We start from the raw sequence: 115,343 nt of genomic DNA, 5'->3' as shown, positions 1-115,343 counted from the left end.
TTAATTTTTCCGTTGCTCGGAGCGCTGATATTATTCTTATGCCCTAAGAATTTCAAGCTCCTAAGCACGTTACACGTTTTGATTTCTGGGGTTACATCCGCAGGGCTACTCTGTAACGTAGGCAAGCTTCTAAGCGGCAATGCCGAGGCCTTTTACGCATACGATAAATTCCTATTCCTAGATAGCCTAGGCTGCGTATTTTTAGTGCTAATCGCCGTAACGGGCTTTTTGGTAAATTTATACTCCACCACCTATATGAAATGGGAGATACAGGGCGGTCATTTGGATCTTAGCGATCTTAGAAAATACTACTCGCTCTGCCACGTTTTCGTTTTTACGATGACGCTTAGCGTTATATGCAACAACGTCGCGTTTATGTGGGCTGCAGTAGAGGCCACTACGTTAGCGTCGGTATTTTTGGTCGCTATTCATAAAGATAAAAAATCCACTGAGAGCGGTTACAAATATATCGTTATCTGCTCGATTGGTTTAGCATTCGCGCTTTATGCGACCGTTTTACTATATGCGGCTACATTCAAAATCACAGGCGACGGCGAGGCTTCGATGCTTTGGACGAGCATTATGGATAATGCCAAAAATTTAAACGGCGATGCTGCTAAGCTTATCTTTATATTTGCTCTAATTGGCTTTGGAACCAAAGCAGGACTTGCTCCTACTCACACTTGGCTTCCTGATGTTCACGCAGAAGGTCCGGCTCCTATTTCGGCACTACTTTCGGGCGTACTTTTAAAATGTGCGATGCTAGCGATATTTAGATATTACGCTATTACAGCTCAAGCTGTAGGCTTTGACTTCGTTCAATCCGTGATGTTAATTTCCGGTACGGTCACGCTATTTATAGCAGGAATTTTCCTCGTTCGTCAGCACGATGTAAAAAGGATGTTTGCTTACCACTCGGTCGTTCATATGGGTGTTATTGCATTTGCGCTAGGCATCGGCGGATATTTTGGCTTGCTTGCCGCGATCTTTCACTGCTTAGCTCACAGCTTTACTAAGGCTCTTGCATTCTGCTCTACCGGTAATATCGCTAGAATTTACGGTCACAAAGATATGTCTAGAATGGGCGGTATGGTAAAAATCGCTCCGCTTACTACGATAATGTTTGGCGCTGCGGTTTGCTCGCTCGTAGGTGTTCCTGCGTTTGCGATCTTTGTAAGCGAATTTAACGTTTTTAAAGGCGCGATAGCCAGTGGTCAATACATAGCCGTAGCATTATTTGCGATCGCGCTCGTAATTATTTTCATCGCGGACTTCGCACACTTTAATCTTGCGAGCTTCGGTACGCCTAAAGGTGAAGTGGTTTATGCTAAAGAGATGAGCTTGTTTGAAAATTTACCGCTAATCTTGCTTTGCGCTTTAGTGATAATTTTCGGCGTATGGCACGTAGGTGATTTTTGGATGCTCGTCGAAAACGGCGTTAGAATAATGATGAGAGGTTAAAAATGAGAGGCGATAAATTTATAGAAATTTTAAAGACCAAAGTCAAGGTCTTAGAAGTTACCCGCCAAGCCGAGGATCAAATCACCGTTTTAGTGGATAGAAATGATCTGCCGCTTGCGGTTAAGACGCTATATTATGACATCGGCGGTTTTATCAGCACGATGATCCCTAACGATGAGCGCGAGCTAAACGGAAATTTCGCGCTTTACTATGCGATATCTATGGAAGGTGGTAAAATGACCGAAGCGGAGGATTTTGCCGCAGAGGATAAATGCTTCATCACCGTTAGGACGCTAATTCCCGGATCGGATCCTACGTTCCCGTCGGTTACTCCTTTAGTGCCTGCTTGCGTATGGTACGAAAGAGAAGCCTTCGATATGTTTGGTTTAATCGCTGAGGGCTTGCCTGATAAACGCCGTTTAGTGCTAAGCGACGATTGGCCGGATGGGCTTCATCCACTTCGCAAAGACGCGATGGACTACCGCTATAGGCCCGATCCTGTAGATCATAAAGACGAGCCTAATGCAGAGTTTTTATTTCCTAGCGGTGATGGCGTAGTGGATGTTCCGCTTGGACCTCTTCACGTAACAAGCGATGAGCCGGGACACTTCAGACTATTTTGCGACGGCGATGAGATTATAGATGCAGACTACCGCTTATTTTATCAACACCGTGGTATGGAGAAACTAGCTGAAAACCGAATGAATTACGATCAGATGGGCTACCTTGCAGAGCGTGTCTGCGGAATTTGCGGCTACGCTCACGCGATTGCGTGTATTGAAGCGGCAGAGAAAGCCATCAAGCTTGAAATTCCGCTTCGTGCGCAAGCCATCCGCGTCATCTGCCTTGAGATCGAGCGCCTTCACAGCCATCTTTTAAATATCGGTCTAGCCTGCGAGGTAACAGGTAACTACAACGCCTTCATGCATATCTTTAGGGTGCGCGAGTATTCTATGGAGCTAGCTCAGCTCGTAACCGGCGGCCGTAAGACCTACGGCAATGTAATTATGGGCGGACTTCGCCGCGATATGACCGACAATGAAATTCGCAAGAGCATCGAGATCATCAACAAGCTCGACGTTCAAATTTCTGAAATTTGGGACGCCGTTATGGAGGATAAACGCCAAATCGGTCGCTGGAAAGGTGTGGGCGTATTAGATCGCAAAGTGGCGCGTGATTTTAGCCCGGTAGGTCCAAATATGAGAGCTTCCGGTTTTAAACGCGACAACCGCTACGATCACCCTTATGATTTCTTCAATAAGATAGAATTCGAAGTAGCCGTAGAGCACGGTGGCGATGTATTCAGTCGCGAAGTCGTAAGATATAAAGAGCTTAAACAATCGATCCACATCATCAGGCAGTGCTTGCATCAAATGCCGCAAACTCCGATAATGATCGATCCACAGACTATGATCAGACCGGAAAACTACGCTTTAGGTCACGACGAAGCGCCGCGAGGCGAAAACGTCCACTGGATCATGCAAGGAAACGCACAGAAAGTTTATCGCTGGAGATGTCGCGCCGCTACGTATAATAACTGGCCGAGCTTACGATTTCAATTCCGCGGAAATAACATCTCCGATGCGGCGCTAATCGTATGCTCGATGGATCCGTGCTACTCATGCACCGAGCGCGTAACTTTAGTCGATATTAATAGCGGAAAGAGTAAAATTCTAACCGAAAAAGACCTTAAGAAATTTTGCCAAGACGGCAAGGTTAGCAAAAAGGATTTAAGATGATGAAATTATTCGACATTACCGAAAAATATGGTAAGGCGACCTATGCTTATCCGTTTGAGCCATACATTGTGCCCGAGAATTTTCGCGGGCAGCCTGAATACACCTATGAGCTTTGCATAGGTTGTGCTGCGTGCGGAATCGCCTGCCCATCCAATGCGATTGAGCTTAAGATGAACGAAGCCCAAACCAAACTTATTTGGGAATTTGATTGCGGACGCTGCATATTTTGTGGTCGCTGTGACGAGGTATGCCCTACGGGAGCGGTAAGGCTAGGCAATAGCTTTGAGCTAGCGGTAAAATTTGATAAAAGCGCACTTATCCAACACGGCGAGCTTGAGATGGAAAAATGCAGCTGCTGCGGCAAGCCGATGACCCCAAAAAGGCTCATCAACTACACGCTAGAAAAGCTAAGTACGGCAAATTTGCTCCCAGGCAGATTAGAAGAAGCTAAAAAGTACCTCTATATCTGTCCTGAATGCAAAAAAGCTCAAGCGGTCGAAAGAGTGACCAAAGGTATAGAGGAGGCAATAAAATGAGTTTGTATCAAGTCCCCGAAAATATTAAAAACGCAAACGATCTAACCGCAAAATTGGAGCTTTTGAAAAATATCAAACGAAGCTTCAGCGTTTATCGTATCGACTGCGGAAGTTGCAACGGCTGTGAAATCGAAATTTTTGCTTCTATCACGCCGATGTGGGATCCGGAGCGCTTTGGTTTTAAACTCGTAGCCAACCCTCGCCACGCAGATATCTTAGTCTGCACCGGTCCGGTTACTCGCCAGATGTATTATCCGTTACTTCGCGCTTATGAGGCTGCACCTGATCCAAAGATCGTAGTAGCTCTCGGAGCCTGCGGAAGTACTGGCGGAATTTTTCACGACGCATATAGCGTATGGAGCGGCATCGATAAGATTGTACCGGTAGATGTTTATATCCCCGGCTGCCCTCCGCATCCTGCTAGCATCATCTATGGTCTTGGCATGGCGCTTGGCATCATCGATCAAAAGCTTCAAAAGAAGAGCTACGAGCAAGATAGCACTCTTCCGCCACCGGTTAAGAGTTCAGTTATCGGCGATATTTTATTCGAGCGTGATCTGCAAGCTGAAGCCAAGAGGCTGATGAGCTATATTTTCGGAAGAGTTTTATTTGCAAAATATATGGATGCGATCAAAACCTCATCTGACGTTCACGATCCAAAAGCTTCTCGCGAGGCTCTACTTAACGCTATCCATACCGAAGAGGATCCTAGATACGCGGAGTGCATGGCGCTATTACACAACGACGTATATCTAAAATACGCCCGCGCTACGGAGGAATTTAAAATCGATCCGCAAAAAGAGGTCTGGAGCAAACGATGATTGAGGTTTTTAAGCTTACAAAGCGGCATATGGACGAAAACGAAAATTTACCTAAAGAGCTAAAGGATATCAAGGTTTTTTCCACCTGCGTCGGTCACGGCGTAGGTACGATAGATTTTAGCGAAAAGGTACTTGAGATAGATGATGAAGAATTTAAACGCATCATCGAAAACTCGGGCGACTACGTTAAATTTAAGATCGGTAACCTAAGCAAGTATTTCGAGATTGAAATTTTTGCCGAGCACGCAGCTAAGCTAATCCCTCAGCTTTGCGAATGTGAGCTTAAAGATCTGCTAAAAAATATGCGCGAAGGATACTTCGTGCTAAGGAAGGATTTTTGATGCGAAAGGCGTTGCTTTGTATCGGCAATCCCCTTCGCGGCGACGACGACGTGGGCAATGAAACAGGGCGAATAGTCGAGGCGAACTTAAAAGACTGGCGCGTTTTTTATGGGCAGGATGTGCCCGAAAACGAATTTGCAGCACTTAGGGAATTCGCCCCTGAAATTCTAATCGTAGTAGATGCGATGAGCGGCTTTGATGAGGATAAGATAGAATTTTTCGACCTCAGCAATGATCGCGACTATATCTACTCGACGCACAACCTACCTACGCCTGTGCTTCTAAGCTATCTGCGCAAAATTTGCCCAAAGACGCTGTTTTTGGGTATAAGCGTGCTGCTTGAAAACGTGCTCGACTTTAAAGAGGGCCTAAGCGAGAGCGCAAAAAAAAGTGCGCAAAAAGCTTATGAGCGTATCTTAGAAATTGATTCAAATTTAAATGAGGAGGAGTAAATGTTAAATCCTGCAGAAACCGCGCAAGCGGTGTCTAGTTCGATGCAACACAAGGCGCATACCCCGCTAATTAGCATAATTTTTCTAGCTATAATGGCGGGCGCTGCAATCGCTATGGGCGATATTTTTTGGGCTCACTCGACCGTCGGAATGGCTGAAAAGCAATCTATTGGCTTATCGAATTTCATCGGTGGTATTACCTTTAGCTGCGGTCTGATGATGGTGGTTTTTTACGGCGGGCATCTATTTACCAGCTCGGTTTTAACGGGTGTACCTGCTGCCGATGGCAAATTACCGCTAGGTAAAACAATCGGCTATTGGGCTATCGTTTGGTGCTTTAACTTTGTAGGCGGCGCGTTAATCGCGTATATGTATTATTACTCAGGACTTCCGCTTAAATATGACGGCTACATCTTGCAGCACTTCATTCCTGCAGCAGCCGGCAAAATAAATGCACCTTTTCATGAGCTATTCATCCGCGGAATTTTTTGTAACGTGTTTGTATGTATGTCTATCTGGACTGCGACCAGCGAGAGCAATCTATCGGGTAAATTCTTTGCAATTATGTGGATGATCGGCGCATTCGTAGCTTGCTCGATGGAACACTGCGTTGCAAATATGTTTATCCTAACTGAAGGCATCATCGCTAAAGGCCACTACCTTGCGGCTGCAGGTGGCGATGTAAATGCTCTTGCAAGCTCGCTTCACGGCGTAACGGCAGCTCAAATAGATTCAATAAACTGGGGAAATTTCATCGTTAAAAATATGATCCCAGTTACGCTAGGTAACATCTGCGGCGGTCTATTTTTCGTAGGCTTGGTCGGATTTATGGTAAATAAATACGATATGAAAAAGAAAGACTAATCTATCGCGCTTCAGCACGATATAGACAAAATACGGCGCGGCACTTTGCCGCGCATTTTTAGTTTCTTAAATTTTAAAAATTCTGATACGTAAAATTTCGCTCGATCCAAAATTTTAAATTCCATTGAAACACATAAAATTCCAGCTTGATTTAAAATTTTAAATTCCATAGCCTGCCGCTAAATTTAAAATTCCAAAGCTTTGCGTTTTAGGATAGCGGATAAAATTCAAAAGTGAATTACGTGTTAAAATTTTAAGTAAATTCAAAACAGAATTTTAAACGAGATCACAAACCCAAATTTTATATAAGTTAAAATTCTAGACGAAATCCTAAGCGAAATTCGGGATGAAATTCCAAAACCAAGCTCTTGATAAAAATTTTACGCTGTAAATCTAGGTAAAATCCTGCGCCGTAACTTTAGACAAAATTTCGCGCTTAAGCCGTAAGCGTAAGCCGCATAAATGCTTTAAAAACTCTAGCCCGAGCCTAAACACAGTAGCTAAGCAATCTGTCGTAGTCCAGGATCAAAAACTCGTGCTGACTGATTTTTTGAATTACGTTATCTTTTACAAGCTCATTAAACGCGGTACTCGCGCTTTGACGCTTGAGCCCTACGAAGGATGAAAGCACCTTTAGCGAAAAGGGCAAAAAGACGTATTTGTAGCCATTTTGATGAAAATTCTGCTCGTTTGCAAGCTCGATCAAAAAGCTCGCGATGCGCCCTTTTGCATTTTCAAAAAGTATAGAGCGTGTGATTTTGCGCTGCAGCAGAATTATCTCGGTTAAAATTTTTATATACGCCTCGCAAAAGCTGCGATTTGCCAAGATCTCCCCAAGTCCGCTCGCATCGATCGTATAAATCTCACTGTCCTCTAAAAACTCAAGCGCGCAAATTTCATTAAGAATGGTAATATTGTCCTTGTTTAGGTAGTTGATGATAAATTCTTCGCCGTCTTCAAAAAACGAAAGCTTCGCCTGCCCGCTTTTAAAAATAAAAACTTTAGGCGCCTCGCTATAAAAAACATAGCCTTTTTTGATGACTTGGTGCTCGAACATTGCAAGCTCCTCGTCGCTAAGCGTGGCGATAGCCTCGGTTTGCAGTAGTCCCAGCCGCGATTTTTCCATATAACCTCCAAAAGCTAAGAATTATACAATGAAATATTTAGACAAAGATAAAGCTGCGCGGATTAAATTTACCATTAGGGCTATGGCTGTGCATCTGGGTCGCCGGAGCTAATAAATTTTATAGCTTTTAAAATTCTAAATTTTACCCGCGCTTTGCATAGCGTAAAATTTCAAAAATTTATTGAGCTTTACGCGGCAATATTATAGCCAAAACCCGCGGCGCGAATTTAAAATTCTGTATCTAAATAAAAATTCATATCATTTTATTGAAATTTTATTTAGCAAGGATATAATAATGCATATTAAAAATAAGCGGAATTTTACTCGCAAAGATACCGCAAGAAAGGAAACTTCATGCAAAAGTTAAATTTTAAAGATAATGTCTCCGAGACGCTGCTAATCAACGTCTATATGCGCCATTTGGATTTCAAAGACGCGGATCCGATCCTAAACGATCTCTTTTCAAGCGCCGTGGTCGAACAGATCGATTATGATTTTGCAAAATTCGACGACGCGCGCCTTAGCAAAACGGGCACGGTGATCCGCGCGAAATTTTTTGACGACGAGACGCTGCGGCTAGCTAAAGAATTTGATCGCCCTATCATCGTGCAGCTTGGCGCAGGACTCGACACCCGCCCGCTTAGACTGCAAAAAGCCCTACCAAACGCCCTATTTTACGATCTCGATCTGCCAGACGTCATAGCCATACGCGACGAGCTGTTGCCCAAAGCAAAGAATAACTTCAGCCTGCCCTGCTCGATGCTAGATCCATCGTGGATGGACGAGCTGGTCGCAAAGCACGGCAGCGCGGGCTACATCTTCATCTTAGAGGGCGTGAGTATGTATTTTGAAAAGGAGGAATTTAAAAAATTTTTTATCGCGCTTTCGCAAAAATTTAGCGGCTACGTGCTGAGCGACTTTATGAGCGAGTTTTCGGTAAGAAAATTCGACTCCAAACGCCACGATGCGATGCAGCACATGCAAAACGCGCCCTTTAAAATGGGCATCAACGGCGGCGCAGAGGTGCAGAGCTGGGAGCCTGCGCGTATCCGCTTCATAAAAGAAGCCGCGATGATGAAAATGTATCGCGAGCACTGGAGCCTCAAAGGGCGCCTATTTAGCCTAATCCCCGCCTTTTGCAACGCGTGCAAGATGTTCGTTTTCAAAATCGGCGGTGATGAATAGGCTTAAAATTTCAGTTGATTGCTTTGTAAATTTCGACAGCTAAGGCGCGAATTCTAAGCTGCTTACCAAGCAAGCTGACATGCAGAGCAAACAGCACATACCGCTTTGCTCAATGCTGAGTAAAATTATAAAAACGCTTTAAAATTTCGCTTAAATTTCTCTCGATTTATAGGAATTTAAGAGTTTTTAAAATATATTTTCGCATCTTAAATTCACGGAAAAGATCATGCAAAATTTTCTCGACAAACTCACCGCCACAATTGACGCAATCAACTCCTTTTTGTGGGGTCCATACTTTTTGATCGCCCTACTTTGCGGCACCGGCGCGTATTTTACGGCACGCTTGCATTTAGTGCAAATTTTTAAATTTAGAATGGGCGCGCGCAAGCTTTTCGGCAACTTCTCCCTGCACGGCGAGGCTGCGGGTAAAAGCGGCATGAGCTCGTTCCAAGCCGTCGCCACGGCGATCGCGGCGCAGGTCGGTACGGGCAACCTCGTCGGCGCCAGCACCGCGTTAGTGATGGGCGGACCTGGCGCGATATTTTGGATGTGGTGCGCAGCGTTTTTGGGCATGGCGACGAATTTCGCCGAGATCTGCCTGGCTCAAATTTACCGCACCAAGGACGATAGTGGGCATATGATCGGAGGGCCCGCGTTTTACATCAGCCGCGGACTTAAAAGCCCCTTTGCCAAGCCTTTAGCGGCGTTTTTTGCGCTAGCCATCATCTTTGCTTTAGGCTTCATGGGTAATATGGTGCAGGCAAACTCCATCTCAGACGGCTTTAGCGGCGCATTCGGGATTCCGAAGTGGGTGAGCGGCGCGGCCTTAGCGCTCATCTGCTGCGTCATCTTTTTCGGCGGCGTCAAAGCAATCGCGCGCGTAGCCGAAAAGGTCGTGCCCATAATGGCGATCTGCTACGTGCTGGTGGGTCTCGTCATCATCGGCTCAAATTTCGATAAAATTCCATCCGTCATCGCGCTGATATTCAAAGCCGCGTTTGATCCATCCGCTGCCTGGGGCGGCGCTACGGGCGCTACGATCGCCACTGCGATGAGATACGGCATCGCACGCGGGCTCTTTTCAAACGAAGCGGGCATGGGCTCGACGCCGCACGCACACGCCGCGGCGAACGTCAAACACCCCGTAGATCAAGCCGTGCTCGGCATAATGGGCGTTTTCGTCGATACATTCATCGTGCTTAACATCACCGTTTTCGTCGTGCTTAGCACCGACGTAGTCGCCTTCGAAAACGGCAAGGCGGTATTTTCGGGCATCTCGCTGGTGCAAGAAGCCTTCGCATCGCAAATTTTAGGTCGCAGCGGCGGCTACGGCTTCGTGGCGATCTGCCTGTTTTTCTTCGCATTTACCACGATTTTGGGCTGGTATTACTTCGCCGAGATTAACGTGCGATACCTCCTGGGCGCAAAATTCGTCAAGCTCTTGCAAATTTTAGTCGTCGCATTCGTATTCATAGGAAGCGTGCAAAAGATCGACCTAGTCTGGGGGCTAGCCGATATGTTTAACGGACTGATGGTGATCCCCAACTTAATCGCGATCATCCTGCTTAGCCCCGTCGTAGTGCGGCTTTTGAGCGACTTTAACGACGGCAAAAGCTACGACGCAAACGACTACAAATAACGCCGCGCGCTAAATTTCAAGCTCGCACTTGAAATTTAGCGCAAAATCGCCGCAAAATTTAGAATTTTAAAATTCTTTTCTAGCTAAAATCCTAGCCTAAATTTTATGATCTAAGGAGAACGCATGCAAATTTTAAGGAGCGAAAAATGCCCTTTTTAAAGGCATTACTGACCGGGCAACCGCGCGCTTACGGCGACGAGCGCGCTACACAGCCTCTAAAAAAGCGCTGGGAGACGGCGATATTCAAGCAAGCTAGAGCGGGCGAAGTACGCGCGAATGAGCTTGGATTCGAGGGTGACGCGGTAGCCGACACGCTGCATCACGGCGGAGAGGAAAAGGCGATTTTTGCCAACTCGCTGCAAAATTACGCCGCGTGGGAGAGGTTTCTGGGGCTTAAAAATCTAGCTTACGGCGCAATGGGCGAAAACCTCACGATCAGCGGACTACACGAACAAAACGTCTGCATCGGCGATGTGCACCGCATAGGCTCGCTGGTGCTGCAAGTAAGCCAGCCGCGCAAGCCCTGCTACAAGCTCTCGATGCGCTGGGGCAATGCGGAGATGACGGCGGAGATCGCGCGCAGCGGACTTACCGGCTGGTACTACCGCGTGCTGGAGGCGGGCTCGTGCCGCGCGGGCGACGAGATCTACGTCGTAGAGCGCGACCCCGCTATGATGAGCGTGATGGAGCTTAATCGTCTATTTTACGGCGATCGCCTCGATGAAGGGCTGTTAGCAAAATTTAACCTACTTACGACGCTTACGCCAAAATGGCGCGAGGATATGCGCCGCAAGCTAGAAGGCAGCTACGATGACAGCTTTATGCGGCTATGAAATTTAGCCTCGAAGCGGCGCTATAAGATCAGCAAAGCAGCGCCACTCCTTGCTAGCTTTAAAACACACTCTTGGTGCGGATTTCAAAATACTTTCTTGCGAGCCAGCCTGCAAAATACTTTTTTGCTTGAGTATTTAAAACATCTTCTAGGCTTTCGGTATCAGCGCGCAAAACCACTTCTTAAGTGCGAGCCGTAAAATTTCAAAGCTGGAATTTTAATTTAATCCGCGCCGCACGCACGCAAATGCGATCTGTTCTCTGCCCTATTTTATGACATGATACAGCTACAAACGGAATTAAAAACGCAAATTTAACCGCGCTTAGAATTTAATCTTTTATGAAATCTAAATTTAGCCGCACATTCAAAGCCGCGCGCGCCGCTCTTTGTAAATTTTAAAATTTAAAAGCGGTAAATTTAATCCACTTGCTACGCAGCGAATTTTTCCAAAATTAAAAATCAAAAAAGTGAACTATTTTTACTCGCGCAACACACTCATCTCGCAAATTTAGCGGCGTGGCTCTTACGCTGGAAACGAGCTTCCTCAAAGCTTTGTAACGCACGCCAAATTAGACGTATCAGACGCTTCGCCAAGCGCCTTTCAAAGCTCATTTATAGCGCTCGCCATAAATAGAATTTTGCGTGGAATTTTCCGCGGCGCGGTAACAATTACGACCTTTAAGAGCGCGCACCGCAGCCCAAAAGCCTATTTAGCTTTTTAAAGCCGCGCGCCGTATGGCTCAAAGTCCACTTCCGCGCTCAATCAACTACCGTAATCCCCGCATCTGCGCAGGTTTTTCGCGCCTTTTTGGATATACCGATGCCGGTCGTTTCGATTTTTTTAAGATTAACGAATGGCGCAAGCTCGGCAGCATCGATATTTTTGATGTCAAAAAGCTCGTCCTCGCCGTCCCAATCAGGCGCGATTTGCAGGTAAATTTCATTTCCGCCGTCAAGATATAGCTCGCTCACCTGCTCCGCCAAATCTGCGGGAACCGGATAGTCCTTGAACCACTTTTTGGCTTGCGGTAGGGCGCCAAAATCCACATACGGATCGATACCGCGCTCCTCGCAGTATTCAAACACGTCAAATTTAGGCTGTAGCAGGGCTTTTTCGTACATCAGCTCGTTCATCACGGCGATTTTGAAATTGAAATTTTTAAACAGAAGCGTCTCGCCGACCGCGCGCGGAAGCTTAAATTTATCGCTCGGCTTTCGTTTTACCTTTTTTGCCTTTTGATTGATGCAGACGCGCCCTATCGGCATTTTCGCAGCTCGCACGATGTCTGCGATCTCGTCGGTGTCCCGCTTAGCGAAGCGCTCGGCGAAGTCCATCGCGCCTATGCGCTCCTGCACGGCCTCCGCGAGAGCTAGCGAAACTTCAAATTTGCCCAGGCTAAGCTCCAAAAATATATATGCACCGCGCAGCTCCTGCTCAGGCACGGCCTCAAGAGGCGGCCTGCCCTCAAGCGTGAACGCGCCGCCGTAGAGCTTGTGCGGAACCTCGTGCTGCACGCCCTTTGCGACCTCAAACATCAAAATCATCTCGGTAAGCTTCGGCTCTGCGAGCTCGCCTGTGCGCACGAAGGCGAAAATCCCCGCCTCATCCCAAAAATAGCGGCTTTTGCCCTCACCGTCATCGATCACGCGCGGCTGCCCCAAGGCTTCGTTAAACTTAGCTAGATCAAACTCACAGTTTACGCCGCCGATGAAAATGCCGTCCTGGCGCACATCGACGTCAAATTGATCCTTTTTAAAAATGCCAAACAGTCCCATTTGTCGCTCCTGATTTTGCCTTAAATTTCGTCTTAAAATTTTTCCAAAAACCCGTAAAAATCGTCCGCAAAAAGCCTATCCTCGCCCTGCGTGTAGTCGCGCACATATACGGAGTATTCGCACGGCGCGTCGTCTGCCCGCTCGCTCGCTATCTCTTTCGTCGCTCCGCTTGCTGCATCTCCTGCCGCTTCGCTTGTTGTTGCGCCCGCTGTTTTACACGTCGTTTCATCTGGCGCTTCTGCATTCATATTGCGCGCCACATCCGGCGATCTCTCCGCGCGCGCTTCGTCGCCAGGTGCCCTATTTTCCGCACCATCGGCTACCGTCGCGACGACCGTATCGCGCACTGTCTCGCTCGCAGCTTTGCCGCTCATGCTCTCCGCCGTCTTGCCGCGCGCCGTGTTTGGCGAGCCGTCCGCTATACCGCCGCCATCGCCTGCAGGCAAAATTTTAAAATAATACTCCTCGTCCTCGAGCTGCAAAAATACGAGCTCGTCCGCGGCGAATAGCCCGTTTTTGAGATTTATCTCATACGTGTAACAGATGTCGGCGTCGGCACTATCCGCAAACTCGGGCGGCGCGATCGTTTTTAGCTCCGTCCCTGCCGCGCTGACGCTGGCGTATCTTAGCAGCATCTGCTTATAGCTCGCAGGCAGCGCGAAACCGAGTCGCCGCTGTGCCTGCGCGATCCATGCGAGCTTTATGTCGCTGCGCCCCGCGGCTGCGATATTTTTAGATTTTTGAATAAGTTTTTCTATCGTTTTGATCCCGTTTCGAGCGAAAAATTTTAACGCCTTAGCGCACCAGACGCGATGTTTGCATAAACCCGCGGGCATTTGGCACGGCTTTGAAAATCTAAATTTAAAAGCTCGCGCAGATACAAAATCAAAGCGAGCCGTTTAAATTTTGAGCAGCCCACATCTAAATTTTAACCGCAAACGCGAACTGGCAGAGTTTTAGCGATCTAAATTTAGCGCTAAGCCCTAGCCAGCGCTATTACTTCGATCTCCACAAGCGCGCCTTTGGGGAGTTTGGCGACCTGCACCGTGCTACGAGCCGGCTTGTGCTCGCCGAACGTCGCTGCGTATATCTCGTTCACCGCGGCAAAATCGCCCATATCGGCCAGAAAAATCGTCGTTTTGACGGCATCCTGCAGCGTCGCGCCCGCCTCTTTCAAGATCGCGGCGAGGTTTTGCAAAACCTGCCTGCTCTGCGCCTCCACGCCGCCCGCGACGAACTCGCCGTCAGGCTTAAGCGCGATCTGCCCCGAGGTAAAGATAAGCCCGCCAGCCTTGATCGCCTGAGAGTACGGCCCGATGGCCTGTGCCGCATCGGGAGTTGAAATGATCTGCATAGTAAATCCTTTGTGAAAAATTTTGCCCATTTTATCGCAAAATATTTTAACTTTGTTTTAGGTGGCGGAATTTTGCAGGCAGGCGGGCGTGGATGCGGCAGGTATGATGAAATTTAATTGACGCGAGAGATTGCTAAATTTTGTTAGTATAAGCACAGCGGTGCAGTTATTATCGTGCAAATATAGAAAGCGATATGGCAGGGGCGGCTAGCGAAAAATAGCGAACCGTGGCGGCGAAACGGCAAAATTTAAAATATCCGATGGGTGTAGTAAAACAGCGTGTGGAAGTGCGGCTAAATTTAATCGCTGAGAGTGGATTTGGTAGTACGTACGGGCGGCACGGCGAAATGATCTATGGAGCGGTATTTTAAAATTTTGTGGGCATAAACATATAAAATTTCATAGCACGGGTACGATAGCATTGTGCACTCGGCAATACGACTACTCTATCGGCGGCGGGCAGACCGCATGAATGCATGGCGATACGACGAAATAGATATGGGTGGTGCAGTGGAATTTAACTGGCGCGAATGGGCGAAATTTCACTGGCGTCGTTACGGCAGTAAATTAAATTCCTTGCGGTAGCAAGATCATCAATGTCTCGACCGTCAAAATCAAACCGCCCATAGTAGTGATACAGGCGACGGGGCGGTAAAAGCAGCGCCAAAATCGCCACCATCGCGGCAGAAAGAACAGGGCCGTCATAAAAAAATCAGTGCGACACTGCGCAACACAATTAAAATCCTCGCAGTAGCAAGCGCGGCAACGAAGTTGTCGATGTAGCGGAGCAAAATCGACGATATCGAAACAACAAAATCAAGACCTCACGACAAGCGAGACCTCCGACGTAACGCCAATAGAATCAACATCGCAGCAGCGGGAAATTAGCGTAGTCGCGATAAGATCAGCACAACGCTACGGTAAAATCGGTACTATCTAAGCGAGACTGGCGCGACACTACAGCAAGATCTGCACTACTGCGGCAGTAAGATCAGCTTTATCGAATAAATCGACCAGGACTCATAAAATTTTACGTGAAATTTTATACGAAATCCTGTATAAAATTCTATGATTTTGGCTTGAAATTAACCCGCGATCGGCCCTCAACCGGTCTGTAATTAATTTGCAATCAGTCCGTAAAGTAGCTTTAAAATCGTGGCGGCAACGACGAGCAGAAGCATATTGCGCACAAATCTCACGTCGCATCTCATCACGAGGCTTGAGCCTGCGAAGCTGCCCGCGATCTGTCCGACCGCCATCACCGCTCCGACGAGCCATAAAATCTGCCCACCGATGATAAAAACGCCTAAAGAGACGATGTTTGAGGTGAAATTTAAAACCTTCGTGTGTGCGACCGCCTTTTTCATATAAAGCCCTAAAATTCCCACGAGTGCAAACGTCCAAAACGAGCCCGTACCTGGGCCGAAAAATCCGTCGTAAAACCCCAAAATAAGCCCGAAAATCGCGTAAAAGCTCTTTTTTGACATCTTGGGTTTGGCGGGCGCTTCGCCAAGGTTTGGCGAAAAAATCATATAAAAGAAAAGCGCCAGCAGCAGGATAGGAATGAGGTAGTTTAGGAATTTCGCATCGATTAGGAGCAGGACATAAGCGCCGACGAGTCCGCCTACGAACGTAAAAATCACGCCGTGCAAGATCTCCGCCGCATCGACATAGCCCTTGCGGATGAAATTTAAAGCGGCGGTGAAGCTTCCGAAGCTGCCTTGAAATCTATTTGTGGCGATCGCTACATGCGGCGGAACGCCCACGGCAAGCAGTGCAGGCAGCGAAATCAACCCGCCGCCGCCCGCGATCGAGTCGATAAATCCGCCGAAAAACGCCGCTGCAAAAAGCACCGCAAATTGCCAAAGCTCAAGCTCCATCTTTGTCCTTTTTTTTCAAAATTGTGCAGATCACTCTTTCAAACGTCTGCTAGAATCTGCATGATTACGATCACGAACCGCTCGTGCACCTAAAATGCGTACGAGCATCTGCTGAAATTACGTGCAATTACGATCGTAAAACCGCTCATACGCCGCAAAGTGCATACGGGCGCCTGCTAGAATTTCGTGAAATCCTATAAAATTTCGCGGAATTATATCGGATTTTGCTGCACGGCTCCCGCTTAAATTTTATGAAATTTATCGCGCGATTGCCGTTTTAGCTCCATGCAATTTATCGCGTCGCGCACAAGCTGCAAAATTTCATAAAAATTTAAGTAGCACAAGGCTGTGGAATTTTACCCAAATTCTACAAGACAGCCCTATAAATTTCGCGCAGCTATCCGTGAAATTTGCAGAATTTTATGAAGCGATCTTTTGCTAAAATTTTATGAAATTTCGACGCGCCGTACTCAAACGTACGGCAAATCCAACAAAACCAACCCTACTTATACGGCAATACATCGCAAAATTCCGCCGCACACCCGCACTAAAGCTCCATAAAATTTCATCGCCCCGCTTGTATCAAATAAAATTCCGCCGACTTACTTCGCAGTTTTATCTAAACTCGCGCTTAGTTCGGGTAAAATTTTATCTATCTCGCCGCTCTGTCCGAGGCGATACAGCGCGAAGTCGTATTTGATGGGATCGCTCGGATCGAAGCGCCTTAAGCTTTGCGTAAGCTGCAAAACTGCCTCAAAATCGTAACTCTTGCGATCGATCAGCCCAAGCTTAAGCGAAACTTTGTGCGTATGGGTATCGAGCGGGATGAGTAGGCGCGATTTTTCGATCTTTTTGTACAGCCCCAGATCGATGTCACTGTCGCGCACCGCCCAGCGCAGGAAAAGATTGTAGCGCTTATACGGCGACGTGGGCTTTTGCGCAAAGCCTCGACCGAAAAAAAACTCATACCCCGGGCTGCGGTGGGGATTTAATTTGTAAATTTCGCCGATTAAAAAATCTATTCCGTCTTCGATCCGTCCGCTTTTTTGCATACCGCAAAGCACGCTCTCTTCGATGCTAAGGCTATTTTTAAGCCGTTTTAAAGTTATAAAAATTTCAGCGACGTCGCGCGGGCTTTGAAATCTATATTTTTTGCCCGCAAGCTCCGTACTAATACGCTCATCGCTCCCGTCTAAAAGTGAAAAATCAAGCGAGCGGAGGAATTTTAAAATTTGAGCCGCGCTCCCATAAGCAAACAGCGCGCAGATGAGCGCTACGACGTCGTTTCGATGTCCCTTTGCGACCTGCAGCGGATCGGGTGCGCCGAAAAGATCCGCGTCGCAATTTTTCAAATCGGCGTAGTAATCTAAAATTTGCTTTAAGCTTTTCATTTTGCGTAGTAACTCATCGTCGTAGCGCCGAATTTGCGCGATTTAAGCAGCGCGAAATCGCCGATTTTAGGCGGCAGCTCAAGCTCGCTCATATGCTCGATCGCGATTAGCAGCTCGCACTGCGCGGAGCCCAGGCGCGCTATCAGCGCCAGCACCCGCTCGTAAATCTCGCCAAAGCCCTGCCTGATCGCAAACGGCGGATCCAGATAGACAAACACTCTGTGCGCGGGATCGGAGACGAAATTTTCACTAGAATTTACGGTATGGCTCTTGCTTGAATTTGCGACAGAGCATTCGCCTAAATCGTTTGCGGCAGCACTTTCGCCTAAACTGCAGGCAAAATTTTCGTGGGAATTAGCGGCGAAATTTTTTCTTGAACCGCGGGTTAAATTTACGCTTGGGCGTGAATTTTCTCTGCACTTGGGGCTAAATTTGCCGTCAGAATTCTCAGCAGAATTTTTTCTTGAATCATAGATGAAATTTGCGTTTGAATGTAAATTTTCTCCGTAGCTAGCGTTAAAATTTTCGCCTAAATTTAAGATTTCTTTCTCTTCGCAGCTCGCGCCTAAGCCCGTACCGCGATTTGCGTCAAAATTAGAGCTCTCGCCGCATTTTGAGCTTAAATTTACGTTGCAATTAACGGTCTCGGTGCCGCTCGCGTCGTATTTCGAAGCGCAGTTATCGTCAAACCTTTCGCTAAAGCTCACAGCGTCCGCAGCTAGCGAATTCACGCAGTATTTTATACTAGAAGCACCCGCATAATCGCCAATCTGAGCACAACCGCCAAAGCTCTCCATGCCTGCGCAATCAGCATTTGTACCGCTCTGCGCGCCATTTTGCGCGCTGTCAAGCACACTGCTTCGCGTGCCGCATTTAGCTAAATTTTTTACGCCGCTTTGCGTGCCGTCTTCCACTTTTACGCTTTGCGCGGCGCGGTATCCGTCCTCGCCCTGCTCTACGCTACTAAAGCTTTTGCGGCAGCTCTCTTTTTCGCCGTCTAAATTTTTGCGGTAGGTGGCGGCATGGTTTTTGTCTAAATTTTTGCCGCTCAAATTTAGCGAATTCGCGCCCGAGCGTCCATTCATATCCGTTTGCAGCTCGTGTAAAATTTCGGGCAGTCGTTCAAAGCAATCGCCCAAAATCGCATTTGCACCGAGCCCAAAAAGCTCGAAATTTTTCCGCATGATCTTATGCGCGGCAGCGTCCTTTTCGATCGCATAAACGTTTTTTGCGCCGTTGCTTAGCGCTTCAAGCGCCATCGCACCGCTGCCGCCGAAGCACTCGATAAACGCCGCGCCGCGCAACTGCGCTCGCCACGTATCGAAAAACGAGCCCTTTACGATGCTTTTCGTGCTGCGCGTGCTCGAAAGTGCGGGCAGAGCGAGCTTTTTGCCCCTATAAATGCCGCTTGAAATTTGCGTAAAGAGCGCGCCGTCAGGTTTGGAAAATTTAGCCATTTTGCCTTCTTAAAATTTCGATGATTTTTGCCTTGAACTCATCAAACAGCGCGCAAATTTCGGCTTCCGCCGCGTCGTATTCGCTCAGATCCCGCTTTAGCTCGCCTTGAAAATCCGCCAGCCTGGATAGCAGAGTATTCTTTGAAAACGGCAGCACCAAATCTCCGTCCTCGCCAATCAAAAATAGCGGTTTTGCCGAGCTTTGCGGCTTATCGCTTATCACAAAGTCGCAATCCTGCGCACTTGCGGCATGATCTTTTAAAAACAACTCCAGCGTCTTTTGCAAAATTTCGCAGTCGCAATCGATAAAAGCTCTCATCAAAGCCCCTTTTTAAATTTTATCATCTTAAATTTTTCGCCAAACTCAGCGCGCAGGTGATTGAACTGCAAAAGCGCGTTATGATAGCCCTTCTCGCCGCTTTTTTGCATAAAAAGCTCTAAAAGCTGGACCGCGCCGAAGTCTATGAGAGCCGCGATCTGTCTTTTAAAATCCGTCGTCGCAGCACCCACGTCCTCAAACGCAGCACGCAAAATTTCAAAATTTACGTCGTAGGTAAGATCGCTCTTGCCGTAAAAATCGCTTAAACTTTGCGCCTTAAAGAAGCTAAAAACCTCGTGGTTTCGGTAGATCCGCAGGCTAAAATCGCCGCTAGCGCCCATCTGTCCGTAATCGAAGGCTATGAAATAAAACCGCTGCGCACTGGCGCAAATTTCGCGCGCAAAGCGAAAATATCCGACCGGGATTTCGCCGCGCGATATGCCGAATCTGCGCGTGATGGTCAAAATTTCACCTTCTTTTATGGGGGCAAATTTTGCCGTGCCGCTCTCTATAAAAAGCATATTTTCGCCGTCCACCGCCTCGCATTTAAAGGCGTCGAAAAGCTCGTTCGCCACAAAGATCGCATCTTTAAATTTCGCCTCATGCGCGCTTGTGAAATGTTTTAGCGCGATCTCGTCGCCGAAGCTCTCCGCAAAACTCGCCCGCTGCAGCTCGCGCAGGCGCTCGTGCGGCTCGATGATCGCAAAGCTAAATTTATCAAGCGCCGCCACGCCGCCCAGCGTAAAGATAGCTTGCGCTATATCGCAAAGCAGCCGTCCGTCGTGCGAGCCGATCTCTACGATAGCGATTTTGGCGCTATCGTGCGAATTTCTTACAGGCGCAGCGTCTAAATTTAGCTCGCTCTCCGCAAGGTTTTGCCGCGACCTATTTGGGCTCGGCGCAGCGTCTAAGCTTAACTCTTGCGCCGCGCAAAAATCTTCGCTTAGGCGCAAAATTTCGCGCGCGATGCAGATCCCAAAAAAGCTTCCTACGCTTACGGCGGTGTAAAAATCGCCGCTCTTGCCGATTTTGGCGGCATTTGCGTAGTAGCTCTCGTTTAGCCAGCCCTCGAAAAAATCGCTAAATTTCACGCCCGCACTATCTCGTCCAGGCTCTTGCGTAGGCGCGCAAAACCCTCTTTGATCTCCGGTTTTTTGATATTTAGCGCAGGCAAAAATCTAAGGGTGCGCTTGCCGGATTTTAGGATCAAAAGTCCGTTTTGCAGGGCTTTGTTAAAAATCTCGCCCAGATTTTTTTCATCGCGCAGCACGAGGCCTTGCATCAAACCGAGCCCCACGCGCTTTTCGATCAGGCTAGGATAGTCTACGGCAACGGCATCCAGTTTTTTGATAAATCTTTTTATAGTCTTATCAAGCTTACCGCTCGCTTTTAAAAACTGAAGCTGCGAAAGCACCACAAGCGCCGTAGAGGTCGCCAAAAAGTTACCGCCGAAGGTGCTGCCGTGCTCGCCCGGAGCGAAAATGTTTTGCTGCGCCACGCACGCGCCGATCGGCACGCCGCCCGCAAGACCTTTGGCAAAGGTGATGATGTCGGGGCGGATGCCGTAAATTTGCGACGTCGCAAACTCGCCCGTGCGATATACGCCGCACTGCACCTCGTCGGTGATCAAAAGCAGCTTTTTCTCTTTCAAAACCGCCGCCAGCCTTTGCACGCTCGCCTTATCCAGAGGCTTGATACCTCCCTCGCCCTGGACTAGCTCGATCATCACGGCGACGCTGTTTTCATCGATATGCGCGATGATATTCTCGATATCGTCGAAAAATTTAAACCCGGGCATATAAGGCGCAAAAATTTCCGGATGAAATTTCTCCTGCCCGGTAGCTTGTAGCGTCGCTAGTGTGCGGCCGTGGAAGGAATTTCGCAGAGTTAGAATTTCAAATTTTTTATTAGGGAAATTTACGGTGCCGTATTTGCGCGCCATTTTGATTGCCGCCTCATTCGCCTCCGCGCCGGAGTTACAAAACACGGCGTAACTGCGATACCCCAAAAGCTCGCTAATCTTTTGAGCCAGGGCTTCTTGAGGCAGAATTCTATAGATATTCGAGCCGTGGATGATCTGCGCAGCTTGCGTGCCGATCGCTTCTAAGACGATTTCATTTGCGTGCCCCAGGCAGTTTACGCCGATACCCGCGCCAAAATCCACGTAGTCCTTGCCCGCTTCATCATAGACTATCGAGCCCTCGCCTCTTACTAGCGCTACGTTTACGCGCGCGAAATTATCCATCAAATAGTTCATTGTTTGTACTCCACTTTAGGCAGATGCCAAGATTTGTAATAAGCCACCATGCGAAACGCAACCCCCAAAACCAGCAAAATAATCACCGAAAAGGCGCCGCTAAGCCCCAACCCATCAAGCACGAAATATATCAAACCTACGCCCATACTTATCGTACCGTAAAGCCCGGTGCGCAAAAACCACGGCACTTCGTTCAGCAGGACATCGCGCAAGATGCCGCCGCCCACGCCGTTGCAAAACGCGATCAGCACCACGCCGAAAACGTTATGATTGTAGCTTAGCGCAACCATCGCCCCGACTATCGAAAAGCTTACGACGTCGATCGCATCGGTTAGAATAAATAAAAATTTACCCTCCAAATCGCGATTCTCGTAAAGTTTGGCAAAAATAGCTACGACGCTTACCGCAAGCACGATGGTTACGGGCACGTAGTGCGTGAATGAGTAGATCTCGCGACTTACCAAGGTGTCGCGCATGATCCCGCCGCCAAGCGCCGTCAAAAACGCCGCGATAAAGATCCCAAGCCAATCGCAGCCCTTCTTAACGCCGAATAAAAATCCGCTAAGCGCCGCCGAAGCGATGCCTACGCACTCCGTAAGCTCTAAAATACTCATATCATAAACCGCTAAAATCCTTTTAAAAACGCATTTTACAACAACTAAATATAAATTTGGGTAAAGCGTAGCTGGTAAAATTTAGGAGCGGCGGGAGAAATTTTGACTCGGCGGATAAAATTTGAGCGCGGCGAATTAAAATTTTACGAGATAGAATTTTGCGAGACAGAATTTCGCTAGGTAAAATTTTATGCGGCAGAATTCTACGCGGATAAAATACGGCGCCGTCAGGGCGCAAATATAAAATTTAGACTTGAAATTTATAAACGGCTGCGGAGATAAAATTTCATAGAATTTTATCGCAGTTAAACTACAGCGTCGCGGCCTAGCAAAAATTTTAGTTTGAAATTTTCAGCATCTGCGCGCTAGAAAGAATTTAACGCTACAAAGTCGGCTCTATACTTATGCCAACGGCACATAAATTTTGATTTGAAATTACGCCTCGTTTTTGGCGCCGTGTTGTGCCGCTATAAAATTTTATGAAATTTTACGACGACCTAACCCGCGCGGAATTCTACGTAAAATTTTAAAATTTAGCGGTCGAATTCTGCATAGAATTTTACGCCGAACCCCGCTAAATTAGCGCAGCCGCTCTTTTAAAATTTCCCAAATGCCGGGTATTGCCAGCAGTCCATTATGCGGCGCGGCGGCTATTTCATAAAATAGATCGCCCGCCTTAAGAGATCCCGTAAGATCATACGAGTGATGCACCGGTATCAGCTCGTCGGCGGCGCCGTGGATGAGCGTGATCTGCGTCCTGCGTGCCGCTTGCAAAAATTCCGCGGTCGGAATCTTATAGCGGATCAAAAATTTCGGCACGAAGGGGATTTTTTCGTGCGCGAGCCGCTCGAAGCTAAAATAGGGCGCGAGCAAAATCAGCCGCGCCGCGTCCCACTTCGCAGCCTGCTGTGCCGCGATGCCGCTTCCGATCGAGTAGCCGATCATCGCGAGCCTCTTGGGCGAATGCTGCGCCAAAACGTAGCGGCTCATCGCATCGGCGCTCGCAAAAAGCTGCTGCTGCGATGAAATTTTGCCGTCCGATTTGCCGTAGCCCGGGTAATCGAAAATATAAAAATCGTATCCCAAAGCCGCAAAATCCGCGCCGTATGCGCCCCAGCCGCTCACGTCGCCAAAGTTGCCGTGAAAGAACAAAATCGCGCCTTTAGGCTCTGCCGCGCTAAATTTCAGCCCGTTTATCGCCCCGCCCTCAAATGGGATATTGATCTCTTGAAATTTTATCGCAGCGGCGTTTGCGTTATTGCCCGCATCGCCGTTTCCTGCGGCATTTTCGCCGACGCGCTCGCCGCTAGTTTGAGCGCTTTTGTTTTTGATCTCGCCCGCAGCGGCGCCGTTTTCCTTTACGCCGCCAATCGCCGAAGCGTTTTCGTCAGCGACGCTGCTTGTAGAGGCGCTATTTTTCATAGCGAACATCGATGCCTCTAAATGCTCGCCGTTCTCTGGCGCATTCACAAGTCCTGCAAATTCGGAATTTTCAAAGCTAAATTTGAAGTTTTTATCTAACGGCTCGCCCAAAAATATCAGCCGCTCCTGAAAGATATAAAGTCCCGCCGCGATCGCTACATAAAGGCACGCCGCGGTAACGCACAGTCTAAGTAAAACCCTCATCGCCGTCCTTTAAATTTAAAACCGAGGCACAAAACGCGCAAGACGCAAAAAGCGCCTCGCCGCTAAGCTTTAAACTCGCTCAAAAACCATTGAAATGCCAAGATCAGCCCCGGCGCGCGCACGATCTTTTCGTCAAACATAAACTCTCGCGCTTTGGCCGCAGGCAGGTAAAAAAGCTCGATCTTCTCGCCGTCCACGCCGCCGCCGCGACCTAGCTTCATCGATTCGTCGATGCACGCGAAGTATAAAATTTGACGGTTCGCCGCAAAGCCCAGGGCGCTGTAGTAGCTCGTAATAAATTTCAGATCTTTCACGGTGTAGCCCGTTTCTTCGAGCACCTCTTCGATCGCCGTTTGCTCCTCGCTGATGCCCTTGTCTAAAATGCCAGCGCAAAGCTCATAGGTGTAGCCCTTTTCGGGCGAGTTGATTAAGCCTTCCTCTTGATAAAACCATACGCTGGGGCGAAACTGCTTGACGAGCAAGAGCGCGTCGCGCTGCGTATGGTAGAGCAAAATCGAGACGCTATCGTGCACCTTGACGCAGTCCCACGCGCGCGCTACGCCGTCCATTTCGAAATTTAAGCGAAAGGGTTTAACGAAATTAGAGCTTTTAAGCTCGGAAATTTTAAAATTTTTTATAGTAGTATCCATGTCGCAAGTCCTAAAAAGCTGAAAAATCCCACGATATCCGTTACTGTGGTAAGCAGTACGGAGCTGCCGACGGCGGGGTCGATATTTAATTTTTTAAGCGTGATCGGAATAACGGCGCCAAAAAGCCCCGCAAGAGTTAAATTTAGAACCATCGACATCGCAATTACCAACCCCAAAAGCTTAATGCCGAACCAAAAATACGCCACAAACCCCATCAGCGTGGCAAAAATGAGGCCGTTTATGAAAGCGATCGTGATCTCGCGAAAGAGAACCTGCTTTTTGTCTTTAAATGCTATCTCGCCCAGGGCTAGGCGGCGCACGGTTACCGTAAGCGCCTGCGTGCCGGTGTTACCGCCCATGGAGGCGACTATTGGCATAAGCACGGCGAGTGCGACCAGCTTTTCGATAGTGGCGTCAAAAAGTCCGATGATCGTGGAGCTTACGATCGCCGTGCATAAATTTACCGCTAGCCACAAGGCGCGCGCGCGACCCGCCTTAAAGATCGTCGTCTCATCATCCTCCGCTTCGTCATCGACGCCCGCGAGGTTGTAAATTTGCTCGGTGGCGCGCTCTTGGATGAGATCGTGGATATCGTCGGCGGTGATACGCCCGATGAGTATGCCGTTAGCATCGACAACAGGGATGACGTTAAGGTCAAATTCTTCAAAATCCTTGATCACGTCGTCGATCTTATCGGTATCGGTGGCGAAGTGGATTTTATTTTCGGCGCCGAATTTTTGTGAAATTTGCTCCAACGTGAGTGAAAAATCGTATAAAATCAGATCGGACGTCGAAAAGGTAGTAAGCAGATGTCCCTTTTTATCGAGCACAAAGAGCTGAAAGACGTTCTCGATCTCGTCCTTTTCGCGCATAACGCGCAGCATCTCAACCGCCTGCCCCAGGGTCTGATCTTGCCTCGCGCTAAAGACCTCGGTCTGCATATACGCGCCCGCCTCATCTTCGCTATATTTGGAGATAGTAAGAATGTCGTGGCGATCGTCCTCGTCAAGCCCATAGAAAATCTGCTCGGCCTTGTCCTCGTCGATTTCGCCGATGTTTTGCAAAAGCTCTGCCTGATCGTCGCTTTCGAGCTCCTCAATCGCTTTTACGATCTTTTCGTGAGGCAGAGTTTCGATGACGTCTTCGAGCATATGCTCGGGCATCTCAAGCGCAGCATCGGCAAGATCCTCAGGATCTAGCTTTTTTAAGAATTCTACGTATTTTTCTTCGTCATGCTTTTTTAGAGTTTTTAAATGCTCCGTAAGATCGGCGGCACTCAGCTCATGCTCAAGCGTATCGCCTAGATGCGCATCAAGAAGCGCTTTGGCTTCCTCGACGTCGTCCAGCTGCTCTTTATTTTCCATTTTCAGCCTTAATTTATCGTGATAAGCGACTCGTAGTTTTCAAATTTAGCAGGGTTTTTTGAGCCGTCTTTAGCTGCAGCCATTCTAGTGTCCATATCTTTGACGAGAGCTTTAAATTTAAGCTCCTCAGCGCTTATAACGTTAGTTTTTTCAATCTTGACTACCTTAAGCGGATCTATCGCCTGCTTATTTTTATAAAGTCCGAAGTGCAGATGCGGTCCAGAACTAAGCCCAGTCGAGCCCACGTAGGCGATTAACTGACCTTGCTTGACACTAACGCCTGCTTTTGTACCGCTAGCAAAGCCGCTAAGATGCGCATAAAGCGTGCTAATGCCGCCGCCGTGGTTGATCTCTACGGTGTTGCCGTAGCCGTTTTTACGCCCTACAAAGCTAATCTTGCCCGCCCCTGCGGCATTTACTCTAGTGCCTTTGGGGGCTGCATAATCCACACCCAGATGCGCGCGATATCGCTTTAAAATCGGATGAAATCTTTTAGGAGTAAAATAAGATGAAATTCTGGTATAAACAAGCGGCGTAATTAGCAGAAAAGATTCGACCTTTTTACCGCTTCGGTCGTAGTATTTATCATCGAAAAAATATAGCGATTTGGGCTTTTTATTTTCCTCGATCATTCCTGCGGTGATATTTACTCCGCCAAAAGGCTTGCCAAGGCGCGTTTTTTGCTCGTATAGGATCACAAGCCGATCGCCCTTTTGCAGCTTTTTAAAATTTACCTCATTTTTAAAAACAAGCATAAACTCATTCGCTAAAGCCGCATTGCCCGTAGCTTTGATGATGTCTTGATAGGGCGAGCTTTCGATCTGAATTCCTAAAGAGTAGCTGTTTTCCTCATAAACTATCGGAGTATAAACGAATCTAAAAGTGCCGAATTTATCGCGGTAGATGTGGATCTGAAGCTCCTCGCTGACAGGGATTAGCAGCTGAGAGACGCGACCTGCTGGATCACGCAAAATTTGACACTCCACGCCTGCGCGCACCTCAGCAGCAAGCTCCTGATCCTCTTTATCCAGGTCGTAATATACAGATGCGGGGATGCCCGCAGTTTCCATAAATTGCAGCAGACTTACGCCATCGGGCCAGGCAAACTTCTCTACGCTGGGGTTGTTCGCAAAAACTACGCCTATCCACAGAAAAAGCAATATAAAAATTCTAGTCATATAAAACCGCTTTGAAATATTATTTTAAGGCGGGATTGTAACGAAAAAACGCTTATATTTCGTAAATACCGCGGAATTTTATCGCTAATTTCAAAGTTTTATGTATAATTAGCCGAAATTTTATTCAGGAGCAGAATTTTGAAAAAAGCTTTACTTATTTTAGGTCTATTTTTAAGTGCGGCGATAGGGGCGGAATTTAATATGCCTCGATACGAAACCGCCCTACTTAGCGTAAAGGATGGTTCGGGCGAGATCACAGATAGCCCTACGATCGCCGTAGGCAGCAGTGGAGTGGTGATGCATAATTTCGGTAGCGGCGCGAGCTCCATCATCGCACGTGCCGTCGTGACGCAAAAAAGCGCAGGCAAGGCAAAGGTGCGATTTGAGGTTTTTGATATGTTAGCTCAAGAGGCGCTGCCACTGCCTAAAATTTTACCCTCAAGCGGCGATAAAGTGATCTTAAATTTCCTCTATGACCGCGCCATAATCGTCGCGCCTAACGCTGAAATTTACGAGCAGGTTATCAAGGCTTTCCCTAATATAAATTTTATCCACCCAGATCTTGGCGGCGCCTATCTTAGCTATAACCACAAGCCAAATCCCAGCCGCGACGATTTTCGTAAAATTTGCGCGCAAAACAGCGCCGGACTGATTTTTATCGCGATGGATAAACAAGGCGTATTTGCCGACTGCGGTAGTTTCAAGCCTTTGCGTACGTTTGCTAGCGGCAGCGTGGCTTATTATCAGCTGCCATTTTACTCACGCGTGGGCGAGATAAAGACCGTCATTTGGGACTTTACTAATGGCCCGATCAGCGATTACGACAAACACTACCGCTATTTGCTAGGCTTAGATGGCGACGAATAGCGCTGCGCGAGCGTTTTTTACAAATCTATTAGGCGCGGATAACGCCTATTTTGATGAGGCTCATCGCACGGCATACTGCTACGACGCGACGAAAAGGCGCTGCCTGCCGGACGGCGTGCTTTTCCCGCGAAGTGAGGACGATGTCAGTCAAATTTTAAAATTCTGCAACGAAAATTTAATCCCCATAGTTCCAAGAGGCGCAGGTAGCGGTTTTACGGGTGGATCTTTAGCCGCAAACGGCGGAGTAATTTTAGCATTTGAAAAACATATGAATAAAATTCTAGAAATCGACATGCAAAATCTACTCGCCGTAGTCCAACCCGGCTGCATAAATATCGATCTGCAAAAAGCAGCCGCAGCGCGCGGGCTTTTTTATCCGCCCGATCCCGCAAGCCAGGATTATTCCACGCTAGGAGGCAATGTCGCCGAAAACTCCGGCGGTATGCGCGCCGCAAAATACGGCATCACCAAAGACTACGTAATGGCACTGCGTGCGGTACTGCCTAATGGAGAGGTGATCCGAGCGGGCAAACGCACTATCAAAGATGTCGCAGGCTTCAACGTGGTAGGAATTTTAATCGCAAGCGAAGGCGCGCTTGCCGTCATCACCGAAATCACGCTCAAACTAATCCCAATGCCAAAGCTTAAAAAGACCGCGATGGGCGTTTTTCCTAGCGTAGATGCAGCAATGAATGCCGTGTATAAGACAATGGCAGCCGGTATCACGCCCGTGGCGATGGAATTTTTAGACGCGCTGTGCATAGCCGCGGTCGAGGAGAAATTTCACAAGGGCTTGCCGAAGGGCGCGGGCGCGATTTTGATCTGCGAAACAGACGGCAATTTAGAAGCAATGCTTTTGGAGGAGCTCGCGCTCATAAAAGAAATTTTCGTTCAAAACGGCGCGAGCGACTTCCGCATCGCAGAAAGCGAAGAAGAGCGTGCGGGCATTTGGTTTGCGAGGCGCAACTGCTCGCAGGCAATCAATATCTACGGCACGCTTAAGCTAAATGAGGACATCACCGTCCCGCGCTCGCAGCTGCCCGAGCTACTGCGCCGTATCGCGCGCATCGGCGATAAATACGGCGTGCGCGTGCCCTGCTTCGGGCACACGGGCGACGGCAATGTCCACACCAACGTCATGGTCGCCGACAAAAAAGATGAAGCTCAGGTGCGACGCGGACATGACGCAATCACCGAAATTTTCAAAGCTGCAGTTGATCTTGGCGGTACGCTCAGCGGCGAGCACGGCATCGGACTAAGTAAGGCGGAATTTATGTCACTAGCTTTTAGCGCAGCAGAGATGGAGCTATTTCGCGCGATCAAAAGGGCGTTCGATCCAAAAGGTATCTTAAATCCCGGAAAAATGGGGCTTTAAATTAGGATCGTCATCCAACTTCTACGGTGATTTGAAATCGATTTATCCCACTTATCTCATCTAAAATTTTACTTTCTTACAATATGCCTACTTAAAATTTATCTTGCTTGCAATTTAGCTTATTTACAGGCTACTTCGAGTTAGTTTTAAGCTTGATCTACCCATTTACAGATCGATTTTGCTTGCTTTGCGATGAATAATTTTACTTGTTTATTGACAGATTTCATCCACTTGATAATTGATTTTACTTACTTCGCAGATTGATTACCTCGTGCGATCTTCTTCGGATATTTTTGCCATATCAGCTGTGATTGCATAGCTACTCGCTAGTTTGCGCAATTTTTTCTCCTTCAACGATATATAATTTAGCACCATGATTATGATGAAATCCCTATATCGCGATGGGTAAGTCTATGATAAATTAAAATTCTGTCAATAAAATCCACAGCATAGATTAAATTTTAAACTTCCAAGATACTGAAATTTTAAAATCGCTATCTATCGCTATTATCGCAATATGCGGAATTTCAGCGATAAAATTTAGAAATAAAATTCCGCGGAATTCCATAAAATCCCATAAAGCTCCGCAAAATTTCTATACTAATTTCGATCTCGCCGTATTATCTAGCTAGCCCTGCCATCTATTTGGTCGCATTAGCCTCGCTTGCATTTATTTTATTCATCGCAGCTACCACGTTGCAGCTAAACTCCGCTCCCAGCTTGCAGGCTTTGTCGTAGTAGATCATCGCTTTATCCAGATCCGGCTCGCCAAATTCCTTCTTTGAATACGCTAGCCCAACCCTTTGGCATCCCTCTGCCAAAGCAGAATCGCAAGATTTTAGGAAAAACTTAAGAGCGCCCTGATAGTCTTTTTCTTCGTAGCTAGCGACCGCAGCGTTTAAGCAGCCCTCGCCTAGTCCCAAATCGCATGATTTAGCAAAAAAAGCGAACGTATTTTTCTTATCCGCATTTTTATAAGAGATTATCGCGGCGTTGTAGCAAGCTTTGGCAGCTCCCAGCTCGCACGCTTTGGAATAAAACCGCGCGGACTTGCCCTTATCTTTCGTAGTTTTATATAAATTTTGCTCGTCGTAATATAAATCTCCCGCGATAGCACAGCTATTTTCCAGCCCCGCTTCGCAAGCTTTTTCAAACGGCTTTTTCGCTGCCTCATAATCGCGCTCCTCAAGCAAATATGCTCCGTAGTCTTCGCACGAATTAGCCCTACCGACGCCGCATCCGACAAACGAGACCCCCTGCGGGAAAAATATCTGCGCGAGCAAGTAGGCTGCTACGATTAGTGCAGCAATCGACGCTAAAATTTTCATTTTTACTCCTTTTAAATTTTAAAAATAATTATAGCAAAAAGCGAGGGATAAAATTTTAATTTTTGATAATAGCTGTGAAATCTCCGGCGAATTTTTGCAAAATTCCTATCAAAATCCCAAGCAAAATTTTAAATAAAATTTTAAACGGAACTTTGAGCGGAATTTTAAAAAGACAAATTAAAATTTTACTTGCAAGATTGTTTTTATGGCTGGCTATCTCACTTTTTTACTCGCACGTCTATATGACTGTCCACGGCTATAGTATTTATAATAGGACTAAAACGTATTTAATCCTTGAGGTCTTAAGCACCTGCAGCCTCTGCAATGGTGATTTATCAGAGCGACAATCTAATGCGTAAAATATTTTGTTGCATATCAAGCCCATGGTGAGCATCTTGCCGTGCCCTAGAAAACTTTTGAAAATTTCGCATTGCTGCTTAGAAATTTTAAAAAATTTTACGCTGCCAACCTTTAAATTTTATCTTAGAAATAGGCTTGCCTATGCCAAAATCGCAAGCATAATGCACCTTTAGGCGTTTTGGCTCAATACCCAGGATTCTTAGATCGCACCACTTAGATATGTGAGTCTTAAAATAATTAAGGCCGCGCAGTATCTGTATCGCGCATGTAAATTTCATCTATGTAGGCGCACCCACACATCATCCATGAACACTATATTTGCCGCGATTCCGCGCGATGTATGCCAAAAAAGCGTATCGGTCATGAGCGATAAATTTCCACTTTTCGCCGCTTACACGATCCATGAAATTTTATCCTCTCGGTCTTTAAATTTACGCTTCTTTAGAGTCGAACTCTATCACAGCCTCCTCCTCGCCGAACCACATCACGGAGTTTTTCATATCGCAAAACCTCGCCTCATCCGCCATTAGCTCCGCTAACACCGCTCGCGCTACCTCGCTGTTTCGTGCGTCCACAAACGCCTGCACGCTTTCATACCATAGCTCGCCCATCGCGTCGTAGCCAAACGCCGCCGTCTCACGCTTGGTGCTCTGACCCTCGGGAAAGACGGGAATAGTTTTTGCGTAACGGATAATATTTAGCTCTTTTTGATTAGCCAAAACCTTTTGCGAATGCGCCGCCCAGTGCGCCAAAAACTCCTGCTGCGTGATGTTCGGCGCCCTTTTTACTAACATCGTGATCTTAAACACAACCGCTCCCTAAATGAAATCTATCTCAAAATTTACACCCTGTTCTATGATGCATCCGCGTTTTTGCAATTTTGCTTAGCGTTCTTTGCGTCTAAATAGACCTTGAAAAAACTTAAAATAGCAGCCGTGCGCGCAAACACAAATCGCCAAAATGCATAAACCTCGCCGTTTAAAACTTAAATCGCTGTCAATCTCGCTTGGTTTGACTGTCTATGGAGTAATTTTACGGCTACCGCCAAAATAAATTCCGCAGGCTCTTTGCAGGCAAAGTAAAATTCTGCCAAACCTTAGTGGACGATAAAATTTTACCGACTTTCGGCGCGCATAAATTCCGTCCGTTTAGGCGGGCAAGATAAAATTTTGCAAGCATTAAGTGGTCGGCAAAACAGATGAGTGGCAATTCTCTCTTGCGCCGCCGCGCGCAAATTACGTTGCCACGCACGCGCCTAGCCCTTGCTCGCCAAAAACCTCTGCAAAATTATCGTCGCGGCGATGCTATCAAAGCGAGGATCCTTGCCGCCGCCCTTAGTGCCTTTGCTCGCAAGCTCCGCCGCTTCGGCGCTCGAAAAGCTCTCGTCTTGGAATTTTATCTCGCCGTCAAAATCCAGCAGCGAAGCGAAGTGGCGTATGCGCCTGCTCATCTCCTCCTCGCTCGCCCCGCCGCGCGGCACGCCCAGCACGAGCACGCTCGCGCCCTTTTCGCGCAGCAGCTCGCTTAGCTCGCGCGCGGCTTGGGTTCGGTTTTTGCGCAGGATCGGCTCGCACGGAAGCGGCGTCTTATCATCCGGTGCCGCCGCCACGCCGATACGTTTAAGCCCAAGATCGATCGCAACTATCAAATTTCATCCTTTACTAATATCAAATTTCGCAGAATTACGCCATTAAAATTCTATCGTGGAAATTTCGCGATCGAAATTTCATAGCTAAATTTCATCGCAGAATTCCACCGTGGAATTTTATGAAATTTCATACAAAATAGGCATAATAAATTTCACTCGCTCGTGGCGCCTGCGAGCCTATTAATTTATCATCCACAAGCTTCAAATTTTAAAATTTCGATCGCCGCGCCCGGCTCAGTACATCCGCACTGAGTCCACGCGAGTTGCACGTAAGCGACACCCAAACTCACGGCGGGCATAAATCCTGCCATGCAGGTGCCGGACGTGCAACCAACCCACTCCACGCAAAATCAAAATTTTAAAGCAAACCCACACTCACGCGACGGAGCAGATACAAGCCCCCCTACGTTTTATAACTCGTAAAATTTTACTGCTACGATCAAAATTTTTCCTTGCGGCAAATTTAGCCTACCACACTCGCGCTGAAATTCGTAGCCAAATTTACCCGCACAAATTTAGCACGATAGGCAAGCAAACGTTTAAACGCTATTTCAGAAAATTTCATGCATTTTAACACTTAAATTCTGCGCCGCAAAGTATTTATAAATCGCGAGAGGCATCCACAAACCGATCATTACCGCAAGCGGGGCGAGCGGAGCTGCACAAACAAACTGCGCCGATTTATTTTAAGCCAAGTGCTACTTGCGGAAGATAAAATTTTACCAAGCCGCCTTTTTCTAAATTTAAACTCCGGCCGCGCAGACTACGCGCCGTGCAAACAAGCCGTGCCGGCGGGCGGCACCCGATCAAACCGCGGCAAGTAAGCGCCTGCTGGCTACTTTGCCACGATCTTTGCGCCTAAAATTTCGATCCTGCCTTCAAGCTCATATTCGTAAATTTTATCTCCGAAGCGCTCGATCGCCGCTTGCAGATCGGAATTTAGCGCTAAAAATTCCATCACCTCATCCTGCGCGCGCTCAGTGTTTTGCGGCGTCTGCGGAGCTAAAGAGGCTACGAACTCGCCAAAATCCGCGATCAGTCGCGCCTGGGATTTTGCGAGCAGATCATTCGTGCCCGCGCTCTCGTCCATTCGGTGCGGCAGCACGTACACGGGCACGCCCATCTCGCGAGCCAGGCGCGCGCTTTGCAGCGAGCCGCTACGGGGCTCGGCTTGAGCGACGATGAGCGCTTCGGACAGCGCCACGACGATGCGGTTGCGCTGCAAAAACTGAAATCCGCGCGCGCTCACGCCGTCCTCATACTCGCTAAGCGCGAGGCTACGCTCGTAAATTTTGCCGATCATGGCGGCGTTTTGCGCGGGATAAATTTGATCAAGGCCGTTTCCAAAAACCGCGATCGTATTTGGAAACGCCCCTTCGTGCGCGGCTATGTCGCAGCCGATCGCCGCGCCGCTTACGACGCAAAAGTCCGCATCGCTCAAAGCGCGGGCGAGGCGCAGAATCAAATTTTTGCTATAAACGCTCATCTTGCGCGAGCCCACGATCGAGATGCGGCGCTTTTGCAGTAGCGCCGGCTCACCCCTAAAATACAGCCGCGCGGGCTCGCTCGCACCGAGCCTTTTTAAGCCCTGGATTTTAAAACCGAGCTCACTCGTAGTACTCATAAATTTCGTCCAAATAGACCAAATCGACCTCGCTTAGGATGTCGGCGCTGTTTGCAAGCGCGCGCAGAGTGGAGCTTTTGGGATGGCCGATAGCGATGGCGTAACCCTGTTTTTTAGCAAGCGTCACGGCTTCGCGCAGCTTTTTGCGCACCGCGGCGACGCTGTTTTGATTATCTAAAAACACATCGCGATGCACGTATCGCATGCCAAGCCCATTCATCGCCGCTTTGGCCTTGGTAGCGGGGCTAGTGCGCGAGTCGATAAATAAAAATCCATGCTCGTTCATCGCGCGCAGCAGGTTTTGCATCGCGCGCTCGTCGGAGGTAAATTTAGAACCGGTGTGGTTGTTTATAAATTTAGCGTTCGGAAAGTCCGCGCGTAGCTTCGCTATGACGCCTCGCAGCTTCTCGTAATTATCCGAAGCTCGCAGCGTCGCGGAATTATTTTTGGCAGAGCTTGCCTCCATCGGCAGGTGGATCGCGTAATGCTCAAAGCCGCGAGCGAGCGAGCGCGTGTCCTTGCGCTGATACTCGGGCGGGAAGATGGACGGCGTCACGCGCACGGGCAGAGCGGCGATCTTTTGCGCCTGCTCGTCGGTGCCTACGTCGTCGATAATGATCGCTAGCTTTGCGCGAGAGCCTGCAGGCAATGCTTTACGCGGCGATTTAGAAAGATCGTCCGCACCGCTAGAAGCAGGACTTTGCGCGGTAGAATTTATGGAATTTTCTGAAGCGGAATTTGCCGCGGTAAAATTTACGTCCGATCCGTCATTTGCCGAATTTACGGCGGAATTTACGGAAGCGATAGAATTTGCGGAATTTTGAGAATTGTCGTTTGTAGAATTTTGTTTTGCGGAATTTTGCGAGGCAGGCTCTACGGGAAGCTTCGGCGCGGTTATGTTTTGCTCGGCGATCTTATCAAGCTCCTTTTGAATCAGCGCTTCCTTCTCCGCAGCGCTTAAACGAGGCTTTTTACCGCGAGAATCGGAAGGGCTTTCGGAGGCTTGTTTGCGCGAGCTTTGCTGCAACGCGGCTTTATTGCCCGAAAATACGAGATCCAAAACCGCGTAGGTAACCGCACCGCTTAAAAAGCATAAGATTACGACAAAGGCGATCGCTATATAATTGATCGGGCGCTTTTTGCGACGCCCGCATGGATTTGTATTAGCCAAAGCTCATCCGAAATCAGTTTTTATCTTTGTTTATGAGCTTACCCTTGGCGATCCACGGCATCATCGCGCGAAGCTTCTCGCCGGTTTTGGTAAGCAAGCTATTTGCCGTGATGTTGCGCTCGGCGTTCATTCGCACGTAGCCAGCTTTGCGCTCGAGGATGAAATCTTTTGCAAATTTGCCGTTTTGGATCTCTTTTAGCACCTCTTTCATCGCCGCTTTGCTGCTTTCGTTTACGACGCGGTTGCCGCTTACGTAATCGCCGTATTCTGCGGTGTTTGAGATCGAGTAGCGCATATCAGCCATGCCGCCTTGATAGATGAGATCCACGATCAGCTTCATCTCGTGCTGGCACTCAAAATACGCCATCTCAGGCTCGTATCCCGCCTCAACGAGGGTCTCAAAGCCCGCGTTGATGAGCGCGCAAAGTCCGCCGCAAAGCACAGCCTGCTCGCCAAAAAGATCGGTCTCAGTCTCTGCTTTGAAGGTCGTTTCGATGATGCCGGTGCGGCCGCCGCCGATCGCGCTTGCATAGCTTAGAGCAAGCTCTTTGGCTCTGCCGCTTTCGTTTTGCGAAACGGCGATCAGCATCGGCACGCCGCCGCCGCTTACAAACTCGTTGCGGACGGTGTGACCCGGGGCTTTCGGAGCGATCATAATGCAATCGATGCCCTTTGGAGGGACGATCTGTCCGAAGTGGATATTAAAACCGTGCGCGAACGCAATCGCGTTGCCCTCGCTTAAGCTCGGCTCGATCTCGGCTTTAAAAATGTCGCTTTGAAACTCATCAGGCGTTAGGATCATCACAAGATCGGCTGCCTTCGTAGCCTCGCCGACGCTCATTACTTTAAAACCCTTCGCCTCAGCCTTGCTCCAGCTCGCGCCGCCCTTTTTCAGGCCCACGATGACCTCTACGCCGCTATCGCGCAAATTTTCGGCGTGAGCGTGTCCCTGCGAGCCGAAGCCGATCATAGCGACCTTTTTAGCCTTAATCAAACCCAAATCGCAATCTTTGTCGTAAAAAACATTTATTGCCATAACGCATCCTTTTTTAAAAAATTTAGGCGAGATTGTAGCTAAAATTTGCTTTTATGCAGATAAACCACGCGCAGCAAGGGCGGATAAAGAAATTTTGAGCTATCATTGAGGCATAATTTAGCTTTAAAAGGAGCAAAAATGAAAGTGGGATTTATCGGCGGCGGAAATATGGGTGAGGCGATGATCGCAGCACTTTGCGGAACCGGCGGACGAGATTGCGCGGCGAGTGGAGAAAATTTTGCAGAGGACAAAGAAAATTTCGCGCACGGCGGGCGGAATTTTATTTCCGATACTCAAAATTTTACAGCTTGCGGGCGGAATTCCGAGCCCGATATACAAAATTCCGCTAGCGACGGGCAAAATTCCGCCTGCGCGCAATCCGGCTCCGATACGAAGCTTCAAGTCCTAGCTTATGCCAGAAGCAAAAACGAAGTCTTGCGCAAGCGCTACGGCGTGCAGATTTTGCAGGACGAAACGCAGCTGGCGCACGAAGCGGATATGATCGTGCTCGCGACCAAGCCCGCCAGCTACGAGGAGATTTTGCACCTGATCGCGCCCGAGCTCGCGGGCAAAATCCTGCTTCTTTTAGCGCCGAATTTCAAGCTGGAGCGTGCCCAAAATATCGTAGGTGCGGACGTTTTCGTAGCCCGCGCGATGCCAAACGTCGCCGCAGGCATCGGCGCGTCGGCTACGGCGCTGTGCTACGGCGAGTATTTTGATGAGGCCAGTCGGGAGATCGTACGAGCACTAGCCGCCAAAATCGGTAAATTTTACGAGATAGACGAGGCTGGCTTTGCCGCATTTACTGGGATCGCAGGGAGTCTGCCTGCGTATGTGTGCGCCTTTATCGAGGCTGCGGCGGATGCGGGCGTGCGGGGCGGACTGCCGCGGGCGCTGTGCTACGACGCGGTAGCGATGGCGGTAGAGGGCGCGGCGCGTCTGCTGCAAAGCGGCAGGCGCCCATCGGAGCTCAAAGACGCCGTCTGCTCGCCTGCGGGCACGACGATAGAGGGGCTCGCGGCACTGGAGGCGGCTGGGTTTCGCGCAGCGGTGATGGCGGCGATCGAGGCGTGTATCGCCAAAGCTCGCAGCTAGGCTTTTGCTACACCTTGCCAGTTTCGGATTTCAAACTTAGCGCGTTTGCTGGCGCGCTAGTATCGAAATTCTGTGCGGGCGCGCTAGCTAAAATTTTGCCTTATCTTTAAATCGAATGAGTTCGCCATTTCTGCGATGGCGGAGTTTACGAGCCTTATGGTAAACGAGCCGGCAAGCTCGTATTGCATTTAAAATTTTAAAATTTAGAGATTTGTAAAAATTTTAGTTCAAAATTTCGCTCTTAAAATTCTAAATTTACAGGATTGTAAATTTAGCGCTCGCAGCAGGGTAAAAATTTTGATTTTAGCAGCGCGAGCCTACGTCCAAAACCATTAAAATCAAAATTTAGCGCAGCATAGGTAGATGCGCCCGCGACTGCGAACTTGTTAGATAAAAACTCACGCAGAACGCAAGCGCTAAATAGTGCGCCTTGCGCCGCAGTCTTATTAAGACACAAACGCAAACTGCAAAATTTCGCCGCTCGCGCAAACAGCAAATCAAAGTAAGCCGCGCCGAACCGTATTTTACTACCAGAGCGAGTCGCATCAAAACATATCGCCGCCCGCCGAGCAAGCTGCAAATCAAAACCACATTCCGCCGCCCAAGCAAGCCTTAAATTTAAACCGCGTTTCGCCGCCGAGCCGCAAACCAAATCCACGCACCAAATCCTACCGAGCTGCGCAATAAAATTTAACTTTCATACAGCCAAAATTTCGCACGCAAAACCGCGATAAGCAAGATCAGATAAATTCCTTCTCTAAAGGCTGCATCGCGTTGCCGTCTGCGTCGAAAAGCACCCGCCCGCAAACCTCGCAAACCTCGTCCCTAGGAGAGGGCTCGTCCGCATCCAGCTGCCACGCGGACATCTCGCCGCACTCGCAGTTTATGACGTAAAGGATCTGCCTTTTGCGGCGCTTGCCCCACGGCGCGATATCCCAAAATAGCTCCTCGCGCTTGCCTAGCTTTTTAAAATCTTTCTCGGCGTCCTTGTGCGCGACGAGCAGATAGTAGGCATCACTATGAAGATCCAAAGTAAAGAGCCTAAAATCGCTCTTCTTTAGCGCCTTTTGAAACTCGTTCATCAAAAATAGGCTCGCATCGCCGCGCTCGAAACCCTCTTTTTTCGCTTCTTTTTCGAGCCTTGCGTAAATTTTATCGCAGTCTAGTGACACGCCGCTTTGCAGCGCATCAAGCCTAGAGCTGATAAATTTGCCTACATCGCCCGTCTCGTCCTCGCCGACCCAGTCAAGCACCCGCACGAGCCCTTTTGCGATAAGCGTGTCCAAAAACTCGCCGTCACCAAGCTCGCCTATCTTTTCAAAACCCTCCGTTTCGCCCGCCGTCAAATGCTTTAAAACGCAGCACTGATCTTTCGTCATTTTCGCTCCTTTTGATTAAATTTACCGCCTACGTGGGTCTATTTAAATTTTACTCTCAAAAAGCTTTAAGCTTGCTTTTCGCAAGTTTGGCACCGAAAGTCCGGGCTCGCGACGCACGAGCACAAAATAGACGCGCGGGCGTGCGCAAAATACGTAAGCCATCGCAAACGGCAAGCGCAAATTTAGCTCGCGGCGGCGGGTAAAATTTACGCTATAATTTCACAAAAGCGCTAAAATTCCAACCGAAAAGGACGCAAATGCAAACGGATCTGCAAGAAAAGATCAAGGAGCTGCAGCGCAAGATCGCGCGCGAAATCACCTATTTTCAGACGGGCGGCGTGAGGCCGCGAGGCGCGATCGATGAGTGCTGGATCGGTCGCGTGCTCGCCTGCGCGGCGGATGAGGAGCTGCCTGTGGATCAAAACGGCGCGCCGATGCTCCCTCTGGCGCAGTTTTACCTGCCCGCGCTGCCCTACGTGCCGCAGGTCTTGGACGGCGTCAAGCTGCTTACGGTCTTTATCTCACAGGATCTCATCGGCAAATCCCCTGAGCAGATGGACGGCCTGTGGAAGGTCCGCGAGTATAAAAACGAGGAGGAGCTCGTCATAAAGGAGCTTGCAAATCCGCGCTCGCAGATAAAGCCCTTCCCTTTGCAGCCCAAATTTGCCGCGGACGATACGCCCGTTTGGGACGGCGGCGGGCTGGATGCAGACGCCATAGATGAAATTTTACGTCTTGAGGAGACGGAGGGGCTCGAGTATTACGACGACATCGCCTTGGAGTTTTACAACTGCACGAAATTCGGTGGCTACCCCTCCTTTTGCCAGTCGGGAGTGAGCTTCGGCGAGGGCTATCAGTTCGTTTTTCAGGTCTCTTCAGACGAAAAGGCGGGCTTTAACGTCATTGACGGCGGTAGCTTGATGTTTGCTAAAAACCCGCAAAGCGGCGCATGGAGCCTGTATTGTGATTTCGATTAGGCGCGCGAAAGGTAAATTTAGCTCGCTTGCAAAATTCCGCCGCTTCAGACGGACGCTCGGACCGAGTAATTTGCAATGAAATTTTATCGGTGCGCGGCTTTGAGCCCGCTCAGTGCGGATTAAATTTAAACGACGGCGCGCCTCAATTAGATTAAATTTAAGCCGCCTAAAGACGAGCCGTATAGTTGCAGGCGAGCCGAATACGACAAGCGGGCTGTAAAAATTCGGCGCTGCGAAATTTTAAAATTTTATAGCCTGAAATTTTGGCTTCAGCTTGGAATTTAAGGCGCGCTTGAAATTTTAACCCGTAAATTTAAAGGAGCGAAAATGAACGCAAACGAGCTTGCAAACATCTGGCGCAGGCCGATCTACCTGCCCTATCTGCAAGAACCGCTCACGCCCGAGGCGCTGAGGACCGCGGAAGAGGAGCTAGGACGCACCCTGCCGCGCGAGCTAGTCATGATGCTAAGCATCCAAAACGGCGGCTACCTGCGCTACGAGCTGGAGGGCTACCCGCTAGACGCCATCAGCGGCATCGGCGAGGCGTATCCGTCGCTTACGCGCTTTAACTGGGGCGAGGAGTGCGAGTGCGTGAGCTTCGAGCTTAACGGGCTGGTGCCATTCAGCGGCGACGGGCATTGGTATCTGTGCCTGGACTACCGCGCCAGCGAGGAGCCTGCGGTCGCCTACATCGACGTCGAGTGCGATGAGCAAAGCATCATAGCGCAGGACTTCGCTTCGTTTTTAGCGCTTTTGAAGCTTGATAGCGACGGCAAGATCGCGCTACAAACGGGGCTCGATCTGGACGGCACGAAGGCGCGGCTGGAGGGAATTTTGAGCGTGCGAGCTAAAGCCGCCGATCCGCAACTTTACGGCTTTAGCGTATATAATTTCGCTCGCGAGGGCGGCGTGCTGAGCCTTAGCCCGAACGAGGTTCGGCTCGGATTTGCCAGGCGGGGCGAGCGGCGATTTAAAGAGCTTAAAAACTTCAGCGAGCCCGTCCTGCGCTATGCTGAGCTGGACGCCGGCGCGATGATACTGGACGTTTTCAAAGAGGAGCTGATGGGTGAAATTTTGCGCGAGCTAAAGGACGCGGGCTTGTGCGCACAGAGCCTAAAAGACGTGGTCGGTGCGTAAGCTTTCGCGATTGGGAGTGTAGCTTTGTGACGGCTGCGGCGCACGCTCGTGCAACCAGCAATGCGGACTTGCGAGCGCAAATTTAGCTCGCCGCGGCAGGTAAAATTTCGCTATAATTTTGCCGTTTCAATAAGGAGAAAACGATGAGCGTAGAATTCCGCGTCAAAAACAAAAAGCAACCGCTATTTATGGGGTATTCGGACGCTATGAGCGTTAGCAAGGCATTGGATCTGCTGCCCGATCATCGGTGTTTGGCATAGACGAGAGCGCCGAGGACTTTGACGAAAAGGCGTTTTTGAAATCGCCTTTGAGCGAGCATGAGTGTCTGATTTTAGGCGTGCGAGACAAGAGCGGGCGCGGGATGGAGCTTAGCTACGATGAGGAGCAGCAAAGCTACGCAGTGCGCGTAAATACGCCCGCGACGGTCTTTGATTGGGTTTTGGCGATCTCATATCTGCAGGCGCTATCTAAGCAGCTGGAAAGCGAGATCGCGGGTGAAGACGGCGAAATTTACACTCACGACAAAATAGAGCAATTCGACTACGAGCGCGATATAGCGACGGGACTACATTCGATAGATCAGCACTTAAACGGCGATACGGAGGTAAATTTTTGCTACGGGGTGCAGAGGCCTTTTGCGATAAACCGCGCGATGATGGATGAAATTTTAGCCTCATACAATCCCGCCGCCGAGTTTAGCAAGCGGCTAACCGAGGTGCAGTATCTTGACGCTTACAGCGCGCACCAGAGGTTTTACCGAAATGGGGATGACGGCACGATAATGGGCTCATACGCGCTCACGCAAGACCTACCTACCATCCTGCCCTACAAACCGTTTGTGGAATGGCAAAACGCGGAGATGCTGAAAAATAGCGACGTCGCGCGCTGGCAGATCGCGCTCATAGGCATAGAGGGCGACGAAAACGACGCAGGTAACTACCGCGCGATCGCCGAGCTGGAATACGACGAGTTTATCGCGCAGCTGCCGAAGCAAAGCTACCGCTTCATCGATGCGATCTATATTTTGGTTGACGGGCTAAACGTCAATCAGCTAAAGGCGCTGGCGGGCTAGCTCTACTTGCGGTGAAATTGCGGGATTTTATCGAGGATTGACGCCGCAAAATTTAAAGGGGTGAAATTCGCGGTAAATTTCGCGATGTGTAAAATTCCAAAAGACGGAATTTTATCGCGATGCAAATTTAAGAATTCCACCACGATAAAATTTCGTCGCGGTAAAATTTAGAAAGGTTAAAAATGGAAATGACTTATTATGATTTAAAAATTTACGATAACGGCACGATGCGAGGTGTACTGCAAGATGACATCGAGGCGTTGCCGTTTTTCGACTACTGGCAAAAGATGAGCCTATGCTCGACACAAGGCATCTATATAGACGAAAATGGCAAAGAGCACAGGCTCGTCTATCTGCACGACTGGGAAAAATTTTGCAGATTATTCGCTCGAGAATAGGAGCTACTTAAGCGCGCCCCGGCCGGTAGCGAAAATGAGCGATCCGATCCGTAGCGCATCTCGGTAAGTAGCATAGAAGCAATCCAGGCTTTAGCGCATCTCGATAGGCGGTGTGGAGGATACGACCAAAGCGTAGCACACTTTGGCTGGCGGAGAAATAGCACTCGAGCCGCAATGTATTTCGATAGGCGACAAGTAATGCACTCTCTCACAACACAAGCGGATTTTATCCGCAAAAAGCGACGCGCGTTAATCAGCCAAAATCGCCGCTCCGCTTAAATCCGGGTTCAAATTTAGCTCGTCTATGACCCGCAAAAGCTCTAAAATTTCATTTTTGATCTCAGCGGCCTCCCTTAAGCTCGGCGGCGGCGAAAAGAGCGTTGTTTCAAACTTATTTTTCGCTCCGTTTAAAAATAGATAAAGCTTATCGTCCATAAACGCCGCGCTCAGCCCTATTTCCCCCGCGAATTTTTCCTTTAGCTCTCGCAGGTACTGCATAAACGCGGGCGTCAAAAGATACCTTGCCCCTACTTTATCATCCGCAAAGACCCTAAATTCTTTGCTAAAAAACAGGTCGTCCATCTGCTCTTTTTCGCCTAAAAATCTGGTGTTTAGCGTGCGGCTCGCGACTATAGTTTGCCCGCTAAATTTCTTGTAAAACTCGCAGACCAAGACCGAGCCGCTGAACGCCTGCATATCCTTCATGGCCTCCCATGCAAAAATTATCGCGGATAGCAAATTTAGCGCCGCCGAGTCGCTTAGCTCCAGCGTCGCGCCGTTTGGGATATCGATCGCTTCGCTGAGGCTAAATTTGACGCCCTTATAAATACCGCTGATTTGATCTTCGGCACGAAATTCATCCGGCGAATAGATGCCGATTTTGCGAAATTCTTTGCGGCTGATGCCGGCATTCGGATCGTAGTTAAAATTTGGATCTGTGCTCCGAATAGCGGCGCGGACGAAAACGTCTTTATAAAACGCTTTGTAATCCCCCAGCTCGCTGGTCACTCGGCCCCTGTTAGCCATTAGCGCGGCGAGAAAAAACGGAATATAGATAATGATGAAAAATAGCGGTGCAAGGCGATTTTCAAAAAGATGCCCTACGGCAAATCCGCCGCCTACGGGCAGTGCTATTATAAATAAAATTCCCAAAAACAGATACTTTGCAAATGCTAGCCGGCACTCTTTTTGCTTTTTGGCGGTGGCAACTATTGCTTCGTTTAGGTTCAAAATTTTACCTTTATTTAAAATTTGCGCGATGTATTTCGCGCCTGGAGCGAATTTTAGCAAAATTTACGCCGCAAAGATACGGCGGCGTGAGTAAATTTTATTAGGCGGATTAAATTTATGAAATTTGCGTCGCGGCGGCGATCTACTCGGACGTGCGCTGATTTAGCCACATTTTAAGATTGCCCGCACCCTCTTTTAGCACCACAAATCCTGCGGCGGCAATACAGACAAAATTAATTAGCGAGCCCCTCCCGCCGACGTTTAAAATCCCAAAGCCCACGATCCACAGCGCCGCGCCGAAGCCAAGCGTGCACACGGCGGTCGCGATCCCCAGCTTGCGGCGCAAGGGGCTTGGTTTGCGCGCTACCTGAACCCGCGTAATCACGTAGCTGCCCGCATATCCTCCGCGGATGAAATACGCGCGCGCAAGCTCGCCCTCCTCCACGGGGATATCGTTAAACTCGCCGCGCAGTTTCACGCCGTCTATCTCGAAAAATACCCAAATTTTGCTATTTCCTCTTGCAGTGTGGACGCGGAGATTTCGAACCTCGCCCGTGATCTCATATTCCAATTTGTCTCCTCAAACATAGCTTCGCGCTTTGCTTCCGCGCTAAATTCCGCGCCGTAAAATTTTAAAATCAAAATTTATGCCTTGCTCGCAGCGCTGTCCGTAAAATTTTAAAGTTGAACCTCTACAAGCACTAAATTTAGAACTAAGCCTTAAAAATTTTATAGCAATAGAATTCCAAATAAAGCTCGCCGCTAAATTTGGCTAATCGCATGCATGGGCTATCTGCGCCTTGCCGAATTTCGCATGTCGCAAAATCGCGGCGAAATTCCACGCGCCGTAAAAGCTCATAAATCCGCGGCGGCAATATCGCAGGCAAGCCCATCGCAAAAACCAATACCGCGCGACTAGCAGTACAAATATGCGATGCAAGGCGGATAGCACAATAGACGCCATACGACGGATGACGCACGGCGAGCAATACAAAACAGGCGGCGTGTACGGCAGGCAGTACAAACCGAAACATGCACCGGGTTACCAAGCGCCTACTTCTTTAAAATTTGCTCTTTCATGAATTCATAGAGCTGGCAGGATTTTTTATTGCCCGCGTCGCAGCCCTTTTTGACGCATCCAAGCCCCTTGGAAAATCCGCGCAAATCTCCCTTGCTCACATATAAATAGCCTAAATTATTGCAGGCATCGCCGTAGCCCAGCTCGCAGGATTTGGTGTAAAGCTTCTCCGCCTTGTCGCGATCCTGCGGCGCGCCGAGGCCCTTATCATACGCAACGCCGGCGTTATAGCAGCTATCAACTAATCCGCCGTCACAGCCTCGCTCGAAAAAGCTCACCGCCTTTGCCTGATCCGCCGCGAGCCCGAAACTGCCCGTGAAATAGACTACGGCCGCATTGTGGCAGCTCTTGGCGTAGCCCAAATCGCAGGCTTTGATATAGTGCCGAGCTGCCGCGGCGAAGTCCCTACTCAGCCGTCCCCGCTGATATAGGTTGCCTAGCTTGTGGCAAGCTATGGCGACGTTTTTATCGCACGCTGCGGCATAAAATACGCCCGCTTGCGTCGCATTGCCCTCGCCGTCGTATAGGGCACCCAAATCAAAGCAGCTATCTTTCTCACCCGCCTCGCAAGCTTTAGCAAGAGCGAGCTTGGCGCCGTCGTAATCTCCGTGGGAGAGCTTGTCGCGCCCCAGCTGCGCGCAGCTTACGCCATCGCCGCGGTAGCACTTAAACGATAAAACGGGTGACGGCCAAAAAAGCACCATAACCAAGATGCAAACGGCAATCGAAAGCGCCGCTATGTCGATGATCTTTCTCATATCTATCCTTTTTGCGGCGATGCGCCGCGGGACTTAAGGAGTATTCTCTTGCAGGCGAATTCCGCCAAGGAGAATTTTACGAATTAAATTTCGTCGTATGAAATTTAATCTGCACAAAAATTTTAGTACCTCAAGCCTTGTTTTAAAATTTTACTTCGAACTTCCACGCCACAAAATTTTAAAATTTTGAAATTCCGCAAGCGGTAAATTTACGACCGAATTTTAAATTTTACGAACGACGTCGTAGCAATATTGCGAAACCGCTCGTAAAATTCTAAAATCGAAATTTTACGAACCGTAAATTTAGAGCCAATCTTTAAAATTTCATAGCGATAAAATTTTAAGTAAAATTTCGTTCGTGAGATTTAGGCTATCGGCGCGAATGTAGCCTGTGCGGCTACATTTTCTCTTTCGCGCTTAGACCCATCAGAGCAAACGCTGTGCGGATACTGAGCGCTACGAGCGCGAACAGCTTGAGCTTCGCATCCTCGTTCTCGCTGCCTACGACGCGGTTTTCGTTGTAGTATTTGTGAAAGTCCGCCGCGAGCGCCTTTAGGAAATCTGGCAACTTCTGCAAGCCGCGCGAATTAAATGCGTCGTTTAAAATTTCATTCAAGCTAAGCGCCGCAAAAGCTAGGCCGAGCCCCGCTTCATCTAGCGCGCCGAAGTCCGCGCCCAAGACGTCCGTCTCGCGCTTGCCCGCTTTGGTAAAAATTTGATTGACCCGCGCGTGAGCGTAGTTGATGTAAAAGATCGGATTGCTGCTGTCCTCGCGCGCGAGCTCGTCCACGTCGAACTCAAGCGGCGTCTCGCCCTTTTTGCTGATAAAGATAAATCGCATCGCGTCCCTACCGATCGCAGCGAGCACGTCGCTCATCAAAATCGCGTTGCCCGCGCGCTTGCTCATCTTGTAGGTCTGCCCGTCTTTGAGCAAATTTACCATCTGCATTAGGATGATCTCGAGCCTGCTTTCGTCGTAGCCCAGAAAATGCACGGCAGCCTTTAGACGCGCGATGTAGCCGTGATGATCGGCGCCCCAGATGTTGATGCAGCGCTCGTAACCGCGCTCAAATTTGTTGTTGTGATAGACGATGTCGCCCGCAAGATAGGTCGGGCGCGCATCCTCGCGGATGACGACGCGATCCTTTTCGTCGCCGAGCTGCGATGAGCGGATCCAAATTTTGTCGTCCGCCTCATACATCTTGCCGCTGCGCTCAAGCTTCTTAATCGTAGGCTCAAGCTCGCCGTAGAGGCTCTTTTCGCTAGCCCAGTTTTGGATATGGATGCCCGCGTCTGCGAGATCTTTTTGGATGATCTTTAACACTTCGTCTTTAGCAAACTCCGCAAGGATCAAAACGCGCGATTCGTCGCGGAAAATTTCATCGCCAAATTGGGCGCGCGCAAGAGGGATGATCTCGTCGATATACTCGCTGCGATAGTATTTCTCGGGATAGATCACGTCCTCGCCCGCGAGCTCGCGCGCACGAAGCGCGATCGAAGTGCCCAAAAGCTCGATCTGATTGCCCGCGTCGTTGATGTAGTACTCGGTATCGACACGGTGCCCAAGATAGCCTCCGATGCGCGCGAACGTATCGCCGTAAACGGCGCCGCGCACATGCCCGATATGAAGCGGACCGGTCGGATTGGCGCTGATATATTCGAGCAGAATTTTTTGCGGCATAGCGACGGAATTCTGCGCCTCATCGCAATTTGATGCTACGAGGGAATTTGTCGCCTCTTCGGAATTCTGCGAAATAAAATTTTGGCTAGCGGCGGAATTCTGCGATTTAGCAGCGTCATTACCGCTCGCAGCCAGATTTGCAGCGGAGCCTTTGCTAGCAGGCTCACTCGCACAAATCTTTTCCGAAACTGGTAAAATTCCACGTCCAAGCTCGGCGTCGTTTTTCGCAAAATCGCCGCCCAGTCTAAGGGCGTTTTCAGCAAGTGTGCCCAACACGGCGGGCTTTAGGTGAAAATTTAGATAGCCGTTAACCGCCGTCGCGCTTAGAATTTCGCTATCTTTAAATTTAGCCGCAAGCTCCTCGGCGATTAGCTTTGGCGCCTTTCGCAGCTCCTTAGTCAGCGCGAAAGCCTCGGGCGAGGCGTAATGAGCCAAACTTTTATCTTTGGGTTTTTCTAAAACGACTTTGCGAGATAAAATTTTAAAAATTTCATTTAAGACTAAATTTTTCAAATCCTTTACGCCTTTTTAGTATCGCTGATTTCGGCGTCTTTAACCTCTTCCTCGGTCTTTTTCTCGACCTTTTCAGGCGTATCGTCCTCCATCTCTTTTTTGAAAGTCTTAATGCCCTTACCTACGCCCTTTGCGAGCTCGGGGATCTTTTTAGCTCCGAAAAGCAACACGATGATCACTAAGATAATTAGCAGTTGTTGAACGCTTACGCCCATTTTTTCTCCTTTAAATTTTCCAAATTTCGATTAGTTTGCCTATGTCGCGGCTCGCCGTTTCTAGTTTGATAGTTTTATAGATCGATTTTAAATTTTCATATGCCGCTTCCAGGCGGTCGTTTATTATGAAATAATCATACTCACCCAGACGCTCCATCTCCTCTCGCGCGTTTTGCAGGCGTAAAGCAATATCGGCAGGATCATTATCGCCACGAGCACGCAACCTATCTCTAAGCTCCGACAAGCTCGGCGTAGTAATAAATACACTAGTAAGCTCGCTTTTAGGCACTTTGCTACGCACGATCTCATATCCTTGCACATCGATGTCAAAAATCACGATCTTGCCCCGCTCAAGCTCGCTCGTAGCGGCTTTTAGCGAAGTACCATAGTATTTGCCATGAACTAACGCCCACTCTAAAAACTCTCCGCGCTCAATACCTGCGCGAAACTCGCTCTCGCTTATGAAGTGATAATTCACGCCATCCGCTTCACCCGCACGCATTTCGCGCGTCGTAGAGGAGATCGAGAAGTATATCTGCTCGCCAAATTCTGCGATAAGACGCTTTATAAGCGTGCTTTTGCCGCTGCCGCTTGGACCGGAAACGAGCAAAATTTTGCCTTTCACTATCTATCTCCAAACGATATGTCGATATTGATCTTAAAGTCCTTCAGCGCGTCCTTAGCGTCCTTACTGCCCGCAAATCTCTCGATCGTACTTGCGATGCCCGCTTCCAGATCATCGCGCAGTTTGGTTTTCAGCTCCTCGGCGCTCGGTTTTTTACCATGCTCGTTACGCAGCGACTCGCTTTTGGTGCTAGACCCTAGCTCGCTTGCCATAAGGCTAGCAAACTCCGCCGCAGCCGAAGCGGCAAGCTCATTCGGCGTAGATTGCGCGCCAAATTTCATCTCATTTACCTGCTCGGACGCACCAAATTTATGCGCTTTAAATTCGGTGCGCTCCGAAGGCTTTGAAGTATTAAATTTTATCTGCTGCGCGGCGCTCTTTGCGAGCTTGTCGGATTTAAATTGCTCGCTATCAGCGGAGCTTGCGGCAAACGAGTTTGCGAAATCGCCCTCCATAGCGCGCAAAAATCCGTCCGCAAACCCGCCGGCAACGCTATTGGCTTGCTCGCTTTGCTTCGGTAAATCTGAGGCATCTAATATGTGCGGCAAGTTTAGCTCCGAAAAATTTGGCGCAGGAGTGGAATTTGTAGTCCCGGTATTGCTAGAATTTGCAGAAGCTGCGAAATTTGCGCCAATTGAATTCCATGCTTCATTATGAGCAGACATAGGCGTATTCTGTGCAAGTCCGCCAGTAAATTCCATACTTTGAAACGGAACGGCGTTATAAAGATTTTCGCGAGGTATATCGCCCGCACCCGCTAACGCAATCGGCGTATCTGAAGCGACCTCGTATTGAGACGAAATTTGCGTTTTTTGAAAATCCGTAGCCGTTTTATTTTTATCATGCGCAGATCTTTTCTCCTCTTTTTCATCGGAAGCAAACGCAGCCGCGGCAAAATTATCATATCCGCCAAACTCCTCCACGGGCATGCCAGCGCTATCGAAAAGCCTGGAAAAATCCATATCAAATCCACTGTTAACAGACGCGCCAGCTGCATCTTGCACTACTTGCGAGGTAGATTTTTTTTCATCTGTTTTATAGGCAAATGAGCCGTCTGACTCATGCTGTTTAAGCGTAACGTCCGCAGAGTCTTTCGTTTTCTCTAGATTAGGCGCAGCGTCTGCCTTTTTTTCAACAGCAGTTTCATTAGGGCTATCAGCTCTTTGCGGCTCATCTTGCTGTGCAAGCGGTAAAGTTTCGCTTGCCCGTGTGGTGGAAATTTCATCTTCTATTTGCGATTTATTTGTTTTGAAATTCTTAGGATTTTCATCATCTAGCGCTGCTAGAGCTATCGGAGCGTCATCCTTTGCGAGTGGAATTTCATCTTGAGGCGCGTGATTACTTTCGGCGGGTTCGCTTGTGCCGATACTATTTAACGGCGCATCCTCGGGGATATCGCTAGCAGCTAAGTTTAGAGGCATATCGTCTGCGATATTATCCGCAATCTTTTCTGCAACGGCGTTAAGCGGCGTATCATCGGCGATGGTGTCCGCAAGAGCTGCTTCATCTGCAAGCTGCGAGAGCGGAATATCATCTGCGATCTCGTCCGTGCGCGGCATATCGCCTACTAACTGCGAAAGCGGCACATCATCTGCAATCTCGGGCGCTATATCGTTTGCCAGCTGCGAAAGCGGTATATCCTTGCCGGAGTCATAAAAGCTATCCACAAGCTCTTCAAAATTACTACCCGAAGCGGAATTTGCCTGATCAATCGCATCAATCTCTTTCATAACGGAGCTTGCGTCGGCAAATTCTTTCGCCATTTTTTCTTTCGCCTGCACGCTCATATTTTGAACCGAAAACTCGCTGATAAACGTGATGAGCTCAAGCGGCGAAAAAGGCTTGGTAAGGGTGTATCGCGCTCCTGGCACCGAGACATTCTTAGGCGTCAGAAACAGCGTTTTATTAAGATCAAATTTTGAAATATCATCGCCATCTTCATAATTTTTTATCGTCAAATCATATTCACTCTCGTCTGCACTATATGCTACCAGATCCGCACCGATGCGCTCGCAGCAAATATTTACGACACTTGCAACCTGCTCATTGTGATTGTCAAGTAGAATTTTCATTTATGACCTTTTAGAAAGAATTTGGGCTATTGTAAGATATTTTTGGTTATTAATTGCTTATATTTGCGCTAAATTTCGGTTATTTAGGCGATAAACTTTGCAGCATTTTTGCGCTAAATTCTCATCGTGGGTCACGAGCACGAGCGCGCCACGACTGGATTTTACGTAATCAAAAATCACGCCCATGACCTCGTTTGCGGTATCTTTATCTAAATTTCCGGTCGGCTCGTCGGCAAAGATTATGCGCGGCTTTTTGCAAAGTATACGGGCGATACTCACGCGCTGCTGCTGTCCGCCGCTAAGCTCGCCCACGCCTTGCTTTAAAGTATGTTCGATCTGAAGCTTTTTTAAAATTTCATCATCTATCGCGTTATTCGTAAGTTTGGCGGCGAGTTCGATATTTTCGCCGGAGGAAAAACCCTTAAAAAGGTAGTGGGATTGGAAAATTATACCGAAGTCGTTGCGGCGGATTTTAAGTCTCTCATCGGAGCTTAGCTTGTAAATACTGCGCCCGCCGTAAATTACCTCGCCGGAGTTCGGCTTTAAAAGAGTACATAAAATATGAAGCAAGGTCGATTTGCCGCAGCCGCTAACGCCCAAAATAGCGATGCTCTCGCCCTCCCCAACGCTTAAGCTTACATTTTCAAAGAGCGTATAATCATACGCGTGAGTAAGATTTACGCCCTTTAGAAGTTCCATATTTAGCCGATTTGAGCCGCTACTTCGGCAGCGAAGTCTTCGCTCTTTTTCTCTAGACCCTCGCCCACTTCGAAGCGGACGTATTTTACGATCTCGATCTTGCCGCCTAGTTTTTTAGCCTCTTCGTCAATCACCTGCTCGACGGTTTTCTTATCGTCCATGACGTAAAATTGCCCTAGCAACGTGAGGCGCTGATCAATTTGGGTATTATCGGCGATGAAGCGATCAATCTGGCCCGGTAAAATTTTATCCCAAATTTTTTCAGGCTTATTTTGCTTGCGAAGCTCATCTTTTAAAGCTTCGATCTCTTTGGCTAAAATTTCATCGCTTAGATGCGCGCGCGAGCCGAACTGCGGGATCTTATGAAGGGGCTTACCTAAGCGCACAAACTCCTCGTTTTCCTTCTCAAACTCGCCTTTAAGAGCTAAAAATTCTTTTTCGATAAAATCGGGATCAAGCTCTTTATAGCTGATAACCTGCGGTTTCATCGCGGCTGCGTGCATGCAGAGATTTTTTATAAGCTCCTTCGCACCCTCCGCAGTTCGCTCGCTGTCGCAAGCTGCTGCGATGATTACACCTACGCGGCCGTTTGAGTGCAGGTAGCCGTTTACCACGCCGTTTGCGCCCGCCTTAATCGTCTCAAATCTTCTAACGACTAAATTTTCGCCGATCGTAGCGATCTGGCTCTTTAGATGCTCATCAAATTTAACGCCGTCGATGATGCTGGAATTTAGCTCATCAATGCTGCTAATGCCCTTGCTTTGGATATGTAGAGTAGTATTTTTAACTAAATTTATAAAATTTTTATTTTTAGCTACGAAGTCGGTTTCGGAATTTATCTCGCTTATGGTAGCGATCTTGTGATCCGCGCCCACTTCGACGCTCACTAGGCCCTCGCTAGCTAGGCGATCGGCTTTTTTAGCAGCCTTTCCAAGGCCCTTTTCGCGAAGCAGATCGACGGCCTTATCCATATCGCCGTCTGTTTCAACTAAAGCCTTTTTGCAGTCCATCATCCCCGCTCCGGTGCTTTCGCGGAGCTCTTTTACCATTTGCGCGCTGATTTCCATTACTCTTCGTCCTCGCTTACGTCAAAATCCTCTTCGCTCATCGCCTCGGCTACGACTTCCTCTTTCTCCTCGTCGCTGACGGCTTCGCTCTGCTCGACATCCTCGCTTGCGTCTTGATCGCGAAGTGCCTTGCCTTCGTTGATCGCCTCAGCCATCTCTTGGCAGAAAAGCTGAACTGAGCGGATCGCATCGTCGTTGCCAGGTATCGGGAAATCGACTACGTCCGGATCGCAGTTCGTATCCAAAGGCGCGATAACCGGCATTTTTAGGCGGTTAGCTTCCGCTACGGCGATCTTTTCTTTTACAACGTCGATGACGAAGATCATATCGGGAAGGCCCTTCATATTGCGAATACCGCCTAGATAAAGCTCGAGCTTCTCTTTTTTGCGGCGAAGCATTAGTGCCTCTTTTTTAGTTAGTAAATTTATCGAGCCGTCCTCTTCCATAGTCTCGATTACTTCGAGCTTGCGGATCGATTGCTTGATAGTGGAAAAATTCGTCAGCATGCCGCCTAACCATCTGTGGCTCACATAAGGCATGCCGCATTTTTCGGCGTACTCTTTTAGCGTCGCGCCAGCTTGTTTTTTGGTACCTACGAAAAGTATCGTCTTACCCTCTGCAGCCGCGTTGCGAACGATATTATAAGTATAGCGGAAGTAGCGGATAGTTTTTTGTAGATCTATGATGTAGATACCTTTTCTCTCGCCGAAAATGAATTTTTTCATCTTCGGATTCCATCTGCGCGTTTGGTGTCCGAAATGAACGCCGCACTCTAGCAAATCTCTCATTGTTACCATGAGTTTTCTCCTTGTGGGTTGCCCCGAAATTTAGGTTTCTCCTCCACACCCATTAACATTTGTTTTTGACAAACGCAACCAAATTTTAGGATTGGTGTGTGTGAATTGAAGCTGGGATTATATTTAAAAATAGCTAAATTAAAGCTAAATTTAATATAATCCAGACCCCTGCGCGGTTAAATTTTGTGCCGTAAAGATGAGGTGGTCGAAAGAGACGCGAGCGAAATTATTCGTCAAATTTAGCGAGCGCAAGCCGCCTTTATAAATTTAAAAAGCGGCATCTGCTTTAAATTTTACTCAAAAAATCCCTTTTTCACGAGCTTGCCCTCTTTTACGCAAAACTCCCCTTTTGCGATCACGCTATCTAGGTTTAGAGCTTCGTCAAATACCGCAAAATCGGCGTCAAAGCCCGTTTTTATCTCGCCTTTGCCGTTTAAATTTAGATATTTTGCGACGTTTTTGCCCATCATGCTCAGCGCTTGCGGGATGGTTAGGATTTTATTTTTCACGCAGGCTTGCAAGACCTCTAAATTCGTCTCGCACGAAGCGCAGCCGTAGCCAACCAGCGCGCCGTTTTCGTCAAATCTAGGCACGCTACCGTTGCCGTCCGAGCTCATCATTAGGCGCTCTAAATTTAGCCCGTTAGCAAGCCCGTACGCGATAACTTTGTGAAGCGGCGCAAATTTACTTCCACCGCTCGTGATGTCGATGTAGCCGCCCATTTTTTGAAATTTGATCGCCTCGTCAAAGAGCTCCTTCGTACGCGCGCAGTGCGTCGGCGAAAAGTAATTAACAGGAAACGAATAATCCTTGATCACGCTAAAAATCAGGTCAAATTTATCCGCGAGCCCGCCCATGTGCATGTGCAGTACGCCGCCTTTTTTCGAGATCATACCGCCGATGCGTATCTGCGTCAGGGTCTTGATGAGCTCCTGAGAGGTCGGGTAGCTGCCGCGGTTGTCGCTCATCGCGATCTTACAGCCGATGACCTTGTCGATAAGCACCAGATCGCGCGTGACAGAACCCGTAAATGTAACGCTAGGCAGCCCGTAAGAGCCGGTGTGGATGAAGGTCGAGATGCCCTCGTACTCAAGCGCCTTGGCCTTTGAGTAGAGGTTTTCTAGGCTCCTCGTGCACCCATCCGTACCTAGCGTGCCCACGACCGTCGTCGTGCCGTAGCGGATGATTTGCGATAGCGTTATTTCGGGCGTGCGCGAGTGATAGCCCGCCTCGCCGCCGCCGCCCGTGATGTGCACGTGCTGATCGATGAGCCCCGGTGCTAAAATTTTGCCCTCCAGGTCGTAAATTTCAAGCCCGTCTATAGTAGAATGGCGAAAATCAAGCTCCTTGGAAACGGCTAAAATTTTACCTCCTCCGAGCAAAACGTCGCTCCTACCGACGTGTTCTGGCGCGTATAAATCGGTATTTTTAAGTAACAGCATATTTTCTCCTTTGCTTTGGATTTTTTATAAATTTTACGTTTTTTGGCTTTCTTGACTGCGATGTCACGCCGCAATCTCGCCTATTTTTCGCCGCTTCGTTTTACAGCGCCTCTACGTTAAATTTTATAGAGTTTCATAAAATTCCGGCAACTTCGCGGAAAAATTTTATATCCTAATTTTTGCTTTTAATCCACATAGCTTATTCATCACAAAGCCGCAGAAGCGCCCCGTGACGCCGTCTCTGCGGTAGGAAAAATGCCGCTCGCTCTCAAAAGTGCAGCGCGGATCAAATTTAACGTTTCGCACCCCCGCAGCTGCGAGCTCATCGCGCAGCGCGGCGTTCATATCGAAATACCCCTGCGTTTTATAGCGCTCAAACTCGCCCAGATCGAGCCCGCCAAGTTCGTAATTTCGCGCCTTGATATTCGCGCCCACGAATACCTTCAGCTCCGCAGCGACGCAGCCGAAGCGCTTGCTCATCAAATTTATCGCATTCGTGCAGATCCGCCCTATCACGCCCGCGCGCCCCGCATGCACCGCAGCAACCACGCCGCGCCGCTCATCAGCGATCAGCACGGGCGAACAGTCCGCTACCAGCACACACAGCGCCACGCCGCGCAGATCGGTCACTAGGCCGTCGCAGGGCGAGATTTCATCGCTACCTGCGCATAAAATTTCAACTTTGTTTGAGTGGATCTGACGCATAAATTTTAAATTTCGAGGTGCGATACCGAGCGCGGCGGCTAAAATTTCGCGGTTTTGCGCGACGTTTTGCGGATCGTCGCCCACGTGATCCCCTAAATTTAAGCTCGCGTAAGCTCCGCCGCTTACGCCTCCTTCGCGCGTGCTAAAGCCCGCTAGCACGCCGTGCCCATCCAATACGAGCTCAAGATTTTCTCTGCAAATTCCGATTTTGTCCATCGCAAGTTACTTGGCGCCCTAATACAGGCTCAAAATTTTATCCACCGCATCCCAAGAAAGCCCGTCTTGCTCGCCCTCGGCACTCGCGTCGTGCGCCGCAACAGTGCCGCGACCGACGAGCTGTCCGCCGGCAAAGCCCAGCTGCGCCGCGACATACCGCGCGAGCAGATCGGTCTCGATATTTACGCGGCGCCCGATTTTGTAGATTCCAAAGAGCGTATCTTTGAGCGTGAGAGGGATGATCGTAAGGCGAATGGCACAGCTTTGCGCTTCGCTCTTTAAATTTGCGCCCAAGGAGTTTAGATCGCGAACGGAATTTGAGTCGCTAAAATTTTGCCCGTGCAAGCTTGAGCCGCTAGAATTTGCGCCGTGCGAACCTTTGCGGTCTTTGTGAGCAAAATTTCCGCCGCCCGCAAGCACTTCGTTGATCGTTAGGCTCACGCCATCGATCGCTACCGAGCCTTTCGGCGCTAGCAGCGGCGCTATATGCAGCGGCGCGCGGATAAAAAAATCGACGCCGCTTGGAAGCTTTGAAATTTTATAAATTTCGCCCACGGCATCGACGTGTCCTTGGATCAAATGCCCGTCTATGCGCTCGCCTAGCCGCATCGCAGGCTCTATATGCACAGGACCGCGCAGGTTTTGCACGGCGATGACGCGCGCCGTCTCGCTCGAAAGCTGCACCGCAAATCCGTCCGCAAAAAGCCGCGTCACGCTTAGGCACGCGCCGTTTACCGCGACGCTATCGCCGAGCGCGGGGCGGTATCTCGCGCGCAGTCGCAGCAAATCGCCGCTAAAGCTCGCAACCTGCGCGATCTCTCTGATCAGTCCGTTAAACATTATGAGCCTTTGGAATTTTTACGTGATATTAGCGTAGAATTTTAAAATTTAAAGTTAAGCGAGCTCGGCGAGCGCGAAGCCCGCCGAATGAAGTTTGAAATTATTTTTTAGAGACGATGAAATCGGCTAGCGCTTCGATCGATTCGTCGTTGAGCGAAGCTGCTTGACCCTTCATAACGCCCATCATTCCAAATTTTCCCTTGCCCTCTCCCAGAGTGCCGTCTTTGTAGCCTTTTAGGCTAGCGATGATATCTTCCTTGCTTAGGGTGTTTAGCGCAGGTACTTTGCCGCCAAGATAAGGCTTCTCGGCGTTAGCTCCATGACAGGCCACGCATTTTTTATATAAAGTAGCGCCGTCAGCGGCGAATACACTCGAACTAAACGCCGCAACCGCAGCACATGCAATAAGAACTTTTTTCATTCCTATCCTTTCTTTTTAAATTGTGGGTGCAGTATAATCAAAATTTAGTAAATTTCGGCTAAATTTTTGCAATTTGCGCTAAAGAGGCGAAATTCTATCTACTGCAAACTTTAGCGTAGAGACTCAAAGCGGAATTTATGCTGTAAAATTTTAAGCGAATTTCGCCTTGCCACTTAAATTTCAATCGTAAAATTTCGCGGCGAAATTCTAAGGCGAAATTTCATCTAGACGCCAAATTCCAGCGCGAAATTTCTCGTAGAATTTTAAAATTTAGCCACTTTACTTTATGCGCGAAATTTCGCCTCTTTGCATCTTATAAATTTTATCTGCGGCGCCGAAGTATTTATCATCGTGCGAGATCGCAAATATCGTGTATCCGCGAGATTTCAGCTCCGGCAAAATCCGCTCGTAAAACTCCGCGCGAAACTGCGGATCGAGATCGGCCGCAAACTCATCAAGCATCAAAAATTTGCGCCCGTCCATCAGCACGCTTACGAGCGCCAAGCGCTTGCGCTGCCCGCTAGATAGGCTCGTGGTGCTAAATTTAGACCCCTTTAGCTCAACCTTATCCTGCAGGTGCGTAAGCGCCAGCCACTCGCGCGCGATGTCCGCATCGCCCGTAGCGTAGTCGAAGAGGTAAAAATCGCTGAAAACCGCGCTTATGTTGTTGCTGTAGGCGCGCAGATCAGAGGGTTTAAGGGCCGCGCCGTCGGCTAAAATTTCACCCGCTTGCGGCGTATAAAGGCCCGCTAAAATCATAAAAAGCGTCGATTTTCCGCTGCCGTTTTCGCCGATCAAAAACACCGTTTCGCCCGCATTTAGCTGCAAGCTTACCCCTTTGATGCCGAATTTCCCACCGGGATACAAAAAGCCCACGTCTTTAAGCTCCAGGCTGTGCCACGGCTGCATTTGCGCAAGCTCAAAGCCCTGCACGAATGGGTCCAAGTTTAGCTCATTTATCTTTGCGTAGGCGATCTTTGCGCGCAGCACGCTAGGAAGCGAGAATATGAGCATCATCAAAGGCGCGCGCAAAAAAAGCACTGTAAGTGCGATCGTTACGGCGTTTGCAAGCTCCGCTTTGCCGCCGCTTAGCCCGAAATAAAGCACAAAGCCTACGGCGCCGAGCATCATCACGTTCATAAAATTACTCGCAAACGCGCCGTAAACCTCGGCTCGCAGCGAGCTTTGGCGTAAATTTTGCGCGTTGGGCAAAAAGTCGTTTTCGTATAGGCTCTTTGCTTTGGCTAGGCTTAGCGACAGCTCTTTGTGCCCCTCGATCGCCGCGGCGTAGTTTTTATACAAAACGTCCTCGTTTTGGCGGTACAGATCGTAATTTTGCATGACTTTTTTCATCAAAAAACGATTGAAAATCATCAGCGCGCCGATCCAGACGAATAAAAACGCAAACATCATAGGCGCGATATACAGCACGTAGATGCCGCAAAACAGCACGATCATCGCGCCTTGAATGAGCTCTGAGATGCGCATAAAGCCCTCGGTCAGGCGCGAAATATCGCTGGAAAGGGACGCAAGCAGGTTCGCCTTCGACGCAGCCTCGATGCGCTCGAACTTCGTATCGATGATCTGCTTGATGATCTTGGTGCGCAGATCGAATACGAAGTCGTTTTCCATCTTGCAAAGCATGATGCGACTTAGCACCGAAAGCAGCAGAAATATCGCCAAGAGCGCGAAAAATAGCGCGATGATCCTGCCGCCTCTTTCGGCGCCGTCAAGTAGATATTTATTGATAAAGCTTAAAATCAAGATCCCCGAGCCGCTGTAAATCGCGTTTAGCGCGAGCATCGCGAGGATTTGCTTGGTATATTTTTTCATCTTTCGCCCCAATGAAATTTGAGCGCAATTGTGGCAAAATTCGCTTGAAAAAACGGTTAAATTTTAAATCCGTTCTCATTTCGCGAATAAAATTTATTCAAGCTGCATAAAATTCCGCTACAAATATGCGCGGGATTGTGCCATAAACCGGCGTGAAATTTCATCGCGAATCTGTGTAAAATTTCATTTTGATCACTCACAACTTAGCTAGAGCATGTGAGTTGCCACCAAAGACGACAAAGATGCGGCAACAAACAGTTTGTAAGACTTTTAAAATAAAGATAATGTTTCAAGGTGATATCCATGGCCACAAGCCCATGATGATGTTTTAAATGGAGTTAATATTTATAACTCCCCTAGCGGCAGCATAAAAAAGCCATTTCTCTGGGTATTAGAATTGTAAGTATTTATTATTTTGGATACCTCTTGATATTCGTACGGCGTCATCTCTATGTTTAATATCTCCTGTTGTATCTCTTGCACAAACTCAGTATCATAACCAAAATCTTGGCCCAAATGCCGTAATATAAATTTTACTTCATCAATTACGTCATATGGATTATTTAGCGCCTTTACGGCTTGTCTATAAAAATCCTTTGCCATATCCGTGCAGTCATATTTAGTAAATATAGCATTCCACACAAAATTATCGCTAGTTTTTGCTTTTATCAAAAAAGAATACTCCGTCATACTCCTGCCACATCTCTTGTTCTATCATGCTTATGCTCTGCCTTGTTATAAAATATATAATCAAACAATAGTAAATTTAAGCGCATAAATTCAATACCTAAAAGAGGAAAATTAGAATGTTGGTTGTATGGATAATATTAATCTAATAAATATCTGGTAAGTTTGTCTTTTTCTAAATCAAAGTATAAAACATTAAGCCACATGTTGTTTTCATATCTAAATTTCATAGCCTTTTGATTGATACCGCTTATCCTTGGGTAGATGAGATAAAGTTTACCGCACTCATATTTTTTGCCGTAAGCGTATAGCTGGTATAGGTCGGCTTGGGATATATCGTCTTTTGATTTGATGATCTTCCATTTTATGTCGGCTATATAATTTCGTTTTTGATGTCTTAAAAATATGTCAGGCCTTAACCTAAAGCTCTTTGGCTCTTCTACTAGGTGTTTTTCAGAATGTTGCAATGTAGTGTCCGGAAGCTTTTTTTTTATGAAATTTCCAACATAGCTTTCAAAGAGCGCATTCATATCGAACAGTAAGGCAAAAGCCACATCGTTACCCCTATACGGGCTAAACGACTTATTTTGTAAAAATATCTTGCTCCATAAAAGCGCTTGTTCATAATGTTTTGTTTGGCGATTTAGTTTTAAGCGGCTAAAGTCCGCGTTTATATCGGAGCTAGATGAAATTTTTTCAAAGATAAATAAATATTCTCTAATAAGCTGTTGATTTCTGCTTGATTTTGAGCGCCTGTATAAAAACTCGAGCGTGCTTTTTATAAGACGATTTTCGGCCCTATCTGTGGAAAACTCTTGATAGCAAACGTAAAATCTCTCTTTATGGACGATATTTTTACGTATTTGCTCCGATATTTTAAGCTTTCCTTTTAAAAATTTTAGGTTATCTTCTAGCTCTACGTAGTCACTTTTTATGCCTATTTTTATGAGTTTTGATACTTCGTCGAGGAACATTGATATAAAAATTTCAAGAAGCGGTAAATTTAGGCTTTTTAAATTTGCTATGTTTATGTTCTTAAACGTATGACTTTTTAAAGTCTTTAGCATCGTTAGTAAAATCTTTTTAGAATTTTCTACCGCCTCCTCGTTGTTGCTATTATCGTTGTCGTGGATCTTAGGAAGTATCTCAAGGCTATCGCCGCTTTTTGTTTGGATGATACCGACGTATTTTTGAGCTTGTAAAAAATCACCCTTTTTGTCTCTACCGGGCTTTAAAAACTCTACTGCGGCAAAATTTTCTCTAGTAAATGCATCTACGGCTTTAAATAGGTCTTGGTCGTCTTCTGGGCGAAATTTTTCAAACTCTATTAAGTATTTAGTCATTGCTCTTGCGTTTTGTTTTGTTCGTAAATTTTTACATAGCTTTGAGGGTCTTTAAATGCACTTTCGTTTATCTCATACAAAACTTTATCACCTATATCATCGATATTTCCTCCAAACAAGTCGCTTGGCTTTTTTTCTTCTTTGACTTTTACAAATTGGGTTTCATCGTCTTGCTTCTGATTGTCTCCTAATACCAATCGTATTTTTTCCCAATCATCATAAAAATACTCTTGTAGCAGCGGTAAAATTTTATTTTTAAAAATCAAGGCTAAATCTTCTATATCCGCTCCATCTTTTAGCGACATAAAATAAGCGTGTCCTATCATATGATCTCTGCCGTACAGATACTCTATGCGTTCGTTTATGATTTTAAGCATTTCATTGAGCTTTATACCAGTGCTAGCCTCATTTTCAGTGATATTAATATCTTTTAAAAGTTCCGGCCGCGGCATCATCTCTACAAATTCAAACCTTCTTCTAAGTGCCGTATCCATAAGGGCTATGCTTCTATCTGCCGTATTCATCGTACCGATTATGTATAAATTTGACGGCACTCCAAAAGACTTATTTGAATACGGTAAAGTCGCTTGTACTTCATCGCTTTTACCTATTCTTTTTGATGATTCGATTAAGGTTATGAGTTCGCCGAAAATTTTAGATATATTTCCGCGATTAATTTCATCTATAATTAGGACATGGTTTTTGGAGCTATTGTCTATTGTGCGCTTTTGTACATCTAGCCTCATGTCCTCAATGATCTTTGGTTCATATGATGAGTATGTGAACCCTTCACCATCAAACAATACTCTTTTAAGCTTGCTGTATGCAACAGACATGGGTGACGAACCGCTTTTTGCGCGAACGACTATAGATGGAGTTGTATTTTTATATAGATAAAATTCAGCTCCAGTTTGAGTGGCTAAAACTTTGCTTGATGGCGATGTAGAGTATTCTGATAAAATCGAAACATAGCTATCGTATAATTCCTTGAAGTTTTCTTCATCTATTATTTTATTGTCATCTTTTATTTTTACTATTATTTCGCTCTTCTTTTTTGCTATTTGGCATAGAGCCTTAAATGCACCATCTTCTACTTCGTATTTCAAATCTCCGTTAGTATCATTTTTGGCCTTAATTCCCTCTATAAATTCCTCATAGCCATAGCTCTGATGAAATGTCACAAATTTTATCTGCCCACTCTGCACGTATTCATCAAATTTATTTTTCAGATTGACTCCATTTTCTTCTCTTTCATCAACTTGTCTTTTTTCTATTATCTCGATAGCCTTTTTTATAGTGTTATAAGTTTTACCGGTACCTGGAGGGCCGTATAAAATTTGATTTAATGGGAATTTTGTTTGATCCGCTTTGATCATTTGCTCTACTATTTCTTCTGGATTTTTTAAAAATTTATCATATGCCTCCTTGTATACATATTTAAATTTATCAATTAAAGTTTTATAATCTAAGTTAGTTAAATTATCCATATCTTCTACAGCAAAAACTCTATCTTTCATTTTGACAAACCCTTGTATATCAAATTTATCTAATTCTTCACTTAAAAAGTTATACACTTTATCCATTAATTGTCTATTTTCCTCTTTTTTATCGTCAAAACCAATTCCAAAAATGAAACCATTATCTGGTTCTGCAGCGAGATAAATATATAAAAAGCTTTTATTTTCAAAAGGTTGTGCTCTATTCCACATAAAATCCGATATTTTATTTCCATTAGGTAGCCACTTCCCTATTATTGGCTTCGTTAGTTCTTCAAAGATTTCATACGTAAATTTCTTAAAGCTTTCATAAAAAGATCTCAGTTCATCAGAAACATGAGTCATGTTTTTTCTATATTTCCCTTGAAATTCTTTAAAATACTTAAACCCTTTAATTAACTCATCTTGCAACTCTTTGGTCATCTTTTTCTCCTTTAAATTTTAAAGCTGAATACTCTATATTTATAAGGCTTATCCTGCCTACGCCCAAATTAAATTTACATAAAATCCTACAACCTTATATAGTTATAAAAATTTCTAATTATTTTTGGATGTTTTAACTTTTTTAGAGCACTTGATTCTATTTGACGGATTCTCTCACGACTAACCCCGCCAAGAACGGCACCAATCTCCTCGAGCGTATATTCTCCGCCACTTCTCATATTTGAATCAAAGGCTGCATTTTTGAGATTTAAAACACTTAAAATCTTCGTTAGATCACTATTTATATGCTTTAGTGCAAATTTTTGACTTTGACCTAAATTTGGCTCATTTAACAGGCTTTTTACCTTGAGTTTTAGCTGATTTGCTTCATCTAAAAGATTTAAAATTTTAATCTGCATTTTCTTCCTTATATATAAATCTTAATTTGATTTTTCAAGCCCTTGTACAATAAGTATCTTTATCACTAGCCTTGGTATATTGCTCTACAATCACGTCTATGACTTTTGCGGAGTCCGTCTTCGTTTAAAACTCATCTCGTAGCTTTAAACATCCTTCCAATGCTGTCATTTCTATTCCTTTTTACCATTTTTAAAGTTGCGCCATTTATTTTATCGCAAAATTTGGCTTTAATTCAAGTGGAAGTATGATTTTGAGATATTACTTCAACTTTCCACCATAAATTTTAAAATGTTTTTGCCAAATCTACTGCAATTTACTATTTCCGCTCTCGCTTTTTATAGTTATCATTTTATTTTGCCTTTGACATCAAAATTTTGCTTGATGTAGATGTGTAAAATATCGATTGCGGCGGGCGTTACGCCGCTGATCTCGCTCGCGGCAAAAAGCGTCGGCGGCGCGAAGCGATTTAGCTTCTGTACGATCTCGTTGCTAAGGCCTCCGATCTTGCTAAAATCGATCTGCGGCGGGATCGCGACGCCCAGCAACCCCTTCATCCTCTCGACCTCGGCGCGCTGCATCGCGATGTAGAAATGATACTTGCACTGCGTTAAAATTTCATCCAAAACCTCATCGCTAAAGCCCTCAAAATGCGGCGCCAGAGCAAGCAGACCCGCCTTTGAAAAACCGCTTTTGGCTACGATTTTTTGCAAGCTACAGCTTTGCGAAATGGGCTCTGCGCCGATGCTTTGCAGCAGGCTAAGCGTCTGTTTCGAAGGGGTAATCTGCGTTTCTAGCAAAAATTCCATTCCGCTTTCCACATCAAGCTTAAGCTTACGCGCCCGCTCGTAGCTCGCCTCGTCTAAAAGCCCGATCTCGCGGCCATATTCGCTTAGGCGCAGCACGGCGTTGCCCTCGCGCAGCAACAGGCGAAATTCCGCGCGCGAAGTAAACATTCGGTAGGGCTCATTCGTGCCCTTGGTAACCAGATCGTCGATCAAAACGCCGATATACGCCTCATCTCTACGCAAAATCAGAGGCTGCCGCCCGTGCAAATCAAGCACGGCGTTGATGCCCGCCATCAGCCCCTGCGCCGCGGCCTCCTCGTAGCCGGTGGTGCCGTTGATCTGCCCTGCTAAAAATAGCCCGCGGATCTTTTTGGTCTCGAGGCTGTGTTTAAGCTCGGTAGGATCGATGAAATCGTACTCGATCGCATAGCCCGGGCGGACGATTTTTGCATTTTCAAAGCCTCTGATCGTGCGCAGAAACGCAATCTGCACGTCGTAAGGAAGGCTCGTAGAGAGGCCGTTTACGTAATACTCCGTGGCCTCGCGCGTCTGCGGCTCGACGAAGACGTGGTGGCGGTCGCGATTTGGAAATTCATAAATTTTAGTCTCGATGCTCGGGCAGTAGCGCGGGCCCGTGCTTGAAATTTGTCCCGTAAACATCGGCGCGCGGGCGAAATTTTCGCGGATGATCTCGTGCGTGCGCTCGTTCGTATAAGCGATAAAGCAAGCAAGCTGCTTTGGCGCAAAATTTTTGCTGCGAAAGCTGAAAGGGTGCGGATCCGCGTCGCCGTCTTGGCGCTCAAGCACGCTAAAATCGATCGTCTTGGCATCGATCCTTGGGCAGGTGCCCGTCTTTAGCCGCCCCATTTGCAAACCCAGACTTCGCAGCGATTCGGCTAGCTCGACGCTCGCTAGCTCGCCCACGCGCCCTGCTTGCAGCTTGTTTTCGCCCACGTGAATTAGCCCGTTTAAAAAGGTGCCGGCGGTGATTATCAGATGCTCGGTCTCATAAATGTTGCCAAGATGGCTCTTAACGCCGCAAACGCGCGGAGCGCCGCCTCGCTCGCAGGTTAAAATTTCGCTCGCGATCTCCTGGCTGACGTCCAGCCCCTGCGTGTTTAGCAGCAAATTTCGCATGTAGATGCGGTATTCATCCATATCGATCTGAGCGCGCGAGCCACGCACGGCTGGACCCTTGCTCTCGTTTAAAATTCTAAACTGCAGCCCACACGCATCCGCCGCAAGCCCCATCTGACCGCCCAGCGCGTCGATCTCCTTTACCAGATGTCCCTTAGCAAGGCCGCCGATTGCGGGGTTACAGCTCGCAGCGCCGATCTGCTCGGCCAAGATCGTAATTAGCAGCGTCTTTGCGCCCATTTTTGCGGCGGCTAAGCTTGCCTCGATGCCCGCATGCCCGCCTCCCACAACGATAACGTCGTATTTCATTTTTTGCCTTTAAATTTAAAGCCGCAATTTTAGCCAAAATAAAATTTCAAAACGATAAATCGCGCGCAGATGCCGCAGACGAGCCGTCCGTAAAAATCGCGGCACAAAAGCGGCGAGCAAGGGCGTGAAATTCCGCGTAAATTTTTAGCGAAAAATTCCTGCATCAAAATTTCACGCGCGAGCTTTGCTTTAAATTTAGCGTTGTATAATTACGCATTTTTATCAAAAAGGATGAATGCTGATAGATAAAGCTTATGTTTGCGCGCTGAAAGATCGCGTGACGGCGGGCTGCGAGATTGCAAAGGAGGAGGCGCTAGATCTGGCGCAATGCGAGGATTTAGGCGCGCTTTTTACGGCGGCGGATGAGATTAGACGTGAGTTTTGCGGCGATAAATTTAATCTCTGCACGATCATAAACGTAAAATCGGGGCGCTGTAGCGAGGACTGCAAATACTGCGCGCAGTCAGCGCATTTTAACACGGGCTGCGAGATTTACGGGATCTTGGGCGAGCAGCAGGTGCTAAGCGCCGCGCTTGCGAACGAAGCCGAGCAGACGCACCGCTTCTCGCTCGTTGCCAGCGGGCGCGGAATTTCTCAAAAAAGCTCCGATCTAGGGGCATACTGCGCGATCTATGAGCGGCTGCGAAGCGAAACGCGGCTGCATCTGTGCGCCTCGCTGGGGATCGCCTCAAAGCCCGCGCTGGCGCTGCTTAAAGCGAGCGGCGTGCAGACCTATCATCACAATCTCGAGACTTCGCGAAAATTTTATCCGCAGATCTGCACGACGCACAGCTACGACGACCGCATCCAAACTATCGAGAATTGCCGCGCTGTAGGGCTTGACGTATGTAGCGGCGGGATTTTTGGGCTGGGCGAGGGCATGGAGGATCGCATCGATATGGCGCTGCAACTGCGAGAGCTGGGCGTCAGCTCCGTGCCGATCAATATCCTGACCCCGATCAAGGGCACTCCGCTGCAAGACGCCGCGCCGCTAGCGCACGATGAAATTTTAAAATCGATCGCGATCTACCGCTTTATCTTGCCGCGCGCGTATCTGCGCTTCGCAGGCGGCAGGCGAAATTTGGGCGAGCACGTGCGCACAGCGCTTGGATGCGGCATCAACTCGGCGCTTACGGGCAATTTCCTGACCACCACCGGCGATAGCATCGCAAGCGATAAGGCGCTTGTGACGCAGTGCGGATTCGACCTAGCAAAGGGTGCGGATTAGCATCGGTCGGAAATTGAAGATAAAATTTAAGAGGCGGCTATGAAGTTAAAATTTTTCCTTGCCCTTATTTTGGTCGTCTTGCTTTGCGGCTGCTCAACGCTCTCGCAGGACAGCAAGGAGGCTTTGTTTGCAACAGGCGCGAGCAGATGCGACGTCGCAAGCTCGCTAAATAAGGAGCAGCCAAACCGCTGCGCGAAGCGGCAAAAAATCGATGCCGAAGTCGCGCGAAAGGCGCAAGAACCGGCAGTGTCGCGAGACGCGTTTAATTCATTCAGAGCAAATAGCGCGCAAGCTCAGCAAAGAGCGCAGGAGCAATATATTGCCGCGCGGCAAAGCCTAATGCAACAGCAATCGCAGCAGCAACTGGAGCAGATGCAGCAGCGACAGAATATGAGAAATTTACAAAACGAACAAAACTGGAATAGGCTGCGTAATCTTGAAAATATAAGTAGCGGTAGGATTTAGCCGTGAATTTTACAATTTGATCTAAATTCTAATTCGCGCGACTTTCATTCTAGATCAATTAGCCTCGGTAAAAATATGGTGAAATTTTAATCAACATACTACAAAAACAAATGAGGTCTTAAATTTCAAGGGCAGGCAGCTGGATGATAGAAAATTTTAATTGATTTTAAGTGATGAAATGGTGACCCACAGGAGATTTGAACTCCTGTTACCGGCGTGAGAGGCCAGCGTCCTAACCACTAGACGAGTGGGCCGCAAAATTAAAAATGAGATAATAGCGAAGTGTATATAAATTTTGGATTAAATTATATATTTTCAACAAAAATAATGTAAAATAAAATTTTCGCCGAAAACTTAAAGCTTTTTGGCATAGCCGCAAATCTTGGTGCTATAGAGAGTCCGATATGCCGCCCATTCTAGATGGCACATAAATAAGTTCCGTCGCTGCAGCCGCAAGCCAAATCGGCACCCTAACAGAACCACCGCCCCTTACTATCGGCATCAAAAACCTAATAATTTAATTACGCCAGTTTAAGGCAGACGATAAGAAGCCATTTAGCATACCTTTTATTTAGCTTCTAGGCTTTTTAGATACTCATATACTCTTTTATCCTCATTTTTCCTTGCCCAATCCGATGGAGTTACGCTTTGGTTATGAGAACATCTAGCTTTTGGATCGGCGCCTCTTTCTACTAGATATTTTACGATTTCTAGACTATGAGAACTTGCCGCATAATTTACCATGGAGCAGCCATCCCTATCCTTTGCTTTAAAATTTCCGCCGTATTTTTCCAAAAGCTTTACGAGCCTAAAACTCTTCTCATCGTCGTGTTGGCTTCCGAATACGCTCATCATCATTGCGCTATCAGTCAGTCTTTTTGCGCACTCTAGCATCGCGCGAAGCGAATTTTCGTTACCTAACATTACCGCCATTTCAATGGGGGTGGTATTTTCATGACCTTTAAAATTCGGATCGCCGCCCATTTCGCAGTATTTTTTAGCATCTTTGGCGTTGTCTGAATATGCCGTTTTGTGAAGCAACGTTTGTATCTCATCCGCACTCAAACTCTCTTCAGTCTTAGGCGTAACGAAAAAGTTTTTGTCGTAAATCTCCTTTAATGAATTTGTGCCGTAGTATTTGCCCGGTTCGTCTTTAAAAATCAAATTTATACCATTTAAATCCGTAAGTTCTATAGAGTCGTTTGTTTTTAAATTTATTATCTTGTTAAAGTTAAAAACTAAATCATCCTTTTTAACCCCGCTATCAAAGATGAAAAAGTGGCTAAACTCGTAAGGAAATTCGTTTTTGTATTCGGGGTTTGACGACGGATTTATCCTAGAATCGCCGATTTCTATCTTATCGTGCCCCCATCTTTTGCCGAATATAAATATATTTGTACCCCAGCTTTTTGAAATTTTATCATCGTTCTCGCCCATTACGAAGATATCGTTTCCCCATGGGTCTTTCACATCGCTTCTGCCGCCCGTCAAAATATAGACGTTGTTATTTCCGGGGCAAACTATAGAGTGCCTCGTATCGCTTTCGGCTATAATGATCTCGTCTGCGTTTTGGTTGCAGCGAGAATTTATATCCCAATATATGGTTTTGCTAAAATTTAAACTCACGTCTTCTAATACGGTGGTATCAAATCCTTGCGTCACTAAAATCTTTTTAGGAAAATATCCTTTCGCTTGCCCATCTTTGATAAATTTTTCCAAGCTTTGAAAGTCGGTTATATTGCCTCCAAAACAGCCGCCGACCACCAAAAACAATATAACGATAAATCTCATACTCGCTCCTCTTTTCGATATAAAATTTTAAAAATTATACAAAATTTGTAAGCAAAATTTACTAAAAACAGCTCAAATTTAAAAATCAAAAATAAGCGTTTTTAATGCTTATAGTAATGGCACTTGGATAGTTATAAATTTTAAGTTGCTCCGCTGCTTTTAAATTTAAAAAGTTAAATCCATTTTAAACAGAATTTGCGTAAAATCCCATTTCAAAAACGTATTACGCGAGCGGCGGCGGCAAAGTAAAATTTGCGGTAACTACGGCGTTAAATTAAAAGCACTCGTAACGGCGGCACCAAATAAAATTTGCGGCAGTAGCCCAAGGATGAGATATTCGGCGGCGTGCTGAGCTTAAATCATTCACAGCGACGTAAAGTACGAAGTATGCGCGGTGGCGCTAAATCAAAGTATTCGCAGCGGCTAAATTTAAAGTTCGCGGCGATAATCAAAGCAGTGCCCGCCGTTCATCTGCGCGGCACAAGCAGTGAGCCGCATATTAAAATTTAAAGATGTAAAATGAATGAAGATTTTCAAAGAGCGAAGCTGCAAGGCACGCTCGGTGCGCTCTGCCTACTAGTCGCGAGTGCGGCGTATTCTATAAAAGGCGAAATCGCGTACTTGGATTCTCAAATCTTAGTGTGGATTTTTGCCTTCACATTCCTTTACCACGCGCTTAAAAACATACAAAATATCACGGGCCCGCGGGTCTTTATAATCTTCAAATACGCCTACAGCATCGCGCTTGCGGCACTGCTATATTTTTCAGCCATTTATATACTCAGAAGATGTGATTGCAGTAGGCTACAAATATACGTGCCGTATCTGATATTTGCAGTTACGGTCGCTTGGATAATTATAAATTTTAAGTTGCGCGCTGCCACAGGATGCGGGCTTTTCGCCGTATATGCCGCGCTACTAATCATAGATATCAGCGCAGACGTCATCTACGGCATGATGTTTAAAATACCGGCTCCCGCCGCTATAACGATGGGCGTCATAAATTGCATGGAACTGTTAAATTTAATCTTAAATCCATTAGCGTCCGTAGTGCTGCTTCTTGCGTGGTTTAATATGAAAAACCCCGCCAAAGCAAAGGATCTATGGAGCCGGGCGGGAAGATAAAATTTGTCCGCGTTTTATGCTCGCGCGGAGTTTAAATTTAGACCACGCCGGGGCGTTTGAAAAGACAAAATTTCACGCTCGCACGCGCTGTTTGTCAAAGACACAGCCGCCAAAACTCGCCCGCTTGCTATCCATATACGCAGCGCAAGCTTTAAGCCGCATCGGCGCGATCCTTGACAAGATCAAGCAAATATGAAACCAGTCAAATGCCGCCTTATACGATTACAAGGCCCCTTCGCCGCACTCGTAGCCGAAAATTTTAATCCCCGTATCGCTCTGCTCATAGCGCAGCGCGGGGATTTTTTGCAGTAGATCTTTTAGCTTTTCCAGATCGTTTTTCCGCCCGCCGTCAAAGGCTCGCGGCACCCACACCCACGCGATCTCGTCGTATGCGAACGAGCCCACCGTAAAGCTAGCTCGCTTTGAGCCCGCCTCCCATTTGTGGGAGTTTTTGATCGCGTAGAAGTTTGGATAGAGGATTTTTTTGATGATGAAGCATTTGCAAAATTTAAAATCCGCAAAAAACTCCGCCCACGTCGCATCCTCGGTAAAATAGCCCTTCGCGCGCAGTCGCTTTTTCTCTTTGCGCAGCCTAATCGGCTCATAAAACCTCCGCCAAGCCCTCGCGCAGGCATCCATAAACGCGAGCATGCGGGCAAAGTAAATTTTAAAAAGCGCCTTAAAAAGCTCCATCTACTTCTCGATCTGCGATTTTAGCGACTTATCGATTGCGATCTCGCTAGAGTTTATGTCGATTGTTTGAAGCGCCTTGTCCTGGAAGATAAATCCGACCTCCTTCGCGCCGAAGCTCTTAGCGATCGCTTCCAGCGTGTCGGTCGCAGATTTGTGGATCTTGCCGCCAAGATCGTTGATGATTTTTAACGAGAGCTGCTTGACCTCGTCCTTAGCATCGTCGATGAGGTGGTTTTTATCGCTTTCATCGAAGCTCGCGCCGAATAGCCCGTTTAGCGAATCGGGCAACAGAAACGGCAGCAGCTTGGCATTTTTCTCGTCGTAAATTTTCATATCTTTGATCGAGTATTTGTATTTGCACGGTGGCATCTTGATCTCGTAGCGATCCTCGCCCTGCGGCAGTATCGCAAAGTCGGGGCTTAGCAGGTCGTAAACGAACTCGATCTCAAACTCGAAGATGATGGCGATCTGCTTTTTCGTCATCAGCGGCGAGACGAGCGAGCCCAGCAGCCCGCTGCCTACGTTTTGCTTGCGCGTGACGATCTCTTTGGAGTAAATTTTAAAAACGCTCAGTTCGCCGATGCTTTTAAGCCGCGTGATATCGGTGGCGATCTGCGGCTTGCCCGCCTGCTCGCCGCTTTTGCGCATCTTAAAAAACATAAAAACCAAGATGCAAAATATCACTAAATTTAGAAGAAAAGCAAAATTTTCCAAATTTCATCCTTTAAAATTTTATCGGTATTTTAGCAAAATACAGCGCCGATTTGTAGTGCAATTAAAATTTTACGATTTTTGCGACGCGAAATTTTAAAATCGCAAAAGAAATTTTAAAGAAGCGTGCCGCGATTATAAAATTTAATGCGGAACAGTCCGCCCCTTGAGCGTGCCAGGGATCAGCCTTGTGGCTAATGTTAAATTTTGATATGGCTTGAATTACAACACACGAAATTTTATGCTTGTTCATTTCATTAGAATTAAACTCAGGCGCAGCCTGCACCGATAGCGTCGTCGGGGGATGGGTGGGGTTTGTGGGCGAGCAGAGCAATGCGGTGCTGCAAAGGCGGCGCCCGCGAGAAATGCGACCTCGCAATTCAAGCCCCTTTCCCGCCCCGAGAGAAATACACAAAGAGCTAAAAATACTAAAATTTAACACATAGTGAAATCTTTATAAATTCGAGCCCGCGTATGCGTTACACATAATCCGTAAGGGGGCGGCGCTCAGAGTTGCGAGGCGCGCCCGCCCCCTTACCAACCCCCACCCGCGCGACGCTAGAAGTGCGAGCTACGCTCGCGTTATTTAAACTGCGGCTTACGCCGCATATTTTGAATTTCAAATTTTACGTAAAATTTAAAACCGCGAGCCGCAAAGTGTTTCGGCGCAGCAAATATAAAATGGAGGCAAATTAAAATTTACCCGCTGCAAGCTGTAATCAGGATGCAAGCGAGTAAACTTTGCAATTTTAGACAAATTCACGAGCGAAAATAAATTTTAAAAACTCCCGAGAAATTTTACAAAATCTCCCTGAAATCATACCCCGCGTTTTTGAGCGCCCAGGCGATGTCCTCTTGATGAGTCTTACCTTTGGTCTCAAGCGTGATCGTGATCTGCGCGTCGCCGTACTCGATATTGGTCGAGAAGCGGTCGTAGTCGATCTTGACGATGTTTGCGTTGGCGCGGCGCAAAATTTCGGTAAGCCCCGTAAGCGCGCCCGGCTTATCGACGAGCGTGACGTTGATCGTCATCTTGCGGTGCGATTTTATGAGGCCTTTTTCGATGATGATGTTTAGCATCTGTACGTCGATATTGCCGCCGCTTAGGATGATGCCGATCTTTGCGCCCGCGGGGAATGCAAATTTCGCGTTCATCAGCGCCGCTACGCCCGCCGCGCCCGCACCCTCGACGATGATTTTTTGCTGCTCGAGCAGATAGAGTATCGCGCTTGCGATCTCCTCGTCATCGACCTGCACGAACTCATCGACGCACTCGATGATCGTAGAGAGCGTGATCTCGCTAGTATCCCGCACAGCGATGCCGTCGGCGATGGTGCGGACGGATTTGGAATTTAGCGGTTTTTTCGCGACGAAGCTATCGTGCATCGCGGGAGCGCCCTTGGCGGCTACAGCGATAATTTTGATGTCCGGATTGATCTGTTTAGCGCAGCTGCAAACCCCCGTCGCAAGCCCGCCGCCACCAACCGGAACGACGATGTATTCAAGATCTGCAACTTCTTCGATCATCTCAAGCGCGATCGTGCCTTGGCCCGCTTGGACGAACTCGTCGTTAAAGGGATGCACAAACGTCAGATTGTGTTCCTTTGCATATTCCAGTGCAAACGCGTACGCCTCGTCGAAATTATCGCCCTTTAGGATGATCTCCGCGCCCAGAGCCTTCGTGCCGCTTACCTTAAGCAGTGGTGTAGCTTCAGGCATTACGATCACAGCATGCACGCCGAATTTTTGCGCGCTCATCGCTACGCCTTGTGCGTGGTTGCCCGCGCTTGCAGCTATTACTCCGTGCGCCCGCTCCTCGTCCGTCAGATGCGCGATTTTATTGTAAGCGCCGCGGATCTTATATGCGCCGGTGCGCTGCAAGTTCTCGCTTTTGAGATACACTTCCGCGCCGTAAAGCTTGCTGAGCTTCGGCGCCAGAGCAAAGGGCGTTTTATAGACGAAATCGTTTATCGTGCGCTTTGCTTGGATGATTTTATTTAGATCAACCATCTACTTCCTTTCGTAATTTTAAATTTTGTTATTATACATATTTTAGGCGAAATTTTATCCCGCGCGCAGCATAAATCCGCGGCTTCGGTTTTAAGCTCGCCTAGCTCCTGCGCCGCAGCAGCACGCCGCATTCGATATGCGCCGTATGCGCGAACTGATCGAAGATCGCAAACCTGCGCACCTCGTGCGTAGTGCAAAGCGAGCGTAAATTTTTAAAAAGCGTCTGCGGATTACAGGAGATGTAGATCAAATTTTGAAAATTTTTTATGAAATCAATCACGCTAGGCTCCAGCCCCGCGCGCGGCGGATCGATCAAGACGTGCGAAAAATCGTAGCTGAAAATATCGATCCCCTTTAGCCGCTCAAACTCGCGCCTGCGCGCAAACGCGCTCATCAGCTCATCCGCGCTAAGGCGGACGAATTGCGCGTTGCAAACGCCGTTGAGCTCGCAGTTTATGCGGGCGTTAGCAATCGAGCTTTTTGAAATTTCGCTCGCCAGCACGCGGTTAAATTTAGCCGCAAGCGGGATGGTAAAGTTGCCGTGTCCGCAGTACAGCTCCAGCAGATCGCGCGCGCCGGAGCTTTCTGGGCGCACGGCATGTTTTTCGCAGCTCGAATTTTGCGCGACGGAATTTTTTTTAGCCAAATTTTGCGCGGCGGAATTCCCCGCTATGGAATTTTTTTCAACGGAATTTTGTGCGGCAAAATTTTGTGCGCTGCACCTCTCGCTCGCGCCGTCTTTGCCGAAGTCTACGCAGCTTCTCGCCCAGGCGATCATCTTTTCGTTCACGCCGCGGTTTGGCTGGATGAAAGCGTTTTCACCGAAGCGAAATTTATAAACTCGCCCGTCCACGCAAAGCTCGTCCGTGAGGCTTAGCTCGCCGCTTAGCAGCTTCTGTCCGCGCGCGCGAGCCATAACCCTGATACCAAGCTTGCCCGCCAGCTCGCAAATCGCCCCCTGCTCGCGCTCGCCCAGGCGCTTATGATAAAGCAGCGTCGCCAAAATCCCGCTGGCGCACGAGATAAACTCAACGCCAAAGAGCCTCTCTTTTAAAGCTTCGCTCCGCCTAAGCGCCTCTAGCAGCTGCGGCATTAAATTTGCGATAGGAAGCGCTACCTTTGGGCATTCGTTAATTAAAATTTTCTTACTCTGTGAGCCGCCCATCGTGTAGGCAAGATCAGATGCGCTATGCCAAATATCGTGCCAGATGCCAAATTCCGCCCTGATGCGGTAATTTTGAGGGCTTGAGGCAAAAAACTCAAACTCGCCGTCAAAAAATTCTCTGAACTTATCGCTTATCAGACGCTTTTTATATAAAATTTGATCCTCATAGGGCTCACCGAGCGTACAGCTGCCGCAACTACCGAAGCTTTCGCAATTCATACATCCACTCTTTTACCCACCACGCGCAGTAAAAGAATGATAGCCGCGATACCCAAGATCAGGCAGGCCCACACGCTAAGCCCAAAGCCCGCAGGCAGGTAGCCGCAAATGATACTGATGCCGCAAACGACCAGCGCATAAGTCATCTGCGTGCTTACGTGCTCGATGTGATCGCAGCCTGCGCCCATCGAAGAAAGGATCGTCGTATCAGAAATCGGCGAGCAGTGATCGCCGAAGATCGCTCCGGTAAGCACCGCGCTTACGTTTACGCACATAAAAACATGAAATTCCTCGCCGCTAAGGCCATATTTTTGCCCCACGGCGTGAGCAAGAGGCACGGCTAAAGGTGTGACGATGCCCATAGTACCGAAGCTTGTGCCCGTTGAAAAGGAGATAAACGAGCTGAGCACGAAGATCACGATCGCAAGCGCAAAGCGCGGCGTAGCGTCGCTTAGAAGCTCGACCAAATAGCGCGAAGTGCCTAGCTCTTTGATAACCGAGCTTAGCGACCACGCAAAAAGCAGGATTATGACGGTATTTAGCATACTTTTCCAGCCGCCAACCCAGACCTCGATCGCCTCTTTGACGCCGTAAATTTTTTGCGCGATGCCTAAAACGACGGCGATGATCGATGAAAAGAGCGCGGATTGAAACAGTACGACCGAAGCATCCGCCGCACTAAATGCGGTGCGGATAGAAGTAAAGCTAAGAGGGGCTGCCTTGACCGCCTCCAAAGCCTCGCCCTCCAGCGAGCTGTAGCCGTTAAAGTAAAACCCGATGACGGAAAGGACAATCATCGCTCCTAGCGGGATTATCGCGTTTAGCTTGCGAAGCGCGACGCCCTCTTTGGGTACAAAAATTTGATCCTCTAAATTTTTGATCTTAAAATCCGCAGCGGAGCTCTTGCCGCCGCGAGATGCGATCTCTGCGCGATACATCGAGCCAAACTCCCTACTCATTACGGCAGTAGCGACTACGAAAAAGATCATGAAAATATTATAAAATCTATACGGGATCGTCTCTACAAAGACGGTAAAGGCGTTTATGTTTTCTATGCCGATCTGCGAGTAGGCCTCTTTGATCGCCGAAATTTCAACTCCGACCCACGTAGAGATCACCGCGATGCCGGTGATCGGCGCTGCGGTCGCGTCGATGATGAAGGCGAATTTTGCGCGCGAAATTTTAAATTTATCCATCAGAGGCCGCATTATCGGACCCACGATCAGCGCGTTTGCGTAATCGTCGAAAAATATCACGATACCCATCAGCCAGGTGTAAATTTGACCCAAAACGGGGGTGTCTGCGTGCTTGCTAAGCCAGAGCGCAAGCGCCTTCGTGCCGCCGCTTTTGGTCACTAAAGCGATGAGCCCGCCGATACACATGACCTGAAGCAAAATGCCCGCATTCCACGTATCCGCCATCGATTTTACTACGCGCGAGCACAGGTTCGTAAAGGCAAAAAGCGCCGAAGCCGCGATGCCGTGATCTACCATACCGACGAGAAAAGTCCCGCTTAGCACGCCCAAAAACAGCGACAAAATCACGTCCTTGGTGATAAAAGCAAGTACGATCGCCGCAACCGGCGGGATAAGCGTCAGCACTCCGTAAAGCTCGCTGTTTCGCACGGCGGGCTCCACGTCCGCAAGCGCTAGCGCGGGCAAAAAAATCGCCGTAAAGATAAGCAAATTTTTTAACATTTTAATCCTTGATGATTGATAAAATTTTAAAATTTAACCTCCGATCGGGGGTTAAATTTTAAAATTCTGCGCACCTTGCAGCAATTATTTGTATTGCGTACTTTCTTTTACGGCGATTATTGAGCGCCTTAATCGCGCAGTAAACTCTGCTATTTTGCTGCGTTTGCAATTTTGCGAACGCATTTTTAAGCAATTTATCGCGCAGAAAAATCTCTCCGGTGCAAAATACCGCGCGCGGCGTAATCAAAAGCATTTTATAAACGCGTATTAAATTCTATTTAACATAGCAAAAGCTTCAAATCAAGGTAAAATTCCACAATGATGCAACGCTTACTTTGTCGCAAAAGCGATAAATTTCTCGCGCAAAATTTGACGAAATCCCGCTCTTGATCGCAAACCAAAATCCATCAGCAAAAATTTTATCGCGCATAAACGCACAAATCGCCATTTCTCAAGCCTGCCTGCGCGTTTATAAAATTTCAGAGCATGCAACCTGCGCAAGCAAAGCGATAAAATTTTAAAGCGTTAAATTCTACCAACTCGCACTCGAAAAATCCGCTAAATCTATAGAATTTACAAAGCGGCAAAACTCTAAATTTAAAGCTCATAAGGCTTTTGCAAACCCAAAACGCCGCAAACCCAAAACGACGACGAAGCGGCGAGCGACCCTTTAAATCAAGCCCGCTAATTTTCACGCTCAGGTGCATCTTGCGGATCGCTCGTAAAATCATCGCTTACTTGCGTAGGACTTAATCCAAGCGAGCGCAAATAGCTCTGCGTAGCCGCTTCACCACCCGCAAGCGCGTAGTCTAGCGCATTTAGCCCCGCCTCGTCGGCCGCCTTTTCGTTTGCGCCCGATTTTACGAGCAATTCAACGATCTGCTTGGTACTTTTTTGCGCCGCAAACATCAGCAGTGTCTTACCCGCGCCCGAACGTTCACAGCCGTCGCTACGCTCGCCTAGCGACGCTAGAGCCTGAGCTTCAGCGCTGCCGATCTGGCGGACATTTACGCTAGCGTGCGAGTAGATTAGCAATTTTACGAGCTCATAATTTTTTGCCGCGGCGGCGAAAAATATCGGAGTTTGCCCAAGTGAGTTTTTATAGCTAACCAAGGCGCCTTTAGAGATCATAAATTTAGCGCTTTGAACGTTATTCATCGCGTAAAATAGCGAGTTTTCCTCGCCAGCATTCACCTGCGCACCTCGCTCGATCAAAGCACCGCTAAAACGCTCGTCATATCCTAGCAAAAGTGCCAGATCCAGGGCATTATCAAGCTCGTAAATCGCAAAATCCTTGCTAAAAAGTAGCGTACGAAACTCATCTGCGCCTACTCCGCCTTTTAGCGCCAGCTCAAGCTCACCGTAATCTCCCGCCTTGCGATCTTTTGCGGCGTATGCAATAAATTCCGCTATCACGGCGCTTGCCAGCTCATCAGCGTCGTTTTTGTTGAATTTAGCGGCGAAATAATCTCTTAACGCCTCCCTGGCTACCGGGATCTCGCCCATAAAATTGCCATAAGCGATGAAATTTCCAATCTTGCGCTCGGAGTAAAATTCTAAGGCTTCAAGCGATTTTTCGCTAATTTGTGCGTAGTTTTTCTCTTTAGCATAGCTTAAAAATCCCTCTCCGTCCATCCCCGCAAACGCCAAGGTTCGCTCAAGCCTTTTTTCGTTCAGCAAGGCTTCATTACCGACGCAATCGATATTTTCGTCCCTGATCTCAGAAGACGCGCTTTTTAAATTTTGCAAAAATTCTGCGCCAGCTAGCGAGCCTTTACAGCCAAAATCGCTTTGCAGCAGCTCTTCGTCCGCAGGCTCTTTGCTAAAAAAGCCGCGCGGATCGCTTAGCATCTGCTCGCAAGAAGCGCCAAAAAGCGTGCCGCAAAAAACAAACGAACCCATTAGAATTTTTCGCATCGCTACCTCGAATTGCATTTGAAGCGTTATTTTACCTTTAAATTTATTTATTAAAACTTAGTGCGGGCGGTGGAATTTTATGGAATTCCTTTCAACCTTATAAAATTTTGCAGAATTTTTAAAATTTTACGGCGCGGCGGCGAACGGCGTTAAATAATGGCAGTTAGAGGCGCAGCGACGAGCGGCACTATATGAGAGCACAGCGAACCGCGACGTTAAAATTTTAAATTTACGCACGAGCTAGCGGTAAAATAAAATTTTGCAAGCTGTACAAATCTAGCGGAATTCCGCGCTAGGTTTATCATGAAATAAAATTTTTCAAGTGGAGCCCGTTCCGTGGAATTCTACGCGCATTATAGCGAGATAGAATTTGCGAGGTAGAATTCCTTGCAGAATGAAAGAATTTTACGCGCTCTGCGCGGAGTAGAATTAAAATTTCGCCGCGCAAAATTCCGCGCCTAGCGCAAAATCCGTCGCGTTAAAATTTAGCGAATTTCAATCTGATGGAATTTAGCACGACCGTTACGGAGCTAAAGCACATCGCCGCGGCGCCGTACATCGGCTTTAGAAGCACGCCGAGCGCTGGATATAGCGCGCCTGCCGCGATCGGGATACATACGGCGTTGTAAAAGAGCGCCCAGAAGAGGTTTTGCTTGATCGTCCGCATGGCGGCACCGCCTAGGCGGAATAGATACAGCACGCTTTCAAGGTCGTTTTTTATAAAAATCACGTCGCCCGCACCCTTGGCTACGTCGCTGCCGCCGTTCATCGCGATGCCGATGCTAGCAGCTTTTAAGCTCGGCGCGTCATTGACGCCATCGCCCACGAAAAGCACCCGCTTGCCTTCGTCCGTCAGGGATTTGATGAACTCATATTTGCCGCTTGGAAGCACTCCGCTTTTTACCTCGTCGATGCCGAGGTTGCGAGCGACGAAATTTGCCGTTTTGGCGTTATCGCCCGTTAGCATAACGGTTTTTACGCCGCTTTTTTGCAGCGCCTGTACGACGCCGCGCGCTTCGGTTCTGATCTCGTCGCTAAATGCGATAAAGCCCGCATATGAGCCGCCTATCGCGCAGTAAACGACGCCGAAGCCCTTGTCTAAAAGCTCCTCCGCTTCTACTTCGACGCCCGCATCCACGCCGCGCTCGCGCAGAAAGCCTGCACTGCCGCAAAGGATTTCGCCGGTGGGATTTTTCGCGACGATCCCCTTGCCCGCGATGCTTTCGAACTCGCCGTTAAATTTAGAAATTTCGCCGAATTTCAGCTCGGCAAATTTCACGATCGCCTTTGAGATCGGATGCTCGCTAAGCTTTTGCGCACTTGCTAAAGCGTAGAGATCCTGGGCGCTCAGATCGCTGAAGCTTACCGAAATTTCGCCCTTGCTAAGCGTGCCGGTTTTATCGAAAACCGCAACGTCCGCGTCCTTTAAAATTTCTAAAATTTCGGGATTTTTGATTAAAATTCCAGCCTTTGCGGCGTTTGAGATCGCGCAAACGATCGCAATCGGCGTCGCAAGACCTAGCGCGCACGGGCAGGAGATGATAAGCACGCAGATAGCGGCGGATGCGGCGTATGAGAGTCGCCCGTCAAGCGCCATCCACGCTATAAAGCTGACAAGCGCGATCATAATCACCGCGGGCACGAAGATATTTGAAATTTTATCGGCAAAGCGCGCGATCGGCATCTTTTTGTTGCCCGCCTCGTTTAGCAGATTTTTAATCTCGGCAAGCAGCGTCTGATGCGGGAATTTCGTCACCTTCACGTAGATGACACCATCAGTGCTGACGCAGCCCGCATTGACCTCATCGCCTACGCTTTTATAAACCGCCAAGCTCTCGCCGCTGATGAGCGAAGCATCGATCTGCGCGCCGCCCTCGACGATAAGCCCGTCGCAAGGGATGCGCGAGCCGTTTTTTACTAGCACTTTATCGCCCGGCTTTAGCGCTTCTGCGCGCACTTCGGCTATCGTACCGTCATCTTTGATCAAAAGTGCGGTTTTAGGGCTTAGATCGATTAGCCCCTTGATGTAGTCGTTCGCCTTCATCTTGCTGCGCTCTTCTAGGTATTTGCCGAGCGAAATAAAGGCGATTATCATCGAGGCGGACGAGAAATAAAGATTGGTAAATTCGTTCTGTGCGCCGTGCGTATAGACCCACGCCGCGGCCGTTAGCGAATAGGCAAACGCGAAAAAGCTTCCCATCGCCACGAGTACATTCATATCGAAGCTTCTGTTTTTCAGAGAGCCGTAAGCGTGATAAAAGAAGTTCTTGCCGCAGTAAAATAGGCTCACGCACGCCATTGCCGCGCAAAGCAGCGCCTTTGGAACGAAGCTCAAAAACCCGCTCATCTCCACAGCCATTACCGCCGCGGCCAAAATGAGAGCTAGGATTAGCCTAAATAGCGCCGCTTTGAGATTGCTCCGCTTTTTGCGCTCCAAATCCTCGTAATCCACGGCGATGTCGTAGCCTAGCTTTTTGATCTTGGCTTTTAGCGTCTCCTCTACGGCGGGGTCATCTAGTACGAACTCGCCGCTACCGTTTGCGAAATTTACGTGCGCTTCCTTCACCCCCTCGATCTTGCGGCTTGACCGCTCGATCGCATTGGAGCAGTTTACGCAGCTCATCCCGACGATATTTAGAGTGATTTTGCTTGGCATCCGTTAGTTTTCGCAGGCTAGCTTTTCTGCGACGCTAAAGCCCAAATCGTCCATCTCCTCTTTAAATTTAGCCTCGTCGCGCGGATCTAAGCTTAAACTCACCACTCCGCTTGCCACGTCCACCTCGATCTCGCCGAAATCGTCCTTAAGCGCGTTTTTGATCGTCCTCGCGCAGTTTTCGCAGTGTATATTTTGCGCCTTAAATTTTACGCTTTGTTTCAAAGCCATGAGCCTCTCCTTTGGATTAAAATTTCAAAACTTATACTACTTTTTAATAAATTTTATTTCAACGCCCGCTCCTGAAATTTAAGAGTTTTTCGTTATAATCACCCGTTTTTAAATTTAAGCTTTAAGGAATTTTATGGGACGAGCTTTTGAATACAGACGCGCTTCAAAAGAAGCTAGATGGGGGAAGATGAGCAAACTTTTCCCAAAACTGGGCAAGGCCATAACGATGGCTGCGAAAGAGGGCGGCGAAGATCCGCTGATGAACTCTAAACTGCGCGCCGCGATCGCCACGGCAAAGGCGCAAAATATGCCCAAAGACAACATTGACGCGGCTATCAAGCGCGCAAGCGGCAAAGATAGCGCCGATATCAAAACGATCTTTTACGACGGCAAGGCCCCCCACGGCGCGCTTTTAATAATCGAATGCGCCACCGACAACCCGACCCGCACCGTCGCGAACGTAAAGTCGATTTTAAACAAAGCTAAGGGCGAGTTTTTGCCGAGCGGCAGTTTGAAATTTATGTTTTCGCACAAGGCCATTTTTGAAACCAAGCTGCCGAGCCGCGACATTGAGGAGCTGGAGCTTGAGCTCATCGACTTCGGTCTTAGCGAGCTTGAGATCAACGAGTTTGAAAACGACAAAGGTGAGCTCGAACAGACGCTTCTAATCTACGGCGAATACGAAAGCTTCGGCACTCTAAACGAGGGGATCGAAAAGATAGGGCTTGAGATCATCAGCGCAAGCTTAAAATTCGTCGCTAACGAAAAGCACGAATTTAGCGAGGAGCAGCTTAGCGACATAGACGCGCTGCTCGAGCGGCTAGAGGATGACGACGACGTGCAGGCAGTTTACACCAACATCGCATAGGAGAAAAAATGGAAAGCTTAAAAATTTACGACATCGACGCGGCGGCTTTGGCGCGCGATAAATACGCCGTTATCAAAACCGAAAAGGGCGATATGAAGCTGGAGCTTTTCGCAGATGAAGCCCCGCAGGCGGTTACGAATTTCGCCAGCCTCGCGCGCAGCGGGTTTTACAAGGGGCTAAATTTTCACCGCGTAATTCCAAATTTCGTAATCCAAGGCGGCTGCCCGCGCGGCACCGGCACGGGAGGCCCGGGCTGGCGCATAAAGTGCGAATGCGACCGCCAAAAGCACAAGCACGTGCGCGGTGCGCTATCGATGGCGCACGCGGGGCGCGATACGGGCGGAAGCCAGTTTTTCGTCTGCCACAGCGCGCAGCCGCACCTAGACGGCGTGCATACGGTCTTCGGGCAAATCGTGGATCAGCCTAGCCTAGCGGTTTTGGACGCGATCAGACAGGGCGATAAGATCATCGACGTCGAGATTAAAGAGAGGCTATAATCGTGATTAAATTTAAACCGCGGGGCGCCAGACCGTGATAAAGATCGGCACGGACATAACCGCGGTGCGCAGGATCTCGGCGCTGCGCGCAAAATACGGCGCGAAATTTCTAAAGCGCATTTTGAAAAAATCCGAGCGCTCCTCGGCGCTGCGCGACGAAAGTATAGCGGGCGTCTATGCCGCCAAAGAGGCGCTTAGTAAGGCGCTAGGCACCGGCATCGGCGCGGAATTCGGCTTTAAAGACGCCAAAATTTACAAAGACGCCCTAGGCGCGCCGCACCTAAAAATACGTAAAAAAATCCGTAAAAAATTTCATATCAAATCCGCAAGCCTTAGCATTACGCACGATGTAAACGTCGCAATCGCCGTAGTCGCATTAAAACTTAATAAGCCGCGCTCAAAGTAACGAAGCGAAGCAGCACACGGCAGCAAGAACTCCGCGTAAATTCTGCATAAATTTTGCACGACGAAATTTATGGGGTTAGGTGCAGATTATGTAGAGTAGTATTTCGCGGCGCAGTACACGATGCGGCAGCAAACTTTGCCTTCTAAATTTTATATTTGCCGACTTAAAATTCTACATTCATGGATGAAATTTTAGAGCACAAAATTTACCGCAACGAAATTTTGAAATTTCACCGCGCCGCAGAATTTTGCTTTAATTTAAGACTTGGAATTTTATAGCGGCGAGGCGGCATAAACTCAAAAGGTAAAATTTCGACCCGAAATTTAACGACAGAAGCATAGATTTTCTATTAAAATTTCACGACGAAATCGTGCTCTGAAATTTTAAACGGATGCAAAGTCTGTTCCGCCTAATCTATCGCATCATTAAGGATTAAGCGAAAGTTCATGAGCCGACCGAACATACACTGCCGCGGCGGCGTGTGTTTATCGCACCCGTCTCAAGCAAGGGCTTCTGCGCCGTATCTATGCCGAATAAATACCGCGGATAACGCAGCCGCGATCTTCACACTATGTGCAAAAAGACGAGGGGATTGTGTCGATGCATTTACTGTTTAGTCTGCCGCTAGCTTAAGCGTGCACAGATAGGCGGCACACGCAGCAGCGAGCGATTAAAATTTACACGGCGAAATTCACAAATGAAATTCCGCGGGCTGCAAATTTAGCGCTAAATTTTTAAAATTTCACGGTAGCACAAATTTTAAAATTACATACAGAGCGTATTTAAAATTTTAAACCGCGAGCTCACAGGACCAAATTTAGTCGCCGAGAAGTTTGCAAGTCTGTGCAAAAAGAAATTTTATCGCAGCGCGACACCGCAAAATTTTAAATTGCTCGTATTTGGGCGGCGGGCTTACGCGGCTTACGTTTTCGCGCGAGGTATAAATTTTCAATCGTCTATATTTTAGCCGCCTTAAGACTGCGCCCAAAGCCGCTCTATATTTAGAGCCGCGTAAATTTAAATCGTTAGCGCCAAGCTACGATTAAATTTCAAGCGCAAAGCGCAGTCACGGCGCGAACTTACGTAAAATATCCCAAACTACGATTAAATTCTAAGCCGCGACCAAATTCCCACGCAATAAAAGGCGGACTAATCCGCCTTTTTTAAATTATCGGCGAGCAAAAACGCAAGCTCCAGCGCCTGATCTGCGTTTAGGCGCGGATCACACTGCGTTTCGTAGCGCTGTTTTAGCGTCTCTTGCGTTACGTTAAACGAGCCGCCCGTGCACTCTGTGACGTTTTGACCGGTCATCTCAAGGTGAATGCCGCCCGCGTGCGTGCCCTCCGCAGCGTGGATCTCAAAAAAGCTCTGAACCTCGCTTAAAATTTTAGAAAACTCGCGCGTTTTATAGCCGTTGGCGGTCTTGACGGTATTACCGTGCATCGGATCGATGCTGTATAGGATCGCCCTGCCCTCGCGCTTTAGCTCGCGTAAAATTTTCGGCAGCCGCGCGCCGATCTTATCCGCGCCCATGCGAATGATGACGTTTAGCCTACCTGCTTCGTTTTGCGGATTGAGCTTGTCGCAAAGGCGCAAAATTTCATCCGCGGTGCCGCTCGGGCCGATCTTGACGCCGAGAGGGTTTTTGATACCGCTTAAAAAATGCACGTGCGCATCGTCCGCGCCGCGCGTGCGCTCGCCGATCCAAAGCATGTGCGCCGAGCAATCGTACCAATCGCCGCTGGTGCTGTCGATGCGCGTCAGGCACTCCTCGTAGTGCAGCAGCAGCGCCTCGTGCGAGGTGTAAAGCACCGTCTCGGCAAGGCTCGGAGAGTTCGCAGCGCTCAGTCCGCACGCCTCCATAAATTTAAGCGTGCGCGAAATTTCATCGCTCAGCTCGTTAAATTTAGCCTCCAGCTCGCCCTTTTTCAAAAAGCCCAAATTCCACTTATGCACCTCGTGCAGGTTCGCAAGACCGCCGCGAGAAAAGGCGCGCAGCAAATTCAGCGTCGAAGCGCTTTGATGATACGCCTCGATCATGCGCACAGGATCCGGCTTGCGCGCCGCTTCGTTAAACTCAAAGCCGTTGATTATGTCGCCACGGTAGCTAGGCAAACTTATGCCGCCCGCCTCCTCAAAGTCGCTGCTGCGCGGCTTTGCGAACTGCCCTGCGATGCGACCCACTTTAACGACGGGGCAACTCGCCGCAAAAGTAAGAATGATCGCCATCTGAAGCATTACCTTAAACATATCGCGGATATTATTCGCGCTAAAATCATTAAAGCTCTCCGCGCAATCGCCGCCTTGAAGCAGAAACGACTTGCCCTCGCTGGCGCGCGCAAGCTCAGCCTTTAGGTTGCGAACCTCGCCCGCAAATATCAGCGGCGGCAGTTTGTAAAGGCGATCTTTAGCGGCCTGCACCGCACTTTCATCCTGATAAATCGGCTGCTGTAAAATTTTATAATCTTTCCACGACGTCCTACTCCAGCTCATAGCCCCTCCTAGGTTTTGTAAAATTTCGCGATTATACCCAAATAAGCTTTTATTAACCCAAAAAATCTTAAAATAGCGCCTTTAGGCAATTTGGAAGGAATTTTATGGAAGAAAACCGCGCTAAAGGGCTAATGCTTGCTCTCGCTACCTTTGTTATGTGGGGCGTTTTTCCGATATTTTTCAAGCTCATAAAGGACGTGGATGCGGTGCAAATTTTAGCGCATCGCGTCGTTTGGTCCTTCCTGCTGCTGCTCGTTTTTCTCTGCTTTGCGCACCGCTTAAAAAATGTCGTGCGACTTCTTAGCACTCCCCAAATCGCTCTCACGCTGCTTTGTACGGGACTACTTATCAGCACGAACTGGGGCATTTATATCTACGCGGTAAATTCCGATCAAATTTTAGCCACCAGCCTCGGATATTTTATAAATCCACTATTTTCGGTGCTTTTGGGCGCTTTGTTTCTGCGCGAGCGACTAAGCGCGGCGGCGAAATTTTCCCTACTGCTAGCCTTTGCAGCGATCGGCGTGCAAATTTACGCGCTGGGTAGGCTGCCGATAATCTCGCTCGTGCTGCCGCTTAGCTTTGCATTTTACGGCCTCATTCGCAAGAAGGTAAAAGTGCCTAGCTTTGAGGGGCTGTTTTGCGAGACGACGCTGATGCTGCTGCCTGCGCTTGCGTTTCTGATCTACTGCGCGCTGAAAGGAAGCGGCGCCTTCGGCTTTAACGTAAGCAGCGCGCTGCTGTTTGCAAGCGGGCTGATTACGATTTTGCCGCTGCTTACCTTCGCCGTAAGCACGCAGTATCTGCCGCTATCCACGATCGGCTTTATGCAGTACATCAGCCCTAGCATGAGCATGCTGATCGCGGTATTTATCTACGGCGAGGAGCTTGAGACTTATAAAATTTTGAGCTTTTCGCTAATTTGGTTCGGGCTCGCGGTCGTGGGCTTGGACGGCTTAAGGAGAAAAAATGGCTAATTTCGCTTTGATGTTCGCAGTCGCCCTTGCGGTGGGCGCGCTCGTGTATTTTCAGGTCCAAAAAGCTTCCGTGCGCGCAGACGCCGCAGATCCCGAGCTTAGCTCGCAAAGGTATATGAAATTTTGCGATATTTTGGAGGACAAACTGCGAGATTTAAAGCGGCTAGAGCTGCACGACGAAAGCGCTCGCGAGAGCTATCTAGACGAACTTGAGGCTCTTAGCAAGGAGTTAGTTTATATCAAAACGATGCATCAAAGCAACCTAAACCCCGCCGTGTGGGAAGGCAAGCTATTTGAGTTTCTAAATAAAACGGACGCTCTTATCGAAAAATACGCCGCGGACGCAGAGCGCTCGCTGCAAGACTGGCGCAAGCAGCTGGAGATGGAATTTAAGAATTTGTAGTGCGAAATTTTAAGCGGCGAATTTCGCGGGTGTCTATATCGGTAGAATTTTAACGCCTAAATTTATATAATTTAACGCGCCGCAACTCTCGGAATTTTTAAAATTTACATACGTGCCGGATTTTGCAAACCGCTTGCGTCATAGTGACAAAATTCCATGCGTTTTACAAAGCAAAACGACGCAAATTTTAAATCGGCGTAATTTATATAATTTTGCAAGATACACAGCAACCGCGAAGCCGATAATCGCGTCTGTAAATTTTATAGAATTTACTCATGAGCAGACGCGGTATCTGCAGTCTTGGATCCCGCTCGCTCTAGCTGCTTAGACGCATCGCGCCTTAAAATTTTATCATACTCCTCCACCTCTATCACCTTGCCCTCATACTCTATTTTAAGACCAAATTCCAAGCCTTTTAAGTGCGAATATCTAAAAAATTTATCCAGATCAAAGCCGCTCGCGCCATTAAGCTCATCGCCGCAGAGCGCGGAATAGCGCTTTATAAGCGTATCGTAGATACCAAGTAGCGCTGTATTTGGCGTTACCGAGCCGCATCTATTAAGATCGGGCAGCGAACCTCTGTTAAACCCGATTGCACCCTTTTCCCAATCCTTCAAGCGCCCCCTCATAATATACCTAACTATATCATAATTAAAGCTATCCAACCAGCTCCAAACCAAAATAATCTCATCGTAACAATAATCATCCATATGCTCTAGGTATATTTTCTTATACTTCCTCAACGTATCCAAATCCTTACGGCAGTCATCGTATTTTTTTCGAATACGCTCATCGCCCGGAAGCCCTGCTAAATCGTATTTAAGCAGCAAATTTAGCATACTTGCGTCATATCGCTGCGGTAGCATCTGATATATGGAGCAGTTCGGCTGTCGCTCATCTTTGCGGTGTTTGAGCGTAAAAGCAATACAATTATCGTCCGTCCAAGCGGTAATCTCAGGTCTTACGCCGCTGCTAAGCATAAGCTCCGTCATCTGCAAAAATCCACCCGCCACGGCGTAATAGAGCGGATCGGATACTGCGCTAATACCCTCGCTTTTAGGCGTTTCGTAATATTCCCTTACCTGCGCATCGCTAGTATCGGCGACCAAATAGGAATCGCGGTATCCCGGGGTTACAAGCCACGGACGAACATATTTAACGCTAGAAAAGCTAGCTCCGTGCTTGAGTAGAACTTCCACGGCGGCGGTAGAGTTATTTTCGATAGCATAGCTTAACGCCGAATGAGAAAATCCTCCGCGCGGTTAATATCCGCTCCGTGATAGATCAGCTCCTCGGTGGTGTTTGCATCGTTGTAAAAGCTAGAATACATTATCGCCGTTATGCCAAAATGCAGCGGATCGCCCGCAGTGATACGCTGCTCTCGCATAAATGTTAAAATACGAGCAGTGTCCTTGGAGCGCAAAAGCTTGCAGAAATACTCCATTCGCTCATCGCCATACACTACGCACTCGTCCAAATCTAACTCGGCGCCCAGCCTTTCGTGCCAGTACCTCGCTCGTGCAGCGCGATCCTCATCCGTTAGCGGCCGATTGGAGGAGTTGCCGGAGGTCGCGACGCGGCTCGCCGTGGAATTTTGCGCGGGTCTAGTTTCGGATCTGTCCATAAATGCACCGCCTACAATCAAGAAAAATACGCCCGCCGAAACAACCAAACACGCTATGATGAGCTTGGATTTTATCTCTTTTAAAGCAACCTCCGCAAATAAAATGGCAAATACTACCGAGTGTGAACTTAGCCGAATATAAACGGGCGGAATTTCACAAGGCAATTTCGCTCGGGCGAAATTCGCAGGGCGAGATTTAAGAGAGTTTAGGCGCAAAATTTTGCTTTCGAAATTTTACCGATAGAATTCCGCGCAGAAATGCCGCAGGTGCAAAAATTTTACTGACGAAATTTATCCCAGCGGCATGCGGTTAGAATTTCAACAAGCGCTTCTGCGCATAAAATTTAGCGCTAAATTTACGCTGTATTTGCACTCGGTATCGCTACGAAATTTAGTGGCGGCTATCATAAAATATTGAAATTGTAGTTTTAAATTTACCGCCCCTTCGCATATCCTCCTAGATAAAAACCGTATAGTCCTTTTTAATATAGTCTATTTATATTTTTCTGTAGAAAATACTCTCTAACTTCGTCGTAAATTTCACTGCTATACAAATAAATCAAATAGTAGTGTGCCGATACGACAACGGAATAATATAAATATCCGCCATGCCACGGCTCATCTACTTTTATAAATGGAAAAATTTTAAATCCTTTTATGCCTTTATTTATGCAAAAATACACGACGAATTTTATAAATATATTCGCCACATACATACAAAGCAAAAATACAAAGAAAAAACCTAACGAGCCGACACAAAATATAACCAACACGATAAAAGATGGGGTTCTAAAATTTTGCGTGGAAAAGTTTTTGCATAATTTATCCTTTTCCACCTTGCACTGCCTTTTAACGACCCCTTTATCTAAAAATTCTATATATTGATCGGTAAATCTTATTTCGCGTTTATTGCGTATCGCGGTAAAGATATATGTAATAACGGCGATTAGTAATATCATTATACAGGCTTCTAAATAATCGTCTACATATATATGCCCAAAATCTACAATATCCCAAATAAAAGATAGTAGAAGACCTGATACCTGAAGAAATACAAGAAGATGGGCATAAACAAAAAACTTTTCATAATTTTTGATTATTATCGGATCTTTGTCGTAATCTCTAGCGTTAGAATTTTTAAATAAAGTAGTATTGTCTGGATCTAAATTTTGAAATTTTCTATCGCGCTTTGCGTTTAAATTTAGATCGTCTGAATTTTTATCATTAGAATTTAAAACTTTAGAATTTGTATTGTTTAAATCTGAGGCATTGAAATTTGAAGCATTTGAATTTGAGGTATCGGATTCTGAAGTATCAAAATTTAAGGCATCAGAATTTTGAGCACTAAAATCTTCCTGCGAGCCTTGCTCTAAATTTTGATGTCGTTCGTTTAGAATTTTCTTTAGCTCTTCGAGTCTTGCTTCGTTCATCCTTATCCCTCACTAGTGATTTCGAAAGTTTGCCTATTGTGCCTTTTGTAGCTTAAGTGGATATTAAATTTACGAAACATAACTTCAATTATATTACAAAATAGCAGAGCACTATCTTTAAATTTTACAAATTATTTTTCTGCGCGATCAAGCTCAATTTGTGCATTTAATTCTCTCTTATCCATGTTTAAACTCCTTTTGAAATATCATAAATTCTTTTCTAACATTATCTATATTAATACTCTTATGTAATAAAAAGTATCTCTTTAATTCCGAATAATCTTTATTAGAATTTATAAAAATATTTATTATGATGCCATCTTTAGAATATATCGCCAAACGATCATATATTTTGTTTGCTTCCAAGCCGCCAATTACAGTACAAATTAAATTCTTTGGAAGAATGAATATTGTGGCCAACAATATAAATACAACTATAAAGTCTTTAAAAACAAATAAGATCATTGTTATTATAGTAGCAAATATACAGAAATAGAAGAGTTCTTTTGAAATTGGAAAATATTCTGGTGTAGAAGTCCTAGTATCCATATTTTTAGATATCTTAATAATTTCATCTAGATTTATTCGGAAGATTTTTATTCCTTCGACTTCTACCGAAATAAATTTTTCGTTAAAAATTATAAAGCGCCTATTAAATGGTTTATCACGCTCAATAATTCTAATAAATGGAATAATAGTGCAAAAAATAATGAAAAAATAAGAATCTTCTGATTCGGAAAATTTTTCAATACCAAAATTAGACAATATTCCTGTTTGAGAAAGTATTATGATCAATATTAATATACAAAATTGGCAAAAACCTATTAAGGCACTAAAATCCTTTATTATTAACTCTTTTTTACAATGGGCATTTATATTTATATTGGAATTTCTATCATTAAAATTTCTAGACAATTTTTTAGTTCCAGATTCCGTTTATTTGAATTGGGCATTTTAAGCTTTCAAGATTAAAACTATTTCCAGAGCTCTGCTCCACATTTTGACGCCGTTCGTTTAGAATTTTCTTTAGCTCTTCGAGCCTTGCTGCATTAATCCTTATCCCTCGCTAGCGATCTTAAGCGATTTTGTATTTTACTTCTCTGTCGCTTGGGATAGTATTAAATTTAAAGCTACTTCACTTGCCTGACCCAAGCATTTTGGAATTTGTCTATCGAGGTAAAATTTATAAAATTGGAAGATAAATTTAAGCGGGAAAAACCCGCTTAAATTTTATTTGCCGCAGCCGCATTTGCCCTGAGCGGCAAGCTTGCGGCGAACATATGCGATTTTGCTTTGAAGCGGAAGGTGCTTAGGGCAGTTGTCCTCGCAGCCTAGCAGCGTCATACAGCCGAATACTCCGTCATCATCGCCGATTAGCTCGTAAAAATACTCATCGGTTCGCTTATCCAGCGCATCGATCTGAAAACGCGCTATACGGTTGATACCAACGGCGCCGATGAAATCCTTTCGCATTATAGCGGTGCCGCAGCTCGCCACGCAGATGCCGCACTCGATGCAGCGATCCAGCTCGAAAACCTCTTGCGCGACCTCCGGCTCGACCTTCTCCTCAAGCTTAGAGATGTCGGTCTCGTGATCGGTGTGGATCCAGCTCTCTACGCGTTTGCTCATCGCGTTCATCCAGTTGCCCGTATCGACGCTGAGGTCTTTTAGCAGCTTGAAAACCGGAAGCGGCATAAGCTCGATCACGCCATCCGGATAGTCCTTGGTAAGCGTGCGGCACGCAAGCTGCGGCTTGCCGTTTACGAGCATACCGCAGCTACCGCAGATACCCGCGCGACAAACGAAGTCGAAGCTTAGCTCGGGATCAAATTTTTCACGAATCACGTTAAGCGCGATAAATAGCGTCATTCCGTCGGTCTCTTCAAGCTCGTAAGTAGCGAAGTGCGGCTTTGAAATTTTGCTTAGCGGATTATACTTAAATGCCTTTATTGTTATTTTTCTACTCATATCCTATACCTGCTCTTTCGTTAGGTGCTTTATATTTTGGCTGCAATTCATAATGCATCAATGCCTCTTGAATTTCATATCTGCCTTTGCCCTCGGCTTGCATTTTCTCGCGAATTTCATCGACCTCTTTTTGGCGCACGGCGCTGTCGGGGTGCTCGATGATATTGCCTTTGGCGCCGTATCCGCGGAACGCAGGCGGCATCTCCATCTTCATAATATCAAGCGGCTCGTAGCTTAGAGTAGGCATCGTATCGCCCTCCTTCCAGCTCGCAAGCGTTCGTTTTAGCCAGTTTAGATCGTCGCGTTTCGGATAATCCTCGCGGAAGTGCGCGCCGCGGCTTTCTGTGCGATCAAGCGCACCCTTGGCGATACAAAGCGCGAGTTTTAGCATCTTCGGTACGCGATAAGCCTCCTCGAGCTCCGGGTTTCCGAAAAGCTCTTTATTGCTTACTTTGACGTCCAAAGATTGCTTATAAAGCTCCTCGAGCTCTTTTACGGCTTTGGCTAACCCCTCGCCGGTACGGAAGATCGCGCAGTGCTCCCACATCACGTCTTTCATCTTGTTTTTGATCTCGAATACGTTAAATTTACCCTCTTTTTCAAGCAGGCTTTTCATGTAGTTTTGCTCTTTATCTACGAATTTTTGTATATCGTGCGTATTGATATCGACGTCGTGTCCTTGGCAATACTCCGCAAAATACTCGCCCACGATCATTCCTGCGACGACGGTTTCGGCGACGGAATTTCCGCCCAAGCGGTTAAAGCCGTGCATATCCCAGCACGCAGCCTCGCCGGCGCTGAATAGTCCCGCCAAAGTCGGACTCTCGCCCGTAGCTTTTGTTTTGATACCGCCCATCGAGTAGTGCTGCATAGGAAGGATCGGAGCCCAGCCCTTGCCGCGCTTCCTGCCCTGCTCGTCGGTTATTACCTCGGTGTCGGCAGGATCGATGCCGTTGAAAATTTCGCAAATTTCTTGCACGTCGCGTAAATTTTTCTCGATATGCTCGCGTCCGAGGATCGATATGTCAAGCCAAACGTGCTCACCGTAAGGGCTCTTTACCCCCTTACCTGCGCGGATATGCTCCATTATGCGGCGACTTACGACGTCGCGGCTAGCAAGTTCCTTTTTCTCGGGCTCATAATCCGGCATAAAGCGGTAGCCGTCCACATCGCGCAAAATTCCGCCGTCGCCGCGGCAGCCTTCGGTAAGTAAAATTCCGCTCGGAACGATAGGGGTTGGGTGAAACTGCACCGCTTCCATATTTCCAAGCTGCGCGACCCCCGTCTCAAGCGCGATAGCAGCACCTATACCCTCGCAAACGACGGCGTTTGTGGTGTGCTTATATACTCTGCCGTAGCCGCCGGTAGCGATCAGCGTGCCCTTTGAGACGTATGCGATCAGCTCGCCGGTAACCAAATCACGCACGATTGCGCCGTAGCAGCGATTATTTGCGTGAATTAGCGCGATCGCTTCTTTCCTATCATGAATATCGACGTTATGCTTTAGCGCTTCATTTGCAACGGCAAAAAGCATAGTATGTCCCGTAGCATCGGCGGTATAGCAGGTTCGCCATTTTTTCGTGCCGCCGAAGTCGCGACTGTGGATAAGTCCGTGAACCTCATCTTTTTCGGTGATCGTGGTTTTTTGAGCGTTGATAATAGCGCTTCGCTCGCCTCTAGTAATCCTGGTCCAAGGAACGCCCCAGCCCGCAAGTTCGCGAATAGCCTTAGGCGCCGTTTGTGCAAACATCCTAGCGACATCTTGATCGCAGCCCCAGTCGCTTCCTTTTACGGTATCGGCAAAGTGCACGTCCTCGTTGTCGCCCTCGCTCATTTTGGAATTTCCCAGAGACGCCTGCATGCCGCCTTGAGCTGCCGCAGAGTGCGAGCGCTTAACGGGGATCAGGCTCAAAACGATGGTGCTAAGCCCCTTCTCTCCGGTAGCGATCGCAGCTCTTAAGCCCGCCAAACCGCCGCCAATAACTAAAGAATCGCAATATATTACATTCATCCTAAGCTCCCTATTCTAAACTTAACCATTTGAAATCGGCGATTATCGAAAGCAAGAAAAATGCACCCCAAACGATAAAAACCGCCTTTTTAATGAAGGCTCTTTTCCTTTGAATTTCCGCCTTCGTGCCGTCTATGCTGATCCATTTCATATATAATCTATAAATTCCGATGCTAGCGTGAGTTACTACGAAAATCAATAAAACAAAATAAAATAGATGAAGCTGTCCGAAGCGAGCGATAGCAAGATCTGCAGTAATTTTCGAACCAAATACGATCATTAAAATATGAGCCGCCGCAAAGAAAAATAGGAAAAATCCCGTCCAAAACTGAAACCACCAAAGCGTCGTGTCGCAATGCTTCATTCGCATTTTGTGCGCTTTAAACGCTCTGTAAGCGGCGTAGTTAGCCGGAAATTTTCTCATCGCCAAAAATGCGTGAATCACGAAAATCACAAAAATTACAAAAGCGACGATGTTTGTGACGAAATAAATTCCGCCCGGTTCGGCGAAATGTACGACGCCCTCAAACGCGCCCTTACCGATCAAAATCGTGCCGGTAAATATCATATGACACAGCATAAAACAGGCCAAAATCAGCCCGCTGATGCTTTGCGCCACATCTTGCAAAGCCATAATGCGGCTTTTTTTGCCGTCTATGGATCTGCCCGTAAAGCCTTCAATGCGACCTAGCATAGGTTCTCCTTGAAAAGATGATTATAAATCCCCGCTAAACGAAAATTTACACTTTTGTAAAGAGATTATATTACTTTTTAACTTTAGATTAATTTAATTTCTGCAAATTAGTTTTTTCTTCAAAGACTGCTTTAAGAAAACTGCTATCAAAAACATCACTAAAGATAAAATTTGCCCCATTGATAAATTTAAAAATATAAAACCGAGCCCATCATCCGGCTGCCTAAAAAATTCTACGAAAAATCTAAACGCCGTATATAGCATCGCATACAGACATATCAGCTCGCCGTTAAATTTCTTAAATTTACGGTAGAAAAATAAAATCACGAAAATTACCAGTCCTTCCAAAACTGCTTCGTAAAGCTGGCTTGGATGACGCAATGTACCGCCCACCAAGATCCCCCATGGCTCGGTCGTTTCGCGCCCGAAAAGCTCCTGATTTAAAAAATTCCCCACGCGCCCGAAAAAATATCCAAGCGGCACGCTAAGTGCCACGAGATCGAGCAGCGCCCACATATCGGTTTTAAATTTTTTGCAAAACCAAACCGTCGCGATCACGAATCCGACGACCGCGCCGTGATAGCTCATACCGCGAATGCCCACGAACTCGCCGTTATGAAATGGGTTAAAAATTTGCCACGGATGGCTGAAATACCACGCCGCCTCGCCCGAATAAATCGCGATGTATCCAAGCCGCGCGCCCAAAATGACGCCCACTTCGACCCAGATAAAGTAGCGATCTAGCATCTTATCGCTGAAGTCAAGACCGTCTTTTCGCACGAAATACTTGGCGATAAATAGCGCCGTAAGCAGCGCCAAAACATACATAATGCCGTACCAGTGCACGTTTATGCCAAACGCGCTAAATGCTACGGGATCAAAGTGAGCGTAAATTTCGTTCCAGTAATTCAAATTTTTCCTTTGTTTTAAATTTTAAAATTTAACGGCGCGCATCAGACGCTGCGTGACGCACGCTCAGTAAAAAACGCAGGGCGGCGCATACGTGAGCGCAGAAGCCAGGCTTCCAAGCTCGATCGCAGACACAAAGCACTTAAGCCACAGATGTCTAACGAAAGCGTCGAACAATGCGCAGGGCGCCTCACGTAAAATTCCAAATGACTATGTCAGACGACATACGAAGTGACACGCAAAGTGGCGCGACGCGGACAAAGCACGCAGCACCCTAATGCAGGCGGCGCGAAATGAGAGCGCCGGACGCCGAGCAAAACTCGCAGTGCGCGCAAAACAAACGTCGAACGGCACATGCGCAAAATACCGAATGCCGCGCAGAATTCAAAACGACGCGCGATACGACAAACGCCGACGCACAAAACAGCAAAGCAGCCACTTTATATCCGCGCAGATAAAATTCGCCCGTCTTGCTTAGCTTATCGCGCCCGCAGGAGCTGTACCGGCTACAGCGCAAGTAATTCCGAAAGCAAGCTTTAAGCCTATCTCTACATAGCGCTTTTCTGTGCCGAGCGCGCAAAAACACAGAGCGCACGTTCTAAATTTTAAATTTTAAATTCCAAGCCCCAGCGTCTCTTTCACCACGCGGCAAAAATCCGCCAAAAACCACCCGAGCGCCTTGTAGTAGCTGCTTTTGGCATTTATCTGCAAGTGCGTAGCAAGCGCGGAAAAGCTAGGAATGATAAATTGCGCCAGATATAGCGTCAAAATTTTATGCGATTTCGCGTCCGTGTTTTGCTTAAAAATCATGGCAAGCAGCGCTAACATATTGGCTGCGTGAGCGCTTTTAAGCTCCGCAAAAGGCTTTTTGAAGCGGCATTTTTCATAAAACAGCTCCACTTCGCTTTCGCTTATGAGCTTGAAAAAATCCATCTCAAACGCCCCTTTTAGCGCCTCAAAATCGCGCCCTAGCACCGCGTAGTCCTCGCCCTGCACCTTTTGCCAAAGCTCATGGCCGTTTTTGTTCTCGATATTTTTATTTACGATGATCCAGTTTTTGCCCAAGCCGCGCAACTTCTGCTCATCTATCACGCCCCTGAAATTCGTCGCGAAGATTATGCAGATCACCGAGTATAGCTCGCCTAATTTCATCTTTTTCCTTTAAATTTAATCAAATTTCGCTCGCTTTTTTTAGCTTTTCGATGCCGAATTTTTCCCAAATCCTGCTTAAAGATCGATCTAAGCTCTGCTGCTTTTTATCGATCTCGCCAAAAAGTAGCGAGCTGCCCGATTTGCCGCTAAAATTTGAAAGATTTAGCGCTACGTGGATTATCTGCGCGCCTTTTTTCACGTCGCATAGCCTAAACAGCTCAAGCGCGGTCTCGCTCAGTAAATTTAAGCTAAACGCCCTATCCTGGCTGATCTGGTGCGAAAACTCCTCGCGCGATTTGTAGCGGATCTTTAGATCATACGTCGCGGGCTTTAGGTCTCTGGCAAGCACTTCGCCCGCCAAATGACGCGCCAAAATTAAAATTTTACGCCGCAGCTCGTCCCGATCGGCGCACGGCGCGAAGCTACGCCCAAAGCCGATGCTTTTGCGCTCGCGCTTTGAGACGACCTCGCCCTCATCCTCGCCGCTAAGGGCTGCGAAAATTTTCCTGCCGTTTGTACCCATCTTTTCAAAAATTTCTCTGTGCCCTAGCGCGTCGCCGAAGCTTACTATGCCGTATTTGCCGAGCGTTTTTTGCGCCGCTTTGCCGATGCCTGGGAATTTCGCTACCGGCACGGCGGATAGCTCGCGCGCAATTTGCGATTTTAAAATTTGCCGCACGCCGAAGGGCTTGGCAAGGCTCGTAGCGAGCTTTGCGATAAGTTTTGCTTCGCTAAGACCGACGCTGCACGGAAGGCTAAAGCGGCGCATAATTTCGCTTTGCAAAAATGCGGCAAAGCTCAGCGCGTCCGCGTCGTAGGGCGTGCCGCGTAAATTTAGAAAAAACTCGTCGATGCTAAATTTTTCGATCTCGGGCGTAAAGTTTAGTAAAAACTCATAAATTTCGCGTGAAATTTTGCGGTATTCGCCATGCTGCGCGCGCACCAAAATGAGCTGCGGGCAGAGTCCGAGCGCGATTTTAACGGGCTGCGCCGAGTGCACGCCGTCCGCTCTGGCCTCATAGCTCGCGCTTAAAATCACGCTTCCAAGCTCGCTCTTGCCGCCGAAAATCTCCTCGTCGCCGCCTCCGACGACTGCGATCTTTTTGCCCGCAAGCGCGGGGTCCGCAAGTCTCGCTACAGAAACGAAGAAGCTGTCCAAATCGATGTGAGCTATCAAACTATGTCGATCCCAAAACCGCTAAGCCCGGCGTAGTCTTTCGGCTCGCTCTTGCTTAAAATTTTGATTTTTCTAACGCCCAGATGCGCTAAAATTTGCGCTCCGATGCCGAAGCTCTTAAAATCGGCGCGATTTTGCGCGGATTTTAGCATCAAAAGCACGCCGCCCTCTTTGCGCAAAATGTCCAGATCGCGCATGAAATCGTTAAATTTCGTATCGCTTAAAAATTCCAGATCGCTTGAAATTTTATGAAATTTCACGTTCGTCTGCGCGCTCTTTCCCAGCTCACCGAAAATATAGGCGCGGTGCTCGTTGCCCTCGTGATCGCTCACGTAGTAAAATTTCGCCGCCTCGCCGCACAGCATAGCGCTTTTGGGCTCGCTAAATTTAACGAGAGTTTCGTGCTTTAGGCGATACTGCACGATCTGCGCGACCGAGATCATATTGATGCCGTGTTGCGCGCAGAATTTTTCCAGATCGTCCCTGCGCGCCATATCGCCGTCGTCTTTGACGATCTCGCAGATCACGGCGCTTTGCGAAAGCCCCGCCAAACGGCACAGATCCGTAGAGCCCTCGGTGTGCCCCGTGCGAGCGAGCACGCCGCCGCTTTTGGCGATGAGCGGGAAAATATGCCCCGGGCGGACGAAATCATCCGCGCGAGCGCCTACGCGCGACATCAGCTCGATCGTCATATTGCGCTCATACGCGCTTACGCCCGTCTTGGCGTCTTTCGCGTCGATCGTGACGGTAAAGGCGGTCTCGTGGCTCGAAGTGTTTTTATCAACCATCAAATTTAGATCTAGCTGCTGCGCAATCTGCGGGCTGAGCGCCACGCACAGCACTCCGCGAGCGTGCGTGATAGCAAAATTTACTTTTTCCGCGCTGCTAAATGTGCTCGCAAACACCAAATCGCCCTCGTTCTCGCGATCGACGTCATCGACCATAACGAGCATTTTGCCGTTTTTCAGATCCTCGATCGCCTGCTCTACGCTAACCATTATCTCTCCTTTAAATTTACGATATTATCTTGCCGTTTTTATCCACGATCGTTTCGCGACCGTCTAAAATAATCTTGATATAGTCGTCGCTTAAAACTTTCACAAGTTCTACTTCGTCGTAGAACGCTGGCTTTAAAATTTCATTTTCCAAATCATCTAGCAATCCCCATTTGCCGTCTTTTTTGACCTTAACATATCCTTTATAATATATGACTTGATCGTATATATCAGATATGGTATCGTCTAAGACCAATATATCATCATAAATACAAGAAACGATCTCTTTGCCAGTTTTGTCTATTAGACCCAATTTTCCATCTTTTTTGACCCAAGACAAACCTTTGCAAAAGCATGAAGCGCCATCATAAATACAAGGAATGACTTCTTTTCCTGTTTTGTCGATATAACCCCATCCCTCATCTCTTTTAACTAGAGCTAAGCCTTCTTGAAAATCTGAGAAGCCATAACAAGTACAAGAAATAACTTCTTTTCCTGTTTTGTCTATGAAGCCAAATTTCTTATCTTTTTTAACCCAGGCTAAGCCTTCTTTAAAATCACAAGCTCCATCATAAATACAAGAAATAACTTCCTTGCCGGTTTTGTCTATCAAGCCAAATTTCTCATCTTTTTTAACCCAGGCTAAGCCTTCGAAAAAGTATAAAGCGTCATCATCAATATAAGGAGCGATATATTTGCCAGTTTTATCCTTCAATTTCAATCCACCATATATTTCGACCACCTAATCTAAACCTTCACGGAAGCTCCAAATAATATCATAGATACAAGGGGCAACTTCTTTGCCAGCTTGGTCTATAATACCCCATTTTCCATCTTTTTTTTACTGCAACTAAAATCATCTCAATCCTTCGTTTTAAAATTTGATTTCCGCATAAGCCGCTTTTAGCTTCTCAAAAAGCGGGGCGAACGAAACGCCGTTTACGCGGACGTTTGCGATCGTCGTGATGAAATTCGTATCGCGCTGCCACCGCGGTACGAGATGATAGTGTACGTGCTCGGCTATGCCCGCACCCGCAGCAGCGCCGAGGTTCATACCGATATTTACACCGTTTGCGCCCAGCGTGCGCTTTAAAATCCCCACTCCGGCGCGCACGTAGCGGCTCATCTCCGCCCACGCATCGTCGCTAAGGCACTCGATATTATCGACATGCTCGTATGGTATTACCATAAACGCGCCCGGGCTATATGGGTAGAGGTTCATCACCCCAAAGCAGTGCCGCGCGCGAAAAAGCACGCCGTTGCGATCGTCGAACGCCGCATCCGCCACCGCGTCGCAGAAGGGACAGCCGCTTCTTTTTTCGGTAAAATACTCGCTTCGCCAAGGGGCGCAAAGATAATCCATCTCTTTTCCTTTCCGAAATTCCAAAATTCTATGGAATTTTAAAATTTGCGTTTAGCAAAATTCTATGAAATTTGGAATTTAAAACTTCTAAATTTCATAAAATTTTAAATTTACGCGGTCTGCGCTTGCTCGCACGGCGCAAAGTTATGCGCGCTCTTTACGAATCTAGGGCTGCGCAAGGCGCTTCGGTGCGACATACGCTTCGCAGATCAAAGCGCACGGCGGGCGATATTAAATCCGCGGGCAGTTTGAATGCGCATTATAACAAAACTTTGACGCACTCACAGGCACGGTGCGCGATGCCAAACCTGCGCCGCAATCACCGTCGCGACACGCGATAAAATTTAACGCGGCGCGGGCACGGCGCAGTCGTAATACAGCCGAAGTTCAATCGCGGCGTATCGCAGCCCTGCTAAGCCCCTACGACGTCCGCTTTTGTGGTAGCTCGCTTTGCGCAGTTATCGCACGCGCAAGCTCCTCTGTGAGGCTTGATCGCGAGCTGTGATTAAATTTACGGCGCCATTTAATCGCCAATACTGAGCTTGAGAGCGCGCGCTAGACATACAAGGCATTACGGCAAACGCACAATCCTAAGCAGTCAAATTCCGCAAGCGCAAACCCGCCTGCGCGAAGCTATGCAAAGCGCAAATTTAAACCTCGCTCCGCAACCGCTCGCACGGCGCGCAATAACAAACTCACGATGCCAAAGCGCAGCGTGAATTCTCGCGCGATGTGCGATATTAAATTGCGGCGCGGCGCTAAATTTAAAGAGCCGTTAAATTTTAAAGTCAGCCGAATTTTACGAATTTTAAAATTTACTGCCTTAAAATTTCACTCCCTTCGCTAAATTTAACTTCTCGTTCCGATCCATTCTCGTGCGATCAAACAAACGGGTTTAAATTTAGCCGCCCGCGCCGAGCTTTATCTCGCGCAGTGCCGCGCCAACGTCATCTTGGCGCATAAAATGCTCGCCGATCAAAAACGCATCGACGCCCACCTTATGTAAGCTTAAAAGCTGCTCGTGCGAGTGCAGACCGCTTTCGGCGACGATGATCTTACCGTTTGGAATTAACGGGATCAGTCGCTCGCTCAGGCTCGTATCGACCTCGAAAGTCTCTAAATTTCGATGGTTGATGCCGATAATATCGGCGCCTGCAAAGACCACTTTTTTCAAATCGTCCTTATCGTGGATCTCGCACAGCGCCTCAAGTCCCAGCCTGCGGGCAAACTCAAGCAGTTCTCTTAGCTCCTTGCGCTCAAGCGCTTTGGCGATCAGCAGGATAAAATCCGCGCCATAAACCAGCGCTTCGAGGATCTGATAACGATCGACGATGAAATCCTTGCGCAAAATGGGTGTACGAGTGTAGCGGCGGATCTGTGGGATGAACTCCAAATCGCCTTTGAAATAATGCGGCTCGGTAAGCACCGAAAAGGCGCTCGCACCTGCATTTTCGTACTCCACGGCAAGGCTTAGCGGCTCAAAATCCTCGCGGATGATCCCCTTGCTCGGGCTTGCCTTTTTAATCTCGGCGATGATGCGTAGCGGATCCTTCTCATCGCTTCTAAGCGCGCTTATGACGTCGCGCGGTTCGTAGGGATTAGCGCTTAGCGAGCGGCCGAGCAGATCCTCGGGCAGTCTTTCTTTACGAAGCGCGAGATCCTCGCGAGTGCGCTTTAAAATTTCGTCTAAAATCATCGCTACTGCTTTGGTGTCTGGATTTTAGAGCCGGTGGGCTCTTTCGATGTAGAATTTTGCTCTGGCATAAAATCCTGCCTCGATACGGAATTTTGTCTTGACGAGGCAGAATTCTGCGCGGCGGAATTTATAGGCGTCGCAAAATTTTCAGAAGCCGCGGAATTTGGTGTCTGGTTTTGAATCGCGGAATTTGCAGACCCGGCAGAATTTTGCGAAGCGGAGTCTTTTGGCGTTAAATCACGCGTTGCAGCGGAGCTCGGACGTGCGGAATCTAACACAGAGCTTTCGGGCGCCGTAGATTTTATGGAATTAGGCGAAGGAGTTTTTATTGCCGGGCTTTGCGGCGCCTGATCTTTCGGCGCGGAGCCTTTTATCGTAGTGGGGTTTTGCGATATGGAATTCTGCGGCGCTACGCCTGTGCCTGCGGCGCACGCATCGATCGCCTCTAAATGTTCTTTGCCTTCGGGGGAATTAAAAAATTCTGCGTCTTTGATCTTAGCCATTTCATTTTTAGCCTTGTCGCATTCGCCAAGCTTGTAGTATCCCCAGGCAAGCGAGTCCAGATAATACGGCGAGTCGGGGTCTTTTTGTAGAGCGCGGCGGACGAGCTCGATGCCCTTGCGAACGTCCAAATCATGATCTATTAAGATGTAGCCGTAGTAATTTAGATGCACGGGGTCTTTAAGCTGCGGCGCGATATTTTCAAATTTCGCCACTACGCTAGATAGGGTCTTGGCGTCCACGTTTTTGCCCGCACTTTCATATTCGTAGATCGCCTCGATCGCCAAAAAGTCATAATTTTTGGTCTTCATAAACTCATCGCGCGCCATTTTAATTGCGGTTTTATAGTCTTTTTTATGCGCGTAGGCGTCGATTAGAAGCTCGCGCTTGTAGTCGTATTTCTTCAAAAGCTCGATTATTTTATCAAAGTCGTTTGAGTAGTAATAAATCGCTATCATATCGTCTAAGAATTTATTATCCCCTTTGGCTTCATACAGCGCTTCATCGATCTTAGCGACATCTAAATAGCGTTTATTCGCGCGATACACATCAGCTAGCAGCTCGCACGCCATACCCTGGGCGCAGCCGTAGATGCGCCTGTGCGTCTCGATGATGCGGATCGCTCCGTCCGAATCATCGAGTTTATTTAGCAGCACGTCGCATAATCTGATGAGATTTTCGTCGGTTTTGTCTAGCTCATAGGCTTTTTCGAAGTAGGTTTTGGCTAAAGTAAAATTCTCCATCGCATAATATGTCGCCGCTAAGATCGCGTAACTACGCGAAACGGGATCTACGGTAACTAGCTTAAGAGCAGCGGTATTGGCATTTAGATTATCTTTAATGCCTAAGTAGTAGCCGATCTTTACTCGCAGATACTCAGAGTCTGAGCTTAGGCTCTTTTCGCCGAGCTTTAAATAGCGCGCCGTATTTTTACGATCTTTGATCGCAAAAGCAGTCTTTAGCGCTTCTAGCAGATAAACGGACGAGCCCGTTTTATTGTATGCCTTTTCGTATAAAAACATCGATGCGACTGGATCTTTATGCAGTAGCTCCAAAGCTGTAAGCAAATCGAAATTTAGCTCGGCGTCCTCTTGCGCTCGCATCGCGTGATTTAGCTTTTCTTTGGTTATGCTTTTAGCGCTTACGCCGCGATTTATCAAGCTCTTTTTAATTGCATCTTTTGCACCGTTTTTTGTGCCAATGCTGGAATTCCGATCAGACGCCTTTTTATCCGTAACGGACTGCTTCGCCGCTGCAGCATTCGTCCCACTCTCCGCACTTAGATACTGCGGCGCTAAAATCATCGCCGCGATTAAAATTCCGCTTAAAACCTTACCCCGATACATTCTTCCTCCAATTCTTTAGTATGCGTTTTAAAATATTCCCAAAACGGGAAGCTACGGCACTGCTTCGGACGCAGCTCGTAAATCCCGCAGTTGCGTTGCGCTTCGTCAAAAAACACGCACGCTAAGCCGCCTTCAAAGGGTTTTTCTTTTACGCTAAATTTAGCGCCTATTTTTTGTAAATAAATTTCCTTAATCCTTGCAGGCGAAATTTTAAATTTTACCGCCAGCGCCGCAATCTCGCTCTCATCTATCCAGATATAGCCGCTCTCTCCCGTGCAGCACTTACCGCCGCAGCGCTCGCACGCGCTTGCATCAAAGCTAAAGCCGAACTCACTCATAATCCACGCTCGTTAGATTTGCGCTTTTATAGATCGCGTGGGCTTGTGCGGTGCGCCTTCCGTGCGCGCTAGCATAGATCGGAAGAACGATCTCACAGGGCGAGCGCGAGTTCTTACGAGCCTGCAAAAGCGCGAGCTTAGCGGGCTTTGAAATGTCAGGATAGACAAAACCAAGCCTCGTCAAATTTAGCCTAAACTCGCCCAAAAGCTCGCAAATTTTAGCTAGCTTGCCCGCCTCGTAGCAAAAAATAAGCGTACCGCCAGGCTTAAGATGAGCATTCGCAGATCGCACAAAATCCCGTAGGCTAAGGCTTGCTGCGCTCTTACTAAGCGCCATGTGAGGCTCTTTGCTAAGCGAAATACGCTCTCGATAAAAAGGCGGATTTGAGACGATAAAGTCAAAACGCTTCTTACTTTTAAACTCCGCAAAATCCGCGTGCAAAATCTCGGCAGGTAGATCGTTTTGCAAAGAATTCAGCCTTAAGATTTCTAAATTTCGCTCTTGAATTTCTAGCAAGCTTAAATTAATACTCTCAAAATCGCGTTTTAGTAAAAGCCCTAAAATTCCACATCCTGCGCCCACATCCAGCACGTCGCCGTATATCGCTCGCGGATTTAGCGCGCCTTTTAGGCTACGCTCATTGCAAGCAGCAAACCCTCCGTCACGCAAGCACTCCGCAGCAAAATCCTCGCGCGCCTTGACGTCTTCAAATTTGCTCGCGTAATTTTTATAGTACGTCTTTTGAGATTCTAAAGGCTGCGCGATTTGCTCGTCACAAAATTTAAAATTTTCACCGCTTGCGATATCAGGCTTTAAAGCATGCCAGGCTTCGTCGCTTTGAAAATCGGAATTTTTGCAGTGCTCGCTTTGAAATTTCGCCCAAAATGCCTCTTGAAATTCCTTTTTAAATTCCGCCTGGAATTCGGCACAGCTTTTACCTCCAAAATCACGATCATTCCTCGCGCTATGGTCAGCGGCATACGACTCTTCTTTGCTAAAAGCGCAATCCTTGGCGCAAAATTCCACCTCGTCGCCTGCGTAATCCGCGGCGCAAAACTGCGCATTAAAGCCTCCATCTGTCGCGTCTTTAAATTCCACGCCACAGCCCAGCGCCCAAGAGCCATTTTGCGATGCTGCGTCAGCTTTACGCACGCCTGAGCTTCTTATAAAATTCCACAAAAAAATCGTATCGCTAGTGTAGCGATAACCCTTTTTTGGCTGATAAAGCCTCATCTGCGGATATTTTTGATGATGGTATGAGCGTGATTTATCGCCACCACGATCGATCCACCACTTCTGCTGATGAGATCTCCACCGACGTAAAGCCCGCTAGTGGCGGTTTGAAGATTTTCATCCACGATCGGCACGCCGTTTTCATCGTAAGCGATGCCGCATTTTTTAAGAAAATCGATCGGGCTCGTGCCGCCGATCGCGTATATCACGCGGTCAAATACGAGCTCGGTGCCACTATCAAATTTTACCAGCACCTTGCCGTTTTCATTCTCAAGAGCCTCTATATCGATACCTAAGCGCAAGATGATGTTGCCGTATTTGGTCTCGCGCATTACGTCGCTTTCGTTCGTCTCGTTTAGGCGGGTAAATTTAGCCTTGCGATAGCAAAGCGTCACGACATTGGTCTTGCATAGCGCTATGGCGTATTCTGCAGCTGAGTTACCGCCTCCGACGACTAGAATTTTTTCATTAATCGTGCATTTATCTAGATTGAAATTTACGCGTTGCGTGATCGAAGGTGGAATTTTATAAGCGGGCTTATTAGGCTTGCCCATCCTGCCAATTGCGACGATGACGTTGCGCGCGCGGTATCCAGCCGAGCTAGTCGTGATATAAAACTCATCTGCGTGCTTTTTGATCTTTTCGACCTCACTTTTGAAATTCGTATCGATTTCGTCGCTATCTAAGAGCTCGTCAAAATAATTTAGCACGCTCTCTTTCGTGCCGGTTTCAAACGAAATAGAGCCGCGCGTCTCGCTATCAAAGCCCTTATATTCTTTATCGACGCGCTTTTTATCTTTGTAAAACTGCCTAATCGTTTGAGAGTGGTTGTCGCCTTTTTCAAGCAGAAGTACGTGCGCAAGCCCGTTTCTTTTGGCTTCTACTACGGAAGCGATGCCACAAGGACCGCCGCCGATCACCGCCAAGTCGTAAACGTCTATCATAAATTTCCTTTAATCTTTTAAATTTCATACGAAATTATAGTAAAAATTCCATTAAAATCAGTGGAATTTCCTAGCAATTTCGCAGCTTAAATTTAAAATTTTAACGCTTTAAGATGCTTGCTTGGCTAAATTTGAAAAGACATAATTTTCTCCGTTTAAATTTTAAATTCCAAGACGCCAATCCGTTTATAAAAGTTCATGCGGCAAAAGCGGCGAATTTAAAATTTTACTTCGCCAAGATGGAATTTTGCGAGCTAAGATAAAGCGGTAAGGGCGGTAAAATTTTAAAATTTCACCGCCCAGGCAGGGGTTTTTAGTAGAAACTTTAAGGCTAGTTAAAATTTAGCGTATATTTTATGCTAAAGTTAAATTCCATATCTTTCTCGACCTTTGGAAAGCTACCTTTTGTGCGCTCGACCGCGCTTAACGCGCCCTCATCAAGCGAATCTACATTCGAGGAAGACGTAACGCGAAGACCCTTAACATCGCCACTTGCCGTATAGGTAAAGTGCACGCCTACGACGCCGATTTTACGCATACGTTGCGCATTTTTAGGGTAGTGCGACTGCGCGTAGCGAGAAATGATGGTGAAAATTTTCTTGCCGACATCGCTATTGCTAGGATCTCCGCGGCTCGTGATGGCGTCGCTACCGCCGCCTGCGCTACTGGAGCCCCCGCCCCCGCCGCTACCCAGCGAAATAGGCTTTGTCGGGTCAAATTTTGCCGTTAAATTCCTATCGCTGCTTTGAACTTTATGCTCTTTTTTCGGCTTAGGTTTTTCGACCGGTTTTGGTTTTTCTACCGGCTTTGGCTTAGGCTTTTCGACCGGTTTTGGTTTTTCGACTACAGGCTCTGGTATAGGCTCCGGTTCAGGAATCGGCTCGGGCTCCGGTATTGGCTCTGGCTCAGGCGGAGTTGGTTCCGGTTCGGGCTCGGGCTCCGGCGGAATGGGCTCGGGCTCAGGATCCGGTTCGGACTGATCGGAAGGAGGCGGGATATTGGGTTCATCGGAGATATCGCCCTGCTTGGCATCATCCATTATGCTATCGATGGAAAAGGCTATCATATCGGGCATGCTAGGCGGCTTCGGTGCCGACGATAAAAGAGCAAAAACACCCACAGCGATGATGCAATGCAGCACCAAAGATACGATAAAACCTACTGCGCTATCTTTATTCATTGCTCTTTTTCGGTCACGATCGCAAATTTTTCATGGCCTGCCTTTTTTAGGACATCCATGATCGAAATGAAAGAGGAAAATTTCGAGTCTTTATCATTTTTCAACACGACAAGATCGTTTTTATCGAGCGCGGCAATTTTTTCCTCAAGCTCATCCTCGCTTATTGCGACATCGTCTAGATAAATTTTAGATTCGCTATCCACTTTGATGGTAACTTTTTTATCTTCTTGCGGATTTTGCGAGCTCGAAGACGAGGGCAGATTGACCTTGATATGACCCTGCGCGATAAAAGTCGAAACGCTAAGCACGATCGCTAGCAGCACCAGCATAATGTCGATGAACGGGACAATATTTAGCCCGTCTCGTCTAGGGATGCTCATTTATTTAACCTCATCGTAGCGGTTTAGAAGCACATCTACCTTGCGGACAAAGCCGTTGTAGATGATGAGCGTAGGCACGGCGACGACTAGGCCAGTAGCGGTAGCTTTAAGGGCAAGCGAAAGACCTTGCATGATAGCCTTGGTATCGATACCGCTTGCAGTACTCATATCAAAAAATGTGATCATAATGCCAATAACTGTGCCCAAAAGACCAATGTACGGGGCATTTGAATAAACGATATAAAGCGTCGTTAAATTTTTAGTCAGAGCCTCTTCATATAGCGCCTTGCTTTTGTAATCGCTCGCCTTAACCTTCGAATAAAAAAGCAGCCTTTCGATACTGAACCACACGACTAAAAAGCTCATAAATCCGAGGATCGCAAAGATAATGTAATCCACGTAATGCGCCAAAAATTCCATAATGCCCATAAATTCTCCTTAAGAATTTTAAAATTTTATAAATTTAGCAGATCCGTTTGCTAAAAAATGAGCGATTTTATCAAAAGTAGATTTAATTTTTACTAAAATTTTGATGAGCGATATTTAAATTATATTTTATCATTTAGCTTTATTTAATGATAACAAAGCATTCGGAGATAAAATTCTAATGATTTTAAAATGTCTTGATAATTAATATAAAATAAAGGATTAATTTTATATTATTTGCCGTTTTTTAATCTTATTATCATTTAGGAGTTTCGTATGAAAAAATTTCATCTGGCTTTGTCTTTGTGCACGGTTCTTTGCTTAAGCGCACAAGCAGACGAGAAATCAAGCGCTACGGACGCGTCCAAAAGCAAGGATTCAAATACGCAAAGCCTAGGCGTAATCGAAGTTACTAGTGATTCTAGCACGCCTAGCACCGTGGATGATGTAAAAATCAACACCCGCAATGCTACGCTCGTAAAAGACGTATTTCGCGACATCCCAGGCGTTTATGTGGGCGGCACCAACGGCATGAATCAAAAAAATTTATATGCGCGGTGTGAGCGATCGCGGTCTAAATATCACGATTGACGGCGCGAAGCAAAACGGCAATACCTTTCATCACAACGCCGATTTACTAATCGATCCGGATCTTATCAAAGCCGTAGAGGTCGATGTCGGCGCGCGCTCGGTCGTAAACGGCTCGGGTGCTTTGGGCGGCTCGGTAGCTTTTAAGACTGTGGATGCCAGCGACCTGCTAGAAGAGGGTCAAGATATCGGCGCGAAGCTCAAAGTGGGCTATACGAGCAATAACGAAGGCTATTCGCAAAGCGCGATGCTCTATGGTAGGGCGTTTGATAGCCTAGATATGCTTGCTGCATTCAAGCACTACGGATACGGCTTCGGCGAATCTGGCAACGGCAAACCTACTGGCGGCGATGGCAACGATATAAATTATTTATTAAAAGCGGGCTATAGCTTTTTGGATTTTCATAAAATTTCGCTATCTACCGAGCATATGCAGTATAAAGGTCTCTATCCGCTGCGACCGGAATTCGGCTCATGGTTAAACGGACAGCTGGATAACCGCAAATACGAGCGCGATACGCACACGATCAAATACACGTATAATCCAAGCGACCTGCTAGAACTCGACATCACTGGATACTATACAAAGCATCAACGCATCGGATCGACTTCGACGAACGTAAAATGGGGCGTCGAGACCAAAGGCGGCAAAATCGGCGCTAAAAGTAAATTTGAAACGGGCGATCTGGCTCATACGCTGCGTTACGGCTTTGATTACTATCGCTCCGAAAACTACGTTAAGCCCGGAAATTTGCGTCCGGAAAGGGTTGATAACTACAGCGTCTATTTAGAGGATGCTATGCGATACGGCGGGCTTACGGTAACTCCTGGCATCCGCTACGAAAGGCACGAGCTAAAGACTTATAACGGCAGAGGCGCTAATATCTCTAGCTACAAATATAAATTTGACGAAGTAAGCCCCGCCTTGGCGCTTGATTACGAGATCGGCGCAGGATTTGGGGCATTTGCGAGCTATGCGCGAGTATTTAGAGGACCTGACGTAATAGAGAGCATGATGGCTGCGGGCACTAGCCGTGGCAGACCGCTAAGCTGGATGGCTAACGAAAATTTAAAAGCCACTACGGGCAACGCCTACGAAATAGGCGGTCGCTACAAAAGCGAGCTAGGAGAGAACTCCTCGGTAAGCCTAACTGCGAAGTATTTTAGAACGGAGTATAAAAATCTCATCGTAGATAATAATGCTCGCGGCGGCGTTATCGGCTGCCCTGGAGGCGCGCAGGGCACCTTATGCAGGGCTAATGCAGGCGGCGCGGATATTGACGGCGTCGAGCTTTTCGCAAGATTGATATTAGATGATTTGAGCCTTGCTGCGGGTTACACCCACCAGCACGTAGAATATAAAGATCGCGTGCGCAGCGGCTCGGGCTATCTAAGCTCAAACATCATCGGCTACCGCGACTATGGCGATAAATACACCTTCAATGCCGAGTACGCAATCTCTGCGGCAGATCTACTGCTGGGCTATAACTTGCTCTTTTTCAACTCCAAAAACGTAGCCTCCGCAAATAGCGACGAAAAAACAAAAGTGCCTAGCTACGCAGTTCACGATCTATACGTCACCTACGCTCCAGATAGCGGACGATTTAAAGGGCTTGAGATCAACGCGGGCGTTTACAATCTCTTTGATAAAGCCTACGCATCGCACTCGCAGCGCAGCGCCGATTTCACCGGGGATTCAAACGTTATCGACTGGGAGCCTGGACGGAATTTCAAGCTAAGCGTGGCGTATAAATTTTAAAGCTTACGCGAGATGATCGCACGAAATTTTGCACGCTAAAGCGGCGAAATTTTAAAAATTCAAAGCCCTTGGAATTTTAAAATTCTAAGGGCTTTGGAAATTTGAAATTCCAAGGGTTTTGAATTTCAAGCCTTTAAATTCTACTAACAGAAATTTTCTCATAAAATTTTTGCGAATAGCAAAATTCTCATTCGCAATGAAATTCTAGCTTGCAGCGGAATTCCAAAAATTCAAAGCAATATCCGCAGCGCTTCACATCCAAAGTTCCTTTAGAATTTATAAGATTCCTCCCGCTTAAAGCGCCATCCGTTTACTCTTCATCGTTAAAATTCTGTTTTAAATTCTACTTAAAAGGAGAGCCTTTGTTAAATTCTACTAGAAACGCCATTCGCGGCGCGTTTTGGACGAAACCGTTCATAGTTTTAGTGCTGCTTTTGCTGCTGTTAATTCCGCTAAGCTTTATCGATAACCTCACCTACTCCCGCTCCGAAACCAAGCAGCTCGCGCAGGATTCGATCCTCACGCCGGTGGGTGGTGAGCTGCAAATCCAGGGCCTTGCGATCGTAGTGCCCTATGCAGAGATAATCGAAGCGATAGACAAAAGCAACAACGAGCTCGTAAAAAGGCGCGTAGAAAAAAATTTCATCATCGTACCAAAAAATTACTTCTTATCAGCGCAGATCGACCCCACCTATTTAAAGCGCGGGATTTTTCGCGTTCCGATATATAACGGCGACTTCGCGCTAAAAGCGGACTTTGAGGCGATAAACTATACCGAGCTCGGCGTCGATCCTGCGCGACTAAATTTCGACGAAGCCGTGCTAGTGCTCGGCGTAGGCAATCAAAAATCCTTCACCGCCTCCCCCGCTTTAAACCTAAACGGCAAGGAGCTTAAGCAATATCACGGAAACACCGAAGCTAAAATTTTCGATCGGAGTTTAATCTACAAGCTCCCCGCTTCCGCGCTGTCGTCTGATTTTAGCATCAGCGGCACGCTTAAAATCCAAGGCGGCGAGGCACTTCATCTAGCTCCGATCGCGCAAAATAGCCGTTTTGAGATTAGCTCTACTTGGGCATCGCCTAGCTTTGGCGGCGGCTTTATCGCCAAATCGCGCGAGGTAAGCGCTAGCGGTTTTAAAGCTTCGTGGGAAGTTACAGGCTTAGCCGCGGGCATTGCTCCTGCGTGGCTTGCAGATCAAGATGACCGCGTCGCTATGACGAACTGGCGCAGCAACGACGATAGAAACGACGCCGTAAGTATCGGCTTCATCGAGCCCGTGAACAACTACTCGCTGATTAAGCGCTGCACGGATTACGCGCTGTTATTCTTAGCGGTGCCGTTTTTAGCGATCTTTTTGTGCGAAGTATATACTCACGAGCGCATCCATCCGATCCAATACCTATTAATAGGGCTTGAGGACGTCGTTTTCTACCTGCTGGTGCTTTCGCTTTCCGAGCATATAGGCTTTGCGATCAGCTACGCTATCTCGGCGATCGCGGTAAGTGCGATAGTGTTTTTCTACGCAAGCGCGATTTTCAAAGGCGCGCGCTGGGGCATTTTCATCACCTGCGTTCAGCTCGTTTCATATGCGATCCTCTATGTCATCTTAAATTCCGAAGACTACGCCCTATTAATGGGAAGCTTGATGATATTCGCGGTGATTTCTCTCGTTATGTATTTTACTCGCAAGCTCGACTGGTACGACACCGCAATCCCAAGCGGCGAGAAAAAGCAGGAGCAAGAGCCCGAAATTTAGCCTTTAAATTTGCTGCTAAATTTAATCGCAATGGCCTTTGGAACTTTAAAATCCAAAGGCCATTTTAAATTTGCTCGCTAAATTTCAACTGCCAAAATTTCATCTATCTAAAATTTTACCTGCCGCGGCAGGCAAACCGCGGTGTGGGAGCAAGATGCGCGGCGACGCGTTTTAAATTTAATTCCGTTAGCGCACTGAGCCGAACGGCGCATTTTAAAATTTTCCCCGCGAGTACGAACATATTGCGACAAAGACAAAATTTAGAGCGCACCATTTTAAATTTTAAAATTTCATCTGCGCCGCAGAGCCGATTTTTGAGTATAATGAGCGAAAAAATTTTAAGGATTTTGTGTGATACTTGCTATTGAAAGCAGCTGCGACGACAGCTCGATCGCGGTGATGGACGAGCGTAGTTTCGAGCTGAAATTTTACGAAAAAATAAGCCAGGAGGCCGATCACGCCAGATACGGCGGCGTCGTGCCCGAGCTTGCCGCGAGACTGCATACTGAGGCGCTGCCGCGGATTTTGCAGCGCGCAAAGCCCTATTTTGGCGAGCTTAGCGCCGTCGCAGCGACCAATACCCCGGGGCTTAGCGTGAGCCTGATCGGCGGCGTAAATATGGCAAAAGCGCTCGCGCTCGCGCTAAATTTGCCGCTCATCGGCGTAAATCATCTCATAGGCCACGTCTACTCGCTGTTTTTAGGCCGCGAGGCGCGATTTCCGATGGGCGTTTTGCTCGTTAGCGGCGGGCATACGATGGTTTTGGATATCGACGCGGCGGGGGGTATCGAAATTTTAGCGACCACCGGCGACGACAGCTTCGGCGAGAGCTTCGATAAGGTCGCAAAGATGCTGGGGCTCGGCTATCCGGGCGGCGCGCTCATCGAGGAGCTCGCAAAAAGCGGCGAGCCGCGGTTTGAGCTGCCCGTGCCGCTGAAGGGCGACAGGCGGCTGGAGTATAGCTTTTCGGGGCTTAAAAACGCCGTGCGCGTGCAGATCGAAAAGCTAAAAGAAGCGGGTGAGCTGGATGAGCGGGCGATGCACGATCTGGCGCGCTGCTTTGAGGACGCGGCTTGCGCGCACATACTGGATAAGCTGGAGCGGATATTTGAGCTACGCCGCTTTGCGCGCTTCGGCGTCGTGGGCGGAGCGAGCGCAAACCTGCATCTGCGCGGACTTTTGACGGATTTGTGCGAGCGGGCGGGCTGCGAGATACTTTTCGCGCCGATGAAATTTTGCTCCGACAATGCCGCTATGATCGCGCGCGCGGCGATAGAAAAGCTGCGTAAAAAGGAGTTTACGGCACCCGCAGAGCTTGAGATTATCCCGCATCTAAATCTACGCTCGGCGTTTGAGTAAAATTTTAAAATTTACAAATAGTCTGCGTCTGCTAGCGGATTCTCACGCGCTGGATGTTTGAGTAAAATTTTATCTCGCGCTCGCTCACGGTTGGGTTTTGGATAAAATTCACTTTGATTTACACATCGCATTTCAGGCTCGCGCCACGTTTTGCTAAACTCCTTTCATTCTCGCACCGCCATCGGTACCGCTACCATTGCACGCCCTCGCTGCTTGCAATGTCTACTAAAATTTGATCGACTTTTTGTTAGCTTGTCGTTTTTACGTTTTCTTAATCGTGCAGAAAAGTTACGATTTCATGTTCTTTTGGTAAATTATCTCTACCTCTAATACCGCGATTACCGTATTCTGTTAGAGCTTCTTTTAAAATTTTATAAAGCTCATCTAACGAAATTCCGTCAATACTAGAATTTATATTTTCTAGCTTATATTTGATAAAAAACGGATTATCGACTAGCATTTTACTTGTGGTTTCGTCATAAATTCGCCTTATATCAAGCTCAATAACATTGCCCTTATAACATAAAATATAAATCTCCTCACCCGTAAATCCATCTCGCGGATCTGGTAAGTGCGGATCACACACAAAGATAAACCAAATATCCCTCTGCCTATCGATGACCCAATCAAGCTGCTCTATACGTTGATCGCCCAATGGAAGTTCACCAAAATTTGCTCTGGAGCTATTTACTATGTCAATAACGCCATATTTCTTAATATCCTCTTTAGAAATATATTCCGCAGCAAACGCCATTTCCTACTCCTTAAAATTTAATTCTAGGATTATACCGCGATATATTTATATCCACCTGCGCGCTAATAAATATAGCGTAGGGTTAAATTTATAATTGATTTTTGCTTTGAACCGTGCGCAACGCTCTCGTTAAAATTTTTAAAATTTCAAAGCGCGGTTTAAATTTACAGCCGCAGCTCGACGCGCGCAAAGCGCAGACCGTCGCCGTATGTTTGAAATCTCGCCACAAATCGTGCGGCACTACGTATTCAAAAACCCGCGCATATCAGGCGCTGATGACGCGCCGAGTCGCGCGGGCTCTGCAAATTTAACCGCGGCACGCCTAAGCTTCTATCGCGTAGGGGATTTTATCTTTCGCGCCGGCACCCGCAAAGCCTTTAAGTCGCAGCAGGCAGCTGTCGCAAAGCCCGCACGCAGCGTCCTCGCGCTCGTAGCAGCTCCACGTAAGCTCCAGCGGCACGCCGATCTCAAGCGCCAGCGAGACGATCTGCGCCTTGCTAAGGTGCACGAGCGGGGTTTTGATGCGCGGATGAAAGTCGCGGCTCGTACCCAGATCGAGCGCTCGTTCAAACGCGCCGATGAAGCTCGCGCTACAGTCGGGATAGCCGCTGCTGTCCTCCTGCACCACGCCGATGAAGATCGCGTCGCAGCGCTCCTTCTCGGCGAGCGCGGCGGCGATACTCAAAAACACGCCGTTGCGAAACGGCACGTAGGTGCTCGGCAGATCCGAAAACACGCTCTCATCGCTTAGCGGTGAAATTTTATCGCTTCGGCTTTGCGGTAAAATTTTACCCCCTGCGTGCTTCGATGAAATTTTATCGCCCTGCTGCGGCTCGACTCCGCTTTGAGGTGAAATTTCACCTTCTTGAACCAGAATTTTGCTGCCCTGCGATGAAATTTTGTCGTCGCGGGCTAAAATTTTGCTGCCTTGCGGCGAAGGCTCATCGCCCCCTAGTAAAATTTCGCTCTCTTGCGTTAAAATTTCACCGCTCTGCAAGCGGCTGTCTCGCGCCGAATCTGCACCGAGCGGAGCGTCCGCAGGGCTCGCCGAGAAATTTAACGCAGTAAAATTTTGCCCGCCAATCTCG

The 115,343-nt window shown here is 47.6% G+C and carries 108 protein-coding genes, 1 tRNA gene and 4 pseudogenes (1 of these 113 cut by a window edge); 30 read left to right on the top strand and 83 right to left on the bottom strand.

What is annotated here, in order from left to right:
- The 7 genes in view from Q0380_RS09885 to Q0380_RS09855 are tightly spaced (at most 2 nt apart) and all read left to right on the top strand, a layout consistent with a single transcriptional unit that may run on beyond the window.
- Window positions 1–1,461 carry the 3' portion of a hydrogenase 4 subunit F gene (locus Q0380_RS09885; protein ID WP_298963262.1) on the top strand. Its footprint begins 21 nt before the window's first position, so 1,461 of the gene's 1,482 nt are visible here — the last part of the coding sequence; its start codon lies off the left edge, out of view; the stop codon is at window positions 1,459–1,461.
- A gap of 2 nt (window positions 1,462–1,463) precedes the next feature.
- Window positions 1,464–3,200, top strand: a complete 1,737-nt coding sequence (locus Q0380_RS09880) for a hydrogenase large subunit (protein WP_005871901.1) — start codon at window positions 1,464–1,466, stop codon at window positions 3,198–3,200.
- Complete coding sequence (locus tag Q0380_RS09875) at window positions 3,197–3,736, top strand: formate hydrogenlyase complex iron-sulfur subunit (RefSeq protein WP_177386902.1); 540 nt, start codon at window positions 3,197–3,199, stop codon at window positions 3,734–3,736. Before Q0380_RS09880 ends, Q0380_RS09875 begins: the two co-directional genes overlap by 4 nt.
- Window positions 3,733–4,557 (top strand): NADH-quinone oxidoreductase subunit B family protein, encoded by an 825-nt coding sequence (locus tag Q0380_RS09870; protein WP_177386901.1) that lies wholly within the window; start codon window positions 3,733–3,735, stop codon window positions 4,555–4,557. Before Q0380_RS09875 ends, Q0380_RS09870 begins: the two co-directional genes overlap by 4 nt.
- Complete coding sequence (locus Q0380_RS09865; protein WP_005871907.1) at window positions 4,554–4,898, top strand: formate hydrogenlyase maturation HycH family protein; 345 nt, start codon at window positions 4,554–4,556, stop codon at window positions 4,896–4,898. Before Q0380_RS09870 ends, Q0380_RS09865 begins: the two co-directional genes overlap by 4 nt.
- A complete protein-coding gene (locus tag Q0380_RS09860; protein ID WP_298963258.1) occupies window positions 4,898–5,350 on the top strand; it encodes a hydrogenase 3 maturation endopeptidase HyCI in 453 nt (150 codons plus the stop codon). Before Q0380_RS09865 ends, Q0380_RS09860 begins: the two co-directional genes overlap by 1 nt.
- Window positions 5,351–6,214 carry a formate/nitrite transporter family protein gene (locus tag Q0380_RS09855; protein ID WP_005871911.1) on the top strand — a complete coding sequence of 288 codons (864 nt, stop codon included), beginning with the start codon at window positions 5,351–5,353 and terminating at the stop codon, window positions 6,212–6,214.
- A gap of 487 nt (window positions 6,215–6,701) precedes the next feature.
- Here the strand turns inward: Q0380_RS09855 and Q0380_RS09850 are convergent, their stop codons facing one another.
- Window positions 6,702–7,340 carry a Crp/Fnr family transcriptional regulator gene (locus Q0380_RS09850; RefSeq protein ID WP_005871915.1) on the bottom strand — a complete coding sequence of 213 codons (639 nt, stop codon included), beginning with the start codon at window positions 7,338–7,340 and terminating at the stop codon, window positions 6,702–6,704.
- A 354-nt stretch (window positions 7,341–7,694) separates the two neighbouring features.
- Between Q0380_RS09850 and Q0380_RS09845 the strand changes: the two genes are divergently transcribed.
- The 3 genes from Q0380_RS09845 (at window position 7,695) to Q0380_RS09835 (ending at window position 10,997) form a co-directional block, all read left to right on the top strand.
- A complete protein-coding gene (locus Q0380_RS09845; RefSeq protein ID WP_298963255.1) occupies window positions 7,695–8,525 on the top strand; it encodes a class I SAM-dependent methyltransferase in 831 nt (276 codons plus the stop codon).
- A 226-nt stretch (window positions 8,526–8,751) separates the two neighbouring features.
- A complete protein-coding gene (locus tag Q0380_RS09840) occupies window positions 8,752–10,164 on the top strand; it encodes a sodium:alanine symporter family protein (protein WP_298963252.1) in 1,413 nt (470 codons plus the stop codon).
- Between the two features lie 146 nt (window positions 10,165–10,310).
- On the top strand, window positions 10,311–10,997 hold the full coding sequence (locus Q0380_RS09835; RefSeq protein WP_298963249.1) for an MOSC domain-containing protein: 687 nt from the start codon (window positions 10,311–10,313) through the stop codon (window positions 10,995–10,997).
- Window positions 10,998–11,755: 758 nt separating this feature from the next.
- Here Q0380_RS09835 and Q0380_RS09830 read toward each other — a convergent pair.
- From Q0380_RS09830 to Q0380_RS09760, 16 genes and pseudogenes are all read right to left on the bottom strand, one after another.
- Window positions 11,756–12,772: a hypothetical protein gene (locus Q0380_RS09830; protein WP_298963246.1), complete on the bottom strand. Its 1,017-nt coding sequence runs from the start codon at window positions 12,770–12,772 to the stop codon at window positions 11,756–11,758.
- Between the two features lie 32 nt (window positions 12,773–12,804).
- Window positions 12,805–13,608, bottom strand: a complete 804-nt coding sequence (locus Q0380_RS09825) for a hypothetical protein (protein ID WP_298963244.1) — start codon at window positions 13,606–13,608, stop codon at window positions 12,805–12,807.
- A gap of 140 nt (window positions 13,609–13,748) precedes the next feature.
- On the bottom strand, window positions 13,749–14,126 hold the full coding sequence (locus Q0380_RS09820) for a RidA family protein (RefSeq protein WP_298963241.1): 378 nt from the start codon (window positions 14,124–14,126) through the stop codon (window positions 13,749–13,751).
- A gap of 567 nt (window positions 14,127–14,693) precedes the next feature.
- The gene (locus tag Q0380_RS09815; RefSeq protein ID WP_298963238.1) at window positions 14,694–14,831 is read right to left on the bottom strand and encodes a hypothetical protein; all 138 of its coding nucleotides are present in this window, start codon (window positions 14,829–14,831) and stop codon (window positions 14,694–14,696) included.
- A 413-nt stretch (window positions 14,832–15,244) separates the two neighbouring features.
- A complete protein-coding gene (locus Q0380_RS09810) occupies window positions 15,245–16,006 on the bottom strand; it encodes a TSUP family transporter (RefSeq protein WP_298963235.1) in 762 nt (253 codons plus the stop codon).
- 602 nt (window positions 16,007–16,608) lie between these two features.
- The gene (locus tag Q0380_RS09805) at window positions 16,609–17,397 is read right to left on the bottom strand and encodes a TIGR02757 family protein (protein ID WP_298963232.1); all 789 of its coding nucleotides are present in this window, start codon (window positions 17,395–17,397) and stop codon (window positions 16,609–16,611) included.
- Entirely contained in the window at window positions 17,394–18,194 is an 801-nt protein-coding gene (locus Q0380_RS10555) for an RsmD family RNA methyltransferase (protein WP_366806699.1), read from the bottom strand. Before Q0380_RS10555 ends, Q0380_RS09805 begins: the two co-directional genes overlap by 4 nt.
- Window positions 18,195–18,479: 285 nt before the next feature.
- Window positions 18,480–18,854, bottom strand: a pseudogene (locus tag Q0380_RS10550) (RsmD family RNA methyltransferase); the annotation flags it as partial.
- A complete protein-coding gene (locus Q0380_RS09795) occupies window positions 18,847–19,173 on the bottom strand; it encodes a hypothetical protein (RefSeq protein ID WP_298963225.1) in 327 nt (108 codons plus the stop codon). The pseudogene Q0380_RS10550 and the gene Q0380_RS09795, both read right to left, overlap by 8 nt.
- Window positions 19,173–20,264 (bottom strand): SAM-dependent methyltransferase, encoded by a 1,092-nt coding sequence (locus Q0380_RS09790; RefSeq protein WP_298963222.1) that lies wholly within the window; start codon window positions 20,262–20,264, stop codon window positions 19,173–19,175. The genes Q0380_RS09795 and Q0380_RS09790 overlap by 1 nt, the downstream gene beginning before the upstream one ends.
- Window positions 20,261–21,430, bottom strand: coding sequence for an aminotransferase class III-fold pyridoxal phosphate-dependent enzyme (locus Q0380_RS09785; protein WP_298963219.1), 1,170 nt, complete (start codon window positions 21,428–21,430; stop codon window positions 20,261–20,263). Before Q0380_RS09785 ends, Q0380_RS09790 begins: the two co-directional genes overlap by 4 nt.
- The gene (locus Q0380_RS09780) at window positions 21,427–22,044 is read right to left on the bottom strand and encodes a TRIC cation channel family protein (protein ID WP_298963216.1); all 618 of its coding nucleotides are present in this window, start codon (window positions 22,042–22,044) and stop codon (window positions 21,427–21,429) included. Before Q0380_RS09780 ends, Q0380_RS09785 begins: the two co-directional genes overlap by 4 nt.
- Window positions 22,045–22,623: 579 nt before the next feature.
- Window positions 22,624–23,670, bottom strand: a complete 1,047-nt coding sequence (locus Q0380_RS09775; protein ID WP_298963214.1) for an alpha/beta fold hydrolase — start codon at window positions 23,668–23,670, stop codon at window positions 22,624–22,626.
- 62 nt (window positions 23,671–23,732) lie between these two features.
- A complete protein-coding gene (locus Q0380_RS09770; RefSeq protein ID WP_298963211.1) occupies window positions 23,733–24,320 on the bottom strand; it encodes an NUDIX hydrolase in 588 nt (195 codons plus the stop codon).
- Window positions 24,305–25,684: a magnesium transporter gene (gene mgtE, locus Q0380_RS09765; protein WP_298020695.1), complete on the bottom strand. Its 1,380-nt coding sequence runs from the start codon at window positions 25,682–25,684 to the stop codon at window positions 24,305–24,307. Before mgtE ends, Q0380_RS09770 begins: the two co-directional genes overlap by 16 nt.
- A gap of 8 nt (window positions 25,685–25,692) precedes the next feature.
- A complete protein-coding gene (locus Q0380_RS09760) occupies window positions 25,693–26,862 on the bottom strand; it encodes a peptidoglycan DD-metalloendopeptidase family protein (RefSeq protein ID WP_298963208.1) in 1,170 nt (389 codons plus the stop codon).
- A gap of 138 nt (window positions 26,863–27,000) precedes the next feature.
- Here Q0380_RS09760 and Q0380_RS09755 point away from each other — a divergent pair, with 138 nt between their 5' ends.
- Both Q0380_RS09755 and Q0380_RS09750 read left to right on the top strand, forming a co-directional pair.
- The gene (locus tag Q0380_RS09755) at window positions 27,001–27,729 is read left to right on the top strand and encodes a plasminogen-binding N-terminal domain-containing protein (RefSeq protein ID WP_177386883.1); all 729 of its coding nucleotides are present in this window, start codon (window positions 27,001–27,003) and stop codon (window positions 27,727–27,729) included.
- Window positions 27,716–29,104 carry an FAD-linked oxidase C-terminal domain-containing protein gene (locus Q0380_RS09750; protein ID WP_298963206.1) on the top strand — a complete coding sequence of 463 codons (1,389 nt, stop codon included), beginning with the start codon at window positions 27,716–27,718 and terminating at the stop codon, window positions 29,102–29,104. The genes Q0380_RS09755 and Q0380_RS09750 overlap by 14 nt, the downstream gene beginning before the upstream one ends.
- Before the next feature lie 641 nt (window positions 29,105–29,745).
- Here Q0380_RS09750 and Q0380_RS09745 read toward each other — a convergent pair.
- From Q0380_RS09745 to ilvC, 7 genes are all read right to left on the bottom strand, one after another.
- Complete coding sequence (locus Q0380_RS09745) at window positions 29,746–30,432, bottom strand: tetratricopeptide repeat protein (RefSeq protein WP_298963202.1); 687 nt, start codon at window positions 30,430–30,432, stop codon at window positions 29,746–29,748.
- 791 nt (window positions 30,433–31,223) lie between these two features.
- A complete protein-coding gene (locus tag Q0380_RS09740) occupies window positions 31,224–31,601 on the bottom strand; it encodes an EthD domain-containing protein (protein ID WP_298963197.1) in 378 nt (125 codons plus the stop codon).
- 446 nt (window positions 31,602–32,047) lie between these two features.
- Window positions 32,048–32,440 (bottom strand): Holliday junction resolvase RuvX, encoded by a 393-nt coding sequence (ruvX, locus tag Q0380_RS09735; RefSeq protein WP_298963194.1) that lies wholly within the window; start codon window positions 32,438–32,440, stop codon window positions 32,048–32,050.
- Between the two features lie 188 nt (window positions 32,441–32,628).
- The gene (locus Q0380_RS09730; protein ID WP_298963191.1) at window positions 32,629–32,751 is read right to left on the bottom strand and encodes a hypothetical protein; all 123 of its coding nucleotides are present in this window, start codon (window positions 32,749–32,751) and stop codon (window positions 32,629–32,631) included.
- Between the two features lie 524 nt (window positions 32,752–33,275).
- Window positions 33,276–34,064 (bottom strand): DNA-processing protein DprA, encoded by a 789-nt coding sequence (locus tag Q0380_RS09725; protein WP_298963188.1) that lies wholly within the window; start codon window positions 34,062–34,064, stop codon window positions 33,276–33,278.
- Entirely contained in the window at window positions 34,048–35,235 is a 1,188-nt protein-coding gene (locus Q0380_RS09720; protein WP_298963185.1) for a divergent polysaccharide deacetylase family protein, read from the bottom strand. The genes Q0380_RS09725 and Q0380_RS09720 overlap by 17 nt, the downstream gene beginning before the upstream one ends.
- Window positions 35,236–35,248: 13 nt before the next feature.
- A complete protein-coding gene (ilvC, locus tag Q0380_RS09715) occupies window positions 35,249–36,271 on the bottom strand; it encodes a ketol-acid reductoisomerase (protein ID WP_298020666.1) in 1,023 nt (340 codons plus the stop codon).
- A gap of 138 nt (window positions 36,272–36,409) precedes the next feature.
- On the opposite strand from ilvC, the gene proC reads away from it, so the two are divergent.
- Window positions 36,410–37,366 (top strand): pyrroline-5-carboxylate reductase, encoded by a 957-nt coding sequence (gene proC / locus Q0380_RS09710; RefSeq protein ID WP_298963182.1) that lies wholly within the window; start codon window positions 36,410–36,412, stop codon window positions 37,364–37,366.
- Between the two features lie 271 nt (window positions 37,367–37,637).
- Here the strand turns inward: proC and Q0380_RS09705 are convergent, their stop codons facing one another.
- Window positions 37,638–38,024 carry a hypothetical protein gene (locus Q0380_RS09705; RefSeq protein WP_298963180.1) on the bottom strand — a complete coding sequence of 129 codons (387 nt, stop codon included), beginning with the start codon at window positions 38,022–38,024 and terminating at the stop codon, window positions 37,638–37,640.
- A gap of 82 nt (window positions 38,025–38,106) precedes the next feature.
- On the bottom strand, window positions 38,107–38,745 hold the full coding sequence (locus Q0380_RS09700; protein ID WP_298963178.1) for a hypothetical protein: 639 nt from the start codon (window positions 38,743–38,745) through the stop codon (window positions 38,107–38,109).
- A 257-nt stretch (window positions 38,746–39,002) separates the two neighbouring features.
- Between Q0380_RS09700 and Q0380_RS09695 the strand changes: the two genes are divergently transcribed.
- The 4 genes from Q0380_RS09695 (at window position 39,003) to Q0380_RS09680 (ending at window position 42,329) form a co-directional block, all read left to right on the top strand.
- Window positions 39,003–39,722, top strand: coding sequence for a DUF1963 domain-containing protein (locus Q0380_RS09695; protein ID WP_298963175.1), 720 nt, complete (start codon window positions 39,003–39,005; stop codon window positions 39,720–39,722).
- Window positions 39,723–40,049: 327 nt separating this feature from the next.
- On the top strand, window positions 40,050–40,859 hold the full coding sequence (locus tag Q0380_RS09690) for an SMI1/KNR4 family protein (RefSeq protein ID WP_298963172.1): 810 nt from the start codon (window positions 40,050–40,052) through the stop codon (window positions 40,857–40,859).
- A gap of 247 nt (window positions 40,860–41,106) precedes the next feature.
- Complete coding sequence (locus tag Q0380_RS09685) at window positions 41,107–41,931, top strand: DUF4299 family protein (RefSeq protein ID WP_298963169.1); 825 nt, start codon at window positions 41,107–41,109, stop codon at window positions 41,929–41,931.
- Window positions 41,932–42,113: 182 nt separating this feature from the next.
- Entirely contained in the window at window positions 42,114–42,329 is a 216-nt protein-coding gene (locus Q0380_RS09680) for a hypothetical protein (protein ID WP_298963166.1), read from the top strand.
- A 249-nt stretch (window positions 42,330–42,578) separates the two neighbouring features.
- On the opposite strand, the gene Q0380_RS09675 is transcribed toward Q0380_RS09680, so the two are convergent.
- The 21 genes and pseudogenes from Q0380_RS09675 to mnmG all read right to left on the bottom strand — a co-directional run bounded on the left by Q0380_RS09675 (window position 42,579) and on the right by mnmG (window position 65,121).
- A complete protein-coding gene (locus Q0380_RS09675) occupies window positions 42,579–43,619 on the bottom strand; it encodes a DUF3137 domain-containing protein (protein ID WP_298963163.1) in 1,041 nt (346 codons plus the stop codon).
- An 82-nt stretch (window positions 43,620–43,701) separates the two neighbouring features.
- Entirely contained in the window at window positions 43,702–44,130 is a 429-nt protein-coding gene (locus tag Q0380_RS09670; protein ID WP_298963161.1) for a hypothetical protein, read from the bottom strand.
- Window positions 44,131–44,612: 482 nt separating this feature from the next.
- On the bottom strand, window positions 44,613–45,395 hold the full coding sequence (locus Q0380_RS09665; protein ID WP_298963158.1) for a tetratricopeptide repeat protein: 783 nt from the start codon (window positions 45,393–45,395) through the stop codon (window positions 44,613–44,615).
- Window positions 45,396–45,792: 397 nt separating this feature from the next.
- Window positions 45,793–47,253, bottom strand: a pseudogene (gene argS, locus Q0380_RS09660) (arginine--tRNA ligase); the annotation flags it as partial.
- A 120-nt stretch (window positions 47,254–47,373) separates the two neighbouring features.
- A pseudogene (locus tag Q0380_RS10545) lies at window positions 47,374–47,589 on the bottom strand (arginine--tRNA ligase); the annotation flags it as partial.
- A gap of 5 nt (window positions 47,590–47,594) precedes the next feature.
- Window positions 47,595–47,804: a twin-arginine translocase TatA/TatE family subunit gene (tatA, locus tag Q0380_RS09655; protein ID WP_298963152.1), complete on the bottom strand. Its 210-nt coding sequence runs from the start codon at window positions 47,802–47,804 to the stop codon at window positions 47,595–47,597.
- Window positions 47,805–47,814: 10 nt separating this feature from the next.
- Window positions 47,815–48,429, bottom strand: a complete 615-nt coding sequence (gene gmk / locus Q0380_RS09650) for a guanylate kinase (RefSeq protein ID WP_298963149.1) — start codon at window positions 48,427–48,429, stop codon at window positions 47,815–47,817.
- Complete coding sequence (locus Q0380_RS09645; protein ID WP_298963146.1) at window positions 48,429–50,501, bottom strand: hypothetical protein; 2,073 nt, start codon at window positions 50,499–50,501, stop codon at window positions 48,429–48,431. Before Q0380_RS09645 ends, gmk begins: the two co-directional genes overlap by 1 nt.
- Window positions 50,502–50,558: 57 nt before the next feature.
- Entirely contained in the window at window positions 50,559–51,200 is a 642-nt protein-coding gene (locus Q0380_RS09640) for an ABC transporter ATP-binding protein (protein WP_298963144.1), read from the bottom strand.
- Between the two features lie 2 nt (window positions 51,201–51,202).
- Window positions 51,203–52,267, bottom strand: a complete 1,065-nt coding sequence (gene tsf / locus Q0380_RS09635) for a translation elongation factor Ts (RefSeq protein WP_298963142.1) — start codon at window positions 52,265–52,267, stop codon at window positions 51,203–51,205.
- Window positions 52,267–53,064, bottom strand: coding sequence for a 30S ribosomal protein S2 (gene rpsB, locus Q0380_RS09630; RefSeq protein WP_298963139.1), 798 nt, complete (start codon window positions 53,062–53,064; stop codon window positions 52,267–52,269). Before rpsB ends, tsf begins: the two co-directional genes overlap by 1 nt.
- 293 nt (window positions 53,065–53,357) lie before the next feature.
- Window positions 53,358–54,506: a beta-aspartyl-peptidase gene (gene iadA / locus Q0380_RS09625; RefSeq protein ID WP_298963137.1), complete on the bottom strand. Its 1,149-nt coding sequence runs from the start codon at window positions 54,504–54,506 to the stop codon at window positions 53,358–53,360.
- A 165-nt stretch (window positions 54,507–54,671) separates the two neighbouring features.
- The gene (locus tag Q0380_RS09620) at window positions 54,672–55,427 is read right to left on the bottom strand and encodes a polyphenol oxidase family protein (RefSeq protein WP_298963134.1); all 756 of its coding nucleotides are present in this window, start codon (window positions 55,425–55,427) and stop codon (window positions 54,672–54,674) included.
- Window positions 55,428–55,445: 18 nt separating this feature from the next.
- Window positions 55,446–56,267 (bottom strand): riboflavin synthase, encoded by an 822-nt coding sequence (locus Q0380_RS09615; protein ID WP_298963132.1) that lies wholly within the window; start codon window positions 56,265–56,267, stop codon window positions 55,446–55,448.
- 100 nt (window positions 56,268–56,367) lie between these two features.
- On the bottom strand, window positions 56,368–56,688 hold the full coding sequence (locus Q0380_RS09610; protein ID WP_297896608.1) for a c-type cytochrome: 321 nt from the start codon (window positions 56,686–56,688) through the stop codon (window positions 56,368–56,370).
- Window positions 56,689–56,967: 279 nt separating this feature from the next.
- Window positions 56,968–58,521, bottom strand: a complete 1,554-nt coding sequence (locus Q0380_RS09605; RefSeq protein ID WP_298963130.1) for an ATP-binding cassette domain-containing protein — start codon at window positions 58,519–58,521, stop codon at window positions 56,968–56,970.
- Between the two features lie 345 nt (window positions 58,522–58,866).
- Window positions 58,867–59,193, bottom strand: a complete 327-nt coding sequence (locus tag Q0380_RS09600; protein WP_298963128.1) for a hypothetical protein — start codon at window positions 59,191–59,193, stop codon at window positions 58,867–58,869.
- A gap of 155 nt (window positions 59,194–59,348) precedes the next feature.
- Window positions 59,349–60,551 carry an McrC family protein gene (locus tag Q0380_RS09595; protein ID WP_298963126.1) on the bottom strand — a complete coding sequence of 401 codons (1,203 nt, stop codon included), beginning with the start codon at window positions 60,549–60,551 and terminating at the stop codon, window positions 59,349–59,351.
- Window positions 60,548–62,470, bottom strand: a complete 1,923-nt coding sequence (locus tag Q0380_RS09590) for an AAA family ATPase (protein WP_298963124.1) — start codon at window positions 62,468–62,470, stop codon at window positions 60,548–60,550. The genes Q0380_RS09595 and Q0380_RS09590 overlap by 4 nt, the downstream gene beginning before the upstream one ends.
- Before the next feature lie 86 nt (window positions 62,471–62,556).
- The gene (locus Q0380_RS09585) at window positions 62,557–62,889 is read right to left on the bottom strand and encodes a sigma factor-like helix-turn-helix DNA-binding protein (RefSeq protein WP_298963121.1); all 333 of its coding nucleotides are present in this window, start codon (window positions 62,887–62,889) and stop codon (window positions 62,557–62,559) included.
- Window positions 62,890–63,234: 345 nt separating this feature from the next.
- The gene (mnmG, locus tag Q0380_RS09580) at window positions 63,235–65,121 is read right to left on the bottom strand and encodes a tRNA uridine-5-carboxymethylaminomethyl(34) synthesis enzyme MnmG (RefSeq protein ID WP_298963117.1); all 1,887 of its coding nucleotides are present in this window, start codon (window positions 65,119–65,121) and stop codon (window positions 63,235–63,237) included.
- 235 nt (window positions 65,122–65,356) lie between these two features.
- On the opposite strand from mnmG, the gene bioB reads away from it, so the two are divergent.
- Window positions 65,357–66,349, top strand: coding sequence for a biotin synthase BioB (gene bioB / locus Q0380_RS09575; protein ID WP_298963114.1), 993 nt, complete (start codon window positions 65,357–65,359; stop codon window positions 66,347–66,349).
- Between the two features lie 39 nt (window positions 66,350–66,388).
- A complete protein-coding gene (locus Q0380_RS09570) occupies window positions 66,389–66,814 on the top strand; it encodes a hypothetical protein (RefSeq protein ID WP_298963111.1) in 426 nt (141 codons plus the stop codon).
- Between the two features lie 179 nt (window positions 66,815–66,993).
- Here Q0380_RS09570 and Q0380_RS09565 read toward each other — a convergent pair.
- Window positions 66,994–67,068, bottom strand: a tRNA-Glu gene (locus Q0380_RS09565).
- Window positions 67,069–67,381: 313 nt separating this feature from the next.
- Window positions 67,382–68,605, bottom strand: a complete 1,224-nt coding sequence (locus Q0380_RS09560) for an ankyrin repeat domain-containing protein (protein WP_298963108.1) — start codon at window positions 68,603–68,605, stop codon at window positions 67,382–67,384.
- Window positions 68,606–69,124: 519 nt separating this feature from the next.
- Here Q0380_RS09560 and Q0380_RS09555 point away from each other — a divergent pair.
- Complete coding sequence (locus tag Q0380_RS09555) at window positions 69,125–69,730, top strand: hypothetical protein (RefSeq protein WP_298963105.1); 606 nt, start codon at window positions 69,125–69,127, stop codon at window positions 69,728–69,730.
- Between the two features lie 222 nt (window positions 69,731–69,952).
- Here Q0380_RS09555 and Q0380_RS09550 read toward each other — a convergent pair whose 3' ends face one another.
- From Q0380_RS09550 to Q0380_RS09510, 9 genes are all read right to left on the bottom strand, one after another.
- On the bottom strand, window positions 69,953–70,423 hold the full coding sequence (locus Q0380_RS09550; RefSeq protein ID WP_298963103.1) for a hypothetical protein: 471 nt from the start codon (window positions 70,421–70,423) through the stop codon (window positions 69,953–69,955).
- Window positions 70,424–71,137, bottom strand: coding sequence for a DUF4230 domain-containing protein (locus tag Q0380_RS09545; protein ID WP_298963101.1), 714 nt, complete (start codon window positions 71,135–71,137; stop codon window positions 70,424–70,426).
- A 795-nt stretch (window positions 71,138–71,932) separates the two neighbouring features.
- Window positions 71,933–73,144 (bottom strand): threonine ammonia-lyase, encoded by a 1,212-nt coding sequence (gene ilvA, locus Q0380_RS09540; RefSeq protein WP_298963099.1) that lies wholly within the window; start codon window positions 73,142–73,144, stop codon window positions 71,933–71,935.
- A gap of 100 nt (window positions 73,145–73,244) precedes the next feature.
- The gene (locus Q0380_RS09535) at window positions 73,245–74,528 is read right to left on the bottom strand and encodes a tRNA (uridine(54)-C5)-methyltransferase TrmA (protein WP_298963097.1); all 1,284 of its coding nucleotides are present in this window, start codon (window positions 74,526–74,528) and stop codon (window positions 73,245–73,247) included.
- Window positions 74,525–76,225, bottom strand: a complete 1,701-nt coding sequence (locus Q0380_RS09530; RefSeq protein ID WP_298963095.1) for a Na+/H+ antiporter NhaC family protein — start codon at window positions 76,223–76,225, stop codon at window positions 74,525–74,527. Before Q0380_RS09530 ends, Q0380_RS09535 begins: the two co-directional genes overlap by 4 nt.
- Window positions 76,226–76,704: 479 nt before the next feature.
- A complete protein-coding gene (locus tag Q0380_RS09525) occupies window positions 76,705–76,920 on the bottom strand; it encodes a hypothetical protein (RefSeq protein WP_298963093.1) in 216 nt (71 codons plus the stop codon).
- Window positions 76,910–78,160, bottom strand: coding sequence for an ankyrin repeat domain-containing protein (locus Q0380_RS09520; protein ID WP_298963091.1), 1,251 nt, complete (start codon window positions 78,158–78,160; stop codon window positions 76,910–76,912). The genes Q0380_RS09525 and Q0380_RS09520 overlap by 11 nt, the downstream gene beginning before the upstream one ends.
- 460 nt (window positions 78,161–78,620) lie before the next feature.
- Window positions 78,621–80,798, bottom strand: a complete 2,178-nt coding sequence (locus tag Q0380_RS09515; protein ID WP_298963088.1) for a cation-translocating P-type ATPase — start codon at window positions 80,796–80,798, stop codon at window positions 78,621–78,623.
- Window positions 80,799–80,801: 3 nt separating this feature from the next.
- The gene (locus Q0380_RS09510) at window positions 80,802–81,026 is read right to left on the bottom strand and encodes a heavy-metal-associated domain-containing protein (protein WP_297921553.1); all 225 of its coding nucleotides are present in this window, start codon (window positions 81,024–81,026) and stop codon (window positions 80,802–80,804) included.
- A 133-nt stretch (window positions 81,027–81,159) separates the two neighbouring features.
- Here Q0380_RS09510 and Q0380_RS09505 point away from each other — a divergent pair, with 133 nt between their 5' ends.
- From Q0380_RS09505 to acpS, 3 genes are read left to right on the top strand one after another with little or no spacing between them, the layout of a single operon-like run.
- Window positions 81,160–81,894, top strand: a complete 735-nt coding sequence (locus Q0380_RS09505; RefSeq protein ID WP_298963086.1) for a YebC/PmpR family DNA-binding transcriptional regulator — start codon at window positions 81,160–81,162, stop codon at window positions 81,892–81,894.
- An 8-nt stretch (window positions 81,895–81,902) separates the two neighbouring features.
- The gene (locus tag Q0380_RS09500) at window positions 81,903–82,391 is read left to right on the top strand and encodes a peptidylprolyl isomerase (RefSeq protein WP_298963083.1); all 489 of its coding nucleotides are present in this window, start codon (window positions 81,903–81,905) and stop codon (window positions 82,389–82,391) included.
- A gap of 34 nt (window positions 82,392–82,425) precedes the next feature.
- Window positions 82,426–82,797: a holo-ACP synthase gene (gene acpS, locus Q0380_RS09495; RefSeq protein ID WP_298963081.1), complete on the top strand. Its 372-nt coding sequence runs from the start codon at window positions 82,426–82,428 to the stop codon at window positions 82,795–82,797.
- 1,149 nt (window positions 82,798–83,946) lie between these two features.
- Here the strand turns inward: acpS and Q0380_RS09490 are convergent.
- Window positions 83,947–85,290: a class II 3-deoxy-7-phosphoheptulonate synthase gene (locus Q0380_RS09490; RefSeq protein WP_298963079.1), complete on the bottom strand. Its 1,344-nt coding sequence runs from the start codon at window positions 85,288–85,290 to the stop codon at window positions 83,947–83,949.
- Window positions 85,291–85,394: 104 nt separating this feature from the next.
- Here Q0380_RS09490 and rarD point away from each other — a divergent pair, with 104 nt between their 5' ends.
- Window positions 85,395–86,267: an EamA family transporter RarD gene (rarD, locus tag Q0380_RS09485; RefSeq protein WP_298963077.1), complete on the top strand. Its 873-nt coding sequence runs from the start codon at window positions 85,395–85,397 to the stop codon at window positions 86,265–86,267.
- Complete coding sequence (locus tag Q0380_RS09480) at window positions 86,260–86,670, top strand: hypothetical protein (RefSeq protein ID WP_298963075.1); 411 nt, start codon at window positions 86,260–86,262, stop codon at window positions 86,668–86,670. Before rarD ends, Q0380_RS09480 begins: the two co-directional genes overlap by 8 nt.
- Before the next feature lie 269 nt (window positions 86,671–86,939).
- On the opposite strand, the gene Q0380_RS09475 is transcribed toward Q0380_RS09480, so the two are convergent.
- From Q0380_RS09475 to lgt, 8 genes are all read right to left on the bottom strand, one after another.
- The gene (locus Q0380_RS09475) at window positions 86,940–87,869 is read right to left on the bottom strand and encodes a hypothetical protein (protein WP_298963073.1); all 930 of its coding nucleotides are present in this window, start codon (window positions 87,867–87,869) and stop codon (window positions 86,940–86,942) included.
- 32 nt (window positions 87,870–87,901) lie between these two features.
- Window positions 87,902–88,459 (bottom strand): hypothetical protein, encoded by a 558-nt coding sequence (locus tag Q0380_RS09470; RefSeq protein ID WP_298963071.1) that lies wholly within the window; start codon window positions 88,457–88,459, stop codon window positions 87,902–87,904.
- Between the two features lie 317 nt (window positions 88,460–88,776).
- Window positions 88,777–89,724 carry a hypothetical protein gene (locus Q0380_RS09465; protein WP_298963066.1) on the bottom strand — a complete coding sequence of 316 codons (948 nt, stop codon included), beginning with the start codon at window positions 89,722–89,724 and terminating at the stop codon, window positions 88,777–88,779.
- Window positions 89,725–89,901: 177 nt separating this feature from the next.
- Complete coding sequence (locus Q0380_RS09460) at window positions 89,902–90,639, bottom strand: hypothetical protein (protein WP_298963064.1); 738 nt, start codon at window positions 90,637–90,639, stop codon at window positions 89,902–89,904.
- 315 nt (window positions 90,640–90,954) lie between these two features.
- Entirely contained in the window at window positions 90,955–91,692 is a 738-nt protein-coding gene (locus tag Q0380_RS09455; protein ID WP_298963061.1) for a fumarate reductase iron-sulfur subunit, read from the bottom strand.
- Window positions 91,685–93,703, bottom strand: coding sequence for a fumarate reductase flavoprotein subunit (locus Q0380_RS09450; protein ID WP_297943375.1), 2,019 nt, complete (start codon window positions 93,701–93,703; stop codon window positions 91,685–91,687). Before Q0380_RS09450 ends, Q0380_RS09455 begins: the two co-directional genes overlap by 8 nt.
- A gap of 10 nt (window positions 93,704–93,713) precedes the next feature.
- On the bottom strand, window positions 93,714–94,397 hold the full coding sequence (locus Q0380_RS09445; protein WP_298963059.1) for a fumarate reductase cytochrome b subunit: 684 nt from the start codon (window positions 94,395–94,397) through the stop codon (window positions 93,714–93,716).
- A 93-nt stretch (window positions 94,398–94,490) separates the two neighbouring features.
- Window positions 94,491–95,309 carry a prolipoprotein diacylglyceryl transferase gene (gene lgt / locus Q0380_RS09440; protein WP_291936189.1) on the bottom strand — a complete coding sequence of 273 codons (819 nt, stop codon included), beginning with the start codon at window positions 95,307–95,309 and terminating at the stop codon, window positions 94,491–94,493.
- 91 nt (window positions 95,310–95,400) lie between these two features.
- Between lgt and Q0380_RS09435 the strand changes: the two genes are divergently transcribed.
- A complete protein-coding gene (locus tag Q0380_RS09435) occupies window positions 95,401–95,541 on the top strand; it encodes a hypothetical protein (protein ID WP_298963055.1) in 141 nt (46 codons plus the stop codon).
- A 377-nt stretch (window positions 95,542–95,918) separates the two neighbouring features.
- Here the strand turns inward: Q0380_RS09435 and Q0380_RS09430 are convergent, their stop codons facing one another.
- The 14 genes from Q0380_RS09430 to exbB all read right to left on the bottom strand — a co-directional run bounded on the left by Q0380_RS09430 (window position 95,919) and on the right by exbB (window position 108,032).
- Window positions 95,919–96,458 (bottom strand): hypothetical protein, encoded by a 540-nt coding sequence (locus Q0380_RS09430; RefSeq protein WP_298963052.1) that lies wholly within the window; start codon window positions 96,456–96,458, stop codon window positions 95,919–95,921.
- Window positions 96,459–96,477: 19 nt separating this feature from the next.
- Window positions 96,478–97,635 carry a DNA polymerase IV gene (locus Q0380_RS09425; RefSeq protein WP_298963050.1) on the bottom strand — a complete coding sequence of 386 codons (1,158 nt, stop codon included), beginning with the start codon at window positions 97,633–97,635 and terminating at the stop codon, window positions 96,478–96,480.
- Window positions 97,632–98,633, bottom strand: a complete 1,002-nt coding sequence (locus Q0380_RS09420) for a bifunctional 3,4-dihydroxy-2-butanone 4-phosphate synthase/GTP cyclohydrolase II (RefSeq protein WP_298963047.1) — start codon at window positions 98,631–98,633, stop codon at window positions 97,632–97,634. The genes Q0380_RS09425 and Q0380_RS09420 overlap by 4 nt, the downstream gene beginning before the upstream one ends.
- 16 nt (window positions 98,634–98,649) lie before the next feature.
- Window positions 98,650–99,372: a WG repeat-containing protein gene (locus tag Q0380_RS09415; RefSeq protein ID WP_298963045.1), complete on the bottom strand. Its 723-nt coding sequence runs from the start codon at window positions 99,370–99,372 to the stop codon at window positions 98,650–98,652.
- Window positions 99,373–99,447, bottom strand: coding sequence for a WG repeat-containing protein (locus Q0380_RS10540; protein WP_366806698.1), 75 nt, complete (start codon window positions 99,445–99,447; stop codon window positions 99,373–99,375).
- A gap of 57 nt (window positions 99,448–99,504) precedes the next feature.
- A complete protein-coding gene (locus tag Q0380_RS09410; RefSeq protein ID WP_298963043.1) occupies window positions 99,505–99,993 on the bottom strand; it encodes an HIT domain-containing protein in 489 nt (162 codons plus the stop codon).
- Between the two features lie 901 nt (window positions 99,994–100,894).
- The gene (trpC, locus tag Q0380_RS09405; RefSeq protein WP_298963041.1) at window positions 100,895–101,689 is read right to left on the bottom strand and encodes an indole-3-glycerol phosphate synthase TrpC; all 795 of its coding nucleotides are present in this window, start codon (window positions 101,687–101,689) and stop codon (window positions 100,895–100,897) included.
- Window positions 101,690–101,691: 2 nt separating this feature from the next.
- Complete coding sequence (locus Q0380_RS09400) at window positions 101,692–103,536, bottom strand: hypothetical protein (protein WP_298963039.1); 1,845 nt, start codon at window positions 103,534–103,536, stop codon at window positions 101,692–101,694.
- Window positions 103,515–103,874 (bottom strand): YkgJ family cysteine cluster protein, encoded by a 360-nt coding sequence (locus Q0380_RS09395; RefSeq protein WP_298963037.1) that lies wholly within the window; start codon window positions 103,872–103,874, stop codon window positions 103,515–103,517. Before Q0380_RS09395 ends, Q0380_RS09400 begins: the two co-directional genes overlap by 22 nt.
- On the bottom strand, window positions 103,867–105,108 hold the full coding sequence (locus Q0380_RS09390) for a methyltransferase (protein WP_298963035.1): 1,242 nt from the start codon (window positions 105,106–105,108) through the stop codon (window positions 103,867–103,869). The genes Q0380_RS09395 and Q0380_RS09390 overlap by 8 nt, the downstream gene beginning before the upstream one ends.
- Window positions 105,105–106,052: an NAD(P)-binding domain-containing protein gene (locus Q0380_RS09385; protein ID WP_298963033.1), complete on the bottom strand. Its 948-nt coding sequence runs from the start codon at window positions 106,050–106,052 to the stop codon at window positions 105,105–105,107. Before Q0380_RS09385 ends, Q0380_RS09390 begins: the two co-directional genes overlap by 4 nt.
- 331 nt (window positions 106,053–106,383) lie before the next feature.
- Window positions 106,384–107,232, bottom strand: coding sequence for an energy transducer TonB (locus tag Q0380_RS09380; RefSeq protein WP_298963030.1), 849 nt, complete (start codon window positions 107,230–107,232; stop codon window positions 106,384–106,386).
- Window positions 107,229–107,612: a TonB system transport protein ExbD gene (exbD, locus tag Q0380_RS09375; protein WP_295151962.1), complete on the bottom strand. Its 384-nt coding sequence runs from the start codon at window positions 107,610–107,612 to the stop codon at window positions 107,229–107,231. Before exbD ends, Q0380_RS09380 begins: the two co-directional genes overlap by 4 nt.
- Window positions 107,613–108,032, bottom strand: coding sequence for a TonB-system energizer ExbB (gene exbB / locus Q0380_RS09370; RefSeq protein ID WP_177389024.1), 420 nt, complete (start codon window positions 108,030–108,032; stop codon window positions 107,613–107,615).
- A gap of 282 nt (window positions 108,033–108,314) precedes the next feature.
- Between exbB and Q0380_RS09365 the strand changes: the two genes are divergently transcribed.
- The 4 genes from Q0380_RS09365 (at window position 108,315) to tsaD (ending at window position 113,501) form a co-directional block, all read left to right on the top strand.
- Window positions 108,315–108,629 carry a hypothetical protein gene (locus Q0380_RS09365; RefSeq protein ID WP_298963028.1) on the top strand — a complete coding sequence of 105 codons (315 nt, stop codon included), beginning with the start codon at window positions 108,315–108,317 and terminating at the stop codon, window positions 108,627–108,629.
- Window positions 108,598–110,385: a TonB-dependent receptor gene (locus Q0380_RS09360; RefSeq protein WP_298963026.1), complete on the top strand. Its 1,788-nt coding sequence runs from the start codon at window positions 108,598–108,600 to the stop codon at window positions 110,383–110,385. Before Q0380_RS09365 ends, Q0380_RS09360 begins: the two co-directional genes overlap by 32 nt.
- Window positions 110,386–110,747: 362 nt before the next feature.
- Window positions 110,748–112,142, top strand: coding sequence for a cell envelope integrity protein CreD (creD, locus tag Q0380_RS09355; RefSeq protein ID WP_298963024.1), 1,395 nt, complete (start codon window positions 110,748–110,750; stop codon window positions 112,140–112,142).
- Between the two features lie 351 nt (window positions 112,143–112,493).
- Window positions 112,494–113,501, top strand: coding sequence for a tRNA (adenosine(37)-N6)-threonylcarbamoyltransferase complex transferase subunit TsaD (tsaD, locus tag Q0380_RS09350; RefSeq protein WP_298963022.1), 1,008 nt, complete (start codon window positions 112,494–112,496; stop codon window positions 113,499–113,501).
- A gap of 271 nt (window positions 113,502–113,772) precedes the next feature.
- Here tsaD and Q0380_RS09345 read toward each other — a convergent pair whose 3' ends face one another.
- The gene (locus Q0380_RS09345; protein WP_298963020.1) at window positions 113,773–114,255 is read right to left on the bottom strand and encodes a hypothetical protein; all 483 of its coding nucleotides are present in this window, start codon (window positions 114,253–114,255) and stop codon (window positions 113,773–113,775) included.
- Window positions 114,256–114,577: 322 nt separating this feature from the next.
- A pseudogene (locus Q0380_RS09340) lies at window positions 114,578–114,982 on the bottom strand (7-cyano-7-deazaguanine synthase); the annotation flags it as partial.
- Between the last annotated feature and the right edge of the window lie 361 nt (window positions 114,983–115,343).

Source organism: uncultured Campylobacter sp. (assembly GCF_937959485.1).
GTDB lineage: Bacteria > Campylobacterota > Campylobacteria > Campylobacterales > Campylobacteraceae > Campylobacter_B.
This window is presented reverse-complemented; position numbering and strand designations above follow the sequence as displayed.

Coding starts and splice junctions, on each gene's coding strand:
- Q0380_RS09420 (WP_298963047.1), bottom strand. CDS start 98,633: ATGGTTAGCGTAGAGCAGGCGATCGAGGATCTGAAAAACGGCAAAATG.
- Q0380_RS09840 (WP_298963252.1), top strand. CDS start 8,752: ATGCAAAATTTTCTCGACAAACTCACCGCCACAATTGACGCAATCAAC.
- Q0380_RS09850 (WP_005871915.1), bottom strand. CDS start 7,340: ATGGAAAAATCGCGGCTGGGACTACTGCAAACCGAGGCTATCGCCACG.
- Q0380_RS09865 (WP_005871907.1), top strand. CDS start 4,554: ATGATTGAGGTTTTTAAGCTTACAAAGCGGCATATGGACGAAAACGAA.
- Q0380_RS09530 (WP_298963095.1), bottom strand. CDS start 76,225: ATGTTAAAAAATTTGCTTATCTTTACGGCGATTTTTTTGCCCGCGCTA.
- Q0380_RS09395 (WP_298963037.1), bottom strand. CDS start 103,874: ATGAGTGAGTTCGGCTTTAGCTTTGATGCAAGCGCGTGCGAGCGCTGC.
- Q0380_RS09750 (WP_298963206.1), top strand. CDS start 27,716: ATGGCGACGAATAGCGCTGCGCGAGCGTTTTTTACAAATCTATTAGGC.
- Q0380_RS09825 (WP_298963244.1), bottom strand. CDS start 13,608: ATGCCCGCGGGTTTATGCAAACATCGCGTCTGGTGCGCTAAGGCGTTA.
- proC (WP_298963182.1), top strand. CDS start 36,410: ATGAAAGTGGGATTTATCGGCGGCGGAAATATGGGTGAGGCGATGATC.
- Q0380_RS09770 (WP_298963211.1), bottom strand. CDS start 24,320: ATGGATACTACTATAAAAAATTTTAAAATTTCCGAGCTTAAAAGCTCT.
- Q0380_RS09640 (WP_298963144.1), bottom strand. CDS start 51,200: ATGGAACTTCTAAAGGGCGTAAATCTTACTCACGCGTATGATTATACG.
- Q0380_RS09775 (WP_298963214.1), bottom strand. CDS start 23,670: ATGAGGGTTTTACTTAGACTGTGCGTTACCGCGGCGTGCCTTTATGTA.
- Q0380_RS09345 (WP_298963020.1), bottom strand. CDS start 114,255: ATGGCGTTTGCTGCGGAATATATTTCTAAAGAGGATATTAAGAAATAT.
- Q0380_RS09390 (WP_298963035.1), bottom strand. CDS start 105,108: ATGAGGCTTTATCAGCCAAAAAAGGGTTATCGCTACACTAGCGATACG.
- mnmG (WP_298963117.1), bottom strand. CDS start 65,121: ATGAAATACGACGTTATCGTTGTGGGAGGCGGGCATGCGGGCATCGAG.
- Q0380_RS09510 (WP_297921553.1), bottom strand. CDS start 81,026: ATGGCTTTGAAACAAAGCGTAAAATTTAAGGCGCAAAATATACACTGC.
- exbB (WP_177389024.1), bottom strand. CDS start 108,032: ATGGAATTTTTGGCGCATTACGTGGATTACATTATCTTTGCGATCCTC.
- Q0380_RS09505 (WP_298963086.1), top strand. CDS start 81,160: ATGGGACGAGCTTTTGAATACAGACGCGCTTCAAAAGAAGCTAGATGG.
- Q0380_RS09700 (WP_298963178.1), bottom strand. CDS start 38,745: ATGACGAAAGATCAGTGCTGCGTTTTAAAGCATTTGACGGCGGGCGAA.
- Q0380_RS09430 (WP_298963052.1), bottom strand. CDS start 96,458: ATGAAATTAGGCGAGCTATACTCGGTGATCTGCATAATCTTCGCGACG.
- Q0380_RS09555 (WP_298963105.1), top strand. CDS start 69,125: ATGAATGAAGATTTTCAAAGAGCGAAGCTGCAAGGCACGCTCGGTGCG.
- tatA (WP_298963152.1), bottom strand. CDS start 47,804: ATGGGCGTAAGCGTTCAACAACTGCTAATTATCTTAGTGATCATCGTG.
- Q0380_RS09845 (WP_298963255.1), top strand. CDS start 7,695: ATGCAAAAGTTAAATTTTAAAGATAATGTCTCCGAGACGCTGCTAATC.
- Q0380_RS09680 (WP_298963166.1), top strand. CDS start 42,114: ATGGAAATGACTTATTATGATTTAAAAATTTACGATAACGGCACGATG.
- Q0380_RS09805 (WP_298963232.1), bottom strand. CDS start 17,397: ATGAAAAGCTTAAAGCAAATTTTAGATTACTACGCCGATTTGAAAAAT.
- Q0380_RS09515 (WP_298963088.1), bottom strand. CDS start 80,798: ATGCCAAGCAAAATCACTCTAAATATCGTCGGGATGAGCTGCGTAAAC.
- Q0380_RS09830 (WP_298963246.1), bottom strand. CDS start 12,772: ATGGGACTGTTTGGCATTTTTAAAAAGGATCAATTTGACGTCGATGTG.
- Q0380_RS09535 (WP_298963097.1), bottom strand. CDS start 74,528: ATGAATTGCGAAAGCTTCGGTAGTTGCGGCAGCTGTACGCTCGGTGAG.
- iadA (WP_298963137.1), bottom strand. CDS start 54,506: ATGCTGTTACTTAAAAATACCGATTTATACGCGCCAGAACACGTCGGT.
- Q0380_RS09725 (WP_298963188.1), bottom strand. CDS start 34,064: ATGAGTACTACGAGTGAGCTCGGTTTTAAAATCCAGGGCTTAAAAAGG.
- Q0380_RS09870 (WP_177386901.1), top strand. CDS start 3,733: ATGAGTTTGTATCAAGTCCCCGAAAATATTAAAAACGCAAACGATCTA.
- Q0380_RS09585 (WP_298963121.1), bottom strand. CDS start 62,889: ATGCAGATTAAAATTTTAAATCTTTTAGATGAAGCAAATCAGCTAAAA.
- Q0380_RS09795 (WP_298963225.1), bottom strand. CDS start 19,173: ATGAGAGCTTTTATCGATTGCGACTGCGAAATTTTGCAAAAGACGCTG.
- Q0380_RS09780 (WP_298963216.1), bottom strand. CDS start 22,044: ATGAGTATTTTAGAGCTTACGGAGTGCGTAGGCATCGCTTCGGCGGCG.
- Q0380_RS09365 (WP_298963028.1), top strand. CDS start 108,315: ATGAAAAAATTTCATCTGGCTTTGTCTTTGTGCACGGTTCTTTGCTTA.
- Q0380_RS09450 (WP_297943375.1), bottom strand. CDS start 93,703: ATGAATGTAATATATTGCGATTCTTTAGTTATTGGCGGCGGTTTGGCG.
- Q0380_RS09810 (WP_298963235.1), bottom strand. CDS start 16,006: ATGGAGCTTGAGCTTTGGCAATTTGCGGTGCTTTTTGCAGCGGCGTTT.
- tsf (WP_298963142.1), bottom strand. CDS start 52,267: ATGGAAATCAGCGCGCAAATGGTAAAAGAGCTCCGCGAAAGCACCGGA.
- Q0380_RS09820 (WP_298963241.1), bottom strand. CDS start 14,126: ATGCAGATCATTTCAACTCCCGATGCGGCACAGGCCATCGGGCCGTAC.
- Q0380_RS09745 (WP_298963202.1), bottom strand. CDS start 30,432: ATGAAAATTTTAGCGTCGATTGCTGCACTAATCGTAGCAGCCTACTTG.
- Q0380_RS09835 (WP_298963249.1), top strand. CDS start 10,311: ATGCCCTTTTTAAAGGCATTACTGACCGGGCAACCGCGCGCTTACGGC.
- ilvA (WP_298963099.1), bottom strand. CDS start 73,144: ATGGTTGATCTAAATAAAATCATCCAAGCAAAGCGCACGATAAACGAT.
- rarD (WP_298963077.1), top strand. CDS start 85,395: ATGGAAGAAAACCGCGCTAAAGGGCTAATGCTTGCTCTCGCTACCTTT.
- Q0380_RS09410 (WP_298963043.1), bottom strand. CDS start 99,993: ATGGATTATCTTTGCGCCCCTTGGCGAAGCGAGTATTTTACCGAAAAA.
- Q0380_RS09860 (WP_298963258.1), top strand. CDS start 4,898: ATGCGAAAGGCGTTGCTTTGTATCGGCAATCCCCTTCGCGGCGACGAC.
- Q0380_RS09695 (WP_298963175.1), top strand. CDS start 39,003: ATGCAAACGGATCTGCAAGAAAAGATCAAGGAGCTGCAGCGCAAGATC.
- Q0380_RS09665 (WP_298963158.1), bottom strand. CDS start 45,395: ATGAGAAAGATCATCGACATAGCGGCGCTTTCGATTGCCGTTTGCATC.
- trpC (WP_298963041.1), bottom strand. CDS start 101,689: ATGATTTTAGACGAAATTTTAAAGCGCACTCGCGAGGATCTCGCGCTT.
- Q0380_RS09500 (WP_298963083.1), top strand. CDS start 81,903: ATGGAAAGCTTAAAAATTTACGACATCGACGCGGCGGCTTTGGCGCGC.
- Q0380_RS09490 (WP_298963079.1), bottom strand. CDS start 85,290: ATGAGCTGGAGTAGGACGTCGTGGAAAGATTATAAAATTTTACAGCAG.
- Q0380_RS09615 (WP_298963132.1), bottom strand. CDS start 56,267: ATGTTTAACGGACTGATCAGAGAGATCGCGCAGGTTGCGAGCTTTAGC.
- Q0380_RS09570 (WP_298963111.1), top strand. CDS start 66,389: ATGAAGTTAAAATTTTTCCTTGCCCTTATTTTGGTCGTCTTGCTTTGC.
- Q0380_RS10555 (WP_366806699.1), bottom strand. CDS start 18,194: ATGGAGAGCTTTGGCGGTTGTGCTCAGATTGGCGATTATGCGGGTGCT.
- Q0380_RS09875 (WP_177386902.1), top strand. CDS start 3,197: ATGATGAAATTATTCGACATTACCGAAAAATATGGTAAGGCGACCTAT.
- Q0380_RS09595 (WP_298963126.1), bottom strand. CDS start 60,551: ATGACTAAATACTTAATAGAGTTTGAAAAATTTCGCCCAGAAGACGAC.
- ilvC (WP_298020666.1), bottom strand. CDS start 36,271: ATGGCAATAAATGTTTTTTACGACAAAGATTGCGATTTGGGTTTGATT.
- Q0380_RS09855 (WP_005871911.1), top strand. CDS start 5,351: ATGTTAAATCCTGCAGAAACCGCGCAAGCGGTGTCTAGTTCGATGCAA.
- Q0380_RS09465 (WP_298963066.1), bottom strand. CDS start 89,724: ATGAACGAAGCAAGACTCGAAGAGCTAAAGAAAATTCTAAACGAACGA.
- Q0380_RS09480 (WP_298963075.1), top strand. CDS start 86,260: ATGGCTAATTTCGCTTTGATGTTCGCAGTCGCCCTTGCGGTGGGCGCG.
- Q0380_RS09605 (WP_298963130.1), bottom strand. CDS start 58,521: ATGAAAAAATATACCAAGCAAATCCTCGCGATGCTCGCGCTAAACGCG.
- Q0380_RS09550 (WP_298963103.1), bottom strand. CDS start 70,423: ATGGAGCTTTTTAAGGCGCTTTTTAAAATTTACTTTGCCCGCATGCTC.
- Q0380_RS09385 (WP_298963033.1), bottom strand. CDS start 106,052: ATGATAGACGTTTACGACTTGGCGGTGATCGGCGGCGGTCCTTGTGGC.
- Q0380_RS09785 (WP_298963219.1), bottom strand. CDS start 21,430: ATGAACTATTTGATGGATAATTTCGCGCGCGTAAACGTAGCGCTAGTA.
- Q0380_RS09620 (WP_298963134.1), bottom strand. CDS start 55,427: ATGGACAAAATCGGAATTTGCAGAGAAAATCTTGAGCTCGTATTGGAT.
- Q0380_RS09610 (WP_297896608.1), bottom strand. CDS start 56,688: ATGAAAAAAGTTCTTATTGCATGTGCTGCGGTTGCGGCGTTTAGTTCG.
- Q0380_RS09590 (WP_298963124.1), bottom strand. CDS start 62,470: ATGACCAAAGAGTTGCAAGATGAGTTAATTAAAGGGTTTAAGTATTTT.
- Q0380_RS09690 (WP_298963172.1), top strand. CDS start 40,050: ATGAACGCAAACGAGCTTGCAAACATCTGGCGCAGGCCGATCTACCTG.
- Q0380_RS09880 (WP_005871901.1), top strand. CDS start 1,464: ATGAGAGGCGATAAATTTATAGAAATTTTAAAGACCAAAGTCAAGGTC.
- Q0380_RS09730 (WP_298963191.1), bottom strand. CDS start 32,751: ATGGCAGGATTTATGCCCGCCGTGAGTTTGGGTGTCGCTTACGTGCAA.
- bioB (WP_298963114.1), top strand. CDS start 65,357: ATGCTGATAGATAAAGCTTATGTTTGCGCGCTGAAAGATCGCGTGACG.
- Q0380_RS09445 (WP_298963059.1), bottom strand. CDS start 94,397: ATGCTAGGTCGCATTGAAGGCTTTACGGGCAGATCCATAGACGGCAAA.
- Q0380_RS09520 (WP_298963091.1), bottom strand. CDS start 78,160: ATGCAATTCGAGGTAGCGATGCGAAAAATTCTAATGGGTTCGTTTGTT.
- Q0380_RS09760 (WP_298963208.1), bottom strand. CDS start 26,862: ATGACTAGAATTTTTATATTGCTTTTTCTGTGGATAGGCGTAGTTTTT.
- Q0380_RS09560 (WP_298963108.1), bottom strand. CDS start 68,605: ATGAGATTTATCGTTATATTGTTTTTGGTGGTCGGCGGCTGTTTTGGA.
- mgtE (WP_298020695.1), bottom strand. CDS start 25,684: ATGGAAAATAAAGAGCAGCTGGACGACGTCGAGGAAGCCAAAGCGCTT.
- Q0380_RS09400 (WP_298963039.1), bottom strand. CDS start 103,536: ATGTATCGGGGTAAGGTTTTAAGCGGAATTTTAATCGCGGCGATGATT.
- Q0380_RS09380 (WP_298963030.1), bottom strand. CDS start 107,232: ATGAATAAAGATAGCGCAGTAGGTTTTATCGTATCTTTGGTGCTGCAT.
- rpsB (WP_298963139.1), bottom strand. CDS start 53,064: ATGGTAACAATGAGAGATTTGCTAGAGTGCGGCGTTCATTTCGGACAC.
- Q0380_RS09815 (WP_298963238.1), bottom strand. CDS start 14,831: ATGACGGCCCTGTTCTTTCTGCCGCGATGGTGGCGATTTTGGCGCTGC.
- Q0380_RS09455 (WP_298963061.1), bottom strand. CDS start 91,692: ATGAGTAGAAAAATAACAATAAAGGCATTTAAGTATAATCCGCTAAGC.
- exbD (WP_295151962.1), bottom strand. CDS start 107,612: ATGAGCATCCCTAGACGAGACGGGCTAAATATTGTCCCGTTCATCGAC.
- Q0380_RS09645 (WP_298963146.1), bottom strand. CDS start 50,501: ATGAAAATTCTACTTGACAATCACAATGAGCAGGTTGCAAGTGTCGTA.